The sequence below is a fragment of the Hymenobacter sp. 15J16-1T3B genome, assembly GCF_020711235.1.
In the GTDB taxonomy this organism is placed as follows: domain Bacteria; phylum Bacteroidota; class Bacteroidia; order Cytophagales; family Hymenobacteraceae; genus Solirubrum.
Genome location: NZ_JAJFAV010000002.1, coordinates 341253 through 455695, shown reverse-complemented (window position 1 = coordinate 455695; position 114443 = coordinate 341253). Strand labels below are relative to the sequence as shown.

The following is a 114443-nucleotide window of genomic DNA, read 5'->3' as shown; positions in this document are numbered from 1 at the left end:
CCGCGAGGTGGTACCGCGCACGATGCTGTCGTCGACCACGGCAATTTTCTTGCCCTCCACAAACTCGCGGATGGGGTTGAGCTTTTTCTTCACCACGTCCTCGCGCCCCGCTTGGCTGCTCACGATGAAGGAGCGGCCCATGTGGTTGTTCTTGACCAGCGCGCGGCGGTAGGGCACGCCAATGGCTTCGGCCAGGCCCGAGGCGGCGAAGTAGCCCGACGACGGCACGTCGATAACCATGTCGGGCTCAATACCAGCTTCGCGCACTTTGCGCGCCAGCATCTTGCCCAGGCGCACCCGCTCGCGGGCCACCAGGCGGCCGTGGATAACGGAGTCTTCGCGGGCGAAGTAGATGTGCTCGAACACGCAGAAGGCTTTGGGCTTGGCCGGCGGGTTCTTGTGGTGCACCTGGAAGTTCTGGTCGATAAACACCGCCTGGCCGGGCCCGATGTTTTCCACCAGGTCGAATTCGAGGTAGTCGAAGCAGGTAGATTCGGAGGCGAAGGCGAAGACCGGCCCGTCGGGGGTGTCGCGGCGGCCCATGACGAGCGGACGGATGCCGTTCGGGTCGTTGAAGGCCAGCAGGCCGTGGCCGGCAATGATGGTGATGGTGGCGTAGGCGCCCTTCACCAGCTCCTGCGTCGTCTCCACCGCGTCGAAAATGTCGACCACCGACAGCGCATCGAGGTTTTTCAGGCGCAGCTCCGAGGCGAAGGTGTACATGATCAGCTCCAGGTCGTTGCTGGTCTTGGGCAGCACGTGGTACTTCTCGTGCAGGCGCTTGGCGGCCTGGCGGAAGTTGATGACGTTGCCGTTGTGCACCATGGCCAGCCCGAAGGGGTAGCTGGTGGTGAAGGGCTGGGCCAGGGCCGCGTCGCTGGAGCCCTGGGTGGTGTAGCGCACGTGGCCGATGCCGATGTTGCCGGTCAGCTTCTTCAGGTGCTTGGGCTTGAACACGTCGTTGATCAGCCCGTTGCCCTTGTGCAGGTGAAAATTGCCGTCGAACGAGGCAATACCGGCGGCGTCCTGCCCGCGGTGCTGCAGGGCCGTCAGGCCGATTACGATGTCGCCGACGACGTCATCCGGGCCGAAAAAACCAACGATTCCGCACATATCGAGTTGTCAGTTGTCAGGTTGCCGGTGGTTCAGGCCGACGAAGCTGGGGTGTTGCGAGAGAAGGGGAAAAACGGAGCGCTACGGCTGGGTAGCCGCAGCGGCGGGGGCGGGTGTTTCGGCGGGCAGCTCGCCCCGGATGAGGCGGGCCAGGGTGTCGGCGTAGAAGCGGTGCTCCACGGCCAGGCCGCGGCGCTCCACTTCCGGGAGGGAATCGGCGCCGCGCAGGTCGACGGGCGCCTGGGCCAGCACGGGGCCGGTATCCAGGCCCTCGTCAACAAGGTGCACGGTGATTTTCGTTTCGGGCAGGCGGCTTTCCCAGGCCCACTCGTAGGCGTGCAGGCCCTGGTGCTGGTGGGTGTCGGCCGGGTGAATGTTCAGAATGCGCCCGGCAAAGGCCCGGATGAACGTGGGCGACAGGATGCGCATGTAGCCAGCCAGCACGATGTAATCGGGCTGATACTCCCGCAGTTTGGCTACTACCTCAGCGTCGAATTCGGCGCGCTTGCGGCCCCGCGAGTCGATGCTGGCGGTGGCGTAGCCCAGCTCGGCGGCGGCTTCAAGGCCGGCGGCTTCGGGAATGTTGCTGAACACCACGGCTACCTCGGCCAGCCCGTGCAGCACGCCTTCGCGCACCTCGCGGGCCAGGGCCAGCATGTTGGAGCCGCGGCCCGAGAGCAGAATGGCCAGGCGTTTCGCCTTCCTCTCCGTGAGAGAAGAGCCTGACGGCGCGGCCGACGTGGTACCGCGACTCGACGTCGTAGTGCCATCGTCGTTGAGCAATTCGCGCGGGGTTGCTTCCGTCATCATCAGTAAGCTTGGCCGACCAGCTCCGGGGTGGGGCGCTGGCCGATGTCGGTGCGGTAGTAGGCGTCCTGGAAGGTGACCTTGTTGACTTCGGCGTAAGCCCGCTCCACGGCCACTTCCAGGTCGGGGCCGCCGGCCACCACGGTCAGCACCCGGCCGCCGCTGGTGACGAGCTGGCCGGCGTCATTGCGCTTGGTCCCGCCCTGAAATACCAGCGTGGCGGGGGCCACCTTGTCGAGTCCTTCGATGGCAAAGCCCGTGGGAAACTGCGCGGCGGGGTAGCCGCCCGAAGCCAGCACCACACCCACGAAGGAGCCAGGTTTCTGCCGCACGCCTACTTCGGCCAGGCGGCCGTCGAGGGCGGCGGTGATGATGTCGACCAGGCTGCTGCCCAGCGCGGCCAGTAGCACCTGGGCTTCCGGGTCGCCGAGGCGTACGTTGTATTCCAGCAGCTTGGGGCCGGTGGGCGTGAGCATGACGCCGAAGTAAAGGAAGCCCAGGAAGGGCAGCCCTTCGGTGCGCAGGCCGCGCAGCGTCGGCTCGATGATGACTTCGCGGATCAGCGCCAGCACGTTGTCGTCGGCGAAGGGCACGGGGCAGTAGGCGCCCATGCCGCCGGTGTTGGGGCCTTGGTCGCCGGCCAGCAGCTGCTTGTGGTCCTGCGAAGGCGGCAGCAGGCGCATGGTCTTGCCGTCGGTCAGGCCAATGATGCTGATTTCGGGGCCGGTGAGCTTTTCTTCCACCAGAAAGGAATACCAGGCGTGGCCGGCCGGGGCCAGGGCCTGCATTTCCTGCAACGCGGCCTCAAACTCGGCTTCCGAGGAGCACACCCACACGCCCTTGCCGGCGGCCAGGCCGTCGTACTTCAGCACGGCGTGGCCCTGCAGCTCGGCGGCGGCGGCGCGGGCCCGGTCGAGCTGGTCGGAGCGGAACGTCCAGGCGCGGCCGGTAGCCACGCCGTGGCGGCGCATAAAGTCTTTCGACCACACCTTGGAGCTTTCCAGCACCGCCGCGGCCTTGCGCGGGCCGAACACGCGAATGTCCGAATCGGCGAAGTAGTCGGCCACGCCGGCGGCCAGCGGGGCCTCGGGGCCCACCACGATGAGCCTCACCTGCTGCTCCGCACAGAACTGCTGGATGGCCGGAAAATCGGTGGCGCTGATGGCGGGCACCGAGCCGGGGATGCCGGCGTTGCCGGGCAGCACGTGCACGCGGGCGCCGTCCTGGGTTAGTTTCCAGGCCAGGGCATGTTCGCGGGCGCCGCTGCCGAGAAGGACTATATTGGTGGGGGTCGTTGCCAAGGGTCGAAGGAGGTTGGAGTAAAGCTGACGCTAGCTGATGTCGTCGATAGAACGAATGAGCCCGTCGAAAATGCCGAAAACGGACCGGCCCTGCAGTTGCAGCGCGTCGCCGGGCTTCAAGCCGTTGGGCAGTTCGACGGCCAGCACGGCGTTGTAATCGATGTTGATTTCCACCCGGCCGGCAGCAACCCGCCAGTCGGTGACGCGCTGCTCCCGCTGGGTGAAGTACTGCGTGGCTTGTTCGGCCTGCTGGCGGAAAGCGTTCTGGCCATTGGTCGTCAGCGTGACTTCACCGCCGGCTACGTTGCGAAACACCACATCCGGGTGCAGCGGCCGCAGCATGCCCGCCACGTCAAAGCGGTTGTAGGCGTCGATGTACTCCTGGACCAGCTGCTGGGGGTCGGTCGTGGCGGAGTTTGCGGTGTCATTGGTTTCACCGAGCCGCTTGCCGAAGCAGACGGCATTATCACGCCCAGCATACTTGCCGTAATTGTCAATGCGCTGGTAGCCCTGCTGCTCGTAGAAACGGCAGGCTTCCGTGTTGGCCACACGGGTTTCCAGCCACAACTCAGCGTAACCTACTGCCCGGGCCGAGGCTTCCAGCCCAGCCAGCACCGCCCGACCGATGCCTTGGCCAGGGCGCTTGGCGTACATGCGCTTCACCTCCCCTACCGAGTCGGTCAGCGGCCGCACGGCCCCACAGCCCACCGCTTCGTCGCCACGCTTAGCTAGCAGGAAAATGTACCGTTCACCGTCCGCCCAATCCTGAAATGAGTCGCGTCCGTCGCCACCGAAGCGCGCGCCGAGCTGGGCCGACAGCTCATCGAGCAGCGGCCGGGCCTGCGGGGCGGCGGGGTGCGAGGCGACTAAGGTCAGCGGGTGGCTCATACTTCGTGGATGGTCAGGCGTTGGCTACCAGTAGTAGGTTGTTTTTAGCCGTTTAGCTGCTCCACCGGCGCGTCCTGCATGAAGCCTTCCTTGACCAGATTCTGCACCAGGCGGGCGGGCACGTTCACGTCGGCATCGGCGGCGCCGGCCAGGGGCTGGCCGGTAATGCGCTGGTAGATGTCGAGGTAGCGGCGGCTGGCTTCGGCGGTTACTTCCGGCGTCAGGGCCGTGGGGTACTTGCCGTCGACTTTGTGGGCAATCAGCCACTGGCGGATGTACTCCTTGTCCATCTGGGCGGCGCCTTCGGGGTTCGTGGCGTAGTCGGCCGCGTCCCAGAAGCGCGAGGAGTCCGGCGTGTGGATTTCGTCGATGAGAATCAGCTCCCCGTTCAGCAGGCCAAACTCGTACTTGGTGTCGACCAGAATGATGCCGCGCTCGGCCATCCAAGCCGAAGCGAAGTTGAACAGCTTCAAGGCCACCACGCGCATCTGCTCGTACAGCTCAGCCGATACCCAGCCCTCCGAAACGAGGTTTTCCGGGGTGATTTCGCGGTCCGATTCCTCTTTGGTGGTCGGCGTCACCAGGGGCTCGGGGAAGCGCTGGTGTTTGGTCAGGCCGTCGGGAACGGTCACGCCCGAGAAGGTGCGCTGGCCGCTGAGGTAGCCGCGCAGCATGGAGCCGGTGAGGTAGCCGCGCACCACCATTTCCACCCGGATCGGCTCGGCCTCTTTCACCAGCATGGCGTTCGGGTCGACCACGCGGATGACGTGGTTGGGCACGATGTCGCGGGTCTTGTCGAACCAGAAATCGGCCAGGCCGTTGAGCACGGCGCCTTTGTAGGGAATGGCGGTTTCCAGCACCGAGTCGAAGGCCGAGAGGCGGTCCGTCACGACGATAAGCCGCTCGCCCGAGGGCACGCGGTACGAGTCGCGGACTTTGCCGCGGTGCAGCAGTTCCAGCTGGGGCGTGTTGAATTGCGGGAGCGTGTTCATGCGAAGCGTCGGGGCGGCTAGAGAGAAACTTGGTTGGCGGCAGCTTCGGCGGGCTGCGCGGCGCGCGTCTGGCTGATGTGCTCCACGATGTTGCGGAACAGCTTCAGCCCGTCGCCTTCCTCCGACAGCGCGGGGTCGAGGCGCTTGCGCCGGGCCCAGTCGGGGTGGTTGTAGAGCGACAGGAAGGCCTCGGGGTGCGGCATCAGGCCGAAGACGTGGCCGGTGGTGTCGGTGAGGCCGGCGCAGTTCAGCTCGGCGCCGTTGGGGTTCAGCGGGTACTCGGCAGTTTCGCAGCCGGTGCTGTCGCAGTAGGTCAGGCAGTTCAGTCCCTCGGCCAGGATGCGGCTGCGGATGGCCTCGTCGCGGATAACTAGGCGGCCTTCGCCGTGGCGCACGGGCACTTCCAGCGAGGTCAGGCCCTTGAGGAAGGGGGAGCGGTTGTTGGGGTTCACCGCCAGGCGCACCCACCGGTCTTCGTAGCGGCCCGAGGCATTGTGGGTCAGGGTCACTTCGCGCTCCTGCTGGCCGGCGAAATCGGGCAAGAGGCCCATTTTCACCAGCATCTGGAAGCCGTTGCAGATGCCTACCACGTAGCCGCCGGCCTTGATGAAGGCACCGATTTCCTCCAGCAGCGTGCGGCCCGAGGGCAGCTTGCGGAAGCGCACCTTGTTGGCCATGACTACGCCCGAGCCCAAATCGTCGCCGAAGGAAAAGCCCCCGGGGAAGTTGAGCACGTCGTAGTCGTGGATGCTGGTTTGCCCATTGAGCACCTCGTTGAAGTGCACGATGGTGGCCGCGCCGCCCGCCAGCCGGTAAGCGGCGGCCAGCTCTTCCTCGCAGTTGATGCCGAAGCCGGTCAGGACCAGGGCGTGGACCGAATGGGTCGTTGCAGTCAGTTCGTTCATCGTCTCCACCTCCTAAGCGTGCAGGGTTAGTTCTTCGCCGGCCATGACGCGGTTCACCGGGCCGTTGCTCCAGGCTTCGCGCAGCTCAGCCATAGCGGCGTCCACCACCGTTTTGTCTTGGTGACGAATCACCAGGCGGCCACCATCAGTTACGATACCAAGGCGGGTGGCGCGGCCGTTCATCAGTGCCTCGAAGGCTACCACGTCTTCCGGGGCCACGGTGGCCACGAAGCGCGAGTGGCTTTCCGAAAACAGCTCCGTCAGGGCCGGCAGCTCGCCTTCCAGATTCAGCTCGGCGCCCAGCGAGTCGTCGCCGAACAGGCTTTCGGCCACGGCTACGGCCAGGCCGCCGTCGGAGAGGTCGTGGCAGGACAGGATCAGGTTCTGCTCGTGGGCCTCCCCTACTTTCTGGTACAGGTCCTTGGCTTCGGCGGGGCGCACGCGGGGCACGTTCTGGCCCAGCTCCCCAAAGAGGTGGTAGAGCTCCGAGCCGCCCAGCTCGTCGTAGGTGTCGCCGAGCAGGTAGACCACGTCGCCGGCGGCCTTGAAGTCCGAGGTGACGGCGCGGCGCACGTCGGGCATCAGGGCGGTCATCGAGTACAGCACCGTGGGCGGCACCGAAATCTTCTGCCCGTCGGCCTTGAAGTCGTTTTTCATCGAGTCCTTGCCCGAAGTCAGCGGAATGTGGTAGGCCACGCACATGTCGCGCAGGGCTTCGCAGAGCTGCACCAGGGCCGCCAGCTTCTGCTTGCCGTCGGGGTTGGTGACGGGGTCGTACACCGAGTCGGGCACGCAGAAGTTGTCGTTGACCGACCAGAAAATCCCGTCGCCGGGCGTCAGGTTGGGCAGCTTGCCGCCGACGGAGATAATCTGCCGCACGGCCTCGTCAAAGGCGCCGGCCGACATCTGGTAGGGGTCGATGTCGCCGTAGCGCGGCAGAATGCCGTTGCTCACCGCCACGCCTTCCCACGACTCGAAGTTGAACTGCACCACGGCCGCGTCCTGCGGCGCCTGGCCGGTGCGGCCCATTAGGGGCTTGACGACAGTGCGGCCCTTCACCTCGTGGTCATACTGCCGAATCACCGCCTCGCGGGAGCAAATGTTCAGCGCCCCGAGCAGCTTCAGCAGCAGCTCTGTCGCGTCGAGCGAAGCCGGCAGCTTGGGCTCGTGCAGGGTCGGCAGCTGCCACTCGGCGTCGAGTACCTTACGCGGCACACCCTCGTGCAGAAACTCCAGCGACAAAGACGCCACCGGTTGCCCGTCGAAGGTCACGTCGAGGCGGCCGTTGTCGGTGAACTCGCCGATGTCCGACAGCTCCACTTCCATCTCGGCGGCCAGCGCGTTCAGCTCGGCCAGCTTGGCGGGCTCCACCACCAGCGTAAACCGCTCCTGGGACTCCGAGAGGAAAATTTCCCAGGGGCGCAGGCCGGGGTACTTCAGCGGCACCTTTTCCAGCGCCACCGTGGCCCCGCCGCTGATGCCGGCCAGTTCGCCCACCGAGGAGGACAAACCGCCCGCGCCGTTGTCTGTGCTGCACTTGATCAGGCCGCGGCGGGTCGCCAGCAGCAGGAAGTCCATGGCCAGCTTCTGGGTAATCGGGGAGCCGATTTGCACGGCCGTGGCCGGCGCGGCTTCGTCCAGCTCAATGCTAGAGAAGGTAGCGCCGTGGATGCCGTCCTTGCCCACCCGGCCACCAGCCATGATGATCCGGTCACCGGCGTCGATTTTCTTTTCCCAGGCGTCTTGGCCCGCCAGCTGCATGGGCAGCACGGCGCCGGTGCCGCAGTACACCAGCGGCTTGCCGCGGTAGCGCTCATCGAACACGATGGCACCGTTCACGGTAGGAACGCCCGACTTGTTGCCGCCGTCCTCGATGCCCTTGCGCACGCCCTCGAACACCCGGCGCGGGTGCAATTGGCCCGTCAACAATGGCCCCGACCAGCTGGGCGGGCCGAAGCAAAGCACGTTGGTGTTGAACAGCAGCCGTGCGCCGCCGATGCCGGTAGCCAGCGGGTCGCGGTTGTTGCCCAGGATGCCGGTAATGGCTCCGCCATACGGGTCGATGGCCGAGGGCGAGTTGTGGGTTTCGACCTTCCAGACAAACAACGACTCCTTGTTGATGCGCACCGCCCCGGCGTTGTCCGAAAACACCTTGATGAGCCAGTCGTTGCCATTCTCACGCAAGAGCCGGTCGACTTCCGATGTCGCGCCTTTGATATAGGTCTTGAACAGCCCGTCGACTTCCTTCTGCTCGCCGGTCACGCCGTTGCGGTAGCGGATGAGGGCCGCGAATTCCTTGTGCTTGCAGTGCTCCGACCAGGTCTGGGCCAAGATTTCCAGCTCGCAGTCCGTCGGGTCGGGCGTCAGGCCGGCCTCGGCGCGGCTGATCTGGGTTTCGGGCGCGTAGTAGTAGTCCCGAATGGCCTGCATTTCCTCCAGGTTCAGCGCGTACACGTTCTCCTTCGACAGCTGCAGCAGCTCGGCATCCGTCAGGTTTTCCAGGCGAATGGTGTGGGTGGTCGAGTCGGCGCCGCCGCCGGGCTGCGGGGTGAAGTCGCGGATGCCCTGGGCGGTGTGGCCCACCACGAAGCGGTTGATGAGCTTGTTGCCCAGCAACTCCTCGGCCAGGCGGCGCAGATCGGTTTCGGGCAGCTCCTTTTCCAGCAGGTACAGGCGCTTGCTGAAAATGTGCTGGGTGCGGATGTCCAGCTCCAGGCCGAGGAAGTCCTGCAGCGCGTTCTGGGCCGAGGTGCCTTCGTCGTCGGTTACGCCGGGTCCTTTCGCCACGAGGATGTAGCTCTTGAACTCCGGGGCCACGGCCCACTGGTCCAAGGCCGCGTCGTTCAGCAGCGGGTCCTGCAGGCACTGGGCGGCGAAGCTTCGGAGCTGTTCGGCCGTGAGCGGGTAACGCACGGTGTACACGGCGCTGGTTTGCACGTGGCCGGTGAGCAGGTGCAGGTGCCGCCGGGCGGCTTCGGCCACGCGGGCGCCTTCGCCGTCGTGCTGGCCGGGGCGCGGAATCAGTTGGATGGTATGCGAGGCGGTGTTACTCAAAGCGCAGAGTAAGGAGTGTGGCGTGTAGCGCGAAGCTCGGCTTCGCGTATCGTTGAACGAGGGGGCGAAACGACCGTCGCGCGGGCATCGGCCGCCAAGCGCGAAACCGAGCTTGGCTTGCGCCGCACTTGGCTTCGCGCTACGGCAACGACCAAAAACGCGGTAAGCCGCCCCGCGCCCGACAAACGGGCCCCGAGGCGGCTTACAGCCTGGTGCGGAGCTTGGCTCCGGTCAGAATCGACGGATGGTACTTCGCAGTGGTTGCCCAGCGGTGTTCCGGACGTGGCAGCTACGGGTTTTCGCAGCTGCTTTCGTAAGTCGGCTATACGGGCGGACGCTTCGCTGTGCTGGGATTGGCCGGCCGCGCGTAGCTGCGTTTGCCGCTCGGCTATTCGCTCTTCCACTTCTCCCCGGGCCACGTCGAGGCGGTGTCCCGCGGCTACGCTGAAGAGCGCGCTGCCGCGCCACATGCTGTCGAAATCAGACTGGGGCCTGATCCGCTTCAGCGAGGGGTTGGTATGGGAGAGGCTTCGTTGCACAGGGTAGCGAAGGAGATGCAAAGGTAAGGACTCCGGCTGACCTTACCCAACGGCCGGCACCGCATCGGGCCGACTGCCGGGCTTCACGGCCGGAATACCCTTGGCGCACAGCGGACAATTTTCCGGCTGGTACGTCGCCGCCTGAACCGGTAGCAACGCAAACAAAGGGAAATCCAGCCCGTGCTGCCCGCCGGTTCGATCAATCAGGCAGGCGACGCCCAGTACTTCCACGCCCATGGCGCGCAGCACCACGGCCACCTCCATCGTCGATTTGCCGGTCGTCACCACGTCTTCGGCGATGATGACCTTCTGGCCCGGCTCTAGCGTGAAGCCGCGGCGCAGGGTCATCTTGGTATCGGCGTCGCGCTCGGTGAAGATGCCGGGCACGGCCAGCTGCCGGGCCAGCTCGTAGCTGACCACCACGCCACCCATGGCGGGGCCCACTACCACGTCGGGCTGCAGGCCGGCTGCGCGGATCAGGTCAGCCAGCACGCCGAGGGCGGGGGTGGCCAGGTCGGGGCGGCGCAGGAAGCGGGCGCACTGCACGTAGGTATCGGAGTGCAGGCCGGAGGAAAGGCGGAAGTGGCCGCTGAGCAGGGCGTCTTCGCCGCGCAGCTGCTGCTCAAATTGCTGCTGAAAGTCGCTCGGAGCGTAGGGCATTGATTTGATTGGTAAGGTCTCGGGCCGCCGCGCCGGGCTCGGCGGCCTGCCAGATGACTCGGGAAGTATTGATGAGCACGCCGAGGCCGTCGGACTGCCGGCAACCGCCCTGCACGGTGGCGGCTAGGTCGCCGCCCTGGGCGCCCACGCCGGGCACTAGAAACCATAGCTCGGGGCAGCGCTGGCGCAGGTGGCTCAGGGCCGTGGGGTTGGTGGCGCCCACTACCAAGCCGAGGTCGGGGTGCTCGTGGGTCAGCGTTTGCACCACGTCGGCCGAAAAGTCGCTCAGCGTGCCGCCGCGCACCAGTTCCTCATCCTGCCAGGAGTGCGCGGGCTTGTTGGAGGTTTTGGCCAGCACAAACACGGCTTTGCCGGGCCGGGCAAAGGGCAGAATGGCGTCCTCGCCCATGTAGGGATTCACCGTCACGCCGTCGGCGCCGATGACCTCGTAGGCGAAGGCGGCGTACCGCTCGGCGGTGTTGGCAATGTCGCCGAACTTGCCGTCGAGAATCATCGGCACGTCCGCCGGAATCCACCGGCGCAGGCGCTGCAGCAGGGCCACGCCGTCGGGGCGGGCCAGGAAAAAGGCCAGGTTGGGCTTAAAGGCAGCGGCGTATTCGGCGGTTTGCTCCACCACCTGTTGCAGGCGGAATTCCACGTTGTCGCCCGGGGTCAGCTCCACTGGGTCGAGGCCCACGCAGAGCAGGGAGTTAGCCGTTTGGGCGCGGCGGGTTAGTTGTTCCATGCGGCAGCCGAACTAGTAGTGGTTTGGGTTTCGGGGAAGTTTTCGTTCCACTCAGTGGCCAAACGGGCAGTCAGGCCGGGCTCGAGCCACTCGCCGGTGGCCACTTGCACGGCCGCGGCGCCGCAGCGCAGGTAGTCGCGCACGTGCTGGGCGGTGAAGATGCCGCCGGTGCCGATGACGGGCAAGGTGATGTGTTCGTCGTGGGCCAGCTCATACACGCAGCGCAGGGCAATGGGCCGCAGCGCCTCGCCCGAGAGGCCGCCGAGCAGCGGCTCCCCTTCATCGGGCAGGTGCAGGGCTTTCAGGGTATTGGAGGCGGCCAGCGCCGTGGCCCCGCCTTCCTGCGCAGCCAGGGCTAGGGCGCGCACGTGGTCGGGCCAGGGCGGCAGCTTCACCACCAGGGCCGCGTCGGGGCCCAGCTCGTTGCGCACGGCCTCGGTGGCCTCGCGCACGAAGCGCGGCGTCAGCTCGAAGCCCTTTTGGGTGCTGGCGCTGCTGATGTAGACTTCCACCCCGGCAATTTGCCCGGCGGCTTCGCGGGCCAGGTAACGGGCAATTTTGCGGAATCCGGGGATGCCGGGGGCGGTGATGCTCACCAGCACCGGCACGCGGTGGCGCCGCAGGTGCGGCAAGTGCTCCTGCACCAGCTGCTCGGCCCCGTCGGTGCGGCGGTCGGTGGTGTTGAGCAGGGAGGCGTCGGCTACTTTGATGATGCCCTCGCTCCGGCTGCCGGGGCGGGGTTCCATGATGACCGTCTTGGTGAAAATGGCACCGAGGTGCTCGTAGCCGAGGCCGTCGGGCAGCTGCCAGGGGGCGGCCGCCAGGCACACGGGGTTCTGCAGCGTGAGGGAAGGGCCGAGTTGCATAGGGGGTTGGGGCTATCTGGTTCGGGCGGTCAGCCTGCGCAAAGAAACGAACCGCCGCTCCGCCGGGCCGAGCATCCTGCAAAGCTAGCCGAAGCACCTGCACCGCTGCCGCGGACGCCTTTGTGCTCACCGAATTTGTCCGCTTGTGGTCGGTACAGATGCCTCGGCTGGCCTTGCAGGACGGAACTCACTGCCGTCATACTCGTTGCTGTTGGGTTCTTTTCTCTGCCGGCGCTGCGGGTCAGGCCGACCGGGAAAAGCAAGAAAATTCGACCGATTGGCGCCGGTCAGCCGCTTGGGCGGCGCAACCGGCGCCCGCCATCAAACCGGCTTGCCGCCGGCGTGTGGCGCCTGATCGATAAGAGAAAGGAAAGTGGACAAGGGGCCCTGCTCGGCACCTGCGCCGCCAAAACAAAAGGCCCGGCATACACCGGGCCTCCTACGGAATACACCCTTAGATGGCATTGTCGCGGTTGATCAGGAAAGTCTGTGCTTTGACCGGTGCGGGGGTTTGTTCCATCAATTGATGAAGAGACTTGTAGTGGTGTGAAGGGTTAGCGGAGCCGGCCGTTTCCCCAGCATCCGACGACATGAGCGGACACAAAAAAACCGCTCCGGAATAAACCGGGCGGCCAACAAGGGAAAACCAGGAAAACGAAACGGAATCAACAGAAGGGAACGGGTTTCGACCCTGTTGCAGAACCGGCGGAGCGGCGGTTCTGCGCTTCATCGGATGTTGATTATGGAGAAGCACGTCGCAAAAGTATCCAAGTTCCCCGGCAGGGCAAGCAGGGCTGTGGATATTTTTCGTGTTACGAAAATATTACCACCACTTCGCGCTTATATTATCAAAGAACAGGCGCACGCTGCACGAGCCTATATACATTGGTTTGCTAACCAATATTTTACACCAAATACAGTACCTATACAGTGAGCCGACCTGAGTCGCAAAGGATTGCATTTTCTACTAATCCCGGATGGAAATGGATAGTTTATTGAAAATGCTCATCGATAGAAATAATGCAAAATCGATGGTTAACTTTCATTCAAATTCGCGGTACTAGCCGCAGCGCCTCGCGTATTCGGTCATGTTTTGCTAACAGAACCGTAACACAGCCGCTCCGGTTACTCCCGAGTTTTGCACAGCACATTTCCAAGCCTTCACCATTGCCTTTCAGCTGCACTATGAAGCGAATCTTACCCCTCCTGCTCGGCATGTTTTTCGCGCTGCTCGCCTTTCCGGCTGCCGCGCAAGACGAGGATGCTCCGATAGAATACACCGAGCGCGTGCCCGCCGACAACTACGGCATTGCCACCCTGCACGCCCGCGCCGCCGACTGGGTCGACCACCACTTCGCCTATGGCCCGAAAACCAACTTCGTCTCCGACGCCGCGGCCGGCACCGTGAGCGTGCTCGGCACCATCAAGCTGAAGCCCGTCGACAGCAAGGGCCAGCCCCTGGAGCGCACGGCCCGCTTTGAGTTCAATTTCAAGGCCACCGAGCAAGGCTACACCTACAGCGTGAGCAACTTCAAGGTCATCCCCGACGCCCAGCAGCCGGGCCAGCTGGTCAACTTCGACGCCTACCTCTCGCTGCTGCGCGCCGAGAAGAACAACGACAAAAACAAGAACGACCGGCGCGTGCGGGCCCAAGCCAACGCCCTGGCCAGCGAAATTGCCATGAGCTTCCGCTCGTACATGAACCAGATTCCGACCGCCGAAGACGGCAGCGTGGGTTTGCCCGCCTCGGAAAGCGCCGGCAACTAAGCCCAGCCACTTATCAGCAACGAAAAAAGGCCCTGAGCACGCGCTCAGGGCCTTTTTTGCTTTTGACGCCCTCCTGCCCGTCATTCTGAACAGCGTTAAGAACCTTCCTCCCACCTTGCCCCGCCGCTGCCTACAAAGTGCAAACCTTTTTCACTGTTGTAACCAAGAAGCGCAGCCACCTTCTGCCCTAGAGTAGGGCCACTGGTGGCTGCGCTTCTTGGTAGTTGGTGCAGGGAGCGAGGAAGGTTCTTCGGCTGCGCCGTACGCCAGATGAGGATATCGTTCCCGAGTAACCCTTGCTGAGCTTCCTCCCTATCCTACGCGGGCAGGCGCTCCAGCAGGCGGTGGGCGCGTTCGGGCAGCTCGGCTGCGTCGAGCACGATGAAGCCGTCGAGGGAGTTGCTGAAGGCCGGGTCCACGTTGAAGCCGATAAAGCGGGCATTCAGGCGCACATACTGGCGCAGCAGCGTGGGAATGCCGAGGCCGCGGGGCTCGATGCTGGCCACTAGCCGGCCCAGCGCGTCGATGCTGTCGACGCCGGTTTGCAGCACGCCGGGGCGCTCGGCCGCGTCGAGGGGGCGGTAGCGGAACTGCTTGCGCGGGCGCACGTGCGCGGCCAGCTCCGCATCGAAGCAGTGGCGACGGATGAAGTCGACCATGGCCCCCTTGGACGCCGGCGTGAAGCGGTTGCTGATGCTCACCGGCCCGATGAGGTAGCGGTACTCGGGGTGCTGGCCGAGGTAAGCGGCAATGCCCTTCCAGAGCAGGGCCAGCGGCATGGGCTGGCGCTGGTACTCCTCGCGCACAAAGGAGCGGCCCAGTTCCAGCGACTGGCGCAGCAGCGGCTTCAGCCCGCGGCGCAGCCGAAACAGCGAATCCAGGTAAAACCCGCGCCGCCCGTGCTGGCGCAGAATGGCCCGCCCCGGGCCGATGCGGTAGGCCGCCACCAGCTTGCGGCCGGCCCGGTCGTACACGAACAGGTGGCGGTAGTACTCGTCGTGCTGGTCCAGGTCGATGGCCTGCAGGGTGCCCTCCCCTTCGCGGCGGAAGGTCAGTTCGCGCAGGCGCCCGATTTCGCGCAGCACATGGGGAATTTCCTTTTTGCGGGCCACGTACACCTCCCACTGCCGGCTCTGAACGAGGCGCCGCGCCGGGCGCAGGGCGGCCAAGTCGGCTTCGATCAGCTCCGGGCGGGTTTCGGCCACCACCGCGGCCGGCACGCTGGCTGCCTGCTTCAGCGGGGCCAGCAGCGCGGCCGAGCGGCTGAGCGTAGCCGGCGCCAGGGCGTGCACCCGGGCCCGCAGATACGGCATTTGCTCGTCGGCGGGCAGCTGGTGCAGCTCCTGCGGCCCCACGGCCTGCCCGATGCGCACCTGCACCGTATGCCCGCGCTTGTTGAGCAGCTCGGCGGGCAGCCGGGCCGTGCGCAGCAGCGGGTGCACCAGGCCCAGCCAGTTGAAGGACTGGCTGTTGTGCCCGCTCACCCACACCGGCAGCACCGGCAGGCGTGCGGCCCGCACCAGCCGGCCCGCCGTGGGGTGCCAGGCCGATTCTTCCACCGGACCGAACGGGGCGTGGCGGTGGGCCACCTCCCCGGCCGGGAAGAGCAACAGGGGCACGTCGTTGTGCAGAAACTGCAGCAAGCGGCGTAGGCCCGGCACGTTGCGCGCGGCTTCGTCGGCGTCGGGCTTCACCAGCACAAACTGCTGCTGCAGCTGCGGCAGCAAGGGGGCCAGCAGCTCGTTGGCCACGGTGCGCAGCTCCGGGCGGGCCTGGCCCAGCACGTGCAGCAGCACCAGCCCGTCGAGCATGCCGCTGGGGTGGTTGGCCACGGCAATGAAGGCGCCGGCGGCGGGCACGCGCCGCAGCTCGGCCGCGTCGTATTCCACGGTAATCTGCAAGTGCTGCAGGATGGCGGCCACGAACTCCAGGCCCGTTAGCTCGGCGGCCTGCTCGTAGAGGCGTTGCAGGTCGCGCAGGTGGGTGAAGCGCTGCAGCACGGGCCGCAGCGCCGCCCGGGAGCGGCTCCCGAAACCAGCGGGCAGGGGAAGGTCGGCGGAAAGCATATCGAGCAGGGCCAAGGGCCCGGGAACGGCGGCGGTGGGGAATTGCTCAAACATCGTCAGCAGGAATTAGCCCGGCGTTATGACCGGATTATCATTCGGTTATCTGCTGCCGAAATACGGGCGCCGCCGGGGCGGCCCCAATCCAAAACGCTCCGCGGCCTGACTTTTCAAAGCGGGTCGAAAAAAGCAAAAGACCACCCCGGAGCGTGGTCTTTCGCGACGTGTTGTTGGCGGTTCTTCACTCACTCACCACCCCAAAATTACGGGCCCGGCGGGTGCGTTGGGCGTCTGCTCGCAAAACGTAACAGATTCATAATCTTGCTCGAAGCCCCAGACCCGCAGCTTAACGGTCGGTTTTGGCACGGTTTTGCAATCGGCCCTACTACCGGTGCGCCGACGGACGCGTGAGTGGCGGCACCGGCTCCTGCTTTCTTTCCGACTTTCCTTTCGCTCGTGGTCATGCAAAACAACCGCGCCACCCTTGCTATTGCCTTTTCCGCCGCCCTGCTGCTGGGCGCTACGGCCGCCTCGGCCCAGGACCAGCGCCCGGCCTATTCCCGCACCTACGTCGAGGCCCCGAGCACGCACTCGGCCGCCCCGGCCAACAAGGCCGACGGCGTCCGGTTCGGCATCCGGGCGGGCCTGAACGTGGCCGATTGGTCGGGCGACGCCGTGCAGGGCGTGCAGCAGCTGCTCGACCTCACCGACGGCGCCGTGACGCGGCAGCAGCGCCCGGGCTTCCACGCCGGGGCCTACGTGAGCCTGCCGCTGGGCCCGCGCTTCACGCTGGAGCCGGGCGTGCAGTACGCCGAGAAAGGCGTGGTGGTGACCGGCAAGCTGCCGCTGGAGCAGCTCGACTTTCTCAACGCCAAAGCCACCGCCACGGCCCGCATGGGCTACATCGACGTGCCGGTGCTGCTGAAAGGTTACCTCACCCGCGGCCTGTACTTATACGCCGGTCCGCAGGCGTCGTACCTGGCCACGGGCAAGGTGCGCGTGGCGGCCGGGGCCTTGGGCTTCACGGCTTTCAAGCAGGATTTCGACGTGCGCCGGTACTTCCGCAGTATCGACTTCGGCGTGACGGGCGGCGCGGGCTACCAGTTCGCCAACGGGCTGGGCCTGAGCGCGGGGTACGACTACGGCCTCTCGTCGCTGGACGACAGCAACCGGTTCGACGCGCAGAACCGCGTGGTCAAGGCCTCGCTGAACTACACCTTTTAGCGCCGCATACTGTTCGGCGCGGCCGCTCGTTTTACCGCTCCCACACCGCTCACATAAACGCTCCATAAGCAAAGACGGCCCGCAGTGCGGGCCGTCTTTCTGTGTTGTAAGAGCCGTACCGAAGGCCGTAATCAGCTCGTCGGGCCGCTGTCGACGCGCGCCTCGATGGTGCTCTGCACCGTCGACGAGACGCTGGAGAGGATGTTGTAGCCGGTGGCCGCCTCGATGGCATCGACGGTGGTGCGGTACGAACCCCAGCTGGTGCTGATGGAGTTGGTGTTGGGCATGTTCACGGCAATGACGCGGGTGCTGGTCGTCACGCGGCTGGCGTCCGACGAGCCCTCGGGCAGCACCACAACCACCTTCCAGCAGTTAGAAGGCACCTGAATGCGGCCGGCGTCGATGGTGGTGTAGTAGCCGTTGGAGCCGGTGCCGCCCTTGCCGTAGGAGCCGGCAATGATGTACAGCTCGTAGCCCTGGCCGACGAGCGTGCGGCAGTAATTTTCCAGGTTGGCCCAGGTCTGCTGGTTGTTGGTGGGCGCCTGGGGCATCATGTTGGTCATCAGGAAGGTGGCCGAGTTATCGGCTACCGAGCCGGTGCGGTCGGCCGAGGGGCAGTTGTGGCCGCGGTCGAAGCCCGAGCCCGAGTAGCTGGTGCTGCCCACGCGGTACCAGCCCGAGGGCAGGGTGGCATCGGCGGCGAAGTTGTCTTGGCGCGGGGTGCTGCCCAGCCAAGCCGAGCTCAGGTGCCACGACACCCAGTTGGGTTTGCCCTGGTCGCGGTGGTACGACAGCGCGTACTGCGACTTGGACATCAGGTAGTTCGTCGGGTACGACGTGCTGGCGACGGCGCCGCTGGGGTTGCCCATGGCCAGGTTGCTGTCGCGCGTGGCGTCGGCTTCTTGGCTGCTGGCCTGCGGTTCGTCGGGTTGGGGTCCGACCAGGTCTTGCTTGGCGCAGGAGGCGGCCAGGGCACCCAGCACGAGCAGGGTACCAACGCGGGTGAGCGTTGCTTTCATTAAAACAGGTGTTTTGGTGGAGAAAGAGTGGAGCAAAGTTGATAACACCTCCGTGCCTGGGTGTTAAGCCCAGGTTACGGAGCTATTACCATACTGTGCCGGAAGGTAGCATCTTCTAATTATACAATCGAAATTATTTTAACTAAAAATGGAACCTTTTGGCCTAGTCTTTGCAACACGTCTTCCGGCTGCGGAAATAAGTATATCGGCTCCGTTGTCCGGCCGCTACGGTCGCCTAGTTCATCCTTACCCTTCTGCCCATGTTCCAAGCACTACCCCGCGTGTTTCAATTGCTCGTGCTCTGCTGCCTGCTCCCCTTATCGGGGCAGGCAGCCCAATTCTTAGCGGGCGAACTGACCTACGAAACCCTGTTTACGGCTCCCGCCAACCAGTACCGCGTGAAGCTGCGGCTGCTGCGCGACTGTTCGGGGCCGGCCTTCAACCAGACCGAAACGCTGAGCTGCCGCGTAGGCGCGCCCCAAGCCTCCTGCGCCAGCACCGACGCGCGCAATTTCACGGCCACGCTCACGCGCACCCTCACCACTACGGGCCACCCGTACTGCACCATCAGCCCGGTGACGACGGTGAACCAGTGCGACCCGAATGCGCCGTTCAACTACGAGGAGACCTACTACGAGGCCGTGGTGACGCTGCCGCCCGCCGCCGAATGGACGCTGAGCTGGGAGGGCTGCTGCCGTCCGGCCCTGGCCAACCTGCAAAACGCGGCCGCGCAGCCCCTGCGCCTGGAAGCGACCCTGCGCAACCAGCTGACGGTGGCCGGCGCCGCGCGCACCATCATCAACACGTCGGCGCAGTACCTGCCCCAAGACGCGCCGGCAGACTTGGTCTGCAAAGGGCAACGCACCGTCATCACCTTCAATGCTTATGAGCCAGACGGCGACTCGCTGGTGTACTCGCTGACGACGCCACTGTACGGCTGCGCCCAACCGGCCGGCTACCAAGCGTACGCCGGCGGCACGGTGATACTGTCGAACAACCCGCCGTGCGTGGCCACGCTGCCGGCCACCAACAGCTACTCGCCCTCGTACCCCTTGCCCAGCTTCGTGCTCAGCGGGGCGTGCCCGTCGCAAGTGGGCACGCCCTCTTTCCAGTTTAGCCCGTTGACTGGCACGTTTTCATTTACCCCTACCGTATACCTGCCCGAAAACGGCCCCACCGACCGGAACCGCAACCATTACGCGGTGGTGGGCCGCGTGACGGAATTCCGCCGCATCAACGGCACGTACTACGAAGTGGGCAGCATCACGCGCAACATGCTGGTGGCCATCATCGATTGCGAGTTGTATCAGTTTGCCAACCATAACCCGCGCCTCGACCCGCTGATGCGCGTCAGCAATGCCGCGCAGCCGGTGCCGCTGACCGACACGGTGCGGGTGGCACCGGGCCAGGCGGTGAACGTGGTGCTGACGGGTTCGGACCCCGACAGCGCCCACCAGCTCAGCTTTTCCGCGCAGCTGCAGGCCACCGCACCGCTACCTACGGGCGCTTTCCAGGCCGTGACCTCGACGCCCAACCGCCTGCAGCTCACGTTCACGCCCCCCGTTGGGCAGGCCGAGGGCCGGTACCCGGTGCTGGTGCGCGCCGAAGACAACAACTGCCCGACGCGGGGCGTCTACAACGCCGTCGTCTGGTTCCGGGTGTCGGCACGGGTGCTCAGCGCGGCCAGCGCCGCGACGCCCGTCCTCACCACGGCCGCGCCTAATCCGTTTACTGACGACGTTACGTTCCGCGTGGCGGGCGCCACGGGCCCCACGCGGCTGGTGGTGAGCAACGTGCTGGGCCAAGTGGTGGCCGAGCTGCCGTTGCGCCCGGCCGCCGACGGCTCCGCTACGGCCACCTGGCGGCCCGCTACGCCGCTGCCGACGGGCGTGTACCTGGCCCGCGTGGCCGGCACGGGCCAGACCATGCGCCTGCTGCGCCGCTAGCCCGCGGCGCGCCTTGGCTGAACTTATCACCCTGTAATCCGCCGTGCTTATGACCCGATGCCTACGCTTCTTGCTTGTATTATGCGCGTTGCTGCTCGGCAACCGAACCGTACAGGCTTCGCACGCCCTGAGCGGGCAGCTAACCTACGACTACGCGGGCACCTCGACCCAGCGCAACCGCTACCGCGTGCACTGCGCAATACTCACCGAGTGCGGCGGCTCATTACCGACCTCCTTATCGGTGAGTTGCCGGGTGGGCACGCCCAGCACCACTTGCGCCAGCAACGACCCGCGTAACTTCTCGGCCACACTCGTGCGCGGTCCGATTATGGCCGGCACCCCGTATTGCGCCTCCCTCGGCAATGCCTGCGGGACGGGGGGGCGGTTTAATTACGAATGGGCCACGTACGAGGCGTACGTGGAACTGCCGCCTGCCGCGTCGTGGACGCTGAGCGTATCGGAAAACGCCCGCCCGACGCTGGCTAACGTGACGGGCACCAGCCAGGATCTATACCTGGAAGCCACGCTCAACAACCAGATTGCGCTGGCCAGCGGCATCCTGCTGACCATCACCAACACGTCGCCCCAGTACCTCAATCAGGATGTTCCGGTGACGTTGGCCTGCCTGCAACAGCGTAGCGGGCTTTCCTTCGCCACGTTCGAGCCCGACGGCGACTCGCTGGTGTACAGCCTGGAACGGCCGCTGGAAGGCTGCAACCAGCCGATGACGTACAAGCCTTTCAGCAGCGGGATGATGGGAGCAATTTCGACCAACCCGCCCTGCGTAGCCACGCTGCCGGCGGGCGCCAGCACCAGCTACTCGGCTACGTTTCCGCTGCCCTCGTTTATGCTCACCGGCAGCTGCCCGGTGCGCGTGGCCCAGCCCTCGTTTGCCTTCGACACCCGCACCGGCAACGTCTCCCTCACGCCCTATTCCTACGACGCCACTAGCCCGGCCAACAACCGCTACCTGGTGGCGGGCAAGGTAACGGAGTACCGTCGCATCAACAGCCGCTACTACCTCGTCGGCTCGATGCGCCGCGACCTGCTGGTAGTGGTGCAGGACTGCGGCAGCAACCAGACGCCCAACACCCCGGGCACCACGGCGGGCACGCCCGGCCCCGCCACCGATTCGTTGGTGCTAGACAGCCCCGTGCAGGTCCACACCGCCGTCGACTACCATTTCAGTGACCCCAACCCCGGCGACCTGCTGACGGTGACGCTCGTGCACCAATGGAACATCTACGGGGATTTGTACGATCTGCCCAGCCCGTTCTTTATGCCCCTGACCGTGGTGGGCAACGGTACCGCCACGCCGGTGCTGCAGGTGCGCCTGCACCCCTCAACCGTGCTGCTGGGCCGCACCGTCCGCGTTCCAGTATGGGTGGCCGATAACGCTTGCCCCTTCAAGATTAACCGGCTCTTTACGCTGGTCATTCGCGTCGGGGCCGCTACTCCCACCGCCACTCGGCCGGCGCAGGCACGAGCGGTGCTGCCGGCCTACCCGAACCCGTTCAGTGAGCAAGTGACCTTCACCGTGCCGCGCCCGCGCGGAGCCTCCCTGGTGCTCGTGCGCGACCCGCTCGGGCGCGTGGTGGCCCAGCTGCCCGTGCCCGCCGGCGCCGGGGCCGAGGCCACGCTCACCTGGGTCCCCGGCCCCGGCTTGCCCGCCGGCCTCTACACCGCCCGCGCGGCCGACGGCGGGCCCGCCGTGCGCCTGCTGCGCCGCTAGTTCCGCTGCTCACCGTCACCTTTAACCCGTAGTGCTTATGAAGCTTTGTTTACGCTTTCTGTTGTTTCTGGGCGGCTGGTTGTTGGCTGCTCCGGCTGCCTGGGCCTCACACGCTCTGGGCGGGCAAATCACCTACCAGTACGTCGGTACTCCGGCCCAGCCCAACCTATACCGCGTGACGTGCCGCATGTTCCGCGACTGCAGCGGCATTGCCGCGTCCACCTCGCTGACGCTGAACTGCCGGGTGGGCACGCCCACCACGTCCTGCAACAGCAACGACCCGCGCAATTTTTCGACCACCCTCACGGCCGGGCTGGTGACCATCGGGGCGCCGTATTGCGCCAGCGCGGGCAACGCCTGCTCGGCGGGAGGACGGCCCAACTACGAAACGACCAAGTACGAGGCCGTGGTGACGCTGCCGCCCGCCGCCTGGACGCTGAGCGTGTCGGAAAACGCCCGCCCGGCGCTGGCCAACATCACCGGCACCTCCCAGGACCTGTACCTGGAAGCCACGCTCAACAACCAGATTACGCTGGCCAGCGGCGCCACTCAGACCGTCAACAACACCTCGCCCCAGTACCTCGATCAGAACGTGCCGATTCCGTTCGTGTGCACTCAGCAGCGCACCACGCTCTCCTTCGCTACGTTCGAGCCCGACGGCGACTCGCTGGTGTACAGCCTGGACCGCGCGCTGGAAGGCTGCAACCAGCCGATGACGTATAAGACGTTTGTCAACGGCGCCGTGGACATCTTCCCGACCAACCCGCCCTGCGTGTTGATGCTGGCAGCCGGCACCGGCACTGCTTATTCGCCCACGTTTCCGATTCCCTCGTTCGACATCACCGGCAGCTGCCCGGTGAAAATTGCGGTGCCCTCCTTCCGGTTTACGCCGGCCACCGGCAGCGTCACCTTCACGCCCTATTACTACGACCCGGCCAACGCGGCCAGCAACAAGTACTCGGTGGTGGGCAAGGTGACGGAGTACCGCCGCCTCAACGGGCGCTACTACCAGGTTGGCTCGGTGCGCCGCGACATGATTGTGATAGTGACCGACTGCGGCAACAATCAAGTGCCCAACCTGCCGAGCATTGCCGGCGCCCCTACCGACACCATCGTGGTGCAGGGGCCGGTGATGGCGTACACCACCGCGTCGTTTACGCTGAGCGACCCGAACCCCAGCGACCAACTGACGGTGACCTTCGGGCTGCCCGCCGACCAGGACTACCTGAGTCTGTACGTCGACCCGACCGCGCCCAACGTGCCGATTTCGGTGACCGGCAACGGCACGGCGGCCCCGGTGCTGCAGGTGCGCCTGCGGCCTGAGTCCACGCTGCTGGGCCGCACGTTCCGCATTCCGGTACGGGTGGAAGACAACGCCTGTCCGCTCAGAGGCGTGCAGAACTTCGTAGTGGTACTCCGGACGGTGGCGGCGCGGCCGCTGGCGGTGGCGGGCGGACGGCCCCGCGCCACGCTGAGCGCCTTCCCGAATCCGTTTACCGAGCAGGTAAGCTTCACCGTACCGCGGCCGCGCGGAACTCAGGTTGTGCTCATCCACGACCAACTGGGCCGCGAGGTAGCCCGCTTGCCCGTGCCCGCCGGCACCGGCACGGAAGCCACGCTGACTTGGATGCCCGCCGCCGCGCTGCCGGCCGGCGTGTACACGGCCCGCGCCGCCGAAGGTGGCCCCGCCGTGCGCCTGCTGCGCCGCTAAGGCCCCGCGCCGTGCCCTCCGAGGCCCCAAGTCATTCTGCAAAGCCAGCGTGATTTGAGGCCTCGGAGGGCTTTTTCTATAAAATCGACCCGATACTTTCCAAAATCGCGCCCTGGGTTTTAGCTTCCCTGCGAAATCCCGTGTTTTTCATCACCCTTTTCCATCATCCTTTATGAAATACTCTTTACGCTTGCTTCTGCTCCTTGGCGGCTGGCTTCTGTTGGGCAACCCGATGGCCCGCGCTTCGCACGCCCAGGGCGGGCAGCTTACCTACGAGTATGTGGGCACGGCAACCCTGCCCAACCGCTACCGCGTGACGTGCCGCTTCATGCGCGACTGCAGCGGCATTGACGCGCCTACGTCGCTGACGTTGAACTGCCGGGTGGGTACGTCCACGACGGCGTGCACCAGCACCGATTCGCGCAACTTCACCGCCACGCTCGTGCGCGGGGTGCTCACCACCGGCACGCCGTACTGCACCAGCACCGGCAACGCCTGTAGCTCGGCCGGCCGCCCCAACTACGAAACGGCCAAGTACGAGGCCGTGGTGACGCTGCCGCCCGCTGCTTCGTGGACGCTGAGCGTGCAGGAAAACGCCCGCCCGGCGCTGGCCAACATTACCGGCGGCTCCCAGGACCTGTACCTGGAGGCCACACTCAACAACCAGATTACGCTGGCCAGCGGCACCACGCAAACCATCAACAACACCTCGGCGCAGTACTTCGAGCAGCAGGCGCCCACCTCGTTTGTGTGCTACCAGCAGCGCAACACCGTGAGCTTCCTGGCGACCGAGCCCGACGGCGACTCGCTGGTGTACAGCCTGCCGGCGGTGCAGGAAGGCTGCAACCAGCCGATGACGTACAAACCCACCGGCTTCAACAGCACGACGCCGATATTCGACCCGAGCTCGACCCCGCAGAACCCCTGCCTGATCTACCCCAGTGGCCTGCCCCAGAACTACTCGGCCGCGTACCCGATTGCGTCCTACGAGGTGACCGGCAACTGCCCGGCGCGTCAGGTCACGCCGCTGTTCCAGTTTAACCCGCGCCAGGGCACGTTTACTTTCCGCCCGGCCCTGTACGATGCCACCAACCCGGCCAACAACAAGTACACCGTGGTGGGCAAGGTGACGGAGTACCGCCGCATCAACGGCCGCTACTACCAGGTTGGCTCGGTGCGCCGCGACATCATGGTGATTGTGATGGACTGCGGCACCAACGGGCTCCCGGGCGCCGTGAGCTCCGCCACCCCCGCCGCCGCCGCGCCCGATTCGCTGGTCGTGACGGCGCCCTACCTGGGCAGCAGCACCGTCAACTTCACCTTCACCGACTCGAACCCGAACGACGTGCTCACGCTGACGCACACGCTGCCCACCGACCCGCTGTACGCCAGCCTGTACGTCAACCCCAGCTCCCCGGGCTTGCCCATCACGCTGACCAACAACGGCTCGACCAGCCCTGTGCTGCAAGTGCGCCTGCGCCCCGATGCCGACGTGGTGGGCCGCACGTTCCGCATTCCCGTGCGCCTGGAAGACAATGCCTGCCCCGCCAAAGGCGTGCAAAACTACGTGCTGGTGCTTCGCGTCACGGGCAACGCCACGGCGACCCGCCCGGCGGCCCGCCTGCTCTACAGCGCCTACCCCAACCCGTTTAGCGAGCAGGTTCACTTCACGCTGCCGCGCCGCGCCGGGCAGGTCGATATCGTGGACCAGCTGGGCCGCGTGGTGGACCGCCTGCCCGTGCCCGCCGGGGCCGCCGCCGAAACCGAGCTGACCTGGACGCCCCGTCCCACGCTGCCCGCCGGCGTGTACACGGCCCGCTCGGCCGATGGTACGCAGGTTGTCCGCTTGGTGCGCGTGCAGCCCTAGGCACCTTCATCCGCTTGAAACCGCAACGGCCCGGCGTCTGGTACCAGACGCCGGGCCGTTGCGGTTTCAAGCGGGCTACACCAGCCGGGCTAGCGGACCACGCTCAGCCGTTCGTTGGCAATGCGTTGGCCGCGGGCGTCGAGCAACACCACCTGGTACAAGCCGGCCGGCAGGCCTTTCAGCGTGAGGCCGGGCGCATGGACGCTGAGCTCCTGACGGCGCACCAGCTGCCCGCGGGTAGTGTAGAGGCAGAGCACGCCGCCGGTGGGCAGGCCGCTGCTCAGCTGCACAGTGGCCGCGTCGGTGGCGGGGTTGGGATACAACGACAACACCGCCGCGGTCTGGGGCTGCCAACGCACGGCTTGCACGGCGGAGTACGTGGTGCTGCCGTCGACGTCGACCTGGCGCAGGCGGTAGTAGAGCGTGCCAGCGGGCAGGCGGCCGGCCTCGGCGTCGCGGGTGGCGTAGCGGCGCAGGGAGGTGCTGTTGCCGGCGGCCTGCACGCGGCCGATTTCCACGAAGCTGCCGTCGGCCGCGGTGGCGCGCTCCACGCCGAAGTAGCTGCTGTTCTTTTCGAGGGCGGTTTCCCAGCTCAGCTCCACGGCGGCCGCGGCGGCTTTGGCCTGGAAGGCGCGCAGCTCCACCGGCAGCACCGTGGGCGGCGTGATGGTGCTCGGGAAGCCCTGCACCGGGTCGTCGGCGAAGGCGTAGTAAATCTGCGCGTTGCTGCCCAGCCCGATGCCGTTGTTGATTTCCACTTCCACCCACTCAAAGTCTTGGGTGGTCAGGAAGCCAATTTCCTGGGCCGTGCTGCCCAGCAAGCCGGTGCTCAGCAGACTGCTGCCGCTGGCGCTTTCGAGCAGGGTGCCGTCGGCGGCGTAGGTGCGCAGCGTCACGTTGCTCAGCAGGCTGGTGCTGAGCAGGCCGTTGTTGAAGCTCAATGCCACCCCGGCCCGGTTGCCGGCGTTGGCGTCGCCATTCACGCGCAGGCGCAGCACCTGCGAGCCGCCCAGGCTGATGGTCGGAAAGTTCATCTGGGCGTAGTTGGTCAGCGAGGCATCGGCCGCCCGCTCGGGGTTGCTGATGCAGTTGGTGCAAGTGCCGCCGGTCTGGTAGTTGCCGCCGGTCTGGCCCGCGGCAAAGTCGGAGAGAATCGGCTCCTGGTCTTCAAACGCGCGGGGCTCAATGCCGAAGCCGTAGTACACCTGCAGGTCGTCGAGCAGGCCGAGCACGCCGGTTTTTTCCAGCTCCACGTGGTCGAAGGGCTGGCCGGTGCGGAAGCTCACCTGGTACTTGCCGTCGGGCAGCAGCTTCAGGTCGAGCAGGTTGGCCGCCGAGCCGGTTTCTTGCAGCACACCGTCCTTGTAGGTTTTGATTTTGAGGCTGCTGAGCACGTTCAGGTCCAGCACGCTGCTGCTGCCAATCACGAAGCCCGCTTGGTAGCCGGCCGGGGCGCTGCCCTCCAGTTCCACCTGCAGCGTGGCCTTGCAGCCGATGCCCGTCACGTGCAGCGTGGCGTTGTCGGTGAGCGAGGACGTGACGGCGTTCAGCGGGTCCTGCACGCCGGAGTTCAGGCAGCCGAGGCCGCCCGAAGCCGTGGCCGTGTAGTCGCTGGCCGAGGGCGTCGTCAGGCGCGACAGGTAGCCGGCAGCGGTGGTCACCACGTTGGCCGGCACGGCGTACGCGTAGTACACGTCCAGGGTGTTGAGCACGTTCAGCACGATGGTCGCCTCCACTTCCAGCTGGTCCACTGCCTGCTGGCTGATGAAGTCGAGTTGGGTGCGGCCGTCGCCGAGGGCCGTGGCCGTCACGCCCGACGCGTTGCCCAGGCGCGTTTCCTGGAGCACGCCCGCGCGGTAAGTGCGCAGCACGATGGCGCTGAGTGCTCCGGCGTTGAGGGTGGAGCCGCTGCTGACCACCACGCCCACGCGGTGCAGGGCCGGGGCCGTACCGTTCAGGCTCAGGCGCAGGGCGGCGCGGTTGCCGGCGCCTACGCTCTGCTGCACCGTCGCGTAGTTGGCGAGCGTGTTGTCGGCGGCCCGGTCGGGGTTGGCCACGCCGCAGCCCACGCACAGCACGCCGTTGCGCTGCACGCTGTACTGGTCCGGGGAGGCGGGCGTCGCAAATTTGGAATAATACGGAGTGAGGGAGGCCTGAGCGGCCGCCTCGGTAGCAGGGGCTCCCCATGCCAGTGTGGCGCCCAAGAACAAGCCCTGGGCCGCGTTATTCAGCAGTGAGACAAGATGTTTCATAATTGCGCAGGTGTATCAGCCGCGGGTGAATGTTCGGCATACCGCGCAGTTGGCAATTCTATGTCCGCCCCACCGTGCCAAGCAGCTAGTAGTTAATTATCAGCATTTTATGATTATATAAAGAAAACTATATTATCTACGAACAGGAATACTCATCCCATTTTGGGAATAGTTGGCAGCCTGCTCAGAATGCCCTATACTAGCGGCACGCGCTCCTTTGTCCCTATTGCAACGTCGAAAACAAACTCACCGGGAATAACCCCATTCCCATGCCCGCGGCTTGGCTTTTGGCTGAGCGGCGGGGCGAATACCCCACCCCATGCCTTCGCCCTCCCTCACCGTTTTCATCGTCGAAGACAACGCCTGGTACAGCGAACTGCTGGCTTACAAACTCTCGCAAAACCCGGATTACACCGTGCGGCAGTTTGCCTCGGGGCAGCAATGCCTCCAGCATCTAGCCAGTGAAACGCCGGACCTGATTACCCTGGATTACTCCCTGCCCGATGCCTCCGGCGAGCAGGTCATGACGCAGCTGCGCGAGCGGCTGCCAGACGTGCCCATCATCGTCATTTCGGCCCAGGAAGACGTGAGCACGGCCGTCGACCTGCTCAAGAAGGGCGCCTACGACTACTTCGTGAAGGAAGCCGACACGGCCGAGCGCCTGTGGTTCAGCGCGCAGAAAGTCGGGGAGCAACTGGCTTTGCGCCGCGAAAACGCCCAATTGCGCCAGCAAGTCGGCCAGAAGTTCGACCCGGCCCGCTCCATCGTGGGCACCAGCCCCAAAATCAAGGAGCTGCTGGGCCTGATCGAGAAGGCCGCCCGCACCAGCATCACCGTGTCGCTGAGCGGCGAAACGGGCACCGGCAAAGAACTGGCGGCCAAAGCCATTCATTACCAGTCGCCGCGGCGCGAGCAGTCGTTCGTGGCCGTCAACGTGGCCGCCGTGCCGCGCGACCTGATTGAGTCGGAGCTGTTCGGGCACGAAAAGGGCGCTTTCACCGGGGCCGTGACGCGCCGCGTGGGCTACTTCGAGCAGGCCCACGGCGGCACGCTGTTTCTCGACGAAATTGCCGAGCTGGACCTGAACCTGCAGGCCAAGCTGCTGCGCGTGCTGCAGGAGCGCGAACTGATGCGCGTGGGCGGCACCAAGCCCGTGCCCTTCGACGCGCGCCTGATGGTGGCCACCCACCGCGACCTGGGCGAGGAAGTGAAGGAAGGCCGCTTCCGCCAGGACCTGTACTACCGCCTGCTGGGCCTGCCCATCGTGCTGCCGCCCCTGCGCGAGCGGGGCGCCGACGTGCTGCTGCTGGCCGAAACCTTCCTGCGCGAGTTCTGCCTGCAAAACTCGCTGCCGCTGCTGCGCTTCTCGGAGGCGGCCCGCCAGAAGCTGCTGCAGTACCCCTTCCCCGGCAACGTGCGTGAGCTGAAGGCCGTGGTGGAGCTGGCCGCGGTATTGGCCGAGAGCGACACTATCACGCCCAAGGACCTTTCCCTGCGCAACACCCTGCACCCCGAAGCCGAAGCCAACGGGCAGGAATCCTTGCGCGAGCAGGTAGCCGGCATCGTGCAACGCCACCTGGATGCGCACAATGGCAATATTTTGCAGGTGGCGCACGTGCTGAAAATCGGCAAGTCCACTATTTACCGTATGATTCAGAACAACGAGGTGCGGGTGCGCTAGGCAGCGGCGCCGCGGCGCCCTATTCCGTGCTGTAGTTATGCGTTCCGAATCCGCCCGCCTTAGCCGTCACCAGTTGGTCCGCGTCCGCCGCTGGGCCCAGGACCGCCACGCCCGCCAGCAGGCCGAGCAGCAACTCGCAGCCGCGCAAGCCCAGCTAGAGGCCCTGCAACAGCAAGTGGAGCAGCAGCGCACGGCCACGGCCGCCCAGCTGAGCTTGCTGCTGCAAACCTTGCCCACGGCCGTGCTGGCCGAAACGCCGACGCGGCAGGTGGCCCTGGCCAACCAGCTCCTGTGCGACCTGCTGGGCCTGCCCGATCCACCCGCGGCCCTGCTGGGCCAGCACACGGCGGCGGTGCTGGCCCGCGCCAGCAACCCGCCCGCCGACGCGGCGGCCTTCGCGGCCTGGGCGGAGCGCGCCATTGCCGACCCCGCCCGGGCCGAGCAGCAGAGCTTCGACCTGCGCGACGGACGCGTGCTGCAGGGCCATTATTTGCCGCTGCACCAAGGACCGGCCGTGGCCCTGCACCTGTGGAACTACGAAGACGTAACCCGGCAGCACCACGCTCAGCGGCGCATTCAGCAGCTCTCGGAGCTGTCGGAGCAGAGCCCGAACCCCATCCTGACGGCCGACCTGCAGGGCGAGCTGCGCTACGCCAACGCCGCCGCCGGCCCCGTGCGCGCGGCCCTCGCCGACCCGGCCAACCAGGAAACCGCCGCCTTTCTGCGCCGCCACATTGCCGAAGCCATAGCCGAGCAGCGGCCCCGCACCACGGAATACCCGCTCGACGGGCACTTTTACATCTGGACGGTGGTACCGCTGCCGGCCCAGGGCGCGGCCAACGTGTACCTGACCGACATCAGCGTGCGGCGCCGGGCCGAAGCCGAGTTGCGCCGCAGCCAGCTCTTGCTGGCCCGCATCAACGATACGCTGCCCACGCTGGTGTTCTTGTACGACATGCTGCAACGGCGGCTGCTCTACTGCAATGACCAGTCTGAAGTGGTGCTCGGCTACGCCCCCACCGAGCTGCAGCGCCTCGCCCCCGGCGCCATGCGCATGCTCATGCACCCCGACGACGTGCCCACGCTCCTGGGCATCTTCGGCCGGTACTCCACGCTGGTTGACGGCGGCCTGCTCGAAGCGGAAGTGCGCATGCTGCACCGCGACGGGTCGTGGCGCTGGCTGCTGATCAAAATCACGGTATTCGACCGCGACGACATGGGGCGGGTGCGGCAGGTGGTGGGCTCGGCCGAAGACGTGACCGAACGGCGCCGCGCCACCGAGGAACTGGCCCGCAGCCGCCATTTTCTGGCCCGCGTGTCCGACACGGTGCCCAACATCATTTACCTCTACGACCTGCAGGAAGGCCGCAACCTCTACTGCAACCAGCAAGTGGTCGGCGTGCTGGGCTATTCCGAAGGCGACCTGCAAGCCATGGGCCCCGGCATGTTCGGCCATTTGGTGCTGCCCGAAGACCAACCGGTGCTGCAAGCTCACCGCAACGCCTTGCGGCAAGCCGGCGACGGGGTGCTGCTCACCACCGAGTACCGCCTGCGCCACCGCAACGGCGCGGTGCTCTGGCTGCGCGTGCGCGAAAGCGTGTTTGCCCGCGACGCCGCCGGCCGCCCCCGCGAAATCATCGGCTCGGGCGAGGACGTGACCCAGCAGAAGCACGACGAGGACGAGCGGCAGCGCGCCCGCGCCCGCACCGCCGAGCAAAGCCGCTTGGTGCGGCAGGTCATCGACTCGGTGCCGCACCTGGTGTACCTCAAGGACGCCGACGGCCGCTACGTGCTGGCCAACCAGGCCACGGCCGACCTGTTCGGGCGCACGGTGGAAGACCTCATTGGGCGCACCATCGAGGACCTGCACGAAAACCCCGACACGGTAGCCCGCTACCACGCCCAGGACCAGCAAGTCATCCAGACCGGGACGCAGCTGGCGGTGGAGGAAATCTTTTTGCGCGCCGACGGCGAGGTGCTCTGCTTCCACAGCATCAAGCGGCCCTTCGTGCAGAGCGACGGGGAAGTGCTGGTGCTCGGCGTCGACAGCAACATCACCGAGCTCAAGCGCGTGCAGCAGGCCCTGCGTTCGGCCAAGGACGCGGCCGAGGAAAACGCCCGCGTCAAGCAGGAGTTTCTGGCCAACATGAGCCACGAAGTACGCACCCCGCTCAACGGCATCCTGGGCATGGCCGGGCTGCTGGCCCAAAGCCCGCTCGACACGACCCAGGCGCACTACTTGGCGCTGATCCGGCAATCGGCCGACCACCTGCTGGTGGTCATCAACGACGTGCTGTCGGCGGCGCAGCTGGGGGCGGGCAAGCTGCGCCTGGAATACATTCCGTTTGACCTCCACGCCCTGCTGCGCGACATGCTCGACAGCCAGCAGCTGCGCGCCGCCGAAAAGCAGATTGGCCTGCGGCTGGAGCTGCCGGCGGCCCCGCCGGCCCTGGTGCTCGGCGACCCGCACCGCCTGCGCCAGATTGTGCTCAACCTGCTCGGCAACGCCATCAAGTTTACGGCCCAGGGCCAAGTCACGCTGCGCGGCCATTGGGTGGCCGACGGCCCCGAGGCGGCTACCTTTCACCTGGCCGTGCAGGACACCGGCATCGGCATTGCCCCGCACCAGCTGGCCCTCATTTTCGAGCCGTTTACGCAGGCTTCAGCCAGCACCGCCCGCGAGTTTGGCGGGTCGGGGCTAGGCCTGAGCATTAGCCGCGGGCTGGTGGAGCTGCTGGGCGGCCACATCTGGGCCGAAAGCACCCCGGGCCAGGGCAGCACCTTCCACGTGGAGCTGCCCCTGCCGCCGGCGCAGCAACCCGCCGCGGCCGCCCCGGCTGCGCCACCGGCCGCGGGCAGCCTGCCGCCCTGCCGGGTGCTGCTGGCCGAAGACAACGCCGTGAACCAGCTGCTGGCCGCCACGCTGCTGCGCCGCTGGGGCGCCACCGTGGACACGGCCGTCAACGGCCTGCAGGCCCTGGACCTCTTCGAGCGGCAGCGCTACGACGTGGTGCTGATGGACATTCAGATGCCGGGCATGGACGGCGTGACGGCTGCCCGCCACATGCTGGCCCACCCCGACGCCGCGCGTGCCCGCACCCCCATCGTGGCCCTGACGGCCCACGCCCTGCCCGGCGAAGCAGCCCGCTGCCGGCAGGCCGGTTTCGTCAGCTACATTTCCAAACCGTTTCAGGAGGCCAAGCTGCTGGCCACGCTGCAGCAGCTAGTGGCCCAGCCCGAGTCCGCGCCGCCCACGCCCTATGCCGAGTCCGCCGAAGCCCCGCCGGCGGTGGCCGAACCGGCCGCGCCGCTGGACTTGGCTCCGTTGCGCCGCCTCGCCGCCGATGACCCGGGCTTTCTGCGGCACATGGTCGGCCTGTTTGCGCGCACCACACCCCCGGTGCTGGCCCAGATGCGGCAGCACTGCGCGGCCCAGAACTGGCCGGCGCTGGCCGACAACGCTCACTTTCTAAAAAGCTCGGTGGGCGGCCTCGGGCTCAACGGCCTGCTGCCCGCCCTGCGCGAACTGGAAACCGCCGGCCACGCGGGCGCACCGGCGCCCGACCGGCTGCGGCAGCTCACTGAGCAGGTATGCACCGCCTTGGAACGGGTGATGGAGCAGCTCGGCCGCGAATACCCGGGCAGCTGAGGGCGCGGCTGTGCCACCCGGCGGCGGATTTCGCGTATGCACGCCCGAACTCCCTTCTCTCTTCTTCCCGCTCTGTATGTTCCGCCCCCGATTCTGGCTGCTGGCCCTGTTGCTGATGCTCACCCTGGCCACCAGCTGCGCCCGCCGCCGCGCCAAGCGCGAAGCCGCCACCAGCACCGCCGTCGAGCCCCGCTCCGCCGAGGAAATCCGCCGCGAAAACGTGCGCGACTTGGCCGCCGTCATGGCCGATGAGCTCAAGCTGCGCGACGACCAGACCCAGCGCATCCGGCAGGTGCTGGCCACCACGGTGGAGCAAGTCAACGCCGCCCAAGCCCGGTTTGGCACCGACAAAGCTGCCCTGGGCAGCGCCCTGCGCCGCATCAATACCACCTCCGAAGGCCAGCTCAAGCAGATCATGACGCCGGCTCAGTACCAGCTCTACCAGCAGCGCAAACCGCAGATTCAGCAGAAGCTGCGCGAACAGCGGGCCGGCAACTAAGCGTCCTCATGCCCCGCATCCGCACCTGCGCCTTGCACTTCGCCCCCGAACGCAGCCGGAACGCGGCCGGTAAACACGTGCGCGACGGGCTCTCGTCGGTGCTGCTAACGGGCGACAACCTCTGGCTGGCCGGCGACGAAAGCGCCACGCTGGAACGCCTGCGCCGGCAGCCCGACGGCTCGTTTGGGCAGCACGCTTCGTTTCGGCTGGCAGATTTGCTGGACCTGCCCGGCAGCCAAGAGCAGGAAGTCGACCTCGAAGGCTTAGCCGAGGCCGGGCACTACCTCTGGCTGATTGGCTCGCACAGCCGCAAGCGCCAGAAGCCCGACCCCGAGCACCTCGACGCGCCTAAGCAGCTCGGCAAGCTGGCCGAGGTGGAGGCAGACGCCAACCGCTACCTGCTGGCCCGGGTGCCGCTGCTGCCCGACCCGGTTACCGGCAACTTCACGCTGCGGCGCACCGCCCCCGACCCCGACCGGCCGGACCGCTTGCTGTTTGCGGCGGCCCTGCGCCCCCGCGGCGGCGCCAACGAGCTGCTGCACCTGCTGCGCCGCGACGAGCACCTGGGTCCTTTTCTCCAGCTGCCCGGCAAAGACAACGGCTTCGACATCGAAGGCCTAGCCGCCGCGCCCGACGGGCGGGTGTTTGTGGGCCTGCGCGGACCGGTGCTGCGCGGCTGGGCCGTGGTGCTAGAGCTGCTGCCGCGGCCCGACAAGCACGGCCAGCTGCGCCTGGCCAAGCTGCCCGGCACTGCCAACCGCTACCACAAGCACTTCCTCGACCTGGGCGGCATGGGCCTGCGCGAGCTGCGCTTGCTCGACCGCGACCTGTACCTGCTGGCTGGCCCCACCATGGACCTCGACGGCACCATTGCCGTGTACTGCTGGCCCGACATGCTCGGCCCCCACGCCCGGCACACCCTGCACCACCCCGAGCGCCTGCAGCGGCTGTTCGACGTGCCGCACCGCGCCGGCCACGACCGCGCCGAGGGCATGGCCGTGCTCGACGAGCAGCACGTGCTCTGCGTGTTCGATACGCCCGCCGACGCGCGCAAGCCCGCCGCGGATGCGGTGCTGGCCGACATCTACACCCTGCCGAAACGAGCCAGGCCCAAGCGCGCAAAATAAAATCCGGTGAGCACGCCCGGGCTAGGCAACGTCGCCCGGCCCACCTGCATCTGACGCCCTGACTCCCGCCTGTTCGTGCCAGGCCGAAGTCCCGGTTTCACCTTGCACGGTTTGCTTACGACCATGCTCAAAACGCTTGTCGCCCCCTTGGCCTTTACGTTGCTGACTTTCGGCAGCGCCCACGCCCAAGCCCCGGCCGCCGAGCTGCAGGCCCTGACCAAGCAGCTCAACCGCCTCATGGTCGACCCCAAGCCCGAGGAGCCGGCGGAAGTGCTGGTGTCCCTGGCTAATTGCGGGGTGCGCCAAACCGTGCGCAAGTACCGCACCCCGAACAACCCCAGCTCCCTGAACATCTCCGTCGGCAACAGCAAAAACGGCAGCAGCTGGGACGCCAAGACCGACGCCAAGGTGGAGTTCGAGCTGAGCCTGGGCCTGGACTGGAGCGAAATCGGGGCCGTGAGCTACACCCTGATGAAAGCCGAGGCCAAGGACCCGGCCCACTACGAGCTAAAGCTACTGCGCCGCCCGGCGGCCCAGGGCGGCAGCAAGTCGGGCATCGACGCCATTACCCTGCCCCTCTACACCACCAGCGAAGCCGAAGTAAGCGACGTGGTACGCCGCCTGCGCTCGGTGCAGCGCCACTGCACCGGCCAGAAAGGCTAAGCCGCGCGGGCCGTCACTGAACGGCGGCCCCACGGCCGCCCCGCGGGGCGGTGCGCAACGCCCGCGGCGCATTCGCGTACCTTGCGGCCGTAGCAACCCGCCCCTATGACCACACCTACTCTGGTGCGCACCCCCGAGTCGCGCCACCGCATCTACTTCCAGGACTGCGACCAGCTGGGCCACCTCAACAACGCCCGTTACCTCGACTACTTCCTCAACGCCCGCGAGGAGCACGCCCTGCGCCACTACGCCCTCAACCTGGGCCAGCAGGCCCGCGAGCAGCGGGCCGCCTGGGTGATTACCAAGCACCAGTTGAGCTACCTCAAGCCCGCCAACCACGGCGAGCAGGTGCTCATCCGCACCCAGCTGATTCATTTCGATAACTCCCGCCTAGTGGTGGAAATGCAGATGCTCGATGCCGAGGGCCTGCGCCTGAAGGCCCTGCTGTGGTCGGAAATGGCCTACGTGAGCCTCACCAACGGCAAGCGCGCCGAACACACCGACGCGCTGATGGACCTACTCGACCAGCTCGACGTGGAGGACATCAGCTACGATGCCGACGGCTTCGATGAGCGCGTGCAGGAGCTGCGCCGCCATTTCAAGCAGCAGCGCAAGGCCGCCGGCCACCCCGACGAATAAGCCCCGCCCGGCGCCTCTGAAACAACCTCGCCGTGGATTTGCCGTTAAGCCAGAACCGGAACCAGCCCCCGCGGGTGGTTCCGGTTTTCGTTTCCACACCACCCCAAAACACTTACTACCATGAGCATTTTCGGCAACGACGCGCTGAAAGGCAAACACATAGCCGTACTGGCCACCGACGGTTTCGAGCAATCGGAACTGGAAAAACCCGTCAAAGCCTTCAAGGACGCGGGCGCCGACGTCGACATCGTGTCACTTAAGAGCGGCTCCATCAAGGGCTGGGACCAGAAAGACTGGGGCGACAAGGTCAGCGTCGACAAAACCCTGGACCAGGCCAAGCCGGCCGATTACGACGCGCTGGTGCTGCCGGGCGGGCAAATGAACCCCGATGTGCTGCGCACCGAGCCCAAGGCCGTGCAATTCGCCGCCGATTTTGTGCGCGCCGGCAAGGTAGTGGGCGCTATTTGCCACGGTCCCTGGCTGCTGGTGGAAGCCGACGTGCTGCGCGGCAAGAACGTGACGAGCTGGGCCAGCCTCAAAACCGACATCAAGAACGCCGGCGGCCGCTGGGAGGATTCCGAGGTCGTCGTCGACGGCAACCTGGTGACCAGCCGCAACCCCGGCGACCTGCCCGCGTTTAACAAGACGTTGATCGAGAAGATTGGCGGGAAGTAATTGCCGCCAAGCGCCTCACTCTGAAGGCAACCGCCCGACCGTGTAAGCGGCCGGGCGGTTGTTGTTTGCGGCCTACTGCTTATGGCACCAAGGCCAGCAGCGCCGCCGCAAAGCGGTGACTCAGCCCGTACAGCCCCGCATCAAACGCCAGCAGAAACGCGCCCTGCAGCAGCACCGACTGCCCAAAGCCGCGCAGCCGCTCGGGCCGCGCCTCCCCGGCCCGCGCCGCCCGGGCCAGCAGCCAAGCGCCGGCGGCGAGGTAGGCCACGTCGAGCCCCGCGTTCAGGAGCAGCAGCTTTTCCAGCTCGAACTGCGCCTGCAGGCTGGCGGCCAGCGTGCGGCCCGCCGCGTGCAGGGGCTGCGCCTGCACAATGCCCCAAGTGGCAATGAGCGCGTTGACGGCGCCCCAGGCCACGTTCATCAGGTGGAAATGGTGCCGCACCGTGCGCCGGCCGGTGCGCGCCACCAGCCACCCGCTCAACAGCAGATTGAGCAGGGCCCAGGCGCCCAGCAGGCCCATGCCCTGCTGGGTAAGTAATTCCCGTTGTTGGTTAAGGGCGTCGAGGGCGGCGCTGACGGCGGGCATGGCGGAGCGGTGAAAAAGCAGACCAAGGGAAGTCCTGAGCGGCCGTTCAAGGTAAGCAGCAACAAAGAAGCCAGCCCGGTGGGGGCTGGCTTCCTGAAGCGGGTGCAACGACGTTAGCGGGACAGGCTACTGCGAGAAGCCGAAGCCCACGTACACCTGAATCACGCTGTTCTTGATGTTGTCGATGCGGCTGTCGGGCGTCATCACGCCGTTTTCCATTTTCGGGTCGTTGTAGATGTCGCCCAGGCTCAGCACGTAGCGGCCGCCGATGCGGGCCGGCCCCACGCGGGCCTCGATGCCGCCCACGGCGCCGTAGTCCAGCGAGTTGTAGTTGCGGTCCGACAGGTTCACCGAGTTCTTGTTTTCCTTGGCGTTGACCAGCAAGGACACCTGCGGCCCCACGTGGAAGCTCACGTTGTCGACGAAGTTGTAGACGAACATCACCGGCACCTGCACGTAGTCGAGCTGGGTTTCGTACTTGGCCGTGTTCGGGGCGCCGGCGCTGGTGGTGCGGTACTGCGAAGCGGCTTTGTAGCCCTGCCGGCTGTAGAGCGCTTCTACCTGCAACGAGGTCTGGGGCGAGAAGCCGAATTGGGCGTAGGCCCCGGCGTGGAAGTTGTTGCGGGCCGAGAGGTCGGAGTAGTTTTTCTGCTCGGCGCCGCGGATGGTCGAGGCGTTCCAACCGCCTTTGAGGCCGAAGCCGTTGTTGCGCGAGTCCGGGGTGGTCTGATAATCCGACGATTTGCGGATGCCTTCGACCCCGCGTTGGGCAAAGGCGCTGCCACCGCAAAGGGCGCACAGCGACAAAATGAGTGCAATTTTTTTCATGACGAAAAGGCTTGATAGTTAGGCTACGCCGCCGTTTATCCTACTTAGGTTACAGCCGCATTAGCAGGGTTCTATACTAAAGCCAGCAGCCCCGGGTTGCACCGGTCCAGCTCGTTTCGAAAAATTTTCTTGACCCAGTGCTTGCAACGCATTATCTTACCAGATTAAGTTTGTGACTTCGGGCAACACCCCGTCCGGAGCGTTAGCTCAGTTGGTTTAGAGCACCACCTTGACACGGTGGAGGCCACTGGTTCGAGTCCAGTACGCTTCACAGCATCCCCGCTTCCTTCCCCGGAGGCGGGGATTTTTGCATTCACGCCCGGCGTGTTGGGCGGGAGAATACGGCGGATTACCGTGCTTCCCGACAAAAGCCCGGCAAAATAGCATGATATCATACCGTGGTTTTATATTGCGGGGTACTTCGGTACACCCGCTCCCTTCCACGCCTATTGCCTTCATGCTGACTCCTTACGACCTGCGGTCTGCCGTGGGACTGTACCACTATACCCGGTGGGTGCAGAACTACGTGCACGCCCTGCGGCCCCACCTCCTGCCCCAAGCCCTCACCCCTACCACCCTGCTCGCCATCTGCGAATGCACCTGCACCGCCCGTAGCCAGTCGCCGGCGCACGCGCACTGCGTGGCTGAGGCCGACCTGCCCATGGCCCGCGAGTATTTCTGCACCGTGGCCGACCAGGAGCTGCGCGCCACCGCTATTACGCCCAACTGAGCGGGTTCTTGCGGCCCCGCCCAACTATTTGCGGCTTTCCCGGTTACCACCTGTGCCGCCTTTTACCTCCAGCTTTCCTTGCGCCTGTATTTTGAGAACCGGGCCGGCCGCATCAGCGATGATCCGGCCGGCTTTGCCCGCCTGACTTACCACCCTGGTCAGCGAAGCGAAGACGAGCTGCGCGCCCTGCTCGGCCACGTCACGCGCCTGCTGGCCCGCCGTGCCGACGGCCGTTTGCTCGTCGACCAGCGCCTGATGCAGCCGTTTTCGGCCAGCGAGCAGCAGCACGTCATGCACCAGTGGATGCCCGCTGCCGTCGCGGATGGCGGCTACCGCTTCGGGGCCGTGGTGCAGGCCCACGACGTGTTTGCCCGCCTGGCTACGGCCTCTGTCACCACCCAGGGGCGCGACCTGAACCTGACCTACCGTTACTTCGACGACGAGGCGCCGGCCGTGGAATGGCTGCTGATGCAGCTCCAATGACGTAACCCCGGCCGCGGGTTTGCGGTTGTTGCTGCCTGTGACGCTTCCCCATCCGGCCCTGCCGCCCCATCTGCTGCCCGTGGCTTGGGCCCCGCTCTACGCCCACCCGCTGCCCGCTGGCCACCGCTTTCCCATGCTCAAATACGAGCTGCTGCCCGAGCAGCTGGTGCGCGAAGGCACGCTGCCCGAAGAAAGCCTCTTCGCTCCCACGCCGCTGCCGGAAAAATACATACTCGAAACCCACGAGGCGGGCTACTACCACCGCCTCGTGCAGGGCCAGCTCACGCGGCAGGAAGAACGCGCCACGGGGTTTCCGTGGTCGGAGGCGCTGGTGGCGCGCGAGGTGGCCATCCTGGGCGGCACGGTGCAATGCGCCCGGCTAGCGCGGCACACCGGCGTGGCCCTGAACGTGGCCGGCGGCACCCACCACGCCTTTGCCGACCGAGGCGAGGGGTTCTGCCTGCTCAACGACCAAGCCGTGGCGGCCAACTACCTGCTGCGCCACGAAGGCATAGCCAAGGTGCTCATCGTGGACCTGGACGTGCACCAGGGCAACGGCACGGCCGCGCTGTTTCGCCACGAGCCGCGGGTGTTCACGTTTTCGATGCACGGCGGCCGCAACTACCCGGCCCGCAAGGAGCAGTCGGACCTGGACCTGCCCCTGCCCGACGGCACCGACGACGCCACCTACCTGCGCCTGCTGGCCGACACGCTGCCGCGCCTGCTCGACCAGGAGCAGCCCGAGTTCGTCTTTTACCTCGCCGGCGCCGACGTGCTGGCCACCGACAAGCTGGGGCATCTGGCGCTGACCCGGGAGGGCTGCCGGCAGCGCGACCGGCTGGTGCTGGAGCTGTGCCACCGCCACCAGCTGCCGGTGGTGGTGTGCATGGGCGGCGGCTACTCCGAGCGCGTGGCCGACATCGTGGAGGCCCACGCCAACACGTTTCGGGTGGCGGCGGAGCTGTGGGGCTAGCCGCGGGGCTACTGCATTACCACCACTTCGAGGCGGCGGTTGCGGCCCTGCCCGGCCGCGCCGGGGTTGGCTTGGCCCATGCCCTGCAGCTCGACGGGCGCGGCCACGCCGTGCTCGCGCAGCCACGCGCCCACCGACTGAACCCGCTCCTGCGTCAGGGCCAGGTTTTTGCCTTCGTCGCCCTGCTCATCGGTGTAGCAGCGGATGATGAGTTGCTTGGCTTGCTGCTTTTGCAGCTGCCCGGCCAGGGCTTCCAAGGAATTGCCGGCCTGATCGGTGAGCTTGGCGTCGTTTGGCGCAAACAGCTGGTCGGTGGGCAGCGTGTAGGTCAGGCCTTCGGGCAGGCGGCGGCTGGCCAGCTCCACGCCGGCGGCGGGTTTGTTGTCCGATTGGCAGGCCGAAAAGCCCAGCAGGGCCAGGCTCAGCAGCAGTAGCGGTGACTTCATGAGGTGCGGGGTATGCCCAAAAGTACGGCTCAGGCGGCGTCGGACGAAGCGGCGGGCAGCACCAGCTGCCAGCGAAACGCCCAGCGCCAGCGCAATTCGTACCGCGCAATGCCCGCTTGCCGCAGCAGCCGCTGCCAGTCGTGGCGGCGGAAGGCGCGCAGCACCGACAGCGGCGCGTCGTGCTGCACGAGGTACGAGCCGCCCAACAGCCGCGTGAGCCAGCGGATGCTGTGGTAGGCCAGCGGGTGGCGGTGCAGGTCGTTCACCACGACGGCCACCCGCGCCTGCTGCTGCCACTGCCGCAGCAGCTGCACCAGCTGCTCGTCGGTGAAATGGTGGCAAAATAGGCTGCTGGTGATGATGTCGGGCCGGCGGCAGGCAAAATCGGCCGCGAAGATGTCCTGCTGCGCGAAGCTGATTTCGGCAAACCCGGCGCTGCGCTGGGCTGCGTAATCGACCATAAACGCGTTGGCATCGACGCCGACGAGCTCGACGGGCAGCTGCCGCCGCCGGGCCCAGCGGGCGAGGTGGCGCAGGGTGTCGCCGCCGCCGCTGCCCACGTCCACAATCTGCAGGGGCCGCGCCGGGCGTCGCCGCGCCAGCCGGGCCAGCGCGTCGGTCACCACCGCGTAGCCGCCCAGCCGGGTGTTGATGGTTTCCAGCTCGTCGAGGTTCTGCCGCAGCGCGTCGGAGGCCAGCGTCAGGTCGTCCATCAGCTCCGCCTTGTCGGAGCGCCGCGCGAAGTCAGGCATCAGATCAGGGTGTGAGGGTATTGGGTAGGCGTTTTCTTGGGCAAGAGGCTAGCAGTCGGGTATCGTCTGAACGAAACCCCTACCTACATACCCTGGCTAACTTACGCATATGCCACCCGCAGCAGCATGGCTTCCAGCGTCAGACCAGGGCCGAAGGCGAAGCTGAGCACCGGCGCGCCGTCGTCGGCCCGCAGCAGGTGCTGCTGCAGCTCGCGCAGCACAAAGAGCACCGTGGCCGAAGACAGGTTGCCGACCTCGTGCAGCACCTTGTAGGCGTGGCGGTTGTCGGCCGGCGTGAGGCCCAGCTCCTGCTCGATGGCCTCCAGAATGCGGCGCCCGCCCGGGTGAATAGCGAAGTGGCGCACGTCGGGCAGGCGCACGGGCAGGTGGCGCAGCAAGCCCTCGGTGAGCTTGCGGATGCCCTGCTTCACCAGCCGCGGCACGTAGCTCGACAGGGTCATTTCGAAGCCAAAGTCGTTGACGTGCCAGGCCATGTCGGCCTGCCCGTCGGGCTCCAGGCCGCAGTGAAAGGCGGCTAGCTCCAGGTTGGGGCGGCCGGCGGCGGGCTCGCCCAGCACCAGCGCCGCCGAGGCCCCGTCGCCGAACAAGGCGTTGGCCACGAGGTGGTCTTCCTCGGTGCGCTTCTGAAAGTGCAGGGTGCAGAGCTCGGTGCACACCACCAGCACCCGGCTGCGCGCATCAGCCCGGCAGAAGGCGTCGGCCAGCTTCAGGGCGTTGAAGGCCGCGTAGCAGCCCATAAAGTTCACGCAGGTGCGCTGCACGTCGGGGCGTAGGCCCAGGTGCTGCACCAGCTCGATGTCGAGGCCCGGGGCGTACATGCCCGTGCAGCTCACCGACACGAGGTGGGTGATGGTCAGCGGGTCGATTTCGGGGGCCTGGCGCAGGCAATCCAGCGCGGCTTCGGCGGCCAGGGGCAGGGCCTCGCGGCGGTACACCCGCATGCGGGCACCCACAGTGGGGAAGGGCTCCAGGTCGGCCGTGTTGGGGAAAAAGGTGTAAGCGCCTTCCGCTCGGCCGTAGTCGGGCAGCACGGTGTGGCGGTAGCCGATGCCCGACATGCGGTAAATGGCCCGCAGCTTGCGCGTGCCCGCTTCGTCCATTCCGTGCGCGCGGGCCATGAATTCGGCAATCTGCGGCTGGGAAAGCCGGTGCGCCGGCGTTGCCGTGCCGATGGCGCTGAGGTAGCTGGTGGTCATGCAAGGACAGTATACGGAAAAACTGCCCAGCTGGACCTGGCAATGCGCCATTGCCCCGGAACAATACCACGCGCGGCCGTGCCGCCCGGCTCAAAACGCCCGTCCGTGCGTCTGGCGCATCAAGGCTTGCACCACGGCCGGGGCGTGGCGCAGCGTGCCCACCACCGCATCGGTGAGGCGCGGGCCGCCGAACAGGCCCTGCACCCAGCGCCCCACGCGCAGGCGGCCCGCAAAGTGTCGGTGCCAGTCGCGGGTGTAGGCCGCTTCCAGAGCCGGGCGCGTCAGCTCCCCGCGCAAGAAGGCATCGGTGTGGCCGACGGCCAGGGCCGCGCCGTGCATGGCCATGGCCATGCCATTGCCGCAGAGCGGGGTGATGAGGCCGGCCGCGTCGCCGCACATGAGCACGTGCTGCTCCACGCAGGTTTTAGGAGCGAAGGAAATTTCGTTGATGACCTCGGGCGCCGCGTACAGCCGCTCGGCTTCCGTGAGCACGCGCCGCAGATGCGGGTTCTGGCTCAGCACCTCCGCTTCCAGCGCCGGAATGCTGCCGTGGCGGCGCAGCTGCGCGCGGGTGGTGAGGTAGCAGAAGCAGTAGCGCCCGTTTTCCACCGCCGACAGCCCCGCGTAGCCGTCGGCGAAGTTGTGCAGGGCAATCAGATCCGGCGGAAAGTCGAGCCGCAGGTGGTACTTGACGCCCACATAGGGCGAGCGTTGCCGGAAAAAGGCGCGGTCGAGCTGCCGGTCGAGGGTGGCGCGCTTGCCGTAAGCGCCCAACACCACGCGGGCCGTCAGCGCCTCGCCGCCGCTCAGCGTCACCGCAAACCGGTTTGCGGCGGCCTCGAACTGCACATCGGCCGCAGTGGAGCCGAGGCGAAACGCGACGCCCCGCGCCGTGGCCCGCTGGTACAAGAATTCGTCGAGGGCGTAGCGGCTCACGCCGAAGCCGCCCAGATCGAGCGGGGCGCTCAGGCTGCGGCCGCCGGGCGCCGTCAGCTCGAAGCGGGTAATGCTAGCCGGCTGCAGGGGTGCCGGGTCGGCGCCGAGGCGGCGCAGGTAGGGCAGCACCTCATTGGAAATGTACTCGCCGCAGACGCGGTGAAAGGGGTAGTGCCGGCGCTCCACCACGGTCACGCGCCAGCCGCGCCCGGCCAGGTCGAGGGCGGCGGTCAGGCCGGCCAGCCCACCGCCGATAATTAGAATATCACAATCGACCTCGGCAGCAGCAGTCAACAAACAGGGGGGTTAAGCGAAGGAAAACGCCGGTTCAACCGGAAATATTGCGCGATTATCGGAAAGCTACTGTGCAAGCACTATATTTTGATAACTTATTTCAGAATAAGCCGTTACTTTTGCGGACGTTTCGTGTACCGACGCGGCGTCCGTCAGCTCCTTTCCCACTTCCGACGCCTTGACACCTTAGGCTTTCTTATGTCCAAACAGCTACTATACGGTTTTCTGGTAACTGCTTTTAGCTTGTGCTGCCTGCAAAGCAGTTTACCCGTAACGGCCGCCCCCGCCGTGCGCCAGAGCGCGCCCCGGGCCGCCGCCTCCCCCGACGAAAAGAGCATCGTGGTGTACCCCAACCCCAGCTCGGGCGTGGTGCACATTTCCGTTACCGGCTTTGAGGGTCGCAAGACCGAGCTGCGCGTGCTGAACGTGATTGGCACGGTGGTGTACCGCGAAACCATCACCGAACTCGACAACCGCTTTACCCGCACCCTGGACCTGGGGCGTTTTGCCAGCGGGCTGTACTACATCAAAATCGACGCGGACAACAACAGCGTGATGCGCAAGCTGGTGATTCGCTAGCGGTATTTGCTCTTTCAGCTTACGCGGGCGGCTTCTCTTCGGGGGAGGCCGCCCGCGCTGCGTTTGGGGCGGCCCATTGGTATGCGTCGGGCGCAAAAAAGCCCCGCGGGCGAACCGGCGGGGCTGACAATGCGAACAAGAAACCCAGGGCTAGCGGCGGGCGCGTACCGGGACCGGCTGGAGCTGAGGTTTGCGGCCACCCAGAAGGCGGTTGAGCAGCGCAGCCAGTTGTTCGGCGAGCGAATTCAGCGTCATGAAAGAGTACAAAAAAAGTGAAAGGCTATAGGCCAAAGTACTCACTTTAACTCAGCATGACCACTACTAGTTTCCTTTTTTTCGCCCAACTAGGGTTTCTGCACCCAGAAGGCTGGTTACCACCCGGTGAGCGTCGCGGCCGGCGCCGCCCATCAAGGCCGAGCTGCGGCTGTCGAGCCAGGGCAAACCGAGGAAGGCCAGCCCCGGCACCGGGCTCAGGCCGCGGTGGTGCTGGGGCTGCCCGTCGGCGTCGAGCACGGGCAAGTCGAGCCAAGAATAATCGGGGCCGTAACCGGTGGCCCATACCACGGCCGCCAGCGCGGGAGTAACCGCTGCTTCGCCTTGCAAGCTGGCGGCCGCCGCGCCCCGGGCCCGGCCGATGAAGTGCACATTCGCAAAGCGTCGCAGGCGCTGCAGGTCGCCGGCCACCACGGGCTCGGGCTGCCGCCGCATCCAGCCGCCAAGCAGGCCGTGGCGCGAGGCGCGCATCAGGCCGGTGGCTTCCAGCGCGGCCCACATCAGGGTGTTGTTGGGCATGGCGCCGGTGCGCGCGTCGAAGGCCGCGTAGACGGCGCGGCCCGCGGCGGCCAGGTCGGCGGCAATCTGCAGGGCCGAGTTGCCGCTGCCGACCACGGCCACCGGCCCGGCGGGCAGCTGGGCGGGGCGGCGGTAGGCGCTGCTGTGCAGCTGCACCACGGCCGGGGGCAGCTCGGCGGCCCAGGCGGGTACGCGCGGCGCGGCGTAGCCCCCGGTGCACACAATTACGCGCCGGGCCCGGTAGCGCGTGCCGGCGGCCGTGCGAGCCTCAAAACCTTCCTTGGCGGAGCCCAGGTGCACCACGGCTTGGTTGAGGTGAATAGCAAAGTCGAAGTACGCGGCGTACTGGCGCAGGTATTCGGCGGCTTCGTCCTTGGTGGGGTAGCGCCGCGCCGCGCCGGGCCAGGGCAGCCCCGGCAGCCCGCTGGCCCAAGCCGGCGAAAACAGCCGCAGCGAGTCGTAGCGCGTGGCCCACTGCTGCCCCACCGCCGCGGCCGCGTCGACGAGCAGGCAGGCCACGCCGGCGCGCTGCAGGTAGTAGGCCGCCGCCAGCCCGGCCTGCCCGGCGCCGATGATGAGCGTGTCGGTGTGGTACTCGGCGGGGGCGGGAACGGTGGTCAGGGGCATGGCGCGGCGGTGATTAACCGCAAAGGAACGGCGAAAAGCGCACGCGTCCTTGCGCCCGCCCCGGCCGCGGGCGGACGGTCTAGCGGCGGCTTTCGGCCATGTCTGGCGCCCGTTGCGTGAGGCTGCGGCCATCGGCCGCCAGATCCGCCTTCAGGTGCTGGGCGGTGTGGTGCGCCAGGGCCATGATGGTGAGCATGGGGTTGACGCCGCTGCAGGCCGGGAAGGCCGAACCGTCGGCCACGTAGAGGCCGCGCAGCTCGTAGGTTTCGCCGGTGGGGCTGGTGGGGTGGTCGGCGCGGCGGCCGCCCATGCGGCATGTGCTCATCTGGTGGGCGCTGTAGAGGGTGAAGCGGTTGGGCGCCCAGTTCAGGCCGGGTAGGCCGTCGAGCACGGCCAGGTTCTGAATGCGGCCCTGCTCCACCCGCAGCGTGGGCAGGGTGCCGTGGGGCAGCAGCACGGTGTGGGCGCCGGCCGCGGCGTGGATTTCGGCGGCCGCGCGCACCCCGGCCAGCATACTGGCCCGGTCGAAGGGGCTGAGGCGGTAGCTGATCAACGGCTGGCCCTGCCCGTCGACGCGCACGCGGCCGCCGTCCCGGTCGCGCGTGAGCACGATGAAGGAGCCCAGGTGCGCGGCCTGCAGCATCAGGCGCTTGTGGGCAGCGCCGGAAGTCCAGGGCAGGGTCATGGCCATGAGCCCGAGGTGGGCCGGCGGCGTCTCGATTTTGGCGCCGAAATTGGAGCCACCGAGGCGGGTGCAGGCGTCGTTGACCACCGACATGCTCGGGCCGTACCAGGGCTCCACTGGGGCAGGGTAAATGCCCGTGACGGCCACCGTGGGATGCAAGTGCAGGTGCAGGCCCAGGTGCGGGTGGCGCAGGCCGCTGCGCAGCAGCAGGGCGGGAGTCTGAATGGCGCCGCCGGCCACCACCACACGCCGGGCCTGCACGGTCACGCGCACGCGGCGGCCGTCGGCGGCGGTGTGCCAGGCTTCGGCGCCGGTGGCGCGGCCCGCCTGCCGGGTCAGGTGCGTGACCTGGGTGTTGGGCAGCAGGCGGGCGCCGTGCTGGGCGGCGGTTTTCAGGTAAGTGTTCAACGTGCCCTGCTTCACGCCGTACTGGTCGCCGAAGGTGCTGTAGCCCAGGCCGCGGAAGTGCTGCTCCGACTCGTCCAGCCCCAGCTCGTTGCGCGGAATCAGCCGGGTGGGCTGGCCCAGCCGGGCCGAGCCCTCGAGCAGCGCCTGGTTCTGGCCGTTGTGGCGCGCGTAGTCGGTGTTGACGTGCAGGGCGGCCGTCACCGCGTCGAGGCTGGCCTGGAACGAGGCCTGGGTGAAGTGGGGCGCCTCGTGCTCCTGGGCCCACTCTTGCAGCACGTAGTCGGGCGTGCGGAAGGCGCCGGCCCAGTTGACGGTGGTGCCGCCGCCCAGGCAGGAGCCGGCCAGCAGGGTCACGCCGCCGTCGGTGGTGCCCAACGTGCCGCGCGCGTCGTAGAGCTGCCCGATCATCTCGGCCTCGCGCTGGGTGAAGTCGCAGCCGTGGCAGTACGGGCCTTTTTCGAGCACGAGCACGTCGTGGCCCGCGGCGGCCAGCTCGCCGGCCACCACGCCCCCGCCGGCCCCGCTGCCGATGACGAGCACCTCGCAGCTGTAGGTGACGTCCTGCGCGGGCTGCAGCGTGGGCAGCGGGCGCGGGGTGTCGGCCAGGGCTTCGGAACCGCTGAGCGGACCCGGGTAGCCGGTGGCGGCCCAGGCAGGATTGGGCGCGGCGGGCGTGGAGTCGGCGTAAAAGAGAAAGGTGAGCAGCTTGCGCAGGGCCTGAAAGCCCTGGCGCAGCGGCGGCAGCGGGCTCTGCGCCCAGCGCTGCAGCAGCTTTTCGCGCTGGGCCGGCGGCAGCGCCACGAAGCGGCGCGGCGGCCCGCCCCAGCTCAGGCCCAGCAGCGGGCTGTCGAGCAAGGCCAGCAACTGGGCAAACTGCTGCTGCAAGGCGGTGGGCTGCGCCTCGATGGCGGCTTCCAGCAGCTCCAGTCGCAGGCCCGCGGAGCCGGCGCGCTGCCAAAACTCAGCGGCGGGCGTTTCGGCGGGCAGGCTGGGAATAAACGTATCGGCGAGGGCGAGCAGCAACTGCTGCCGGGCGGCGGTGAGCTTCATGCGGCGGGTGGGAAGACAGGTGCGGACGGCGCCGGGCCGGCCGCGGGCATAGGGCTAGAAAAGATACGCAATCGAGCCGATAAGCTCGGCATGCCGACTAGTTTTTCCGCTTTGCTGGGCCCGCCTTTCGCGCTGAAGGCCGCCGGGCGGGCTCCCGGCGGCGGGCAGGGATTGGCGGGCCCCGGGTTTATCTTTGGCTCCGATACCCTTTTTCCCGCTTCCCCGCCGATGATTCGTGTTGCCTCGTTTGTTTTGACGCTGTTTTTGGCGGTGGGCCTGCTGGGCTGCGGCAGCAAGAAAGCCGACCCGCAGCCGGACGCTCCGCTCGACCCGAACAACCACGTCCTCATCGAGGAAAACAACGGCACGGCGTATTACCTGAGCGACGTCAGCGCCACCGCCTCGGCGCCGGGCCCGGCGCCGGCGACGCTGCGCGTCTGGGTTATCAGCGGCAAGCTCAAGGACGGCCGCCTGCTGCGCCTGCAGTTCAACCCCGAAAACAGCGGCAGCCCGCGCGGCCGGGCCGAGGACTTCAGCAGCGTCACCCTCGACAACGCCGCCGCTTCGCAAACCAACGGGCAAGTCAACTACCTCTCGACCGACAACACCATCAGCGGCGCGTTCCTGGTGTACTTCGGCCTTTCGCACCGGATTTACGGCTCGTTTCAGGGCCTGAAGCTGTAAGCACCAGTCCGCTTGCCCGGTTCAGCCCGCGCCCCGGCGCCGCAGTTGGCGGCCGGGGCGCGGGTCGTTTCTAGCCCAGGTATTTGAGCAGCAGATCCACCACGCGCTGCACCTTGGGCGTGTAGGGCGGGTAAAAGAGCTTGATGCCGGTGGGGCCCACCCGCTGGCGCAGCACGGCTTTTTCGTTGGAAAAGGCGAGGAAGCCGTAGTGCCCGTGCGCCCGCCCGATGCCGCTGTTGCCGGCCCCGCCGAAGGGCAGCTCCAGCTGGCCCAGGTGAATGATGGTGTCGTTCAGGCAGGCGCCGCCGGCGGGCACGCGCCCGAGCAGGTAGCGCTGTGCTTCCGCGCTGCGGGCAAATACGTACAAAGCCAGCGGCCGGGGCCGGGCGTTGACGAAGTCGGCTGCTTCCATCAGGGTGCGGAACGGCACCACCGGCAGCAGCGGCCCGAAGATTTCCTCCCGCATCACGGCGCTGTCCGCGGGCACGTCGGTGAGTACGGTGGGCTCGATAAAGCACTGGCTTTGGTCGACACCGCCGCCCAGGGCCACGGCAGCGCCGCGCTGTTGGGCGTCTTCGAGCAGGCCCGCGAGGCGCTGGAAGTGGTGGCCGTTGACGATGCGCGCAAACGACGGGGAGGCCGCCACGCCCGCGCCGGCGGCGTCGTAGAAGCGGCCCAGCACCCCACGGATTTCCTCAATCAGCGGCTCCTGCACGCTCTCGTGCACCAGCAGGTAGTCGGGGGCCACGCAGGTCTGGCCGGCATTCACGCACTTGCCCCACACCAGCTTTTCGGCTGCGTCGCGCAGGTCGGCGGAGGCGTCGACGATGGCCGGGCTCTTGCCGCCCAGCTCCAGCGTGACGCTGGTCAGGTGCTCGGCGGCGGCGCGCATCACCACCTTGCCTACCTGCGGCGAGCCGGTGAAGAAAATATGGTCGAAGGGCAGGGCCAGCAGGGCGGTGGCCACATCCTTGCCGCCTTCCACCACCGCCACTTCGGCCGGCTCGAACACCTCCTGCACCAGCTGGGCCAGCAGCCGCGACACGGCCGGCGTCATTTCGGAGGGCTTGAGCACGCAGCAGTTGCCGGCCGCCAGGGCCGATACCAACGGGCCCACCGCCAGGTAAAACGGGTAGTTCCAGGGCGCCATGATCAGGGCCACGCCTTTGGGCTCGTACTGCACCCAGGACGTGGTGCCGAGCAGGGCCAGCGGGGTGCTCACGCGCTTGGGCGCCATCCACTGCTTCAGGTGCTTGAGCGCGTGGCGGATTTCGGCCTGGGTAGCGTAGAGCTCGGTCACGTCGGTTTCGACGGCGGGCTTGCCGAAGTCCTGGTGCAGGGCCTGCTGCACGGCCGCGCGGTTGCGGATTATCCACTGGTGCAGGCGCTGCAGGCGGGCGGCGCGCTCGGCCGGGGCCTCGCGGCGCAGCACCTCGCTGCGGACGCGCTGCCGCTCAAGTAGCGCGGCCAAGTCGGTCGTTTCGGTGGGGGGCGGGGGGGCAGCGGGCGTGGGCATGGCGGGAACGGAGCGGAAACAGAACCTCCTAAAGTAAGTTGAAATCGGCGGGTGCGCCGCCGCGCCGGCATAGTTACCGGCGCAGTTCGGCCACGCGGCCGCGGCCGTTTGGCCACGGGGTGGCACCGGCCGCCGCGCCGCGTCGTATCTTACGCGGACCACCGCACCTCTCCGCTTTCGAGCATGACTAGCCTGCCCCCGTTGCTGCAGGGCGCCCGCGTGACGCTGCGCCCGCTCACGCCCGCCGACAAAGACCTGTTTTACCAGTGGGCCGTGCGCTCCGACGCGACGCCGTTTATTTTCAACACCGCCGACGACGCCCGCCTGCCCAGCTGGGAGCAGCTCTTCAGCGACTACCAGCCGCACTACTTCGACCCGTCCGATCCGGCGCAGGGCCAGTCGTTCGGCATCCTGGCCGAGGACCGGCTCATCGGTCAGGTCAACTACGACGGCATCGACCCGCTGGACAATTCCACGGAGCTGGACATCTGGATTGCCAGCAGCACCGATACCAGCCGCGGCTACGGCACCGACGCGCTGAATACGCTGGTGGAATACCTCTTCCGCGAACTGGGCGTGGAAGTCTGTACCATCGTGCCGGCGGCCTCCAACACCCGCGCCGTGCGCACCTACGAAAAGGCCGGCTTCCGGCTGGCCCGCGAGGTCACGCACAACCAGGTGCGCTGGCTGCACATGGAGCGGCAGCGGCCGGCTTCCTAAGTTATGCACAAAGTTTTCCACAGCCTGTGCATTACCGCCCGAGCGGGCACCCTAGTGCGCCCAGTATCAGTGCCCTAGGCAGGCAGCACGGGCCGCCCACGCTGGCGTTTGCGGCGTACAAACCCGCGGTTGGGCTTCCGGATGTGGCGCGGCGGTTGTAATTTTAGTGCCAGCGTACCGGCGCGGCCCGCCCGCGGCGAACTTGGTTTCGAGCCCGGCTGCGCAGACGTTATTCTTACCGCTTTTCGCCGCCGCTGCCTGGGTGCCGCGCCGGCTTTGCTTGCTACTGCATGAGCCCACTGCTACCCGACCGGGAAACGGTTTTCTTTCGCAACGCCGCCGGCAGTGTTGTGTTTCACTCGACCGGCTACGTAGAGCTGGCCTGGGGCCCCGGCCGCCTCGGGCTCGACGAGTTGCAGGCGTTCTACGAGCAAGCCCTGACGCTGCTGAAGAGCACCGACTCGGGCAAGATTCTCTCTTCACACGGCCAGCGCCAGCCCTTGTCGGCGGCGGCCCAGCAGTGGCTTACCGGCGACTGGATTCCGCGGGCCATCCGGCAAGGCGGCTTCCGCTACTGCGCCATCGTGGAGGGCCAGGACCCGGTGCACCGCCTTTCCACCCAGGGCGTGGTGGCCGCTTCGCCCGTTGGCGTCGAGTTCAAGCGCTTTCAGCACCGCGCCGACGCCGAAGCTTGGCTCGGCAGCCAGCGCGCCCGGTAAGAGCCCGGGCCGCCTAGCCGTTGTGTGGCTTCCTAACGCCAAACGCCCCGCTGGAACCGGTTCCAGCGGGGCGTTTGACTTGCAGCCAAGAGGCAGGTTAGCGCTTCACGATTTTCGTGGTCAAGCTCAGCTGCTCGTCGGCGAAGCGGACGAGGTAGTTGCCGGCGGGCAGGCCGGCCAGCGGCAGGCGCGTTTCGGTGCGGCCGCTGGCGGCGGCGTAGCTGGCCACCACCTGCCCGTTGAAGCCGTACACCGTCACGCGGGCGGCGCGGCTGGCCAGCGGGTGCTGCAGCGTGAGCTGCTCGGTGGCGGGGTTGGGGTAGGCTTGCAGAGCTACGGCGGTCTTCTGCCCGTCCTTGGTGCCCATCACCACGGCGGCAATGCCGTTGAGGTAGTTTTCCAGGTTGGTGTAGCCGCCCGCCCCGATGGCCTGGCGGTCGGCCGCGTCATTGGGGTTCAGGCCGTTTTGCACTTCCCAGGCGTCGGGCATGCCGTCGTGGTCGTTGTCGGCGGGAGCGGTGCCGCAGGTGAGCACCGGCCAGGCGCTCTGCGAGGTGCTGTAGGGCGTGCCGTGGGCGTAGCCGCCCTGCACGTCAATGATGCGGCCGGTGCGGTTGATGACGTTGTTGATGATGCGCTGGTCGAGCGTGTCGCGCTGCGGGAGCACGCAGCCCACGTTCTGCAGCACGGCCGCGTAAGCTTCCTGGGCCGTTTGCGTCGGAATGGGAATCAGCGGAAAGGGCGTGGTCACGCGGGCCAGGGCGGTGTCGGCGGCCGTGCCCCCGTTCATCAGCGCGCCCAGCCAGTTGCGGTTGGTGACGCTGGCGCTGCCATCGACGTAGTTGCCGGTGAAGTAGTACTTGCCGTAGGGCAGCACCGGCGCAGACGTCTGCTTGTAGGGGTTCAGGATGCGGAACCGGGCGCTGCTGCTCGTGCTCGGGCCGTACTTGTAGTAGTTGTTGACGACGTTGTAGTTGGCGCCTTCACCCCCGTACACGTTGTTGGAGCCCCAGTTGTAGAGCACGTTGTTGCGGAAGTCGCAGTTTTCCCAGTTCACTTGGTTCACGTAGCGGCTGCCGTTGAAGCGCGGGGTGCGGCTCAGGCAGTGGGCAAACAGGTTGTGGTGAAACGAGGCGTGCTGCCCGCCCCAGATGCCGCCGTAGCCGTGCCGCTCGTAGTCGGTGTCGCCGGTTTCGAAGTGGTAGGAGTAGTTCAGCGGCTCACTGATGAGGTTCCACTGCAGGGTGGTCGAGTCGCCGCTGTACACGGTGAAGGCCTCGTCGTCCGACCAGCTCATGGTGCAGTGGTCCACCACGATGTTCTTGTAGCCGGTGCCGCTGAGCGCGTCGCCGTCGCCGGAGCCGTTGATGGGGTTGCCGCTGGCGTCGACCAGCTTCTGAAACCGGTCGCCGAGGCGGAAGCGCAGGAAGCGGATGATGAGGTTGTTGGCGCTGATGCTCACCGGGTAGTCGGCCAGACAGATGCCTTGCCCGGGCGCGGTCTGGCCGGCCAGGGTGGTGTTGGCCTTGTTCAGGCTCAGGCGGGAGGTCAGGTGAATGGTGCCGCACACCCGAAACACGATGGTGCGCGCGGCGGCCGTCTGGGTGAGGGCGTAGCGCAGGGTGCCCGGCGTGGTGGCCGCCCCGGCGGCGTCGGAAAGCGACGTGACTTCGAAAACGGTGGTGGGCGCCGTGGCTTTGCCGCGGCCGCCGGTGGTGAACTTGCCGGCGCCCTCGGCGCCGGGGAAGGCCACTTGTTGGGCGCGCAGGGCGGGGGCCGTCAGCAGCAGCGCCGCGGCAGCCGCGCCGCGCAGCAGCAGGGTAGAAAGTCGGGTCATGCGGTGGGGGATGCAGGAAAAAAAAGACTGCCCGGCCAAAAAGCCGCGGCGGGTATCGGTGGCGTCGACACGCTTAAATACAAGCTAATACTACCACCGCGAGGCCCCGGAAAGCGGTTTGTTTGGGGCTTTTATTTGCGCAAACGATGTCGGGAACGTTGCCGGGGCAGCCGGCGCCGCAGCGCTGCAGAACCCCTGTGCGACGCTGGCTGAACTTGCGGCCGCCGCCGCCGCGTTAGGCAGAAACCGCCCCTTCCTCGCCGTGTTGCTCGCTTCCCGAATTCTTCATTTTCTGCAATTAGTCACGCGCGGAGGCCCGGCTTGGTTGCGCCGGCGCCGCCCGGCCCGGCTAGCCCTGCTGCTCGTCGCCCTGCCGGTGCTGGCCCAGCCCGGCCGCCCCGGTCCGCCGCCCGCCCCTACCCTAACCCTGCAGGCCGTGCCCGCGGCCATCACGCCCACGCAGTTCTACGTCGCGGCAGTGCTCGACGCGCGCCCGGAGCGCCACGCCGTGGCTGCCATGCTGCCGCGGCCCGCGCAGCCAGGTGGCCCCGCGCCCGCCCCCGAAGCCGTGGACCTGCAGGGCGGCGGCCTGGCAGCCATCTGCGAGTTTGTGGCCCGCAGCGTGCCGCGCGCGGCGGGCCTGCGGCCGGTCACGGTGCGGCTACGCGAGTGCCGCCTGCAGGAAACGCCCGGGGCGCCGGGCTGGGCCACCGGCAAGCTGACCCTGGCCCTGAGCTTCGAGTGGCTGCGCAACGGCCGCACCATTGCGCTGACGACCTACACCGGCGCGGCGCGCTACCAGCGGCCGCTCACCAGCGCCTACGCCGCGGCCGAGCCGGCGCTGCGGCAAGCCCTGGTGGCCGCGCTGCAGTACTTCGACGGCTGGATGAACCGCGAAGCCGCCGCCAACGCCAAGCTGGCCCTGCGCCTGCAGGTGCACCCGAGCAATTCCCCGTTTCGGCACGAGGCCGACACGCTGTTTTACTCGCCGGCGCACCCGCTTTCCTACCCCGACTTCCTGGCCGTGCCGCGCCCGCGCAACGGGGCGGTGGGCGCGGTGTTTCCCAGCTTTGCCTACACGGCCCAGGCCCAGGCGCTGAACGGCGTGCTGCACCTGCACCTGCAAACCAAGGTGTTCGTGGTGCGCACCAATTCTTGGCTGCTGCCCTCGGCCCACGACGCGTACTCGCTCAACCACGAGCAGCGGCACTTCGACCTGGTGCAGCTGGTGGCCGAGCGCTTCAAGCGCAAAGTGACGCCCGACAGCCTCACGCTCGACAACTACGACGCCCGCATGCAGTTTCAGTTTCTGCAGTCGTGGCGCGAGATGAACCAGCTGCAGGACCAGTACGACGCTGAAACCAGCCACGGGCAGAACCAAGCAGCCCAGCAACGCTGGAATGAGCGCATCGAAGCCGAGCTGCGCCGCTACGGCGTGAAGTAGCGCGCCACCGGTACGGTCATCCTCATCTGGCGTACGCAGCGCGAACCGAAGGTCGGCTGCCAGATGAGGATGACGGGCTGAAGGACGCGCTTCGCCGTCGGCGGCCTTCCTACCTTTGCCAGCCGCCTCTACTTATGAACACTACAACGACGGATTCGGCCGCGGCGACGCGGGCGCGGGTGGCGGTGACGCTGTTTTTCCTGGTGTCGGGCTTCGGGTTTTCCACCTGGGCTTCGCGCATTCCCACCATTCAGCAGCGGCTGCACCTGAGCGAAGCCGCTTTGGGCTCGGTGCTGCTGGCCCTGCCGGCGGGGCTGATGCTGACCTTGCCCGTTACGGGCCTGCTGCTGCAGCGCTTCAGCTCCCGGCAGATCATGCTGGTGGGCGCGGTGCTCTACAACGCGGCCTTGGCCCTGCTGGGCTTCGCGGCGCACACCTGGCAGCTGGTGGTGCTACTGTTTTGCTTCGGCTCCTCGCGCAACCTGCTCAACATTGCCGTCAACGCCCAATCGGTGGGCGTGCAGGCCCTGTACCCGCGCTCCATCATTGCCACGTTTCACGGGGTGTGGAGCGTGGCCGGCTTCGCGGCGGCGGCCGTGGGCGCGGGCCTGGTAGCCCTGCACGTGGCGCCGGGCTACCACTTTCTCGGCGTGGCGGTGCTGCTGACGGGCCTAGCGCTGGCCTTCTTTCCGGGTACCCTGCCACTGCGGCCCAACACCGGCGGCCCGGCCCGGCCCGGCTTTGCCTGGCCCGATAAAACGCTGCTCAAGTTCGGCGTCATGGCGTTTACCTCCATGGCCTGCGAGGGCACCATGTACGACTGGAGCGCCATCTACTTCGCCAAGGCCGCGCACGCGCCGGTGGGCACGGTGGGCTTTGCCGTGTACATGGTGGCCATGACGACGGGCCGCTTCGTGGGCGACACGCTGGCCAGCCGCTTCGGGGTGCCCGCGCTGCTGCGCGGCAGCGGGCTGCTGATGACGGGCGGGCTGCTGCTGGCCGCCGCCGTGCCGGTGCCGCTGGTGGCGGCGGCGGGCTTTGCGCTGGTGGGCCTGGGCGTGGCTTGCGTGGTGCCGCTGGTGTTCGGCATGGCCGGGCGCTCGGCCACGCTCAGCGGCGGCCCGGCCATTGCGGCCGTATCCACGGTGGGCTACTTCGGCTTTCTGGTGGTGCCGCCGCTGGTGGGTTTCGTGGCCGAAGCCGCCAACCTGCGCTGGGCCTTCGCGCTGATGGCCGGCCTGGGCTTGGTGCTCTACGCGCTGGTCAGCCGCCTGCGGGCCGAAGAGGGCGCGGTGGCGCCGGCACCGGCCGAAGTAACGCTGTTGGACTAGCGCGCCGCGGTGCAAGGGCCCAACAATGCCGCGCCCCGGCTTCCAGCAGGAAGTCGGGGCGCGGTGATTGTGCGGGGAAAGGGCGCGGACTAGTCTTTGATTTTCACCTGCCCGTCGTCGGCGTCGCGCTTCACTTTGGTGCCGTCGGCGTACTCCACTTTCCGGTCACCGTCCTTGTCAATTTTCACCGTGGTGCCGTTCGAGTAGACGATTTTCACTTCGCCGCCCTTGTTTTCATACTTCACGATGCGCGGCCCGCGGCGGCGCGGCCGGCGGGTGGTTTCGGTGGTCGTGGTGGTCGTCACGGTCGTGCCGTCGCCGTAGTAGCGGCTGCGGTTGGTTTCGTAGGTGCGGTACTTCGCGTCGTCGTTCACGATGGTGCGCACTTCCGTGTCGGTGTCGGTATTGATCTGGCGCACAGTGGCGGTGCGGCCGGCCGTGTCGGTGGCGTCGTCCAGGTCGCCGAGGCGCTGGGCGCGGGTGTAATAAGTGGTGCGCAGGCGGCGCACGCGGGCCGTGTCGCTCTGGTAGCCGAGGTCAGCGGCCACCTGGTCGGCGGTGCGGTAGGCCTGGTCCTGGTAGATGGTGGTATCGGCGTCGGTGGCGTCGTTGTTTACCACCACGGCGGTATCGGCCGAGGGCGTAGTGGCCGCGTCGACGGCGGCGGGTTTGTCTTGGTTGCAGGCGGTGGTCAGCGCAAGGCCGGCCGCCGCGGCAAGCAACAGAATGTTGCGTTTCATGGTCGTGGAGGTCAGAGGGGGAACTGCACATAGCCGGGTGGCTATGTTGGGCGTTAGGTACGCGGCGGCTACGGTCGGGGTTGCCGGGGGCCGGCCGAGGGCAGCCGGAAGTAGCTGTCATCCTCACCTGGCTTACGCCCAAGCGAAGGGCCTTCATCGAGCCCCGCACCGCCGCTGCCGATGAAGTACTGACGCTTGTAGCTGTTGCCGCGTCAAGCGTAACGGAACCTGACCGTAAACGAGAAGCGCAGCCACCGAACCCGGACGAGGGGCGTTGGTGGCTGCGCTGTTCAGTTGGTGCAGGGTGCGAGGAAGGTCCTTCGGCTGCGCCGTACGCCAGATGAAGGATGACGGGCAGTTCCGCCGCCTTACTGCGCGGCTAGCTCGTTCAGGTATGCTTCCAGCATGGTATAGCCGTCGGCGCCCAGCTTGGCGCGGTCGGCCGCGTCCTGAGGGTTGAGCTTGTGCTTTTTCTCCCAAGCGTCGGGCATGCCGTCGTGGTCGGCGTCGGCGGGGGCTTCGCCGGCTTTCAGCACCGGCCAGGCTTGCTTCGACACCTCGTAGGGCGTGCCGTGCGGGTAGCCGCCCTGCACGTCGATGAGCTTGCCGCTGCGCTTGCGCACTTCCTGCACCACGCGCTCATCCAGCGCGTCGCGGTGGGGGCGCGCGGCGCCGGCGCTGCGCAGCACGGCCTCGTAGGCCTGTTGGGCCGTTTCGGCCGTCACCGGCCCCAGATTCAGGGCTTTGTCGGCGCGGGCCAGGGCTTTGTCGCCCCCGCCCTGCAGGTCCACGCCCTTCCAGTTGTCGGCGGTTCGCTCGGGCGAGCCGTCGATGTAGTTGCCGGCCACGTAGTACTTGCCGAAGGGCAGGGTTTCCGACTTGTAGGGGTTCAGCACCCGGTAGCGCACCGATTCCTTGGTGCTCGGGCCGTACTTGTAGTAGTTGTGCACCACGTTGTAGTTGCCGCCTTCGCCGCCGTACACGTTATTTTCGCCCCAGTCGTAGAACACGTTGTTGCGCAGCTCGCAGTTTTCCCAACCGTTCTGCTTGGCCTGCCGGCTGCCGTTGAAGCGCGGGGTGCGCGAGTTGCAGTGGGCCAGCAGGTTGTGGTGAAACGAAGCGTGCTGCCCGCCCCAGATGCCGCCGTAGCCGTGGTGTTCGAAATCCTTGTCGCCCGCTTCAAAGTGGTAGGAGTAGTTCAGCGGCTCGGTGATGAGGTTCCACTGCAGCGTGAGCGAGTCGCCGTTGTAGAAGCTGAACACCTCGTCGGTGCTCCAGCTGGCCGAGCAGTGGTCGATGATGATATTTTTCCGGCCGAAGCCCCCGCCGAAGGCATCGTCGCCGCCCGCTCCGTCAACCTGGCCCTGGTTCTGGTTTTTGTCGCCCATGCGGCAGCGAATAAAGCGCACGATGACGTTGTTGGCCTTCACGCTCACCGGGTAATCGGCCAGGCAGATACCGTCGCCGGGTGCGGTCTGGCCGGCCAGGGTCGTGTTGTCCTTGCTGATGGCCAGCGGCGCGGTGAGGTGAATGGTGCCCGCCACCCGAAACACCACCGTGCGCGCCGCGGCCGGAGCCGTGAGGGCGTGGCGCAGCGAGCCGGGCTGGTTGTCGTCGTTGAGGGTGGTGACTTCAAACACCGTGGTGGGTGCGGCGGCCGAGCCCCGGCCGCCGCGGGTGAAGCGGCCGGCGCCCTCGGCACCCGGGAAGGCCAGCTGCTGGGCAGCGGCCGGCGCGGCGGGCGCCAGCAGGGCCAGCGCGGCGCCGACGGTCAGGAAACGCGCCGCCGACGGGGCGCGAAACAACGAAAATTGGTGGTGTTGCAAGGGAAAAGAACGAGAGTGGGAAGCAGAGGCGGCCGGCTGCTTGTCCGGGCGCTTGGACCTGAATATTATCGAAATACCCTGCCAAAGCGCGAGCGGCCCCAAGCGTTTATTTGCGCAATCGATGTCGGCAACGTTGCCACCTCGCCGGCCGCCCACCGATTTGCGTTTCTTCGCCGCCCCTATGAGCCTCGCCGACGCCTTCCGCACCCTGCCCGAGCTGCGCACCGCCGCGCTTCACCTGCGCGCCCTCACCCCCGCCGACCTCGACGCGGTCTGGCCCATCACATTCTACGGTGGTCGGCCCGCCGCCACGCCCGCTGAGGCCCGGGGGATGCTGGCCCAGATCGAGCAGGACTACCGGGACCAGAAGCTGCTGCACTGGGCCCTTGCGCTGGCCGCCACCGGCGAACTAGTGGGCACGGCTGGCTTCTACCGCGGCTTCGCCGACCGTACAGGCGAAATCGGCTACGTGCTGCTGCCTGCCTACCGCGGCCGGGGCCTGATGACCGAGGCCGTGCAAGCCCTCTGCGCCCTCGGCTTCGGGCAGCTCGGCCTGCGCCAAATCGTGGCGTACACCGATACGGCTAACGCCGCTTCGCAACAGGTACTGCTGCGGGCTGGCTTCGCGCGGGCAGGCACCAAGGACGAATGGCTGCGCTACCTTCTGCAACCCGAGCAGCCCTGACACGCCGACGCCGCGGCAGCCTGGCCCAGCCAAGCTGCCGCGGCGTCGATGCGGGGTCATTTCAGAACAATTGGAGTGACGCAACCTTGCGTCTCGTCGGCCGCGCCGAGCGGAATCGTTCGGCAGTCAATCGTTCAACGACGAGACGCAAGGTTGCGTCTCTAGAGCCGGGTCAACTGCCCTAGGCGTTGACCACGGCGCCGCCGTTGGGGTGCAGGGTCTGGCCGGTGAAGTAGGAGCCGTCTTCAGAGGCGAGGAACACGTAGGCCGGGGCCACTTCGGAGGGCTGACCGGCGCGGCCCATGTTGGAGTCGCGGCCGAAGGTGGCCACCTTCAGGGCGCTGGCGGTGCTGGGGATGAAGGGCGTCCAGATCGGGCCCGGCGCCACCGAGTTGACGCGGATTTTCTTGTCGGCCAGCTGCAGGGCCAGGGAGCGGGTGAAGGCCGTGATGGCACCCTTGGTGGAGCTGTAGTCGATGAGCTGCTCGTTGCCGCGGAAGGCGTTGACCGACGAGGTATTGATGATGTTGTCGCCCTCGCCCATGTGCTCCAGGGCGGCGCGCGTCACGCGGAAAAACGAGAGGATGTTGACTTGAAACACCGATTCCAGCTCTTCGTCGGGCACCTCCTGCAGCGAGTCGTGCCAGTGCTGCTCGGCGGCGTTGTTCACGAGCACGTTCAGCTTGCCCAGCTCCTGCACGGTACGCGCCACGATTTCGCGGCAGAAAGCGGCGTCGCGCAGGTCGCCGGGCAGCAGCAGGCAGCGGCGGCCGTGGCCGGTGACCAGCTCGTGCACTTTCTCGGCGTCTTCCTGCTCCTCGGGCATGTAGCTGATGGCCACGTCGGCGCCCTCGCGGGCAAAGTGCACGGCCACGGCCCGGCCGATGCCGGAGTCGCCGCCGGTGATGAGGGCCACTTTGTCGAGCAGCTTGTCGGCGCCTTTGTAGTTGGGGCGGATGTATTCGGGCTGGGGCGTCATCTCGCTTTCCAGCCCGGGCTGGTGGTCCTGGTGCTGGGGCGGAAACATCGTGGGCTTATCAGACATAAGGCAATGCATTGGTTGTGAGCTATTGCCTAACGACCGGCCCGCAACCGGGGTTATGGTCGGCGTTATCAGGCAGCAGACAGGTAGATGAATAAATGGCTTGCGGGAGGCTGGTCTAACCAGCCCGTCGTCCTGAGCAGAGCGAACCGGAAGACGGGCTTTTTACCCGCGCATTCACTTACCCACGCTACTTCAGCAGCTGCAGGGCCTTATCCAGCGCCGCGTCGGTGGGCGGGGCAGCGGGCGGCACCAGCACTTTGGGCACGTAAGCTTCGCGCGGGGTGCCGTTGACGTGGTAAAGCTTTTCGGCGGGCAAGCTGAAGCCGATGCCGGAATTGGGCAGGCGGTAGAAGTAGATGGCGCCGTAGAGCCGGGCCAGCTCGGTGCCCACCACCGTCACCTGCGGCAGCGCGTCGAAACCGATGGCGAGGCCCTCGCCCATGCTGCCCGTCCAGCGGCCGGCCAGCACCACCACCCGGCCGGGGTAGCGGCGGCCGCGCGGGCTCACCAGCTCCGTCCACTTGCGCTTCACGCCGGAAGCCCGCTCCTCGCCCACCAGTTCGTGCTGTTGGTAGTACTGCTCGCGGCTCACGAAGCGGCTCAGAATGGCCCGGGCCACGGTGGTGTTGCCGCCGCTGGGCGTGTCGCGCAGGTCGAGCACCAGGGCGCGGGTGTCGAGCAGCGCGTCGAGGGTGCTGTCGAAAGCCGCTATGAGGTCGTTGTCGCCGAGGCTGTTGTGGAGGCGGATGTAGCCGGTGCGGCCGTAGCGGCGGCTCTCGAGGCGGCGCGGGTAGCTGATGTGTTCCAGCAGCGGGCGGGGCTGGTCGGGGCGCACCTCACGCTCGGCTCCGCCCTGGCGCAGCTGCCAGCGCCGCTCGGCGTTGTGGCGGCCGGCCAGCAGCACGTTCAGGGCGTAGGTGCGGGCGGCCGGGTCGGGCGTTTTCAGACAGGCGGGCAGAAACGCGCGGGCGGCCTCGGCCACCGGCACGCCGTCGACGGCCACGATTTCGGTGCCCGGCTGCACGCCCACCAGCGCCGCGCCGAAGCCCGGGCGCACGTCGCGCACCACCGCGCGGGCGCCGTCCCACTCGGCGTACACGTCGCTGCCGGAGGGCACGAGGCGGGGCGAGTCGGGGCGGTTGGTGCCGAGGGTGGCGTGGTTGTCGTAGAGCTCGGCCAGCATGGTTTCGAGCAGGCGCACCTGGGCCGCGCGCGAGCGAAGCGTGTCGGCCTGGGGCAGGTAGCGGGCGCGCACCCGCTCCCAGTCGGTTTGCTTCTGGTCGAAGTAGGCGTAGTCGTCGTGGACGGTCTGCCAGAAAAACGTCAGGTCTTCGCGGTACTGGGCCGGGGCCAGCGCGGGCTGGCTGCGCGCGGGGGCCTGGGCGGGCGCGGCCAGCGGCAGGGCCAGCAGCCCGGCGGCGAGTAAGGGCTTGAGCAAGTTCATGGCAACCTGGAGCAACGACGAGCCGCAACCTACGCGTTGCCGGGCGGCTTTGCCACCGCCGGGCCCGGGCATCACCCAAAGATGTGATGCCCCGCCCTGCAACGCGCCCGCCGCGCGGGTATCTATTCGACCAGTTTCCAGCACCTCTGCCCCTCCGATTCCTGATGCGAACCTGCCTCCTCGTACTTCTTCTGGTCCTGACCATGCTCGGCGTCGCCGCCCCGAAAGCCGCCGCACAGGAGCTGCCGCGCCGGCCCTTCGTGGGCATCGACCTGCGCGCCCTCAACGACAGCCTGCAGCAGCGCTACCGCTTGCCCGACCAGAACGGTGTCCTGGTGCTCGGCGTGCGGCCGGGCTCGTCGGCGGAAGCAGCCGGGCTGCGGGCCGGCGACGTGGTGCGGCGGGTCGATAACACCGTGCTGGGCCCGGAGCTGGGGCCGTTTCTGGCCTTGCTGAAGCAACACCGCGCCGGCGACCGGGCCACGTTCACCATCCTGCGCAACGGTCGGCAGCTGCGCAAGCCGCTCGTCTTCCGGCCGCTGCCGCCCGAGCAGAGCCCGCTGTACGACGCCACGTACTCGGCCGTGCATTTCGGGCCGAACCGCTTGCGCACCATCGTCACGCGGCCGCGCGGGGCCACGGGCAAAGTGCCGCTGGTACTCTTCATCCAGGGCGTGGGCTGCTTTTCCATCGACAACCCGCTCAGCCGCAATGAGCCTACCCGCCGCATCATCGACTCCCTCTCGCGCCGCGGCTACGCCACCCTGCGCGTCGACAAGACCGGCATGGGCGACAGTCAGGGCACGCCTTGCTTGCAGTCGGATTTGCACAGCGAAGCCGGCGGCTACAAGGCCGCGCTGGCCGCCGCCCGGCAGCTCGACTTCGTGGACGGGCAGCGCGTGTTCATCACCGGCTTCAGCATCGGCGGGGTGCTGGCGCCGCTGGTGGCCGCGGGCGAAAACGTGCGCGGCATCGTGGTATTCGGCACCGTCAGCCGCACCTTCATCGAATACCTGCTCGAAAACAAGCGCAACCAAAGCCAGCTGGCCGGCCTGCCCGCCGACTCGCTCAACGCCCTGATGCAAACCTACGCGGCCGCCCTGCACCTGCTGCTGACCGAGCGGCAGACGCCCGAGCAGGTGCTCACGCGCTACCCGGCGGCGCGCGGGTTGCTGCGGTTTCCGCAGCACTACACCTACATGCAGCAGTGGCAAGCGCTGAACCTGCCCCGGGCCTGGCAACAGCTCGACACCGACGTGCTGGCCCTGCGCGGCGCCGCCGACTACATTTCCTACAGCGTCGACCACCAGCTCATTGCCGACGTGGTCAACCGGGCCCACCCCGGCCGGGCCCGCTTCGTGCTGCTGCCCGAGGTCGACCACCACTTCAACCACGCCCGCGACATGGCGGAAGCCATGCGCCTGGACGAGCAAGCCAACCCGCCGCTGAACTTCGAGTTCATGACGGTTATCCTGCGCTGGCTCGACGAGCGGCGGAACGTGTAGGGGTGGGATTGGTCGTGCCTTGCCAGGTGGCTGTCTGATGAGCCGGACGTTGCAAAGCTCTTGTTCCCCATGGGCCCTAAACGAAAAAACTTAAGCGGCCAGGCAACGCCCCGCCGGCCGCCGCCATCTACCGCCCCAAACACCCCACCGTAACCCTTTTCCAAGCTATGAAACGTCTCTTCTCCCTCCGCGCCGCCGCTCTCACCGCCACGTTTATTGGGGCTTCGGCCCTGGCCGCGCTGGCCCAAGACGCCAGCGCCCAGCTGCGCCCCGTCGGCTCCTTCGAGCAGGTGCGCGCCAGCGGCGCCGTCAACGTAGTGCTGCGCCAGGGCCCGGCCGAAGTGAAAGTAGAAGCCACGCCCGAGGTGCTGGCCAAGGTGCGCACCGAGGTGGAAGGCAACACGCTGAAGATTTACCGCGAGAAAACCAGCGGCCTGAACTGGGGCAAGGGCGAAAAGGTGACCGTGTACGTGACCAGCCCGCGCCTGTCGGGCGTCGAGGTCAGCGGCGCCAGCAACCTGAAGGGTGCCTCGCCGATTTCGGCCGAACAGTTTAGCATCAAGGCCAGCGGCGCCAGCGACGTAACCCTGCAACTGACCGCCCAGCAGCTCACCGCCCACGCCAGCGGTGCCAGTGACATCCGCCTCACCGGCCGCGTGGAGCGCCAGCAGGTGCACGTGAGCGGCGCCAGCGACTACCGCGCCTACGAGCTGCAAAGCCAGCAGGCCCAGGTAGAGGCCTCCGGCGCCAGCGACGCCTTCGTGTACGTCGACGGGGAAATAAGCTCGCACAGCTCCGGCGCCAGCGACGTGCACTACAAGGGCAAAGCGCGGCAGCGGTAGCAACAGCGGGTCATTCCATCCCGTCATGTCGAGCTTGTCGAGGCCTCTCGCAGGATAATAAGCTGCTCGTTGAGCTTACCAGCTCTCATCAGCACGCGAGAGGCCTCGGCTGCGTTTGACAGGACCGCCTGAAACCCCTGCCCATCCCAGCCAAGCATGGCCGCGGCTGAAGCTCCACAAGGGAGTTTCAGCCGCGGCGGCGTTTAAGGCCGGATCCGACGCGCACCGCGGGCCGGCCGCATACGCCCGCGCGGTGGCCGGACGTTTCGTAGCTTCCCGCCTTAGCTCCGTCCTGCCCGTGCGCGCATTTCTACTTCTGCTTATCAGTGCCCTGTGGCTGGGCGCGGGTGCGGCCCGCGCCCAGCAGCCCACGCCTACCCGCGTCATCGAAGCGCTGTACGACCAGCTCAGCGCCTTTCAGGTGCGGCGCTACCAGCCCGACAGCGGCTACCAGCTGCTCACGCTGCCTTCCACCTTTTCGGGGCCCGAGCTGGCCGCCCTGCGCCTGCGCGAGCGGCAGCTGGTGCGCGTCGACCTGGTGTACTCGGCCTACCGCTTCGACCCCAAGTTCAGCCAGCGCCAGCTCAACATCGACCGCCTGCGCAACCTCGATGAGCGGCTGCCCGGCCTGCTGATGGACCCGGCCATTACCTGGAACCTCATCGAGCAAACCGGCTGCAAGACCCCGGACGAGTGCCAGGAGTACTTCCACGGCTTCGTGCTCTACATCGAAAAGCGCTACACCAAGGCCGACGCCAAGGCCGAAATCGGCCGGCTCACGGCCCGGCTCAACGCCACCGAGAAGAAGATTGAGCGCATCCGGGCCGTGCGCAAGTCGCCGGGCAAGCCCCTGGCCTGCGGCTACCCCCACGTGGAGGACAAGCTGCGCAAGCTCACCAAGCGCATCAAAAAGGCCTACGACTGCACCCAGAAAGACCGGCGGCCGCGCACCGTCACGTTTCAGGCTGAAGTCAGCCGCCAGGGCAAGGTGCTGAGCGTGCGCCTGCCCGCCGTCGACTCGGCCGGGGCCGCCGCGCCGCCCTGCCCCGCGGAGCTGACGGGCGCCATTGCCGAGGGCCTGGCCTTCACCGACGGCTTTTTGCTGGGCAAGCAGCGCCTGCCCTTCACCATGACGGGCCGCCTCACCTTGCCGCTGCGCCCGCAGCAGGGCTTTAAGGTGACAGGCTACTACCTGGCCGACTCGCTCATGCGCCGGTACCGCGTGAAGCTGCTGCGCGACGGGTGCCAGGCCCGGCAGCTGCGGCCCGGCGACGCCACCGAGGAAGACCCCATCCCCAACCCCGACCCCAACGTGGTGACGCGGGTGCTGGAGCGCCACCCCGACTGGCAAAAGCAAGTGGTGGTGGCCGACGTGACCGGCAGCATGTACCCCTACACCGCCGACCTGCTCATCTGGCTGCAGCTAGCCGCCGCGGGCCCCGAAAAGACCTTCGTATTCTTCAACGACGGCGACGATTTGCCCGACAAGCAGAAGCGCCTGGGCCAGACCGGCGGCCTCTATGACGTGCGCAGCAGCGACTACGCCCGCATCAAGCAGCGCGTCATCGAGGCCATGAGCGCGGGCGGCGGCGGCGACGCGCCCGAAAACGACGCTGAGGCCCTGCTGCGCGCCCACCAGCTGGCCCCCGAGGCGCAGGACATTATCCTGGTGGCCGACAACCACACGTTCCCGCGCGACACCAAGCTGCTGGAAGGCACCAAGCTGCCGGTCAAAATCATCCTTTGCGGCGTCACCGACCACATCAACCCCAAGTACCTGGCCCTGGCCCGCCGCTACGGCTACAGCCTGCACACGCTCGACACGGACCTCAGCAAGCTGAGCGAACTGCCTGACAACCAGATTACCATCATCGAAGGCGTGCGCTACCAAACCACGCCCGGCGGCTTTCGGCGCGTGAGCGGACGAGCCGAATAATCACAAATGATGTAATAATATTTGCCATTTGTGTTATATATTTGCCAACCTGATTAGCGCCGCAAGCTCGGCGCAGGTGGCATTCCGGGGCTTTATCCGGATTTCATTCCCCGTCTATTTTTCGTTGTCGATGCAACACGCTTACCGCCTTACGGCGCTGCTCCTGCTGAGCGGCGCGGCCAGCCTTACGGCCCAGGCCCAAACCAACTTCCAGCCCGGCTACGTGCTCAGCCTGAGCGGCGACACGCTGCGCGGCAGCATCAACTTCCGCGACTGGGACCAAAACCCCAAGACGGTGGAGTTTCGCCCCGCCAGCGGGACCAGCCGCACCTACCACACGGGCGGCATCCGCGGCTTCGGGGTGGCCGGGGAGCAGTACACCAGCGCCTCGGTGCAGGTCGATGCCTCGCCGCATCAAGTGCAGAATTTGCCTTCGTCGCCCGCATTTTACGCCCGCCAGGACTCCATTTTCCTCCGCACCCTGGTGGCGGGGCCCAAGAGCCTGTATTACTACAAGGACCGCAACAGCAAGGAGCATTTCTTTATCCGGCAGCGCGAACAGTTCGAACTGCTGATTTACAAGCAGTACCTGCAGGCCAAGTCCATCGTGGCCAACAAGGGCTACATCGGACAGTTGCAGCTGTACCTGGCCGACTGCCCCACCCTGGCGCCGCGCCTGCGCGGCGCAGCCTACACCCAGCAAAGCCTGACCGACGTGTTTTCGGCCTACTACACCTGCGTAGGCCAGAAGCCGCAGGCCGCTTCGCAGCAGCGCGCCAATCCGACCCACGTTTACTTCGGCGTAGTGGCCGGGCTGAGCTCGACGGCCCTGCACACCGAAGCATCGGACTTGCCGTTTTCGCCCAACGAAGTGCTGGACTTCGAGCGTTCGGTGCGCCCAGCCGGCGGCCTCTCGGCCGACATCGTGCTGCCCCGCAACCTCAAGCGCCTCTCGCTGTACACCGAACTGCTGTACAGCGCCTTCAAGGCGGAGAAAACGCTCACCCAGACTTCCGCACCGGAGGCCTACGTCAGCAACCACATTACCCTGAACTACAGCTACCTCAAGCTCAACGTGATGATGCGCTACCAGTTTCCGCTGGGTCCGAACGGCGGCTTGTTTGCCAACGCCGGGCTGGGCGCCGGGCAGGCCATCAAAGCGGAACATTCGCGCGAAGTGCACCAGCACTATTATTCCCGCGACGAAACCACTTATTTCGCCGCGTTCGGGAGCGAGCAGAAGCTGGAAGAATCGGTCCTGGCCGGCGTGGGCGGCCGCTACCAGCGCCTTAGCGGCGAGTTGCGCTTCGAGGGCGGCACGGGCATGCTCAACGGCATCTACCAGACCAGCAACACCAAGCGGCTGTACTTCCTGCTGGGGTACCGTTTCTAACCCGGCCGGCATGCACTCCGCTGCGCACCGGCACTTCGTGCTGCACAAACCCTTCGGCTACCTCAGCCAGTTTGTAAGTCAGGACGCCCGGGAAGCCCGCAAAAAGCGCTTTTTGGGCGAACTGCACGACTTCCCGGCCGGCACCATGGCCGTCGGCCGCCTCGACGAAGACAGCGAAGGGCTGCTGCTGCTCACCACCGACGGCCGGGTGAGCGAGCAGATCCGCAACGGCGGCGTGGAGAAGGAGTACTACGCCCAGGTGGACGGGCTGATAACGGCCGAGGCCGTGGCGCAGCTGCAGCTGGGCGTGGAAATCGGGCTGCGCGAGGTGAAATACCAGACCAACGACTGCCGGGCCCGCCGCCTCGACGCGGCCCCGGCGCTGCCGCCCCGGGCCCGCCCCATCCGCGACGAGCGGCACGGCCCCACCAGCTGGGTATCGATTACGCTGACGGAGGGCAAGTTTCGGCAGGTGCGCAAGATGACGGCGGCCGTGGGCTTCCCGACGCTGCGGCTGGTGCGCGTGCGCATTGGCGGGCTGTGGCTGGACGGGCTGGCGCCGGGCGAGGTGCGCGAGGTGGCGGATTTCGGGCTGCTGGGGTAGCCACTGGTTTCAGCGGGCGGCTTCCACTCGGCCGCAGGTGCCGCGCTGGTAGCGGCTGGACATCGGGCGGGCTAGCGGAGAATGTGCGCTAAGCCCGTACCGGCGCTGGCAGAGCATTCGAGGGCACCCAGTTCGATGCCGTGGCCCCAGAGGCGCAAGGCGTGCTCGGCGGTGCGCACTGGTGACTTTCAGCCGGTTCCATCCCTCAGTAGCGGCGGCCGTCAGCGGTAGTAGTACTCGATGTGACACGGGCACGATAACCGAGTAGATGCCGCGCATCACGTAACCTGCGCTGCTCAGGCCGCAAAGATGGAGGGCGCGGCCAGCGTTTATCTTGCCGCCGTTACCGTCCGCTTCCCGTATGCCGCGTCCTTGCTCCTTCCCCGCGCAGTGGCTGTTGCTGCTGGGCCTGCTGCTGCGTCTTTCCGCGCTGGCCCAATCCCCCGACGATTACCTCACGCGCATTCCCGACCCCAAGCGGCTGGGCGAAACCTACGTGAGCAACCCCGACGCGGTGCTCAGCCCGGCCACCGTGCAGGACCTGAATGCGACCCTGCAGGCCCTGGACCAGAGCGGCCGCGCCCACATCGACGTGGTGGTGGCCAGCAGCATCGGGGCGGCCGTGCCCAAAGTGGCGGCCACCGCGCTTTTTAACCGCTGGAAAATCGGCGACAAGACCAAGGACAACGGCTTGCTCATGCTGCTGGTGATGGACCAGCGGCGCATCGAGTTTGAAACCGGCTACGGGTTGGAAGCCGACCTGCCGGACGTCATCTGCTACCGCATTCAGCAGCAGTACATGGTGCCCGCCCTGCGCGCCGGTCAACCGAACGAAGCCGTGCGCCAGGGCGTGGCGGCGGTTATTCGTCAGCTCAGCACCGGTCAGTTCGCCCAGGCCGGCGCCGACTCGTTGGCGGCTTCATACGGCGCTGCCGGCGCCGAAACGAACGTTTTATTGCCCTTGGCAGAGGAAGGCAACGCGCCAGCCTACAAAGAGAATATCTTCTTCATTGTTGCTGGGGTGGTAGCAGTGCTGGGAATGCTGCTGCTGTATTCGGTATTGTGGTACTATACCGCCCAGGGCAGCACGCGGCATTACTGGGCTATTTTGGCGCTGCTGGTGCCGTTTGGGCTAGGCCTGACGCTGCTGCTAGTCGACGATGCGGCTTGGGGGGCCGCCCTGCTGCTGGGCCTGGGGTACGTGCTGCCCTGGCTCTACACGCTCTGGTATCTGCGCGGGGTGGAGGCCCGCCGGCGTGGGGAATGGGCGGCGCTGCCGCGCCACCAGCAGTACCAGCAGCTGCAGCAGGCCCACCACGGGCTGGGCTTCACGGCGTGGCTATTTGCCTTGCCGCTGGCCTGGTACTGGCCCCGGCACCGCCGCCGCATGACGCAGCTGCGCGAGGCGCCCTACGCCTGCCCAACCTGCGGGCAGCCCATGCGCCGCCTCAGCGAAACCGACGATGACGGCCTGCTGCACGCGGGCGAACGGGTGGAGGAACGAATCAAGTCCGTCGACTACGACGTGTGGCGCTGCGACGCCTGCCAGCACACGCTCAAGCTCGACTACCAGAACCTGAGCTCCGACGCCGAGCCGTGCCCGAAGTGCCACTTCCGCACCTTTCAGGACGCGGGCCGGCAGGTAGTACAGGCGGCCACTACCAGCTCCGCGGGCTGGGGCTGGCACCGCCACCGCTGCCGCCACTGCGCCCACGAAACCAAGGAGCGCTACGACATTGCGCGCATTTCGGAGTCGTCCAGCAGCTCGTCGGGCGGTTCCTCGTCGAGCAGCTCGTATTCGTCCGGCAGCTCCTCGTCATCGAGCAGCGGAGGCTCCTCGGGCGGGGGCGGCGCGGGCAGCAGCTGGTAAGCGCCGGGCTCGATGCGCGGCGGTGTCGCGGAAAGCTGCCTTCTTGCGGCCCGACCACCCCTTTGTGCATATGCCTCCTACCCTTTCCGTGCGCGAGCTACGCGCCGACGACATTCCGCGCATTGCCGATTACTGGCTGACCTCCTCCCCGGAACACCTCACCGGCATGGGCGTAGACCTGACCAAGATGCCCGACCGCGCCGGCTGGACGGCCATGCTCACCGCCTTGGTCGATACCCCGCTGGCGGAGCACCCCTCCTACTGCCTGATCTGGGAGGTCGACGGCCGGGCCGTGGGCCACTCCAACATCAACCAGATCCGGCCCGGCGAGCAGGCCTACATGCACCTGCACCTCTGGGACGCGCAGGTGCGCCGGCTGGGCTACGGCCGGCAGCTGGTGCGCCTCACGTTGCCGCGCTTTTTCGAGGCCTACCAGCTGCAACGCCTGTATTGCGAGCCGTACGCCCTCAATCCAGCGCCCAACCGCACCCTGGCCCAACTGGGCTTCCGCTTCGTGCGGGAGCACGTGTGCACGCCCGGCAGCCTCAACTTCGAGCAGCCGGTGAAGCTTTGGGAGCTGCGCCGCGAGGACTTGCCGGCACGGTTGTAGCAAGGCAATCCTACTTTCTTATTTGAAAAGCTACGCGGTGCGCGGTGTAACTGGTCTAATAGAAGCTACCACGGCCAAGCATGGCGGACAGGGATTAAAATATGAAGCCTAAATTCTTCAGCAGTAACTTTACTACTCTCAATATCAATTCAAATCACTTCACTCCTACGTGACTGAATATGCAACATTTTTTTCCTCCCTATCGACCGCAGTATAAATGGTTTGCATTGGTAGTCTCCTGCTGTTTGTGCTTGCTGACTAGCTCATCTGCCTACGCTCAAACTCCTTCGTGGAATTTGGTAATGGCCGCCAATCAGCCCAATGGCAGCTCATCTGTAGAAGGTATTACCACAGGACTTAACGGTGATGTGTACTTAACGGGTTGGTTCAGTGGCACCATTCAATGGGGCAACATTACCCTGACCAGCGCTGGAAATAATGATGTGTTTGTCGCTAAGTGGAATACCGCTCAGGGCAGCTTTACTTGGGTAAAGCAAGTTGGTGGTGCAGGTAGCGATAATGGTATTTCAGTAGCCGTATCCGGCACGAATCTGTACGTTACCGGTAGTTTTAGCAGCACCGTAAATTTTGATGGCGTTACTCTGACTACTACCGGTGCGTCAGACGGATTTGTCGCCAAGCTTTCAGATGCTGGCAGCAGCGCAAACTTTATTTGGGCGCAACATATCAATGGCGTGGGCCGGGATTTTACTTCTGATGTAGTTGTCAATGGCTCCAGTGTGTACGTAAGCGGACTTTTCTTCAGTCCTACTCTTTCCTTAGGCCCTATTAACATTGCCAACACCACTGCATCAGGTACTAGTTACGATACTTATGTAGCCAAGCTCACCGATGCAGGTAATAGTGCCAACTTTGTATGGGCGCAGCGCCTTGGCGGCCCGGGAGGGGAGTCTATCCAAGGATTAGCCGTAAGCGGCACGAGTGTGTATGTCGGAGGCGTATTCGATGACAATACCTTGGCAGTTGGGAGCGTAAACTTGACTAATGCTGGCGACCTGACCGCTCCCGTCGCCAGCACTGATGTGTTTGTAGCCAAGCTCACTGATGCTGGCAGCAGCGCAACATTTACGTGGGCTGTACGGGCAGGCGGTTCCTCGTTTGATTATCTGCAAGGGCTTGTCGCAAACGGCTCGAACATATATATAGTTGGCGACCTGATAAGCACACGAGCAGACTTTGGAACTACCATCATCGACAATACTGATCCTACCGGCCAGACCGAGGATATGTTCGTTGCTAAACTGACAGATACAGGAAGTACGGCTGGATTTGTATGGACTCAAAAAGCGGGCGGCCTGGGTTATGACTTTAGCTGGGCAGTAGCAGTAAGTGGCGCCAACGTATATGTAACCGGCGGATTTGACAGCGCTACCGCAACCTTCGGTAATCATTCTATTGCCACTACTAACACCTCGACCGGTTATGATATGTTCGTTACTAAGTTGACGGACTCAGGCAGCACTGGTACTTTCCAATGGGTTCAGCAAGCAGGTGGTGCAAGTAGTGACGATAGTCGTTCGATAGCCATATATGGTGCAACGGTATATATCGGCGGCTACGTTACGCCGGTAGCTTATTTTGGCAATCAAACGATTACCGGCAATAGAGTCGGTATTAGCTTTTTCGCTTCGCTCAATGATACGGGTGTGCTTAGCGACAAATCATATGATTTGTTAACCAGAACAGAAGTATACCCTAATCCTGCCCATTCACATACGCGAGTAATACTCCCGTCAATGCCCGGAATTTCTGAAGTCCTGCTTACATTAACTGATCCGCTGGGGAGAGTAATGCGCACTCAACGAGTGCCTCTACAGCCCACTGGCAGCTCAGTTGAGCTTTCTTTAGAAAATCTCAACTCCGGTATTTATTGTTTGCATGCTCAGGCTGGTAATCAGCGTGCCAACTTACGCCTTGTAGTAGAGTAAGCTTTTCGTTGGCGATACTACGGTTGTTTAACGACGAGCGAGTTGGTCTTATGACAAACTATTCGGACTGCTTGAATAGAAACGCAGCTTGTGGGCGCGATGTACTCAGTCCAGCGCAACTCAACGGCTGATAAATCGCCAAGGCGCCCGCGTCAAGGTCTAAAATCCGCCAACTCCCGCATCTGGGCCGGCTCGTACGCCCGGCCGTCCTTGATGACCAGTCGGACCTGGCGCACGTTCCGGATCTGCTCCAAGGGGTTGGCGTCGAGGATGACGAGGTCGGCTTGCTTGCCGGCTTCGATGGAGCCGGTGCGCTGCTCCAGCCGCATGACGCGGGCGGGGGTGATGGTGGCGCATTGCAGGGCCTGCAGGGGCGTGAGGCCGGCCTGCACGTAGAGTTCCAGCTCGCGCGCGAGGCTGCTGCCGGGAAAGCCCATGTCGGTGCCGGCCACGATGGGCACGCCCGCGTCATAGAGGCGCTTGGTAAGCTGGCCGAAGCTGGCGAGGATGGGCCGGGCCTGGGCCGCGCGCTCGGGCGTGGTGCCCATGGTCAGAAACAGCGCCTGCAGGGGCTGGGGCAGGCGTTGGAAGTCGGGCTCGATGGCGCGAATGTCGTCCTGGGTGCTGCGGGCGGTGATTTCGTAAACGCCGAGCGTGGGGTCGATGACGGTGTGGTGCTGCTGCAGGAAGCCGATGACGCGGGTAGCGGTAGTGTCGTCGAGCACCAGGGTGCGGTCGGGGCGGGCGGTGAAGAGCTGCGCCACGTAGGGCAGGTGGTTGATCTGGTCCATGCCCGCGCTGATGCCCTGCAGGGCCGTCATGCCGTCGGGGATGTGGCCGGTGACGCTGAGGCCCTGCCGGTGCGCTTCCTCGCAGATGGCGCGCACGACTTCGGGCTTCAGGGAGCTGTAGAGCTTGATCTGCTGGAAGCCGGCGGCCTTGTAGCGCTGCACCACTTGGGCGGCCTCGGCCGCATTATCGGCCCGCACGATGCCCAGGGGCCGCTTGCCGCTGCCGTCGACGATGCCGGCCTTGAGGATGCGCGGGCCCACCCCGCGGCCGGCGTTGATGGCCTGCTCGATGGCGTTGATGTAGCTGAACTCGTTGCCGCAGTCGCGCACGGTGGTGACGCCGGCGGCCAGGTAGGCCGGGCCCCACTCGGCCTGCTGGAAGTGCGCGTGCATGTCCCACAGGCCCGGCACGATGGTGTTGCCCTCGGCCGAAATCACCCGGGCCTGCTTGGGTACGCGCACCTTGTCGGCGGGCCCGACCTGGGTAATCTTGCCGTCTTCGATGAGCACCGTGGCGCGGGGCAGCGAAATGCCCTGCACCACGTCGATAACGGTGCCGCCGACGACGGCCAGCACGGCGGGCTTGGTGGACTTGGCAGCGCCGGTAGCCCCATCGGCCGCATTACCGGCGGCCATTTCGGCGGCAAACAGGCGCATGCCGTGGGTGGCGGCGCGGGCAATGAGGGTGGGCAGCAGCGCCGCGTAGGGCTGCCGCAGCATCTCGATTTTGTCGCCCTCGGCGTCGTTGGTGATGATGCAGGCCAGTCGGCCCTGGGCGTCGGTCCAGAGCAGCTCGTTGCCCCACACCAAGCCCTTAATCACGTAGCGCGTGAGCACCAGGGGCTTGCTGTCGAAGGTGAGCGTGTCGTGCCCGTCTTCGCGGATGCGCACCGTGCCCGCGGGCAGCAGCGGCAGCGCGGCGGGCCGACCGTGCTGCTGCCAGTAGCGCAGCAGCAGCCATTGCCCGGTAGCGGGCGAGTAGCCGGCCACGGGAAAGCGCGGCGCCTTGGTGGCCGGCGCGGGGCGCACCATTTTATCGACCCGGACGTGGCCACTGCCGTCGGCGGCGAGGCTGATGGAATCGTCGATGCTGGAGAAGCGCGAGGTCCGGCCGTTCGCCACCATCGTCAGGGGCTGTCCGCCGGGCGTGAGCACGAAGCGCGCCCGCAGCGGCACCGGCGTTCCGCGGTCGACGAAGCGAAACTGTACCTCGTAGGTGTGCTGCTGGGCCGTGCGGCGGAGGCGGTAGGTTTCCTTGCCGATGCGCTGCTCAAACTTGTGGAGCAAAAACGTGGCGCTGTCGGCGGCGGGCGGCGCAGGGGCCTGGGCCCGGGCGGGCAGGGCGCTGAATGTCAGCAGGACGAGGGCAAGCGCGGTTTGTTTCATCGGGGCGGCGGCTGGGGGCGTGACAAACCCGGTGGCCGCGGCCCGGCAGGCCGAAGTTGCGGCGGCAATCGGGAACAAAGTGGGGGTAACTTATGCTATTGCAAGGAGGCAATTATTTTTTGCCCTATCTTCATCCGTCTGACGGCGCCCGCGGTTGCTTCGCGGCCCGGCAGTATTCATTCCCCGCAGCAAATCATGGCAAAAGGACAAGAAGGATTTAACAAACGCGAGAACGAGAAGAAGCGCCAGAAAAAGCGCCAGGAAAAGGAAGGCCGCCGCGAAGAGCGTCAGGCCAACGCCAAGAAAGGCCAGAACCTGGAAGACATGCTGGCTTACGTCGACGAGTTCGGCAACATCACCTCCACCCCGCCCGACCCCAACAAGAAGCGGGAGGAAATCAGCCTGGATGACATCCAGCTCGGGGCCCGCCGCCGCGACGACGACGACGCTTCGGGCTCGTCGGTGCGCACCGGCATCATCACCAATTTCAACACGGCCAAGGGCTACGGCTTCATCAAGGACCAGCAAAGCCAGGACAGCATCTTCGTGCACGTCAACGAACTGGTGGACAAGGTGCGCGAGGGCGACAAAGTAACCTTCGAGGTGAGCCGCGGCCCCAAGGGCCTCAACGCCACCGGCGTGCGCCGCTACGAAGCACCGGCTGCCCCCGCGGCCCCGGCCGCCCCGGCAGCGCCGGCCGCCGAATAAGCGCTGGGGCAGCATTGCCCGAGGGGCGGCCGCCCGAACGATTTTAGAAATTGTAACGCACCAGGCCCGCGGCTTTCGAGTCGCGGGCCTGGTGCGTTTGCGGACCATCCGCCCCGGCCGGGCTACTGCCGGGCGGCCTCCAGAATCTTGGCGGCCGTGTGCACGAAGCGCGTGGTGGTGAGCTTGCCGAGGGTTTTGTCGAGGAAGGCGGTGGACGAGGGCGGGCGGCCGTCCTGCAGGTGCCACACCACAAAGGCCGCCTGCCCGCTCAGGTGCACGATTTCGTACTCGCCCTTGGGCGAGCGGTGCGGCAGGGCAAGGTCCGGGGGCGCGGGCTGGGCCAGCAGCATCAGGCAGCGGCGCTGGGCCTCGGGCGCCGGCTCGGGGCCGAATACGTCGAGGGCCAGCAGGGCAGCCAGCTCGTCGGTGGTGCGCAGAAAGGTGGGCACGGCGTAGCCCAGGGCTTCGCGCAGGTGCTGCTCAATGCGGGCAGTGAGCTGGGTGCGGTCGAGGTCGGCGGGCGCGTCGAAGAACACGTTGCCGGTCTGGATGTAGGTGCGCACGCGCTGCAGGCCGAGGGCGGCGAAGTGCTGGCGCAGGGCGTCCATGCTCACGCGGTGCCCGCCCACGTTGATGCCGCGCAGCAGGGCAATGTAGGTGGTTGTCATCGACGGGCAAGCTACGGAAAAGACCAGCCGAGCGGCCGGCGGCGCGGAGCCGGGCAGCAACTGGGGCCACCCTACCCGGCTGCGCTAAGTGCAAAATATTTTCAACCGGCCGAATTGTTTTTTATCCGCCGGGCGCGTGTGCGCTAGCCGGCGGCGCGTGGGCCTCACGAGGGCCAGCCAACGGGAAATAGTGGCCTTCGACGCCGGAAACAACGCGCAAGTCTGCCGGCGGCCCGCGTGTGCGCTAAGCGTGCAGCGGGGCTCCGCCGCCAGCAGCAAGGCACCTAACGGCATTTTTATTTCCGGGTAAAAGCCCATTAGCTTAGGTCCGCAGCCCGGGCCGGTCGGTGCTTTTCGCGCTTCTTTTTTCGGCCCCGCGCCCGCGGCCCCTGCTTTTCTGACTTAGCCACTGCCCGGCCGCCCGGCGGCCGGGAACGGTGTGCGCCTGCCTTCCCGGCGCGGCTGCGGCCGCCCGGGCATGTTTCCCACCATTCCCACCACAACCAATTCCCATGAAAAAAACTACCCTCCTTTGGTCGGCGCTGACCGTGCTGCTCACGGCCCTGCTCGGGCCCCTCGGCGCCTGGGCGCAGGGCAGCATTCCGTTTACCATTGCCAACAACTCGCCCTTCCCCGACACGGACCTGTACGTGGCCATTGTGGGCATCGACGGGGCCGGCAACCACGTGTGGATCAACGCGGCCAACAGCCAGGTGCTGCCCATGTCGTCGTCCTACAACACGGTGACCGGGCCGACCATCAGCGGCAACACCGGCCCCGGCGGCAACTCCAAGTACGCGGCCTGCTTCACGCGGCTGAGCAGCATTCCGAACAAGACCTTCACGCTGCCCTACATTGCCGGCTGCCGGGTGTTCATCTCCAAGGGCCAGCAGCTGTACCTGTACTTCTTCGGGGCCTCGGGCGCGCCCTCGGGCTACGCGGCGCCCAACCCGCAGAACGCCAGCGACCCGAACACGGGCATCATGTACGAGTTCATCGAGCTGACCAACAACAACACCGGCTTCTACGGCAACACCACCCGCGTCGACGCCTTCCGCTACCCCATGGGCCTGGAGCTGTGGGGCAACGGCTACCAGAAGCGCACCGGCGAGCTGAAAACGGCCGCCGACATCGTGGCGGCTTACAAGGCCAACGTGCCCACCGAGTTTCAGGGCACGGTAAACAACGTCACCGGCGAAATCACCTTCCCCTCGAAGACGGCGGCCTTCCAGGATGGCTCGAACGGCACCACGGCCGGGCCCTACGGCCAGTACTTCAAGAGCTACATCGACGCCATCTGGAACAAGTACAAGAGCACGGACCTGATTTTCTACGCCGGCAACGCGGGCGTGTTCAAGGGCCGCGTCGACGCCAACGACCGGCTGGTGGTGGTGGGCCAATCGGGCGCGTTTGCGGGCCGCACGGGCATCATCAACGGCCGCCCCACCACCCAGATGGCCTTTGAAGGCAAGGGCCTGCTCGACAACCGCGTGGGCGACGGGGACTGCGACTTGGTGGTGCAGGCCCAGATGACGGCCGCCATCAACCGCCACGTGGTGGACGTGACCACCGCCACGCCCGGCCAGCAGAACTGGTACGACGCCACCCGCTACTACCAGGCCGCCCCGGCCAACTACTACGCCCGCTTCTGGCACCTGCCCGGCATCAGCGTCGACAACCTCAGCTACGGCTTCGCCTACGACGACGTGAACGACCAGTCGGCCACCCTGCACACCCCGCAGCCCACCAAGGTCGTGGCCACCTTCGGCGGCTACGCGGGCCAGAGCCCGCCGGCCACGGGCGTGGCCACCGTGTACAAGGACTGCAACTACCTGGGCACGGCGGTGAGTTTGCCGGTGGGCGACTACACCCTGGCCGCGCTGCAGAGCCGGGGCATCCTGAACGACGACATTTCCTCGCTCAAGGTGAACAGCGGCTACGAAGTGGTGCTCTACGAAAATGACAACTACAGCGGCGGCTCGCTCACGGTGGGCAGCGCCGGCAACGGCTGCCTGGTGAACAACCCGCTGGGCACCGGCAACTGGAACGACAAAGCCACCTCGCTGCGGGTGCGCGCCGCCAGCGCGGCCTTCAGCGTGACCCTGCAGGCCGAAGCCGCCAACGTGAACAACGGCATGACCGTGGAAACCTGCTCCGACACCGGCGGCGGGCAGGACATGGGCTACGTGGACGCGGGCGACTACCTGGTGTGGAACGGCATCACTTTCCCCACCACCGGCTCCTACCTGATTGAGTACCGCGTGGCCAGCCCCTCGGGCGGCACCATCTCCTCGGACCTGAACGCGGGCGCCATTCCGTTCGGCAACTCCACCATTCCGGCCACCGGCGGCTGGCAGACCTGGACCACCGTGTCGAAAACCGTGACTGTCAACGCCGGCACCTACAACGTGGGCATCTTCGCCCAAACCGGCGGCTGGAACATCAACTGGGTCCGCATCAGCAAGAGCGGCAGCGCCCGCGCCGCCGCGCCCGCCGACCTGCAGGCGGCCACCCTCTACCCCAACCCGGCCGTGGACCAGCTGACCCTGCGCACCGAAGCGCCGCTGGCCGGGGCTCCGTACCGCATCCTGAACCACTACGGCCAGCCCGTAGCCAGCGGCTTGCTGCCGGCCGGGGGCACCGTGAGCGTGGCCAAGCTGCCCGCCGGCGTGTACACGCTGGTGGTGAGCGGCGCCGACGGGCAACTCCTCACGCGGCGGTTTATGAAATAAGCCGGGCCGCGGCCGGCTCCAGCCCGGCGTGCCAATGCCAACCCAGCCGTTCCCGTCGAGGGGGCGGCTGGGTTGGCGTTTGGGGCTTGGCCGCAGCACGGCGGCCAGCGGCGCGGGCGCTTCCGGGGCTTCTGCTTTCTTTACCGCTCCGCTCCCCTTCTCCCGATGCAAACCTCTTCCCCGTTGCCGGCGCCCCGGCTGGCTTGGCTGCTGTTTGGCGCGGCCGCCGCCGGCGAATTGCTGGCCATGCTGCTGCCCGCCGCGCCGCCCGCCCTGCACTACGCCTGCAAGCCCCTGCTGCTGCTCAGCCTGCTGCTGGTCTACGCCCGGGCCTCGGCACGGCCGGCCCCGGCGGTGCTGGCGGCCCTGGCCCTGTCCTGGCTCGGCGACGTGCTGCTGCTGTTCCAGTCCGAGGCGCAGCCGCTGTTTTTCGTCGGCGGGCTGCTGGCGTTTCTGGGGGCGCACCTGGCTTATCTGGTGGCCTACCGCGGGCACCAGTGGCCGGGGCCGCGCTCGGGGCGCCATTGGTGGCTGGCCGGGCCGGTGGTGGGCGCCGGCGTGGCCCTGCTCGCGGTGCTCTACGCGCACCTGGGCCCGCTGCGCCTGCCGGTGCTCGTCTACGCCGCGGTGCTGGTGCTGATGGTGCTCGGCGCCCTCGGGCGCACGGGGCGCACCACCGGGCCCAGCGCCTGGTGGGTGACGGCGGGTGCCGGGCTGTTTCTGCTGTCGGACTCCTTGCTGGCCCTGAACAAGTTTCTGACGCCGCTGCCGCTGGCCGGTTTTTGGATCATGCTCACCTACTGCGCCGCCCAGGCCAGCATTGTGCGCGGGCTGCTGGCGCACGAAACCGCCGCCCGCGCCCGGTCCGGCGCACCGGCCGGCCGCTCCCGGCGCCCGGTGGCCTAGCTTTGCGTCCGGAGCCCGGGTTTTCGGGCCGCGCCGTTTCCGCTCACCACTCCTTGCCTTCTGCCTATGCTGCCCGATTCTGCTGCCGCTTCCCCCGCCGATAAGGACGGCCTGCACCCGCGCAACCGCCATCGCGGCCGCTACGACTTCGTCCAGCTGGTTGCGGCGTCGCCGGCGCTGGCGCCCTTCGTGGCCGCCAACGCCCACGGCACGCCCAGCGTCGACTTCGCCGACCCGGCCGCCGTGAAAGCTCTGAACCAGGCCCTGCTGCGGCAGTTCTACGGCATCGACAACTGGGACCTGCCGGCCGGCTACCTCACGCCGCCCATTCCCGGCCGCGCCGATTACCTGCACCACCTCGCCGACTTGCTGGCCGAGGACCACGCCGGCGCGGTGCCGCGCGGCAAGGGCATCCGGGTGCTCGACGTGGGCGTGGGCGCCAACTGCATCTACCCCATCATCGGCCACCACGAGTACGGGTGGCGCTTCGTGGGCACCGACGTGGACCCGCTGGCCGTGCGCGTGGCCAAGCAGATTGTGACGACCAACCGCGCGCTCAACGGCGCCGTCGACATCCGCCTGCAGCCCCACGCCACCGATATCTTCAGCGGCGTGGTGAAGCCCTCCGAGCACTTTGACCTAACGCTGTGCAACCCGCCCTTCCACGCTTCGGCGGCCGAGGCCGAGGCGGCCAACCAGCGCAAAACCCGCAACCTGGGCACCGGCGCGGGCGCTAAGTCGGTGCTAAACTTCAGCGGGCAGGCCCACGAGCTCTGGACACCGGGCGGCGAGGCCACCTTCCTGTGGCGCATGGCCGAGGAAAGCGCCCACCTGCGCCCCAACGTGTACTGGTTTACCACCCTGGTGTCCAAAAAAGATACCCTGCCGGGCCTCTACAAGTCGCTGAAGAAGCTCGGGGCCGCCGACGTGCGCACCGTGCCCATGAGCCAGGGCCAGAAAGTTAGCCGCTTCGTGGCCTGGACGTTTTTGAGCCCCGAGGAGCGGCAGCAGTGGCGCCAGAAGCGCTGGGCCGCGCCGGCGGCCCACTAACCTTGAATCGGTCCGACTTACCCGCTCCGCTATTTTCTCGGCCCTGCTGCGCCTAGGTTGAGGGCGCAGGCATCAGGAGCTTGCGTGGCCATTAGCGAAACGGCTTAACGCCTAGCGCACGCGTCAGCAGCGCGGGCTTAAGCCCGCTTCGGAGCGCGTTCAGATGTCGCTAAAACGGCTGTTTAGCTCGTCATGTCGAGCGAAGTCGAGACACCTCGCGGGCTGATGGCCGATGGTAACTACACTGCCTGCCCAAGCGCAAGAAAGCTGCATGTCGCTGGAGCCAGACCAGTCAAGCCCAACCCCTTTCTTACAACTGCATCCGGTGACGCCGCGCCCGCCTCAGCCAGTGGCAGGCCGCACGCGAGCCGGGCCCCCTCCTGCTGCCAGCGGCGCTAGGCACTGCCCCGGTTGGCGTTGCCGTTCGCCGGGCTTCGCCGTCATTATTCTGGCGCCGCGGGCAACGGCAGTGCCGGAGCCTGCATCTGCGGGGTAGCTGCTGCATTCTACCATCCAAACTTGCTTGCTCCCATGACTTTGCACTCCCTCCTGCGCCCCCTGTTGCTGTTGCTGCTCGGACTGCTGCCCCTCACGGCCGTGCGGGCGCAGCCCAAGCCCGCCGAGCTGCTGCTCATCGGTACCTTCCACTTCCACAACCCCGGCGCCGACCTAGTCAAAACCAAATCCTTCGACGTGCTGGCCCCGGCGGCCCAGGCCGAGCTGCAAACCATGACCGACCGCATCAAGGCGTTCGGGCCGCAGAAAATCTTCGTGGAGTGGGAGCAAACCAACCAAGCCGAGCTCGACGAGCTGTACCGGGCCTACCTGGGCGGCAAGTACGAGGACTACGTCAAGACCAAGTACCCAGCCCAGCGCCACAACTTCCTGCTCAAAAACGAGATTATCCAACTGGCGTTCCGGGCGGGTCAGAAAGCCGGCCTGACCCGCATCCACGCCTTCGACTACACGCGCACCTCCTTTCCCTACGACAGCGTGCAGAAGGCCATCAAGGCCGCCGGGCAGCAGGCCCTGCAGCAGCGCATCGACGCCAAGCTGCAGGCCGTGACGGCCGAGCAAAACGAGCTGTTTGCCACCAAGACGCTGACCCAGGTGCTGCTGCACTTCAACACCCCGCAGAGCATGGCCGACAACAAGAACTTCTACCTGGAGCTGTTCAACCCCGCCGGCAGCGTCGACAACTTCGCCGGCGCCTACCTCGTGTCGGAGTGGTACCGCCGCAACCTCTACATGTACTCTATCATCCAAAAAACCGTGGCCCCCACCGATACCCGGGTGCTGGCCCTGGTGGGCGCCGGCCACGCGGCCATGATGCGCGAGTTTGTGCAGTCCGACCCGCGCTTCCGCCTGCGGGAGCTGCAGGACGTGCTGAAGAAGTAGCGGCCCCGCCTCTCGCCGAGGCCAGCCGGAGCCGGCCACCCGCATTTGCTAAAAATTTTGTCGCAAACGCCCCCGCAGGATGTCGCATTCAACCGCCTCCCGCGGGCTGTTGACGCCGTATTTTTGCCATGTAACCACTTAACCAACACGACCATGGCAACTAAAATCTTTGTCAACCTGCCCGTCCGCGACCTGAACGCTTCCGTGGCCTTTTTCACCCAGCTCGGCTACCAGTTCAACCAGCAGTTTACCGACGAAAAAGCCACCTGCATGGTCATCAGCGACGACATCTACGTGATGCTGCTGGTGCGGCCCTTTTTCGAGTCGTTTGCGCCCAAGCCCATCACCGACACCACCCAGAGCAACGAGGTCATCCTCTGCCTGTCGGCCGACAGCCGCGCGGCGGTGGACGCACTGGTCGACAAAGCCCTGGCGGCCGGCGCCCACTCCTACCCCGAGCAGGACAACCCCGATTTCATGTACGCCCGCAACTTCCAGGACCTCGACGGCCACCTCTGGGAAATCATGTACATGGACCCGAGCTACGTGCAGCAGCCCGCCACCGCCGCCCCGGCCGAGGCCCACGCCTAACCTTACCCGCGGGCTTGTTTCGCCCGGCGGTTCCACGTTTCACTCCCCCTCCCGATGAGAAAACTAAAGCTGCAGGTGCAGATGAGCGTCGACGGATTTATCGGCGGCCCGAACGGCGAAATGGACTGGCTGACCTGCCCCTGGGACGAGGTCCTGGAGCAGTACGTCACGGACCTGACCGCGCCCGTCGACTGCATCGTGCTCGGCCGCAAGCTGGCCCAGGGCTTCATTCCGCATTGGGCCGCGGTGGCCGCCGATGCGACCAACCCCGACGCCGCGGCGGGCCGCAAGTTCACCGACACGCCCAAAGTCGTGTTCACCCGCACGCTGACCGAGTCGGAGTGGCCCAACACGGTGCTGGCCCGGGGCGAGCTGGCGGCGGAAATCACGCGGCTCAAGCAGCAGCCCGGCGGCGACATCATTGCCTACGGCGGCGCCGCCTTCGTGTCGTCCCTCATCCACCACGGCCTCGTCGACGAGTACCACCTGTTCGTCAACCCGGTGGCCATTGGGCGCGGGCTGGCCATTTTTCACGAGCTGCCCGCCACCCAGGCCCTGACGCTGGTGCGCTCCACCGCCGTTGCCTGCGGCATCGTGGTGCAGCACTACGAGCCCAAGCGCGGCTAGCGCCCCGGCTGCACCGGGCCCGTTGTTCCACTTAACCGCGCTGCCTATGACGTAAGCCCACGCCGCTTCCTACTCACATCTCGACCCGCTCCGCGCCCCGTGCCCGGGGCGGGTCGTGTTTGTAGCTAACCCAAGCAGCCGCCGAAATTGATATTTATCAAGCGCCGGCGGCGGGCGCCCGGGCACCTTTGGGACACGCATTTTCCTTGTCTTGCTCCATGTCCCAGCGCCCCACCTCCAGCCGCCCCCTGTGGTTTTGGCTGGCCCTGCCCTTCGGCATTTACGCCTTGTTCAATGTGCTCGGCGGCCTGCTCTACGCGCTGGCCGTGATGGGCGAGCATATCAGCCGCGCGGGGGAGCGAGAAATCCTGGCCTGCACCTCGGCCGCCGAAGCCCGGGCCGCCGGCGTGCTGCTCGACACCGTGCTGGTGACGCCGCGCCGCGCCCAGTACGGCCGCTACACCATCGAATTCACGGAGGGCTGGCTGGAAGAGCTGCGCGAAACCGAGCGCCCCGTGTGGTACGCCGCCCGCACCACGCGCCGCGCCGACCGGGTGCGCCTGCGCGTGCACTACCGCGTGCGGCGCCAGGGCCCGCCGCCCGCCGAGCCCTGGGATGTGCCGCTGCTGCGCTACGGCCAGGACTACGGCGCCACGCCCATCGACCAGGAAGTGCCGGTGGAGGTGGATGCCCCGCGGCTGCGCCCGGACTATTACCAGCTGCCGCTGCCCCTAGAGCTGCGCATCGACGACGGCCCCGGCGGGCTACCAGACCAGGTGTTTGTGGCCTGCCCAGCCCAGCAGTGCCGCACGTCCGGGCCAGCGGCCCCGGTTAAGGCCGGGCGCGCCAGGTGATGCTTGTGCCGGGCAGCCCGTGCGTGTGGGCACAAAAAAGCCCTTGCGGCGCGTGGGCAGCAAGGGCTTCCAAGTGTATGGCAGCAACTGCCGCCGTTAACGAGCCACGAAGCCCTTGGCTTCCCAGGCTTTCACGTTCTGGGTGCGCACAAAGCGCGTTTCGATGTGGCCCCAGGCATCTTGTTTGTACATCACAGTTTTGCCTTGCTCCCGAGCCTGGAGTTTCTCCATGTGCTCGGAGTGCGAGAGGATGACCGTGGGAGCCGGTTCGGCGGCTTTGCCCGCGCGGGGGCGTCGAGAGGATGTTGACATAGGCTTTCAACCGCAAAGGTACCTAAAAGGATCTGTCCCAGTGGATTTTATCTTGACTCAACGGCTTGAAGCGGCCCCTAAAGGCGGAAAGCAGCCCGTTGAAGCCTTCTTGGCCCCGGAATAATAATTGGCCTGCTCACTGCCAAGCTCTGTCCGAGGCCGGGCAGCGGCGCGACAAATACAACGAAGCGGCTGAAGCCGCGGGGCTTCAGCCGCTCGGTGGCGCGGCCGCGGGTGGCCGCAGCCAGGCGCGCCGCCTTAGAGGCTGGCGCCTTCCATGGAGCTCAGGCTCTCGCCGGTGTTGGCCTCGGTGTCGGTGGCGGCGCCGGCGAAGAGGCCGCGGCGCTGCGCCAACACCCCCAGACCCAAGGCCAGCAGGGCCGAGCCGCCCACCACTTTTTGGGTGGTGCTCAGCTTCTTGAGCGACTTAGCGGCGCCGCTGAGCAGGGACTTTTTCTTTTTCGGGGCTTTGTTTTTTTTCTTCGACATGGCTCGTGCGTGGTTAGGGGGAAAGAGGTAGCCCGCACAGCGGGCGGCAAAGGAGGTATCCGCAAGTTGTCGGGTTAGGGTTGCCGCGGCGGGCATTCTTAACACGGGTTTCAGCCGGCGGGCCGCGCCCCGCCTACTCTTCGTCGGGGCTGGCGGCGGCTTTTTTGCCGAAGGCGCCGGCGTGCTTGCCCACTTTAGGCGTTTTGTGGTGCTTGCGCGGGGCCAGCTCGGGCTCGTCTTCTTCCACTTGCGCGTCCTCGTAGGGCGCGGGCGGGCGGCGCGGCCCCGGGCGCCAGGGCAACGGCAGCAGCCCCGCCACCGGCGAGCTGCGCCAGTCGTCGTCCTGCAGGTTTTTGAGGTAGAAATAGCCGCCCGCCAGCAGGGCCAGCCCGCCCACCACCTTCTGCAAGGGGCTGAGCTTGGCTATTTCGTTGGTCACCTTGCGGTACTTCTTGATGGACAGCGCCGTGGCGTCGAACAGGTCGTCCGACATGCTTTCCTGCTTCTTTTTCTTCTTGTGCTTCTTGCCCATAGCGGTAGGGAGTAAGGGCCCGCCGCGGTGCCCCAAAGCGGGGCCACCCAGGCGCTGGCCGGGAATCCGGTATTCGCAGGCATGCGCCACAAGGTTGTATCACCGCCCGCGCCGGCCCCGGACGGCCGGGCAGCCCGCCGCGCCGCGGCCCGCTGACCTACTTCAGCACCCGGGCCAGGGTGGCCTGCACCTCAGCGCCGCGCAGGTTCACCGCCACGATGTTGCCAGTGGGGTCCAGCAGAAAATTCTGGGGAATGGCCGTGATGGCGTAGCGCGTGGCGGCCGGGCTATCGAAGCCGCGCAGGTCGGACACCTGCGTCCAGGGCGCCCCGTCGTCCTCGATGGCCTTGAGCCATTTGGCCCGGCCCCCTTCCCCGTCCAGCGACACGCCCAGCACCTCAAACTGGCGGCCGCGGTACTGCCGGTAGGCGTTGATGAGGTTGGGCGTTTCGGCGCGGCAGGGGCCGCACCAGGAGGCCCAGAACTCCACCAGCACGTACTTGCCGCGGTAGTCGCTGAGCGACACCTGCTGGCCCGCGGGCGTGGGCAGGCTGAAGCCGGGCGCCTGCGCGCCCACCGCCACGGCTTGCAGGCCGCGGCGCAGCGCCTCGTACTGCTGCCCCTCTTTGCTGGCCTTCAGCGCCGGGCTTAGCGGGGCGTAGGCCGCCGTCAGCTCGGCGTGGCTGGGCACCGGAAACAACTCCCGGCAGGCGTAGAGGCTGACCCAGGAGCTGGGGTGGGCGCGGCAAAACGCGGCTACCGTGGCCCGCTTCTCCCGCATCAGCTGCTCCCAGGCGGCTTGGTTGCGCGCCTGAAACGCCGCCGAATTGCGCTCCGCCTCCGAGGCGCGTGCAAAGGCGGCGTCAGCCGCGCTCTGCCGTTCCTCAATCGGCTGCAGGCGCGCCCGCAGCTCTTGATATTCTGTCTGGAGCCGGGAGCGGCTGACGGCGCGGCGCAGGGAGTCGGAGCTGGTCAGCACCACCGTTTCGGGGCCGAGAAAGAGCGTGGTGCGGTCGGCGGGGCCGTTGAGCGAGGCCGGCCGGCGGCCGTTGCGCTGCAGGTACAGCGTGGCCCGCCCGGGGGCCTTGGTGGTGCCGCGCAGCACGAAGGCGCCGTTGACCACCGCCGCCGAATCGGTCAGCGCCGCGCTCATCATGGGCGACTGAACGGACAGCGGCACCTCGCGCACCAGGTACACTTTGGCCGGCGCACCGACTTGGCCGACCGTGCCTTGCAGGGTGAAGGGCAGGGGCGCCTGCGCCCGGGCCGCCGCGGCTGCCGTCAGCAGCAGGCCGGCCAGATAGTGTTTCATCATAACTGCGCGTAAGGGATAAGAAAACCGCTGGAAAATAGCTGTCTAACGCGGATTCACCGGGTTATTGCCCGGGCCGCCGTCCCCGCTCAGATCTGCGAGCCGACCACGATTTGCGCCCGCAGCCAGGCCCGGGCCGGGGCCTCCTCGTCGAAGCGGACGTAGGTGGGGGCCTGCGGCCAGCTATAATCAGGTGACAAACCGAGTAATTGGCTCAGCCCTAGGGGTAGCGGGCAGGGCTTATAAATGCTCACTCCTTTGCTCTGCTCAACGGATTGGCTAAACCACGCGCGGACAAGTATAGCGGCCGGCGATGCTCATTCGTGTAGCAAAGGCAGTTCCCGGCACGCGCAACAGAGACAGTAAAAGCAAACGGCCGCTGCTGCAATCAGCGCGGCCGTTCCACCCACTTGCCCCAAGCTACTGCACGCTCAGGCGGTCGGACCACACGCGGCCGTCGACGCTGCGGAAACGCACTGCATACACCCCTGCGGCCAGCGCCGGCACGGCCAGCGTGCTGCTCGTGCCGGTTACGTGCAGTGGGGAGCTACACGGCCGGCCCAGCAGGTCGTACACGCGCAGTTCACCTGCAAAGGCCGGTAGCCTTAGGGTAAGCAGAGAGCCGGCGGCTGCCGGGTTGGGGAAGACGCGAAGGCTGCCGGCATCCAGCGTCTGGGGCCGGGTCGCCAACGGCGCAAAGGCGGGAACCGAGGCAACAGTAAGCTGGTAGCTCCCCCCGGAAGTTCTACTGACCAGGGTAGCGCCAGCCACCACGTAGCTGCCACTGGCACTCAGGGCGATGGAAAAATATTGAAAGTCAGAGAATGCGGATGCCCCAAAATTGAGACCAACCAAGGTGCTCTGCTGCATACTAGCCGGGATTCGCACGACTTTGGTTGCATAAACCGGTGTGCCACCTGGGGAACCTGGCGGGGAAATGCTGCTTATCACCCCAATAAAGCTCCCTTCGTTGTCTTCTGTCAGGGAGGTAAGCAGTCCATCACTAGGCAAGGTGGTTCCGGCTACTACGTTACGCTGATCGTCTACGCGCCAAACAAAGGCCCCCGAAAGCACTGTGGTGTTGCTGCGGCTGAACACCGTTACGCCGGCATAATCACTGAAATAAGGAGACGTGCCGGTGGAAGTGCCGTTTTCGGAGAGCAGAACAACATTCCCCTCCGTGAAAAAGAAGTAGCCGCTTGCTCGGCGCGCGAGCATTGTCTTGGCTTGGGGAGATGAGCCGGTTAGCAACGGCGCTACCAGGGACGTAATGTCGGTGTTCCATAGGAGCTGCCCGGTCGCGGCATTATATTTCCGGGCCCACAGCTGTAACGATGCGGGTGTGCTCCCTGACGCGGGAACGGACTCACGGTGCCCGACCACATAATTGCCGTCGGGTCCCGTCATTATTTTCGTGGTGACGACGGATGAGCTCGGGGTCAGGTTATGCGCAAATGAGCGGGTCCAGGCCGTGTCGCCATCGGGCGTAAGCTTCATCAGCCCATTGGCGTGCGACACCAGAAAGTTGCCCTGCGTATCCTGCGTGATTTGGACATCGTCTAGGTTCCGCGCACTTACCGTTGTAGTGCGTTGGCTCAGGAGGTTGCCCTGCTCGTCGTTGCGGATAAAAGTCAGGGTTTGCCCATTGGTAGACCCAGCAACCGCCACCGTCCCCCCGCCCGGATGTCGGCCCACACATGCCGTTCCGTTGAATTGCGGCGGCTGGTAGTTCCGGACCCAGGTTTGGCCATAGCTGGTCACTGCCATGAGCACGGCGGAAAGGGTCAGGTGAAGGCGCATAGCAGGGCTGGTAAAAGGGAAATTGTTCAGGTTATTGATTTATAAACTAACATAGCAATGTTTAGTAGAACGCAAAGAAACACCTACGGAACGGACTGCAAGTCCAAGAGTGCCAAAGACCCCGTGAGGGCAGTCTGGGTACCCGACCACGCCAAGGGGACTAGCTAACCCAAGGTGCGGAGTGCCTTACAAGCCGAGTCGGTCGAGGACCTGCACGCAGGCAAATAGCCCAATCTGCAGCGCAAAATCGGCGGCCGAGGGGGCGTGGACCTTCTTGAGGAAACGCGCCGTGAGTTAACGGAAGCAGGTTTTGGGGTTGTGCCAACCAGACTGAATCAGGAAATGCCGAACTGGCGCCAGAGGACGTTGGCTATTCTTACGCCGGGCCAAGTGCTGCTGGCCGCCGGGGGCTTCTTCGAACAAGTCTTCGTGGGCGTAGTCCGTGCAGGCGGCATCAGCATGGGGCCCGCCGTTGGTGGGCCAGTGCGGATCAAGTTGGCGCAGCCCGGTCATATCCGCCTCGCCGCCGGGGTGAAATTGCTGCGGGCCATGACCGCCGAGGTTGCCGAATTCCCGCAGGCTTAGGCCGCTTTGCCCGGCGAAATCATTCCCGCCGACCAGGTCAACAGCGGTTACGAGTGCACCATCCGCCTGCGCAGCCGCGAGGCAAATATTGCCAAGGTTGACACGCTGGACGGGTAGCAAAAAGGCGGGCTCGGTTCCCCACCAACGCCACTGCGGGCTGGCCGCCACCATTACCAAGGCGCGGGCGTGGCGTGGGACGTGGAAAGCAAACGGGCGTGCGCCCCAGCCGTCGGCAAATTAAGCACGGCAGGGCCTGACCCGGGCAGCGCAGCCAAGCACCACCCAGCACCTGATCCGAGCTATTGTACCGCTCAGCACAAAAAAATTAAACTAGCGGTACAGCTACCCCGGCCATTGTTGTACCGATATCTTTCTCTTTTGGTATTTACTGGTACAACATGTTGCTGCTATGCCGCGCCGCGCCCAACCCTCTTCCAACGTGCTGGCCCGCCTTCGGGCCTGGTTTGGCTTGCGCCAGGACGAACTGGCGCTGTACCTGGCCGTGGGGCCCGAGCTGGTACGCAGCATCGAAGCCGGGCGGCGCAGCCTAAGCCCCGGCGTGGCCGCCGCCATGCTGCCCCTGGCCCGGCAGTTGCCCAGTCCCATCAGCCTGCTCGACGCGCCGTTGCCCGCCGCCCTGTGCCCATGCAGAGCTGAGAGCAAGGCTGCACGTTAAGATTTGTCAGATTTTTATCTTTAAACCACAATATTTTATTATTTTCGTTTTTCAACAAAATATCATTGAAATCAATTATTGAATGGCACCACCACTATCAAAATCAGCAACAGATCGTCTTGGACAACTGATCAAAGAGAATAATGGCAAGATAGATGCTCAAAACTTAGAACTACTTCAAAATCACAGAACCTCCCACAAGGACTGCCTATCACAAACTTTTAACATAATATGCTCATTATCTGAAACGATTAATCGTTCTGCAATTTCCACATACAGAACCAAAAGATTCGAATCAATTATAAGTAAATTATTACGCATACCCGAGATGCGCTTTAGCAGAATGTGGGATATAGGAGGATGCAGATGTATACTTGCAAATAATGACCAAGTCTATCAACTCAGAAAATCCATTTATGAACACCCGCTAACAGAAATAGTAAAAGAAAACGATTATATACAACTTCCACAAGCCGACGGATACAAGTCATTGCACCTATACGTAAAAATAAAAGGAAAAGACAAAATCATTGAAATACAAATAAGAAACCAGTCTGATCATAATTGGGCAACTCTAGTTGAAATCACCGACCTAATATTCGATTCAAAAATAAAAGAAAATAAAAATAGCAATAAATTATCCAGGTTTCATTATTTATTATCAAGAAAAAATTTCTTAACAATAAATGAAAAGTTAGAAATAAGACTGATACTCAATGAGTATAAGTATTTCGAACGACTGAGCATGATTTTTTCTAAAAACTATATACAAGTAAGAAAACAATGGCTAGATATAGAAAATAAAAATACGTATAATTATTTTTTAATAGAAACAACAAAAGATAATATTCCCAAAATCACAGCATTCAATAAGTTTCACGATGCAGAAGAAAGTTACTTTAATGCTTATAAAGAAAATAACAATGCTAATATTGTACTCACACACATTACTTCGCCTGACTATAACCGTATTAGCACAGCATATTCAAACTATATACTTACATTCCACTCTTTCTTCACGGACTACTACGATATCTTAGAAGATCTTATTATTAAATCAACAAAAGAGGAACAGTATTATACATTTTTTAAAATATATAACACATACAGAAAATTAATATTTGCACATATATTCAATCTTATAGAAGAAATATCTGAAGTAAATAAATTAAGAGAAAAATACACTATCCTAAATAGAAAAAAGGAGCGAGAATGGATAAATGATCTAACAAAACAAGCCAACCAAGTTGCTAGCAGGGTAAAAAAACTAGAAATACATTATACCAGCAGCCTACCTAATAACCACATCAAAAAATTAGCATTCGAATGGCTAGAGAAATATACATCTAGGCAGTATCAAGCACGAATCAGTCACATTATTAATAATCGAGGGTTACATGCCTAAGTGAAAACGCAAAAGCGCCCGAAGCTACTAGAGCTTCGGGCGCTTTTGCATTTCCGCCTTTCGACCGGCAGACTTACATATGAATCGCCCGGTTTTCCGTGGCGGCGAGGCAGGCTTCCTTCATGGCTTCGGCGTAGGTCGGGTGGGCGTGGCTCATGCGGGCCACGTCCTCGGCGGAGGCGCGGAACTCCATGGCCGTCACGGCTTCGGCGATGAGGTCGGCGATGCGCGGGCCGATCATGTGCACGCCCAGGATTTCGTCGGTTTCCTTGTCGGCCAGCACTTTCACGAAGCCGTCGAGGTCCATGGAGGCGCGGGCGCGGCCCGAGGCGCGGAAGGGGAACGAACCGGTTTTGTAGGCCCGGCCGGCTTCCTTGAGCTGCTCTTCGGTGTAGCCCACGCCGGCCACTTCGGGCCAGGTGTACACCACGCCGGGAATGAGCAGGTAATTAACGTGCGGCTTCTGGCCGGCAATGCGCTCGGCCACGAACACGCCTTCTTCCTCGGCCTTGTGGGCCAGCATGGCGCCGCGAATCACGTCGCCGATGGCGTAGATGCCGGGCACGTTGGTTTGCAGGTGCTCGTCGACCTTGATGCGGCCGCGCTCTTCCATCTGCACGCCGGCGGCTTCCAGGTTCAGGCCCGCGGTGTAGGGCACGCGGCCCACGGCCACCAGGCAGTAGTCGCCTTCAAACTTCACTTCCTCGCCCTTGGGGTTGGTCGCGGTTACCGTCACGGTGTCGCCCTGGCGGGTGGCGCCGGTGACTTTATGGGAGAGGAAGAACTCGATGCCGATTTTGCCCAGGATGCGCTTAAGCTCCTTGCCCAGGCCACGGTCCATGGTCGGGATGAGCGAGTCCATGAACTCCACCACCGACACCTTGGCGCCGAGGCGGGCGTACACGGAGGCCATTTCGAGGCCGATGACGCCACCGCCAATCACAATCATGTGCTTGGGCACCTCGCGGATGTTCAGGGCCTCGGTGCTGGTGATGATGCGCTCCTTGTCCTGGGCGATGAACGGCAGCACCGTGGGCTTGGAGCCGGTGGCGATGATGACGTTTTTGGTCTCGATCTGCTGGGCCTCGCCGCCTTCGCGCGGGGTGATGCTGATGTGATTCTTGTCGACAAACGAACCAACGCCCTTGAGGACGTCGATTTTGTTTTTCTTCATCAGGAACTGGATGCCGTCGACATTGGCCTTCACCACCCCGTTTTTGCGGTCGATGAGCTGGTTCATGTTGATCTGCAGGTCGCTCAGCTCGATGCCGTGCTCCTTGAAGGTGTGGCCGGCGTTGTGGAAGTGCTCGGTGGAGTCGAGCAGGGCCTTCGAGGGGATGCAGCCCACGTTCAGGCAGGTGCCGCCGAGCGTGTCGTATTTCTCGATGATGGCCGTTTTGAAGCCGAGCTGGGCGCAGCGGATGGCCGCCACGTAGCCGCCGGGGCCGGAGCCGATGACGGTAACGTCGTATTGGTTCATGCTGAAAGTCGGGTTGATGAAGCGCTGCGGGCAAAGGTAAGGCAGAATGCCCAGCGCCGTAAGGGAAAACCGGCGCGGGCCGGGAAAGGTTAGCAAGTGGTGTACAGGCGCAGGTTTGGGCCGCCGTTGTTTACCTCGTCATCCTGAGGCGTAGCCAAGGACCTTCCTCCCACCCTGCACCACCGGTGATACCAGCGTGCAGACGCTGACTTTAGAGCATAAGAAAGCGCAGCCCCTACGGCCCGAACAATTGGGCGTTGGTGGCTGCGCTTCTTGGTTGGTGCAGGGTTTGAGGAAGGTCCTTGGCTACGCCTCAGGATGACGGACTTTTTCTTTCGTTCTATTCTTCCCCGTCTCTCGCGGTTCTGGCTACTGCCCGGCGGCGCTCAGCGCCTTCAGCCGCTGCTGGGCGTTGGTGTTGCCCGGGTTTAGCTCCAGGGAGCGGCGGTAGTGCTGCATGGCCGCGGCCGTATCGTGGTTGTTTTCCTCGGCCTCGGCGAGGCTGTCGAAGAGGTTGGCGTCGTTGGGGTACACCTCGGTGCCGAGGCGAAAGATGGCCAGGGCGGCGGGCAAATCGTGGGCGTCGCGCATGAGCTGGTAGCCCCAGGAGTTGAGGGCGCCTTCCGCAAGGCTAAACTTAGGTTCCTGCTGCTGCAGGCGGCGGTAGATTTCCAGGGCCTTGCCGAAACCCTGCTGGGCCAGCGCAGCCGCGAAGCCGGCCTGGGTGGGCACCGGGCCGGTATAGGCGGGCAGGTGGTAAAACAGAGCCGTGTGGGCGGGCACGCCGTTTTGGGCGGGCGTGCGGTCGAGAAACTGGCGGCCGGCGGCAGCGCCTTTCAGCGTGGCGTTGAGAAATTCGAGGGCGTAGCGGCAGCTCCAGTGGTAAGCCGCTTCGACTTCAGCCTGCGAGTACTCCGTGAAGTGCGCCGGCTGGGCCACGCGCAGCGCCGCCGACGAAAAGTCGACGTGCTCCATCGGGTTCATCACCACGTGGTAGAGGTCGGCGTACTTGGCCTCGTTGAGCAGGATGCCGGCGGTTTCCATCTCGGCGGCCGCCAGCTCTCGCACGGAGCCGGGCCGGCGCTGCACGTACAGCCACGGCACGGTCAGCCGGTTGCGGATTACGGCTTTAGTGTCGTCGGAGTACTGGGTGCCGTCGAAGCTGACCAACGCCGAAATGCGGCTGTCCTGGGACGCGGCCAGGACGTTGGCCAGGCCGCCCCAGCTCCAGCCGACCGCGGCCACGTGGCTGACGTCGGCCTGGGGCAGCGACTGGGCGTAGGCGAGCAGGAAGCGGATGTCGCGGGCCTGGGTGTCGAGACCTTCCGCGTCGAAGTTCATCAGATACGTGCGCGTGCCGAGGCTGCGGCTGGCCAGTACCACGTAGCCCTGGCTGGCGAGGTACTCGCAGAAGTCGGCTGCTTCGTGGGCTGCCCCGCCGCCCCCGGCCGCGTAGATGACCACCGGGTACTTGCCCGCCGCGGGCTGGGCGTTCGAGACGGCCCACATGCGCTGCTCCAGCATGGCCTGGGCGGCTTTGGCCCCGATTCGGGCCGTGGCCCACTGGCGGCGGCTTTCCAGGTAGGCCGTCAGCTCGGCCTCGGGGCGGCTGAAGGTTTCGTCGGTGGCCTCGGTGCGCATGTAATCGGCGTAGCGGACGGGCGTGCCGCCTTTTTGCGCCGGGTACCACACCAGCGTCTGCACGGGCCGGGCCCGCTCCCCGGCGTAGGGCTTGCCGGTGACCAGGTCGGTTTTGTCGCGGTACGAGCGGGTGTAGTCGTACTGCTGCACCACGCGGAAGCCGACGGCGTGGGGGCCGGGTTTGAGGTCGGCGAAACCGGCGCCCGCCTGGACCACCCGGGCGACGAAACCCAGGACGAGCAGGGCTACAATGCGAATCATAAAAACGGGATGGGATGAAACAGGGCGCAAACGTACGGCGCCCCTACTCCACCAGCACACCGATGTAGTAATTGAACGTGTCGACTTCCAGGTTGTCCTTGGTCAGGCCCGGCAGCTCAAGGGGCTGAAACGTGGTGGTGGGCTGCACCAGGCGCCATTCGCCGCCCTTGGTGCGCAGGCGCACGGGCATGTCGAAGCCGCGCACGTCGGCAATCCAGCGGGCCACGGGGCGGCCCTCCGGGTCGAAGCGCAGCTCCAGCGTCGGTATGTTGGGGTGGCGCAGGTACTGGTCGAACACCTTGGTCAGGTCGCGGCCGCTCTGCTGGTTGAGGTAGCCCACGATTTGCTCGGTCGTCACGGTCTGGTGGTAGAACTGCTGGTTCAAGCCGCGCAGAATCTGCCGCCACTTCGCGTCGTCGTTTATCACCGTGCGCACCATGCCCAGCAGGTTGGCGCCCTTGGGGTACATATCACCCGACCCCTCGCGGTTCACGCCGTAGGGCCCGATGATGGGCTGGTCGTTCTGAATGACGCGCCGCAGGCCGTGCAGGTACTCCAGCCCGGCCGGCTTGCCGTAGTGCGTTTCGGCAAACAGGCTTTCCGAGTAGTTGGTAAACGACTCGTGAATCCACATATCGGCAATGTCCTTCGAGGTGATGTTGTTGCCGAACCACTCGTGGCCGCTTTCGTGCACCACGATGAAGTCCCATTTCGTGCCCCAGCCGGTGCCCGACAGGTCGCGGCCCAGGTAGCCGTTGAGGTACTTGTTGCCGTAGGCCACGGCGCTTTGGTGCTCCATGCCCAGGTGCGGCGTCTCCACCAGCTTGTAGCCGTCTTTGTAGAACGGGTAGGGCCCAAACCAGTACTCAAAGGCCTTGAGCATGGGCTTCACGTTGGCCCCGAACTGCTTTTTGGCCTTGTCCACGTTTTCGGGCAATACCCAATAATCCAGGGTCAGCCGGCCCTTCTCGCCCTGATAAGCGTCGCTGATGTGCGCGTAGTTCGCCACGTTCAGGGCCACGTCGTAGTTGTTGATGGGGTTCGAAACGGCCCAGTCGAAGCGCGTGAGGTTGCCCTTGAGCTGGGTGGTTTTGCGCAGGCGCCCGTTCGACACGTCCGTCAGCCCCTTGGGCACCGTCACGCTGATCATCATGCTGTCGGGCTCGTCGGACTGGTGGTCCTTGGTGGGCCACCAGATGCTGGCGCCCACGCCCTGGCAGGCCGTGGCTACCCAGGGCTGGCCCGGACCGTGCTCCGTGAACACGAAGCCGCCGTCCCAGGGCGCCCGCTCGGCAATGGTGGGGTTGCCGGAATAATACACGGTGAATTCGTCGCGGCTGCCCTGCCGGATGGGCTGCGGGAAGGTCACGAACACGGCGTTGGCCTCGCGGGTGAAGGGCAGCGGCTGGCCCTTGTACGCCACGCGCTCCACCTTCAGATTGGCAAACAAATCGAACTGCAGCCGGGTGAAGTCCTGGGTGGCCGTGAAGCGAAACAGGTTGGAGCCGCTGATGGCCTTCTGCCCGATATCCAGCTTGACGTCGAGGTGGTAGTAGTTGACGTCGTAGCAGCTGCGCAGCGGCGTGAGCGTGCCGCGCAGCGAGTCGGCACGGGTGAAGGCGGGCTTGGCTTGCAGCAATTGGGCGGCACCGAGGCGCGGCAGGGCCAGCACGGCTAGGGCGCCCAGGGCCACCCGGAGCGCGGAAAAAGCAGGGGAAAAACGCATGGCGAAAAATACACCGCGCCGGCCACCGGGGCTGCGCCAAGGCTCCGCTTTTGCCGAATTAGGCCTACTGTCGCGTTGCCGCAACGCTAAGGCAACGTATTATTCACAAATGAGGCAACGGCAGTAAACATACTTACCAGTTTTAAAGAAGCAACTAGTAATAGCAGTTACCAACCAGCCCGTCTTATTATCGCACCTTGGCCCGCGTCAGAAACCGTGCGAACAGGCCCGGCGCAAAGCGCTTCAGGTACACGCCCAGGGTTTCCCGGCCGCCAATGTAGGCTTCGTTTTCGCCGCGGGCAATAAGCGGCAGCGCCCGGCGGGCAAATTCGGCCGGCGCCAAGCCTTTCTCGGTAGCTTCGTCCATGGTGCCGAGGGCGCGCCCGTCGCCGGTCAGCGCATTCACCGACACGCCGGTGCGAATGAAGCCCGGGCACAGCATGGTAACGCCCACGCCCGAGCCGCGCAGTTCGGCCCGCAGCGAGTCGAAAAAGCCGTGCAGGGCGTGCTTGCTGGCCGCGTAGGCCGAGCGGTAGGGCGTGCCAAACTTGCCCACCAAGGAGCTGATGGTGACGATGCGCCCGCGGCCCTGGCGGAGCAGCTGCGGCAGCACGGCCTTGCTCAGCGCCACCGTACCGAAGTAATTCACCTCCATCAGGCGGCGGTCCACCTCCAGTGCGGTTTCCAGCGCGAGGCTGCGCTGGCTCACGCCGCCGTTGTTCACCAGCACGTCGAGGCGGCCGAAATGGGCCAGGACTTGCGCGGCCTTGGCCGGCAGGCTGGCGGCGTTGGCCAGGTCGAGCGGCACGACCAGCACCTCGGCCGGGGCGCAGGCGGCGGCCACGCGCTGCAGATCGGCTTCGTTGCGGGCCGACAGCACGAGGCGGGCGCCGGCCTGGGCAAACGCCCGGGCCAGGGCCTCGCCGATGCCGGCCGAAGCGCCCGTAACCCACACGACTTGATTCTGAAAGCTCATGCCGGGAAGATACTGCGGAGCCGGCGCGAAAAAAGTGTTTTCGGCATAGCCCCGCGGGCGGGCTTCTGCGTCTTTGGTTGTCAGAACCCGCTTGTGCCCGCCATGTACATTCGCTCCACCGTCGAAACCGAAGCCCAGTCGCGCCAGGAATTCGCGCAGTTTCAGCGCCTGCCCGCCGCCGGCAGCACCGTGCTCGACTCGCAGTGCAAGTTTTGCGTGTGGCCCAGCTACGCCGACCGCCTGTCGCTGAAATGCACCTTCCGCGGCCTCGAAACCTACTACCTGCGCCAGCGGCCCGTGACGGTGGCGCCCGAGCAGCTGCTCATCGTCAACGCCGGGCAGCCCTACGCCAGCGCCATTCGCTCCGAGGAGTGGGTGCACTCCTTCGCTATTTACTTCGACCCGCAGCTGGTGGCCGACGTGGCCGCCGCCCACCGCGCTTCCGACGAGCTGCTGCTCGCCACCCCCTGGGCCGCTGCGACGCCGGAGGTGTGGTTTTTCGAGCAACTGCACGCTGCCCCGCCGGCCCTGCGCCAGCGGCTGCGCGGGCTGCAGCAGGCGCTGGCCCAGCGGCCCTTCACCGCCCTGGAGCTGGAGGAGCAGTTGCACGCCGTGCTCAGCGCCGTGCTCGGGCTGCACCAGCGCCACCTCGCGCGCAGCGCCGAGCGGCTGGCGGCCGTCAAGCGCAGCACCCGGCTGGAAATCTGCCGGCGGCTGTACGTGGCCAAGGAATTCATCGACGAGGCGCCCGCCGAGGTCCTGACGTTGGAGGACATTGCCCGGGCCGGCATGCTGTCGAAAAACCACCTGCTGCGGCATTTCCGGCAGCTGTTTGGCCTCTCCCCGCACGAATACGCCACCGGCCTGCGGCTGGCGCGGGCCCGCACCCTGCTCACCGAGTCGGCGCTGCCGGTGCAGGTCATCAGCGCGCAGGTGGGCTTTGCCTCGCCCAGCGCGTTTGGGCGCCTGTTCAAGGCCGCGCTGCAGCTCACCCCGCAGCAGTACCGGCAGCAGCACGCGGCCTGAGTTTTTTCTTTCGGTCCTTTGCGCGGCCGTTTGCGCCGGCGTGGCCTTTTCACGGCCCACCCGACGCGCCGGCCCCTGATTTTGCCATGTCTACTTCCGTTGCTTCTTCCCCAGCCCGCCCGGCGCCTTTGCTTATCGGCGCGGCGCTGCTGGCCATTTACCTGATCTGGGGCTCGACCTACCTGGCCACCAAAACCGCGCTGGCGGCCTGGCCACCCTTGCTGCTCTCGGGCATGCGCTTTCTGGTGGCGGGCAGCGTGCAGTTTGCGGCCGTGCGCCTGAGCGGCGGCCCCGCCCCCACCCGCCAAGACTGGGGCCGCGCGGCCGCAGTAGGCTTTTGCCTGCTGCTGTTCGGCAACGGCGGCACCACCTTCTCGCAGCAGTACATTCCCTCGGGCATGGCCGCGCTGCTGGTGGCCTCGGTGCCCATGTTTCTGGCCGTGCTCGGCTGGCTGAGCGGCATCTCGGCCCGGCCCAACCTGCCCGTAACGGCCGGCCTGACGCTGGGCCTGGGCGGACTGTATCTGCTGGCCAGCGCCCGAAACGCGGCGCCGGTGCTCATTCCGGGACACCCGGCGCTGGGCGTGGCCATCGTGCTGGGCGCCTCCTTCATGTGGTCGGTGGGCTCGTTGGTGTCGAAGCAGAAGCCGGTGGGCGGCTCGCCTTTTCTGGGCGTAGGCATGCAGATGCTTTGCGGCGGGGTTTTCCTGACGCTGGCCGGGCTGCTGCACGGCGAGGCGGCGCAGTTTCACCTCGACGGCATCGGCTGGCGGCCCTGGGTGGCGTTGGTTTACCTGGTGGTGTTCGGCTCCTGGATTGCGTTTTCGGCCTACATCTGGCTGCTGCGCACCGTGGAGCCGGCGCTGGCGGGTACCTACGCCTTCGTCAACCCGGTGGTGGCGGTGCTGCTGGGCCAGGCCGTGGGCGGCGAGCCGCTGAACCCGCAGATGAGCGGCGGGGCCGCGCTCATCGTGCTGGCGGTGATGCTGGTGGTGCTCGGCGGGCGGCGCAAGGCGCCCGCCGCGGAGCCGGAAGCCGCCGCGGAGGCCGTTGCGGCCCGGCGCTAGGGCGGCTTGGTTCGTGCTCGATTTCGCGGGGTTCGATGGAAATTTCGGTGCCTTCGCCGGTTGCCGCTGGGGTCTAGTCGCCCGGCCGCCCATCTTCGCGGCACCATTCCTACACGTTCCGGTTATCTAGTTACCAACACAGTTATTACGCTACCATTCCGGCCAAAGCCCGACGCTGTGCAAGAGGTGTCTGCGGGCTTTGGCCGGACTGTTTCCCGGCTGGTCCGTGCGGCCCGTAGCCCGCAAATAGGCCGTACTTTGGGGCTGGTTTGCCGCGGCTCCGGCCGGGGCTCCGCCTTTCCCGTTTGCTTTTTGCTGCTGTGCCCGCCTTTTCCCTCAATCGTCTCCGCGCCTCCGATTTCCGCGTTATGGCGGTGTATTGGCTGCTGGCGGGCCCCCTCATCGGCTACGGCTACGTGGTGCAGTACGGCTGGCGGGTGGGCCTGCCCACCATCCTCTACACCATCGTGCTCGACACGGCGGCCGTGTACGTGCTGGTGTTCGTGATTCTGCGGCAGCTCATCAGCGGCCGGCACCTGCTCGGCGGGCTGCTGGCCTTCTTCGCCTTTTTTGTGGGCAGCGGGCTGCTGTACTTCTTCGGCTACAACGCCTTGCTGAACAACGAGTTCGGCCACTTTTCCTTTCTGCGCATGATTTGGGCCGTAATGCAGCACGGGCGCAGCTACGGCGTGCTGGGCGTGCTGATGCTGGGCAAAAGCTACTTCGACGCCCAGCACCGGCTGCTGCGCGTGCAGAAGGCTCAGGCCGAAAGCGAGCTGAAAACCCTGCGCGCCCAGATCGACCCGCACTTTCTGTTCAACAACCTCAACATCCTCTACGCCCTCATTCAGCAGGACCGCGAGGAGGCCAGCCACTTCCTGAGCTGCTTTTCCTCGCTCTACCGCTACCTCATCCGCCACCGCGACGTGGACTTGGTGCCGCTGGAAGAAGAGCTGCGCTTCGCCGACGAGTACATCTACCTGCTGCGCCACCGCTTCGGGCAGGCCTACGATTTCCAGACCACCTTGCACGCCCCGCAGGCCGAGCTGCACACCCGCCTGGTGGTGCCCGGCACGCTGCAGGTGCTCATCGAAAACGTCATCAAGCACAACCGCGGCGGCGACGACGTGCCCCTGCTGGTGACGCTGGACGTGCACCCCGCAGCCCTGACGGTGCGCAACCGCGTGGCCCCCAAGCGCACGGCCGTCGACTCGACGGGCACCGGGCTGCGCAACCTGCGCGAGCGGTACCGCCTGCTGGCCGACGAGGAGCTGCAGGTGCAGCGCGACGAGTTTTTTACCGTGACGGCCCCGCTGCTGCCCGCGCAGCCGGCGGCCCTAATTGCGTCGTAGCCCATGAACGTGCTCGTTATCGAAGACGAAGAGCTGTCGTCGCGGCAGCTGGTGCAGTACCTGACGGCTCACGACCCGGCGGCCCGGGTGGTGCAGGTGGTGCGCAGCATTGCCAAGGGCCTGGCCTGGTTTGCCGCCAACCCCATGCCCGACCTGATTTTCTCGGACATTGAGCTGCTCGACGGCAACGTGTTTGCCCTCTACCAGCAGGTGCCGGTGACCTGCCCCATCATCTTCGTGACGGCCTACGACCAGTTTTTGCTGCCGGCCTTCCGCGGCAACGGAATTGCCTACCTGCTCAAGCCCTTCACCGCCGAGCAGTTCGCGCAGACGCTCGACAAGTACCACCAGCTGCGCCGCAGCCTGGCCCCGGCCGCCGGCCCGGCGGGGGGCCTCAGCGCCGAGGTGCTGGCCCAGCTCACGCAGGCCATGCGCCCCGCCCTGCCCGCCTACAAGCAGCGCTTCTCGGTGCGCCAGCGCAACAGCCTCTACATCCTGCCGGTGGAGGACGTGGTGTACCTGCAGGCCGACGAGGGCCTGGTTTTCGCCATCGACCGGCAGGGCACGCGCCACCCGCTCACCGGCACGCTCACCGAACTGGAGCGCCAGCTCGACCCGGCCCAGTTCGGCCGCCTCAACCGCTCGGAGCTGGTCAACATCAGCTTCGTGGAGAAGGTGGAACCCTACTTCAACAACCGCCTGCTGGTGAAGCTGCGCCCCCTGCCCGCCGCCACGCTGACCACCAGCACGGCCCAAACACCCGAATTCCGCCGCTGGCTGGAAGGGTAGATTGTGGATGCGTGACTAAAATAGTACGTCATCCTGGGCGTAGCGAAGGACCTTGCTCGCGCCCTGCACCAACTGAAAAGCGCAGCCACCGACGCCCAATTGTCTGGGCCGTGGTGACTGCGCTTTCGTCTTTCAACAACGCCCTAAAAGCGTCTGCTCGTTGTAGGTAGCAGCGGAGCGGGGTGCGAGCAAGGTCCTTCGCTACGCTCAGGATGACGCTCTTTTCATCCACTCACAAACTCCTACCCTCCTTAACTCACAAACTACACTCAGTGCCCCGGCTGGTGGCTGCTTAGCACGGCTTTGCCGGTGGCCACGGTCAGGGCGTCTTCGAGGAAACCGGCCCAGGGCTCTTTCAGCGGGGTTTTGCTGGACGTGAGCTTGCGCAGATACAAGGCGGCGAAGGAGCCGGCCACGGCGCCCAGACTGCCCACGGCGGCGCCTTTGAGCAGGCTGCCGCGGTTGGTTTTGTAGAGCACCGCCCCCACCAGGGCCCCGGACAGGGCGCGGCCGGCCAGCACGGGCGCCGCGGTGCGGTCGGGCATGTTCGGGAGCTTGTCGCTGGCCATTTCGGCGCCGGCCAGCACTTTCAGGGTGGTGGCCGCGCCTTTCGACTGCAGCCAGCTCAGGGCCGAGTGGGCCAGGCGGCCGGAAGGGTGGTGGCGCAGGGCGCTGCTGAGCAGGGCCGGAGCCGTCATGGAGCGCATGCCGGCCACGGCGCCGAGGCCGAGGGTTTGCCAGAAAGGCGAGGAAGAAGCCATAGCGGAAAGAATCAGGTGAATGGATTGCTGCAGAAGCTTACGGGCATTCCGGCCCGAGGGTAAAAGTTGGGTCACTCCCCAGCGCCGGCCGGGGCTGCCGCAGCGCCCGCGGTGGCCGGAGCCGGCGGCGTTGCGTAGCTTCACGGCAGCTTTTCTTGCGCCGCTTGTTTATGCTTTGTAGTCCGTTTTTCCCGCTGCGCCTGCTGCTGGTGCCGCTGCTCGCGGCGGGTGCCTGCCAGATGCCGAAATCGACCACCCAACCCGCTGCCGCCCTTCCTACGCCCCCGCCCGCGCCGACCGGCCCGGTGTGGCAATCGGCCGCTTACACCGTGTTTCGCGACTCCGTGGTGCAGGGCACGTTCACGGCCCGCGCCCTCTCGCGCACCGAGCTGACTTCGAACTACCAGAGCCCGGCCAACGCCTTTCAGAGCCCGCAGGTGAGCTTTAAGTTCAGCCTCAACGGCAAGGACAACGAGATGCAGCCCGGCCAGGACCACGTGTTCGTGGCCCTGCCGCGCCCGGGCGGCGCCGCGCTGGAAACGCCGCTCATCGTGTTCGGGCAGCAGTCGGTGGACCGCACGCCGGTGCCGGCCGAGACGTACTTAGCGCCCAACACCCCGCTGAAAATCCGGCTGGACCTGCGCCCGGTGCTGGCCGCTTTTAAGAAGCAGGGCTACTACCAGCTCTACAACGGGCAGAAGCTCTACCAGCAGGACCTCAAGCACGTGTTCGTGGCCGGCAACACCGCCCCGCTGAGCTGGGACTTCGACAACCTCGGCAACAAGCCCGGGCTGGAGCTGACCGACCCCGACGGCAACGGCATCTACGAAACCACCGTGGTGCTCAACGCCCACGCCGACCAGAAAACCACCGCCCAGCGCTGGAAAGCCAGCCTCGACGTGTCCGGACTGCCGCAGTACCAGTCGGATTACCCGCTGTTCGACGCCCTCTACAACCTAGCCCTGGAAGAAGCCAAGCGCGCCGTGGAGCCCGACAGCACCTTCCGCACCGGCGAATCGTGGGCGGGCGTGTGGACGCGCGACATCAGCTACTCCATCATCTTGGCGCAGGCCGCTATTCAACCCAAAGTGGCCATGAACAGCCTGCTGCGCAAGGTCACGGCGGACGGGCGCATCATCCAGGACACCGGTACCGGCGGGGCCTACCCCGTGTCTACCGACCGCATGATCTGGGCCGTGGCCGCCTGGGAGGTGTACAAGTCCACCGGCGACGAAATCTGGCTGCGCCAGGTGTACCCCATCATCAAACAGAGCCTCGAAGACGACCTGCTCAACGCCCTGGACCCGAGCAGCGGGCTGATGCGCGGCGAGTCGTCGTTTTTGGACTGGCGCGAGCAGACCTACCCGAAGTGGATGCAGCCGGTCGACATTTACCAGAGCCTGAACCTGGGCACCAACGCCGTGCACTACCAGGCCAACCAGGTGCTGGCCCTGATGGCCGAGCGCCTGGGCCAAGAGGAAGTTGGCGCCAAGCACCGGCAGCAGGCCGCCGCCATCCGGCAGGCCATGAACGACTACCTCTGGCAAAACGATAAAGGCTACTACGGCCAGTATCGCTACGGCCGCCTGGCACCCGTCCTCTCGCCGCGCGCCGAGGCCCTGGGCGAGGCGCTGACGGTACTCTTCGGCGTGGCCGATGCCCAACGCAGCCGCGCGGTGGTGGCTAATACGCCGGTAATGGACTACGGCATTTCGTGCATCTACCCGCAGACACCGGGCATCCCGCCCTACCACAACAACGCCGTGTGGCCCTTCGTGCAGAGCTACTGGGGCCTGGCCGCCGCCAAGGTGGGCAACGAGCAGGCCTACCTGGAAAGCCTGATGGCCGTGGCCCGGCCGGCGGCGCTGTTTCTGACCAACAAGGAAAACTTCGTGGCCTCCAACGGCGACTTCGCCGGCACCCAGGTCAACAGCTCGGTGATGCTCTGGAGCCTGTCGGGCGCGCTCGGGCTGGTGTACCGCGGCCTGTTCGGCATGGACTGGCAGGCCGACGGGCTGGTGTTCCGGCCCTTCGTGCCGCAGGCCCTGCAGGGCACGCGCCGCCTCACCGGCTTCCGCCACCGCTGGGCCACGCTCGACATCGAAATGACGGGCTTCGGCAACCGCATTGCCGACATCACCCTCGACGACAAACCGCTGCCGGGCGCCCTGGTGCCGGCCAACCTCAGCGGCCACCACCGCATCCGCATCGAGCTGAACGGCGAAGCACCCGCGGCGGCCGGCCAGCACAAAGTGGCTCACCACGTGGCCCCCATGACGCCGGCCGTGCGCTACCAGAACGGCCGGCTCAGTTGGGGCCCGGTGGCCGGCGCCCAGGCCTACGTGGTGCTGCGCAACGGCGAGTTTGCCGCCCGCAGCACCGAAACCAGCTTCGCACCGGCGCCCACCGCCGCCTACGCCGAGTACCAGGTGGTGGCCGTCGACGCGGCGGGTTACGAGAGCTTTGCCTCGGAGCCGCTGCCGGTGGGCGCGGCCAAGTTTCAGCGCGTGGTGCAAGCCGAGGCATTTGCGCCGGCCGCCAGGCTGCCCTACAAGGGCTTCACCGGCCAGGGCTTCGTCGAAGTCAGCAAGACGCGCAACCCGCGCCTCAAGCTGCAGGTGGTGGTGCCCGCCGGCGGCCTCTACGCCCTGGATTTCCGCTACGCCAACGGCAACGGCCCCATCAACACCAGCAACAAGTGCGCGCTGCGCACGCTGAAGGCCAACAACCGGGCCCTCGGCGCGGTGGTGCTGCCCCAGCGCGGCGTCGACGAGTGGTCAGACTGGGGCTACTCCAACCCCGTGTTTACCACCCTCAGCGCCGGCACGTACACCTTCGAGCTGGCCTTGGAAGCGAGCAACGAGAACATGAACGGGGAGGTCAACCAGGCCATGATTGACCACCTGCGCCTGACGCGCATCCGCTAGGCACCGCCCCCGGCGGGCGGCCTTGCCAAACGGCCCGACCTGCCCGGTCGGGCCGTTTTTGTGTACCCGTATTTGCGCGGAGGGAAACTTTTTTCCTCGTAATTAACCCTGATAATCAAGGTTAAATGATAAGAATCATTTGGCCGCGCAATCGTTTGCGCTATCTTAGCCCAACCTGTTCCTCACCGCGGCCGTATCCCGGTCCCCAGCTCATTCGCTCTATGACAACCGCTCCAGCCTCCGCTCTTACCGACATCACGCGGGAAGCCGACGTGAAAACGCTCGTGGATACGTTCTGCGAGAAAGTCAATCAGGATGAAGTGCTTAGCCCCGCGTTCAACGCGGTGGCCCGCGTACACTGGCCGCACCACCTCTTCACGCTCTACAACTTCTGGAGCACGGCCCTGTTCGGTCCTAAGTCGGGCCGCGGGCAAGCTTCCTCCAGCGACCTGGGCCTGCCGCTGGAAGGCCCCAAGTTTCGGCGCTGGCTGACCTTGTTTGACGCCGCCGTGCAGGAGAATTTTGCCGGCCCCAAGGCCGAAGAAGCCCGCCACAAGGCCCTGAACCTGGGCGCCCTGCTCGACGCTTCTTTTCCCCAGAAATCAACGCTGACGGTTTCGTAAGCCGCTTCGCCCGGGCGTTTTCCTTCCCACGCCGCCCGCCAAGCACCAAGTAATGCGGATATTGGGGTACCGTTTCGGTCCCCGTATCCGCATTGCTGTTTTGACCCCGCCCGCCTCCGCTTACCGCGCGGCCGCCACCGCACGGCGCCGCCTGCTCGACACCGGCCTGCGCCTCTTCGCCGAGCGCGGCTACCACTCCGTCGCCGTGGCCGACATTGCCGCTGCCGCCGGGCTGCCGCTGGCCGAGGTCTACCGCTTTTTCGGTTCGAAAACCGACTTCGTGCTCGGGCTCTACCAGCGCATCCACGACGAGCTGGAAGCCCGCGCCGCCGACCTGCCCGCCGCCTCGCTGGCCGAGCGGTTTCGAGCCCTGTTGCAACTGAAGCTGCGGCTGCTGGCCCCGCACCGCCCTACCCTGCGCGCTCTGGCCGCGTCCCTGCTCGACGCCGAGGCGCCCGCCGGCGTGCTCAGCCCCGACACTGAAAGCATCCGCCTGCGCGGGCTGGCCTTGCTGGAAGCCGTGGTGCAGGGCGCCACCGATGCCCCCGCGCCCGATTTGCAGCCGGCCCTGGCCCGCTCGCTCTACGCCGCGCACTGGGGCGTGCTGCTGCTGGCGTTGCTCGACCGCAGCCCCGACGGCGCGGCCACCCAGCAGGCCCTCGACCTCGTCAGCGCCGGCCTGGGCGTGGCCGCGCCCCAGCTCGGCAGCCTGCTGGCCCCACTGCTGCTCGGGCAGGTCAGCCAAGTGGTCGAGCAGTTCTTGCAGCTGGCCCCGGCCGATTTCGACCAGGCCCGGCAGATCATCAAGCTCGTCATGCTGCGCCGCAAAGTGCTGGCGGGCGACGAGGCCACGCACTCACTCGGCTGCGCCGATGAGCCCTGCGCGCAGTGCCTGGGCCTGCACTTGCCGCGCTTGCAGTACTTCATCAGCCAGCAGCAGCCGATTCATATGATTCTGCCGGCTTTCCCGGCCAAGTCGCCGAACCGGCAGAAGGTGCTGGGCCCGCTGCCCGACCTGGGCGAGGAAATAGCCCTGACTACCCTGCAGGCCCTCTGCGACGATATCCGGCAGGTGTACGCGCCCGGTGCCCGCCTGAGCATCTGCGCCGACGGCCGCGTCTTTGCCGACCTGGTGCAGGTCAGCGACGCGGAAGTATCGGCCTACAACGCGGCCCTGAAGCAGCTCATCGAACGGCTCGGCACCCGCGACTTGGACGTGGTCAACCTCGAAGACCTCATCGACACCGTCGACTTCGACGCGGCCCGCGCCTGGATTACGGCCGAGTACGCCGAGCCCCTGGACGAGCTGCGGCAACGGGTGCGTGAATCGGCCCACCAGCAGGCCTTGTTCAACGGCATTCACCGCTTCGTGAGCGAGGACGCACTGGCGCTGGCGCCGGCGAAAAGCAAGAGCCGGGTGAAGGAGGAAAGCAAGGCGGTGGCCTACGAGGTCATCCGCCGCAGCAACGCCTGGACGCGGCTGCTGGCCCAGGAGTTTCCGCACGCGCTGCGCCTGAGCATCCACCCCCAGCACCCGCACTCCGACAAAATCGGTCTGCGCATCACCCGGGCCGAGGACAACTGGCTTACCCCCTGGCACGGCGTGGTGCTGCTGCGCGCCGACGACTACGTGCTCCTGAAGCGGCAGCAGGCTGAAGAGTTAGGCGCCGAATTGGTGGAACAGGACGGGCGGCCGAGTCATTTTGTGGCTCCGTAACCGTCATGCCGAGCGAAGTAGAGGCATCTCGCGTGCTGATGCCGGATAGTAACCTAGCGGGCGTATGCGACTTGCCACATCGTATCCAGTCCTAATTCTTAACCATTGCGGCTGAATTATCAACCAATAACCCCACCGGCCCCGCCCACTTTTACCCGGCGGCTAAACCGCCTTTTGCCCGATGTCCGCCTACACCCTCGAACCCCAACAGCCCTTCGGCCTGCTCGTACGCGCCGCCGCGCCGGGCCGCACCATTGCCGAGCTTCCGGCCGCGCAGATTGACGCCTGGGTGCAGGAGCACCGCATCCTCATCTTCCGCGGGTTCGAGCTGTTCGACAAGCCGCAGTTTGCCCTCTACGCCCAGCAACTCGGCGAGCCGCTGCAGTGGCCCTTCGGCGCCATCAACGAGCTGAAGGTGAAGGTCGACGCTAAGAATTACCTCTACACCCCGGCGGCCGTGCCCCTGCACTGGGACGGCGCCTTCGTCGGCAAGATTCCTCACCTGATTTTCTTTCAGTGCCTGCTGGCCCCGCGGCCTGAGGACCACGGCGGCACCACCTTCGCCGACACCACCCGCACGCTGGCCCGCGCCCGGCCCGAGCAGCTGCGGCGCTGGGAAAAAGCTACGCTGCGCTACCGCACCGAGAAAATCGTGCACTACGGCGGCGTCATCACCCAGCGGCTGGTGCAGCCCCACCCCGTTACGGGCGAAACCACCCTGCGCTTCGCCGAGCCGGTGCACGATTTGAACCCGGTGTCGGTGGAAGTGCTGGGCGCCTCGGCCGAGGAGCAGGCCGCGCTGATTCAGGAGCTGCAGCAGGCCCTGTACGCCCCGGAGGTGTTCTACACCCACCGCTGGCTGAGCGGCGACATTGTGCTGGCCGATAACCACGCCCTGCTGCACGGGCGGGAGGCGTTTTTGCAGGCCAACGAGCGGCACATTCAGCGCATCAACCTGCTGGCCCGGCCCAAACAGGGCGGCCTGCAGCGGTTTTTGAAGAACAGCAAGGCCCTGCGCCGCACCGAGTTTCTGCTGGCCGAAATTCCCATCTTCACCATTCCCATCCTGCTCAGCGCCGAGGACCTGGGCTTCCTGCGCCGGCCCGAGCTGTACGTGGGCCTGGGCGGCATTTACCTGCTGTTCAACTTCGGCGACCTGGTGAATGCCTACGCCGACCGCCGCCTCGACGCCATCTACAAAAGCCACCTCTCCAACGCCATTTTCGAGCTGGGCGAGCAGGGCGTGCGCTGGCAGATGCGCGCTTCGGTGGCCGGCACGGTGCTCATCAGCCTGTGGCTCACGCAGCGCACCGGCCGCTGGCAGTTCGTGCCGCTCACCGTTATCGGCTGGGCTCTGGGTTTTCAGTACTCGTGGAAGCCGCTGCACTTCAAGTCGCGGGGGCTGTGGCAGCTGCCCGCGCTCTGGGCGGTGCTCTTCTTCGGGCCGATGGCCTACACCAGCAGCCTGGTCACGCACTTCCCGCGCCGGCCGGTGCTCACGCTGGCCGCCGCCTACGGCCTGCTCCAAATGGCAGTTATCCTGATGAACAACGCCGAGGACTACACCGAGGACCGGGCCGCGGGCATCGAAACGATGGTGGTAGCCCTGGGCCTGCACCGCAGCCTGCGCCTAGCCCAGACGGCCGTGGTGGGCACCGGCGCGGTAGTGCTGGGTTCCTTCGCCTACCTCTACCGCAGCGAAAAAATGCCCCGCGCCGCGTACCTGGGCCTGTTGCCGCTGGTCGGGGCGCTGGTGCACGTGACGCGCGGCTACGCCGATATCAACCGCCAGATTGCGCCCAAGGACGAAACGGCTGCTACCACCGTCATCAAAGAAAACGGCATGAAAGTGCCCCAGTGGCTCAACGCCACCGCCTACACCAGCCTGCTGGCCGCCGGGGTGCTGTTTGCCGTGCGCGCCCTGCGGGCCCGCAAAGCGCAGGCTGCTTGAGCGCAAACACGGAAAAGAACGTCACGCTGAGCTTGTCGAAGCCTCTCTACCGCTTCGTCTGATAGTCAAATTCCTATCAGCTATCAGCCCGCGAGATGTCTCGACAAGCTCGACATGACGACCTAGCCAGAGTAACGAAGCGGTAGAGAGGCTTCGACAAGCTCAGTGTGACGCCCAGAAGGCCTCAATTACTTATAACCAGCCCCTCAATCCGAATGGCACAACGCCCCATCAATACCACTCAACCCAACACGTCAGGCTCCCCCTCTTCTTTTTCGGAGAGGGGGCTGGTCCCGGAGGAGTCACGTGAGGCATACGACTGCGCCATCGTCGGCGGGGGCGTGGCGGGGCTGACGCTGGCCATTCAGCTGGCGCAGGCGGGCCGGCGGGTGGTGCTGTTCGAGAAGGAAACCTACCCCTTCCACCGGGTGTGCGGCGAGTACATTTCGATGGAAAACTACGCCTTCCTGGAGCGCCTCGGCGTGCCGCTGGCCGAGCTGAATCTGCCGGTGATGACGCGCTTCACCGTCTCGTCGCCCAGCGGCGTGGCCCTGCACCACCCGCTCGACATCGGCGGCGTAGGCATCACGCACTACTCGTTCGACCCGCTGCTGGTCGGGCTGGCTGCCCGGCACGGCGCCACCATCCGCCAGGGCAGCAAGGTCACCGACGTGGCCTTTGCCGACGACGAATTCACCGTAACCGTGGCCGGCGGCGCCACCTACCGGGCCCGCACCGTGTGCGGGGCCTGGGGCAAGCACGCCAACCTCGACGGCAAGCTGAAGCGGCCGTACCTGGCCGAAAGCCGGCAGGGCCGGCAGTTCGTGGCCGTGAAGTACCACCTGCAGCTCGATTACTTTCCCGAGGCCACGGTGGAAATGCACAACTTCAAGGACGGTTACTGCGGCCTCTCGCCGGTGCCCGGCGGGCTCACCAACTGCAGCTACATCAGCGACCTGCGCAACCTGCGCGCCCACGGCAACAGCATTGCCGAAATGGAGCGGCAGGTGCTCATGCGCAACCCGCTGCTGCGCCCCTACCTGCAGGCGGCCCAACGCTCGGACTTCCCCCCCTTGGTCATTTCGCAGATAACCTTCCGCGAGCGGTCCACCGTCGACAACCACGTGCTCATGCTCGGCGACGCGGCCGGCACCATTGCCCCGCTCTGCGGCAACGGCATGAGCATGGGCATGAACGCCGGTTTTTTGCTGCACCCGCTGCTGCTCGAGTTCCTGAACGGCCGCATCTCGCGCGCCGCGCTGGAAGAGCAGTACACCCGGGCCTGGCGGCAGCTGCTGAGTGTGCGCATCACCGCCGGCCGGCTGATTCACCAGGTATTCGGTCAGCCCCAGCTCACCACCGCCGGCATTCAGGTGCTGCGGCGCCTACCCTTCCTCACGGATTTCATCCTGAAGCAGACCCACGGCCAGGCGTATTAGGACTCTTTCCGTGCGGCAGCCCAGTACTGGCCAAGTAGCGCGTTTAGGCGCGGGATTTTTTCGCAGGGTAATGGCTTTGCAGAAAGCTTACGAGTTGGCTGAAATCCCCGTATTCGGCGGAATAAATGCGCACCGGGTCGCCCTGGCGGAACCCCAAGGTCAGTATTTCCCCCACGCTGTACCCTCTGCCGGGCTTGCTCACCTCCCAACGCTGCAACGTTTGCATGGGCTGCTGCGCCAGCACGGTAGCAGGCAGCAACTCCAGCAGCAGCATTTCGTGGTCGATACTTAGCCGGTAGCGCTTCAGCGCGGAAGCGCAGACTAGCGGCGGCACTACGCCGACGAGCACTATTAGCAGCAGATACAGCCAGCCCTGGCCCGGCTGCTGGTGAAAATTGTGCTGCCGTAGCATCAACAAACCGCACAAGCCACACAAGCCGGCCAGCAGGTAGCAGCCGAATTTGGAGAAACCGTTGTTGGATTCAATTTGGAGCACGCGCAAAGCTACGTCCTCGCCAACGCCAAAACGACGCGCCCAGCCGCCGGTCTACCCAAATCCGGAGGTGGGCGCGTCGTCGGCGCTAATCGGGCAGCGGGGCTACCCACACAGGAAAAGGATGGCGCGGCGTGTTGGAGGCCGCGCCTTGAGGTCAGAGAGTGGCGGCCTGCACCCGCAGCACCTCCCGAGCCGCGGCCAGGTTGGTATCGTGGGCGCTGACGGCGAGGTAGATGAACTTGCGCCCGCCGTCGGCCAAGCGCATCAGGTGCAGCTGATTCGACAACGAAATCAGGATGTCCTCGATGTGCTCGTCGATGAGGTTGAGCGCGGTCAGGGCCTTTTGCTTTTGGCGCACCACTTCCGCGTTGAAGGCCGCAGCGGTGGCCGGGGCAATGTTGGCGGCGTTGGAGTGGGCGGCCAGGCTGGTGCCCGAGCGGGCATCAACCACGGCCACGGCCAGCAGCTCGGGCAACGCGTTGAGCACGCGCTGCACTACCTCACCGGCGCTGGCCTCCGCTTGCAGGGCGGCCGCCCGGGCATGTTTGGTAGCAGTTTTCTTACGATACGACTTGGGTTTCACGGAGTAAGCGTTAGGCCCGGGCGCGTCGCAGCGGGCTAGAAAAGAAACCAGCGGCGCTGCTTGGCGCGGGGCGACAGGGTTACGTTGGCCGGGGCCGCGTTCTGCACCTGCAGTTCCTGGTCGTGGTAGCCGCCGTAGCCGTACACCAGCGTCTGCTGGCCGGCCGGCACGCGCATAGTGTACGCCCCCGAGGCATCGGTGCTCACGCCGAAGCGCGTGCCCTTCTGCAGCACGGTAGCGCCCACCAAGGGCTGGCCATCCTGGCCCAGGATGCGGCCCTTCACCGTCACCATCCGAATGGCGCTGGCAGCGTCGGCAGTGGCCGGAGCCAGCAGCTCGAGGTTGTCGGCGGTGGGCAGGTTCTCGGTCGGCAGGGTGCGGTTCGGCAGGGTGGTGCCGGCAAACACCATCCCGCCCACCAGGGCGGCGCAGGTCACCAGCCCGGCGGCGCGGCGGCGGAAGCGCACCGGCTCGGCCTGAATGTGCTGAATCTGGCGGCGTACCCAGCCCGGCGCGGCCACTTCGGCCTCGGGTTGAATTTGGTGCCAGCGGGTGAGCGTGTCGTGGGCCTGGTCGGCGTCGCGGCGCAGGTAGGCCTCCACGGCGCGGGCCGACGCCGGGCTCAAATCACCGCGCAGGTAAGCGTCGCGGTACACGGGCAGCAGTTCGCCCGTTTGCGGATCAAAAGGAGAAGCGGTTAGTCTCATGCGAGAAATTGGAATGGAGAAAGGGTAGAATACAGGATCTGACGGCCGCGCCCGCCCTGTGCTCCCGCTCCACCCGCCGCCGGGTAGCTCAGGCTTCGCAGGTGCGCAGCACGTCGCGGGCAATGCCCAGGTTGGTGTCGCGGCAGTCCACGGCCACGTAGAGCACGCGCCGGCCGTCGGCCAGCACGCGCAGCAGGTGCAGCTGGGTGCGCAGCGTAATGAGAATGTCTTCCAGCGCCTCGTCGGGCTGGCCCAGTGCGGCCAGGGCCTGCCGCTGCTGCCGCACCACCTCGGCGTTGAAGCCGGCCACCTTGCCGGGGTTCAGTTCGCGGGCGGTGGTGTAGCTGGCCAGCAGCTGCCCGCCCTCGATGCGCACCACCGCGGCGGCCAGCACCTCGGGCAAGCCGGCCAACACCCGGTGCAGCACGCCTTCGGCGGCGCTGCGCTCGGCGCTGGCAGGGCCCGCCCCCACCACTTGGTGCAGCGCAGGACCGGTTAGCTTCTGGAGAAAAGGAATATTCATGCAGCCTCGTGTTCGGCCCCGGGCGGGGCGGTCATTCGGGGCGCCGGCCCGCCGGGCACGCGCCACCGGGTAGCCCGCCACGGCTGACGCGTCAGCCACCGCAGACTACCCGAGCGTCGCCGCTGGCGGGCGGCAGTTATGTGAGCTGGTAGAGGCAGAAAAAAGGTATTCGGAGCGGGCCACGGCGCGCCGCCGGCCCTGCGCAGGCACCGGCGGCCGCGGCGGGTATTAGTTGAGGGCCGAGGAGTGGCTGCGCAGCACTTCGCGGGCAATGGCCAAGTTGGTGTCGCGCTGGTTCACCACCAAGTAGATAAACTTGTTGCCCGCGTTGTTCAGCTTGATCAGGTGCAGCTGGTTCGAGAGCGTGATGAGGATGTCCTCGATATTCTCGCCGGTCAGCTTCAGGGCCGACATGGCCTTCTGCTTCTGCTTCACCACTTCGGTGTTGTAGGCCGCGGCGGTGTCGGGGTTGATGTTGGGCGAGTTGGTGTGCGAGGCCAGCGACATGCCGGAGGTCACGTCCACCACGGCAATGGCCATTAGGGTGGGCAGCTCGTCGATGACGTTCTGGACAATTTTACCGGCGGGGTTGTTGACGGAGTAAGCCATGTTGGTGGGCGTTGTGTTTATGTGAGGTTTTCGAAATACTCTTTTGCAAATCCTATTTATTCAAGCTTAAACAACTGATGGTTGCCGGGTAGCTGCTTGCGGCGCTGGCTGCGCTCCTTTGCCGCAAGCGAGCATTACACCCGGCTCGAACCACCTATCAATCAGCCGATTTGCTTTTACAAAACTCCTCTAAACGGCCGCCTAAAAAAATGACCGCGGTCAATTTCGTTTTTGATTCTCATCAAAAATCACCTGTTCATGAATCCTGAATAGTCCTACTTACGTACTTGGCGGGTTTACCTAAACGCCAACGGGCGCCCCGTTGCCGGAGCGCCCGTTGGCGTTGATTATCAGAAGCATCTAAGCAGCGGCCTAGCTCATGCGGGCCTGTCAGTCGTACTGCGTCGAAATCTGCGTGAGCGTGGCCGCGTTCAGGATGGTGATTTTGCTGCCTTTGGTCGCAATCAGCCCCTCCTCCTTGAACTCCGACACCAAAC

96 protein-coding genes, 1 tRNA gene and 2 pseudogenes (2 of these 99 cut by a window edge) are annotated in these 114443 nt (G+C 65.9%); 52 read left to right on the top strand and 47 right to left on the bottom strand.

Annotated elements, in window-relative coordinates:
* From purF to LJ737_RS05215, 11 genes are all read right to left on the bottom strand, one after another.
* Window positions 1-1113, bottom strand: the 5' portion of a protein-coding gene (gene purF, locus LJ737_RS05265; protein WP_227763515.1) for an amidophosphoribosyltransferase. 384 nt of this gene lie to the left of the window's left edge; 1113 of the gene's 1497 nt are visible here — the first part of the coding sequence; its start codon is at window positions 1111-1113; its stop codon lies beyond the left edge, outside the window.
* Between the two features lie 81 nt (window positions 1114-1194).
* A complete protein-coding gene (gene purN / locus LJ737_RS05260; RefSeq protein ID WP_227763513.1) occupies window positions 1195-1923 on the bottom strand; it encodes a phosphoribosylglycinamide formyltransferase in 729 nt (242 codons plus the stop codon).
* A complete protein-coding gene (purD, locus tag LJ737_RS05255) occupies window positions 1923-3221 on the bottom strand; it encodes a phosphoribosylamine--glycine ligase (protein ID WP_227763511.1) in 1299 nt (432 codons plus the stop codon). The genes purN and purD overlap by 1 nt, the downstream gene beginning before the upstream one ends.
* Window positions 3222-3251: 30 nt before the next feature.
* Window positions 3252-4109 carry a GNAT family N-acetyltransferase gene (locus LJ737_RS05250; protein ID WP_227763510.1) on the bottom strand — a complete coding sequence of 286 codons (858 nt, stop codon included), beginning with the start codon at window positions 4107-4109 and terminating at the stop codon, window positions 3252-3254.
* Window positions 4110-4153: 44 nt separating this feature from the next.
* Complete coding sequence (locus LJ737_RS05245) at window positions 4154-5101, bottom strand: phosphoribosylaminoimidazolesuccinocarboxamide synthase (RefSeq protein ID WP_227763508.1); 948 nt, start codon at window positions 5099-5101, stop codon at window positions 4154-4156.
* A 17-nt stretch (window positions 5102-5118) separates the two neighbouring features.
* Entirely contained in the window at window positions 5119-6006 is an 888-nt protein-coding gene (locus LJ737_RS05240; RefSeq protein WP_227763506.1) for a phosphoribosylformylglycinamidine synthase subunit PurQ, read from the bottom strand.
* A 12-nt stretch (window positions 6007-6018) separates the two neighbouring features.
* Entirely contained in the window at window positions 6019-9060 is a 3042-nt protein-coding gene (locus tag LJ737_RS05235) for an AIR synthase-related protein (protein WP_227763504.1), read from the bottom strand.
* Between the two features lie 581 nt (window positions 9061-9641).
* On the bottom strand, window positions 9642-10259 hold the full coding sequence (gene pyrE, locus LJ737_RS05230; protein ID WP_227763503.1) for an orotate phosphoribosyltransferase: 618 nt from the start codon (window positions 10257-10259) through the stop codon (window positions 9642-9644).
* Entirely contained in the window at window positions 10222-11004 is a 783-nt protein-coding gene (pyrF, locus tag LJ737_RS05225) for an orotidine-5'-phosphate decarboxylase (RefSeq protein ID WP_227763502.1), read from the bottom strand. The genes pyrE and pyrF overlap by 38 nt, the downstream gene beginning before the upstream one ends.
* Entirely contained in the window at window positions 10992-11870 is an 879-nt protein-coding gene (locus LJ737_RS05220) for a dihydroorotate dehydrogenase (RefSeq protein ID WP_227763501.1), read from the bottom strand. Before LJ737_RS05220 ends, pyrF begins: the two co-directional genes overlap by 13 nt.
* Window positions 11871-12324: 454 nt before the next feature.
* Window positions 12325-12600, bottom strand: a complete 276-nt coding sequence (locus tag LJ737_RS05215) for a hypothetical protein (protein WP_227763500.1) — start codon at window positions 12598-12600, stop codon at window positions 12325-12327.
* A gap of 455 nt (window positions 12601-13055) precedes the next feature.
* Here LJ737_RS05215 and LJ737_RS05210 point away from each other — a divergent pair, with 455 nt between their 5' ends.
* Window positions 13056-13637 (top strand): DUF4468 domain-containing protein, encoded by a 582-nt coding sequence (locus LJ737_RS05210; RefSeq protein ID WP_227763499.1) that lies wholly within the window; start codon window positions 13056-13058, stop codon window positions 13635-13637.
* Window positions 13638-13954: 317 nt separating this feature from the next.
* Here the strand turns inward: LJ737_RS05210 and LJ737_RS05205 are convergent, their stop codons facing one another.
* A complete protein-coding gene (locus tag LJ737_RS05205) occupies window positions 13955-15757 on the bottom strand; it encodes a bifunctional lysophospholipid acyltransferase family protein/GNAT family N-acetyltransferase (RefSeq protein ID WP_227763498.1) in 1803 nt (600 codons plus the stop codon).
* Window positions 15758-16162: 405 nt separating this feature from the next.
* On the opposite strand from LJ737_RS05205, the gene LJ737_RS05200 reads away from it, so the two are divergent.
* A complete protein-coding gene (locus LJ737_RS05200) occupies window positions 16163-16924 on the top strand; it encodes a porin family protein (RefSeq protein ID WP_227763497.1) in 762 nt (253 codons plus the stop codon).
* A gap of 131 nt (window positions 16925-17055) precedes the next feature.
* On the opposite strand, the gene LJ737_RS05195 is transcribed toward LJ737_RS05200, so the two are convergent.
* Window positions 17056-17943 (bottom strand): DNA/RNA non-specific endonuclease, encoded by an 888-nt coding sequence (locus LJ737_RS05195; protein ID WP_227763495.1) that lies wholly within the window; start codon window positions 17941-17943, stop codon window positions 17056-17058.
* A gap of 260 nt (window positions 17944-18203) precedes the next feature.
* Between LJ737_RS05195 and LJ737_RS05190 the strand changes: the two genes are divergently transcribed.
* From LJ737_RS05190 to LJ737_RS05175, 4 genes are all read left to right on the top strand, one after another.
* Window positions 18204-19889 carry a T9SS type A sorting domain-containing protein gene (locus LJ737_RS05190; RefSeq protein ID WP_227763493.1) on the top strand — a complete coding sequence of 562 codons (1686 nt, stop codon included), beginning with the start codon at window positions 18204-18206 and terminating at the stop codon, window positions 19887-19889.
* Window positions 19890-19938: 49 nt separating this feature from the next.
* The gene (locus tag LJ737_RS05185; RefSeq protein ID WP_227763491.1) at window positions 19939-21621 is read left to right on the top strand and encodes a hypothetical protein; all 1683 of its coding nucleotides are present in this window, start codon (window positions 19939-19941) and stop codon (window positions 21619-21621) included.
* Between the two features lie 37 nt (window positions 21622-21658).
* Window positions 21659-23332 carry a hypothetical protein gene (locus LJ737_RS05180; RefSeq protein ID WP_227763489.1) on the top strand — a complete coding sequence of 558 codons (1674 nt, stop codon included), beginning with the start codon at window positions 21659-21661 and terminating at the stop codon, window positions 23330-23332.
* Between the two features lie 172 nt (window positions 23333-23504).
* Window positions 23505-25199, top strand: a complete 1695-nt coding sequence (locus LJ737_RS05175; RefSeq protein ID WP_227763487.1) for a T9SS type A sorting domain-containing protein — start codon at window positions 23505-23507, stop codon at window positions 25197-25199.
* 89 nt (window positions 25200-25288) lie between these two features.
* On the opposite strand, the gene LJ737_RS05170 is transcribed toward LJ737_RS05175, so the two are convergent.
* A complete protein-coding gene (locus LJ737_RS05170) occupies window positions 25289-27451 on the bottom strand; it encodes a T9SS type A sorting domain-containing protein (RefSeq protein ID WP_227763485.1) in 2163 nt (720 codons plus the stop codon).
* Between the two features lie 319 nt (window positions 27452-27770).
* Here LJ737_RS05170 and LJ737_RS05165 point away from each other — a divergent pair, with 319 nt between their 5' ends.
* From LJ737_RS05165 to LJ737_RS05135, 7 genes are all read left to right on the top strand, one after another.
* On the top strand, window positions 27771-29132 hold the full coding sequence (locus tag LJ737_RS05165) for a sigma-54-dependent transcriptional regulator (RefSeq protein ID WP_227763483.1): 1362 nt from the start codon (window positions 27771-27773) through the stop codon (window positions 29130-29132).
* Window positions 29133-29169: 37 nt separating this feature from the next.
* The gene (locus tag LJ737_RS05160) at window positions 29170-32781 is read left to right on the top strand and encodes a PAS domain-containing hybrid sensor histidine kinase/response regulator (protein WP_227763481.1); all 3612 of its coding nucleotides are present in this window, start codon (window positions 29170-29172) and stop codon (window positions 32779-32781) included.
* 76 nt (window positions 32782-32857) lie between these two features.
* Complete coding sequence (locus tag LJ737_RS05155) at window positions 32858-33280, top strand: hypothetical protein (RefSeq protein ID WP_227763479.1); 423 nt, start codon at window positions 32858-32860, stop codon at window positions 33278-33280.
* A gap of 8 nt (window positions 33281-33288) precedes the next feature.
* On the top strand, window positions 33289-34407 hold the full coding sequence (locus tag LJ737_RS05150; RefSeq protein ID WP_227763477.1) for a DUF3616 domain-containing protein: 1119 nt from the start codon (window positions 33289-33291) through the stop codon (window positions 34405-34407).
* A 123-nt stretch (window positions 34408-34530) separates the two neighbouring features.
* Window positions 34531-35070 (top strand): hypothetical protein, encoded by a 540-nt coding sequence (locus LJ737_RS05145; protein ID WP_227763475.1) that lies wholly within the window; start codon window positions 34531-34533, stop codon window positions 35068-35070.
* 105 nt (window positions 35071-35175) lie between these two features.
* Window positions 35176-35709, top strand: a complete 534-nt coding sequence (locus tag LJ737_RS05140; RefSeq protein ID WP_227763474.1) for an acyl-CoA thioesterase — start codon at window positions 35176-35178, stop codon at window positions 35707-35709.
* Between the two features lie 120 nt (window positions 35710-35829).
* Entirely contained in the window at window positions 35830-36384 is a 555-nt protein-coding gene (locus LJ737_RS05135) for a type 1 glutamine amidotransferase domain-containing protein (RefSeq protein WP_227763472.1), read from the top strand.
* Window positions 36385-36463: 79 nt separating this feature from the next.
* Here the strand turns inward: LJ737_RS05135 and LJ737_RS05130 are convergent, their stop codons facing one another.
* The gene (locus LJ737_RS05130) at window positions 36464-36970 is read right to left on the bottom strand and encodes a DUF6992 family protein (protein WP_227763470.1); all 507 of its coding nucleotides are present in this window, start codon (window positions 36968-36970) and stop codon (window positions 36464-36466) included.
* A gap of 126 nt (window positions 36971-37096) precedes the next feature.
* A complete protein-coding gene (locus LJ737_RS05125) occupies window positions 37097-37798 on the bottom strand; it encodes a porin family protein (RefSeq protein WP_227763469.1) in 702 nt (233 codons plus the stop codon).
* A gap of 196 nt (window positions 37799-37994) precedes the next feature.
* On the opposite strand from LJ737_RS05125, the gene LJ737_RS05120 reads away from it, so the two are divergent.
* From LJ737_RS05120 to LJ737_RS05105, 4 genes are all read left to right on the top strand, one after another.
* Window positions 37995-38069: transfer RNA gene (locus tag LJ737_RS05120), tRNA-Val, on the top strand.
* Window positions 38070-38255: 186 nt separating this feature from the next.
* Window positions 38256-38528: a hypothetical protein gene (locus LJ737_RS05115; protein ID WP_227763467.1), complete on the top strand. Its 273-nt coding sequence runs from the start codon at window positions 38256-38258 to the stop codon at window positions 38526-38528.
* A gap of 78 nt (window positions 38529-38606) precedes the next feature.
* Entirely contained in the window at window positions 38607-39011 is a 405-nt protein-coding gene (locus LJ737_RS05110) for a hypothetical protein (protein ID WP_227763465.1), read from the top strand.
* 70 nt (window positions 39012-39081) lie between these two features.
* The gene (locus LJ737_RS05105) at window positions 39082-39984 is read left to right on the top strand and encodes a histone deacetylase family protein (RefSeq protein ID WP_227763678.1); all 903 of its coding nucleotides are present in this window, start codon (window positions 39082-39084) and stop codon (window positions 39982-39984) included.
* A gap of 8 nt (window positions 39985-39992) precedes the next feature.
* Here LJ737_RS05105 and LJ737_RS05100 read toward each other — a convergent pair whose 3' ends face one another.
* The 4 genes from LJ737_RS05100 to LJ737_RS05085 form a co-directional block, all read right to left on the bottom strand.
* Window positions 39993-40430, bottom strand: coding sequence for an OmpA family protein (locus tag LJ737_RS05100; RefSeq protein ID WP_227763464.1), 438 nt, complete (start codon window positions 40428-40430; stop codon window positions 39993-39995).
* 29 nt (window positions 40431-40459) lie between these two features.
* Window positions 40460-41182 carry a methyltransferase domain-containing protein gene (locus LJ737_RS05095; RefSeq protein WP_227763462.1) on the bottom strand — a complete coding sequence of 241 codons (723 nt, stop codon included), beginning with the start codon at window positions 41180-41182 and terminating at the stop codon, window positions 40460-40462.
* 101 nt (window positions 41183-41283) lie between these two features.
* Window positions 41284-42399, bottom strand: a complete 1116-nt coding sequence (locus tag LJ737_RS05090; RefSeq protein ID WP_227763460.1) for a type III polyketide synthase — start codon at window positions 42397-42399, stop codon at window positions 41284-41286.
* A 90-nt stretch (window positions 42400-42489) separates the two neighbouring features.
* Window positions 42490-43632, bottom strand: coding sequence for an NAD(P)/FAD-dependent oxidoreductase (locus tag LJ737_RS05085; protein ID WP_227763458.1), 1143 nt, complete (start codon window positions 43630-43632; stop codon window positions 42490-42492).
* Between the two features lie 195 nt (window positions 43633-43827).
* On the opposite strand from LJ737_RS05085, the gene LJ737_RS05080 reads away from it, so the two are divergent.
* Window positions 43828-44208, top strand: a complete 381-nt coding sequence (locus LJ737_RS05080; RefSeq protein WP_227763457.1) for a T9SS type A sorting domain-containing protein — start codon at window positions 43828-43830, stop codon at window positions 44206-44208.
* A gap of 321 nt (window positions 44209-44529) precedes the next feature.
* Here the strand turns inward: LJ737_RS05080 and LJ737_RS05075 are convergent, their stop codons facing one another.
* Together LJ737_RS05075 and LJ737_RS05070 are read right to left on the bottom strand one after the other, a co-directional pair.
* Window positions 44530-45627 (bottom strand): flavin-containing monooxygenase, encoded by a 1098-nt coding sequence (locus LJ737_RS05075; protein ID WP_227763456.1) that lies wholly within the window; start codon window positions 45625-45627, stop codon window positions 44530-44532.
* Window positions 45628-45706: 79 nt separating this feature from the next.
* Window positions 45707-47770: a GMC family oxidoreductase gene (locus tag LJ737_RS05070; protein ID WP_227763455.1), complete on the bottom strand. Its 2064-nt coding sequence runs from the start codon at window positions 47768-47770 to the stop codon at window positions 45707-45709.
* Window positions 47771-47998: 228 nt separating this feature from the next.
* Between LJ737_RS05070 and LJ737_RS05065 the strand changes: the two genes are divergently transcribed.
* A complete protein-coding gene (locus LJ737_RS05065; RefSeq protein ID WP_227763453.1) occupies window positions 47999-48454 on the top strand; it encodes a hypothetical protein in 456 nt (151 codons plus the stop codon).
* A 70-nt stretch (window positions 48455-48524) separates the two neighbouring features.
* Here the strand turns inward: LJ737_RS05065 and LJ737_RS05060 are convergent, their stop codons facing one another.
* Window positions 48525-49970 carry an aldehyde dehydrogenase family protein gene (locus LJ737_RS05060; RefSeq protein WP_227763451.1) on the bottom strand — a complete coding sequence of 482 codons (1446 nt, stop codon included), beginning with the start codon at window positions 49968-49970 and terminating at the stop codon, window positions 48525-48527.
* A gap of 183 nt (window positions 49971-50153) precedes the next feature.
* Between LJ737_RS05060 and LJ737_RS05055 the strand changes: the two genes are divergently transcribed.
* Window positions 50154-50690 (top strand): GNAT family N-acetyltransferase, encoded by a 537-nt coding sequence (locus tag LJ737_RS05055; protein ID WP_227763449.1) that lies wholly within the window; start codon window positions 50154-50156, stop codon window positions 50688-50690.
* 290 nt (window positions 50691-50980) lie between these two features.
* Window positions 50981-51409, top strand: coding sequence for a hypothetical protein (locus LJ737_RS05050; protein WP_227763448.1), 429 nt, complete (start codon window positions 50981-50983; stop codon window positions 51407-51409).
* Between the two features lie 97 nt (window positions 51410-51506).
* Here the strand turns inward: LJ737_RS05050 and LJ737_RS05045 are convergent, their stop codons facing one another.
* Window positions 51507-53246 (bottom strand): T9SS type A sorting domain-containing protein, encoded by a 1740-nt coding sequence (locus LJ737_RS05045; protein ID WP_227763446.1) that lies wholly within the window; start codon window positions 53244-53246, stop codon window positions 51507-51509.
* Between the two features lie 262 nt (window positions 53247-53508).
* Here LJ737_RS05045 and LJ737_RS05040 point away from each other — a divergent pair, with 262 nt between their 5' ends.
* Entirely contained in the window at window positions 53509-54690 is a 1182-nt protein-coding gene (locus tag LJ737_RS05040) for a hypothetical protein (protein ID WP_227763444.1), read from the top strand.
* A 134-nt stretch (window positions 54691-54824) separates the two neighbouring features.
* Window positions 54825-56021, top strand: coding sequence for an MFS transporter (locus tag LJ737_RS05035; RefSeq protein WP_227763442.1), 1197 nt, complete (start codon window positions 54825-54827; stop codon window positions 56019-56021).
* An 89-nt stretch (window positions 56022-56110) separates the two neighbouring features.
* On the opposite strand, the gene LJ737_RS05030 is transcribed toward LJ737_RS05035, so the two are convergent.
* Both LJ737_RS05030 and LJ737_RS05025 read right to left on the bottom strand, forming a co-directional pair.
* A complete protein-coding gene (locus tag LJ737_RS05030) occupies window positions 56111-56761 on the bottom strand; it encodes a T-complex 10 C-terminal domain-containing protein (protein ID WP_227763440.1) in 651 nt (216 codons plus the stop codon).
* 368 nt (window positions 56762-57129) lie between these two features.
* The gene (locus LJ737_RS05025) at window positions 57130-58587 is read right to left on the bottom strand and encodes a pectate lyase family protein (protein ID WP_227763439.1); all 1458 of its coding nucleotides are present in this window, start codon (window positions 58585-58587) and stop codon (window positions 57130-57132) included.
* 181 nt (window positions 58588-58768) lie between these two features.
* Between LJ737_RS05025 and LJ737_RS05020 the strand changes: the two genes are divergently transcribed.
* Window positions 58769-59272, top strand: a complete 504-nt coding sequence (locus tag LJ737_RS05020; protein ID WP_227763438.1) for a GNAT family N-acetyltransferase — start codon at window positions 58769-58771, stop codon at window positions 59270-59272.
* Between the two features lie 181 nt (window positions 59273-59453).
* Here LJ737_RS05020 and LJ737_RS05015 read toward each other — a convergent pair whose 3' ends face one another.
* Both LJ737_RS05015 and LJ737_RS05010 read right to left on the bottom strand, forming a co-directional pair.
* Window positions 59454-60317: an SDR family oxidoreductase gene (locus LJ737_RS05015; protein WP_227763437.1), complete on the bottom strand. Its 864-nt coding sequence runs from the start codon at window positions 60315-60317 to the stop codon at window positions 59454-59456.
* Between the two features lie 187 nt (window positions 60318-60504).
* On the bottom strand, window positions 60505-61761 hold the full coding sequence (locus LJ737_RS05010) for a S41 family peptidase (RefSeq protein WP_227763435.1): 1257 nt from the start codon (window positions 61759-61761) through the stop codon (window positions 60505-60507).
* Between the two features lie 164 nt (window positions 61762-61925).
* Between LJ737_RS05010 and LJ737_RS05005 the strand changes: the two genes are divergently transcribed.
* The 8 genes from LJ737_RS05005 to LJ737_RS04970 all read left to right on the top strand — a co-directional run bounded on the left by LJ737_RS05005 (window position 61926) and on the right by LJ737_RS04970 (window position 72470).
* Window positions 61926-63266 (top strand): alpha/beta hydrolase family protein, encoded by a 1341-nt coding sequence (locus LJ737_RS05005; protein WP_227763433.1) that lies wholly within the window; start codon window positions 61926-61928, stop codon window positions 63264-63266.
* A 167-nt stretch (window positions 63267-63433) separates the two neighbouring features.
* On the top strand, window positions 63434-64108 hold the full coding sequence (locus LJ737_RS05000) for a head GIN domain-containing protein (RefSeq protein ID WP_227763431.1): 675 nt from the start codon (window positions 63434-63436) through the stop codon (window positions 64106-64108).
* A gap of 298 nt (window positions 64109-64406) precedes the next feature.
* A complete protein-coding gene (locus LJ737_RS04995; RefSeq protein ID WP_227763429.1) occupies window positions 64407-66044 on the top strand; it encodes a hypothetical protein in 1638 nt (545 codons plus the stop codon).
* Between the two features lie 130 nt (window positions 66045-66174).
* Window positions 66175-67437, top strand: a complete 1263-nt coding sequence (locus tag LJ737_RS04990) for a porin family protein (protein ID WP_227763428.1) — start codon at window positions 66175-66177, stop codon at window positions 67435-67437.
* A gap of 10 nt (window positions 67438-67447) precedes the next feature.
* Entirely contained in the window at window positions 67448-68041 is a 594-nt protein-coding gene (locus LJ737_RS04985; protein ID WP_227763427.1) for a pseudouridine synthase, read from the top strand.
* A 361-nt stretch (window positions 68042-68402) separates the two neighbouring features.
* Window positions 68403-69911 (top strand): TPM domain-containing protein, encoded by a 1509-nt coding sequence (locus LJ737_RS04980; protein ID WP_227763426.1) that lies wholly within the window; start codon window positions 68403-68405, stop codon window positions 69909-69911.
* 70 nt (window positions 69912-69981) lie between these two features.
* Window positions 69982-70521 carry a GNAT family N-acetyltransferase gene (locus tag LJ737_RS04975; protein WP_227763425.1) on the top strand — a complete coding sequence of 180 codons (540 nt, stop codon included), beginning with the start codon at window positions 69982-69984 and terminating at the stop codon, window positions 70519-70521.
* Between the two features lie 179 nt (window positions 70522-70700).
* A complete protein-coding gene (locus LJ737_RS04970) occupies window positions 70701-72470 on the top strand; it encodes a T9SS type A sorting domain-containing protein (RefSeq protein ID WP_227763423.1) in 1770 nt (589 codons plus the stop codon).
* 152 nt (window positions 72471-72622) lie between these two features.
* On the opposite strand, the gene LJ737_RS04965 is transcribed toward LJ737_RS04970, so the two are convergent.
* Window positions 72623-74647: an amidohydrolase family protein gene (locus LJ737_RS04965; protein WP_227763420.1), complete on the bottom strand. Its 2025-nt coding sequence runs from the start codon at window positions 74645-74647 to the stop codon at window positions 72623-72625.
* 195 nt (window positions 74648-74842) lie between these two features.
* On the opposite strand from LJ737_RS04965, the gene LJ737_RS04960 reads away from it, so the two are divergent.
* Window positions 74843-75355, top strand: a complete 513-nt coding sequence (locus LJ737_RS04960) for a cold-shock protein (RefSeq protein WP_227763419.1) — start codon at window positions 74843-74845, stop codon at window positions 75353-75355.
* 122 nt (window positions 75356-75477) lie between these two features.
* Here LJ737_RS04960 and LJ737_RS04955 read toward each other — a convergent pair whose 3' ends face one another.
* Window positions 75478-76023 (bottom strand): DUF1697 domain-containing protein, encoded by a 546-nt coding sequence (locus LJ737_RS04955; protein WP_227763417.1) that lies wholly within the window; start codon window positions 76021-76023, stop codon window positions 75478-75480.
* Window positions 76024-76535: 512 nt separating this feature from the next.
* Here LJ737_RS04955 and LJ737_RS04950 point away from each other — a divergent pair.
* From LJ737_RS04950 to LJ737_RS04920, 7 genes are all read left to right on the top strand, one after another.
* Window positions 76536-78755, top strand: coding sequence for a beta-1,3-glucanase family protein (locus LJ737_RS04950; protein WP_227763415.1), 2220 nt, complete (start codon window positions 76536-76538; stop codon window positions 78753-78755).
* Between the two features lie 165 nt (window positions 78756-78920).
* Complete coding sequence (locus LJ737_RS04945) at window positions 78921-79661, top strand: lysoplasmalogenase (RefSeq protein WP_227763413.1); 741 nt, start codon at window positions 78921-78923, stop codon at window positions 79659-79661.
* A gap of 66 nt (window positions 79662-79727) precedes the next feature.
* A complete protein-coding gene (gene rlmF, locus LJ737_RS04940) occupies window positions 79728-80711 on the top strand; it encodes a 23S rRNA (adenine(1618)-N(6))-methyltransferase RlmF (protein ID WP_227763411.1) in 984 nt (327 codons plus the stop codon).
* Window positions 80712-81242: 531 nt separating this feature from the next.
* A complete protein-coding gene (locus LJ737_RS04935; RefSeq protein WP_227763409.1) occupies window positions 81243-82109 on the top strand; it encodes a DUF5694 domain-containing protein in 867 nt (288 codons plus the stop codon).
* A 153-nt stretch (window positions 82110-82262) separates the two neighbouring features.
* The gene (locus LJ737_RS04930) at window positions 82263-82700 is read left to right on the top strand and encodes a VOC family protein (protein ID WP_227763408.1); all 438 of its coding nucleotides are present in this window, start codon (window positions 82263-82265) and stop codon (window positions 82698-82700) included.
* Between the two features lie 54 nt (window positions 82701-82754).
* Complete coding sequence (locus tag LJ737_RS04925; RefSeq protein ID WP_227763407.1) at window positions 82755-83327, top strand: dihydrofolate reductase family protein; 573 nt, start codon at window positions 82755-82757, stop codon at window positions 83325-83327.
* 218 nt (window positions 83328-83545) lie between these two features.
* The gene (locus LJ737_RS04920; RefSeq protein WP_227763406.1) at window positions 83546-84181 is read left to right on the top strand and encodes a hypothetical protein; all 636 of its coding nucleotides are present in this window, start codon (window positions 83546-83548) and stop codon (window positions 84179-84181) included.
* Window positions 84182-84277: 96 nt separating this feature from the next.
* On the opposite strand, the gene LJ737_RS04915 is transcribed toward LJ737_RS04920, so the two are convergent.
* The 6 genes and pseudogenes from LJ737_RS04915 to LJ737_RS27305 form a co-directional block, all read right to left on the bottom strand.
* Entirely contained in the window at window positions 84278-84493 is a 216-nt protein-coding gene (locus LJ737_RS04915) for a hypothetical protein (protein WP_227763405.1), read from the bottom strand.
* Between the two features lie 258 nt (window positions 84494-84751).
* A complete protein-coding gene (locus LJ737_RS04910; RefSeq protein ID WP_227763404.1) occupies window positions 84752-84982 on the bottom strand; it encodes a hypothetical protein in 231 nt (76 codons plus the stop codon).
* Between the two features lie 133 nt (window positions 84983-85115).
* Window positions 85116-85514 (bottom strand): hypothetical protein, encoded by a 399-nt coding sequence (locus LJ737_RS04905; RefSeq protein ID WP_227763403.1) that lies wholly within the window; start codon window positions 85512-85514, stop codon window positions 85116-85118.
* A gap of 157 nt (window positions 85515-85671) precedes the next feature.
* On the bottom strand, window positions 85672-86829 hold the full coding sequence (locus LJ737_RS04900) for a TlpA disulfide reductase family protein (RefSeq protein ID WP_227763402.1): 1158 nt from the start codon (window positions 86827-86829) through the stop codon (window positions 85672-85674).
* A 417-nt stretch (window positions 86830-87246) separates the two neighbouring features.
* Entirely contained in the window at window positions 87247-88626 is a 1380-nt protein-coding gene (locus tag LJ737_RS04895) for a T9SS type A sorting domain-containing protein (RefSeq protein ID WP_227763400.1), read from the bottom strand.
* 186 nt (window positions 88627-88812) lie between these two features.
* Window positions 88813-89160, bottom strand: a pseudogene (locus LJ737_RS27305) (IS982 family transposase); the annotation flags it as partial.
* Between the two features lie 460 nt (window positions 89161-89620).
* Here LJ737_RS27305 and LJ737_RS04885 point away from each other — a divergent pair.
* Window positions 89621-89887: a helix-turn-helix domain-containing protein gene (locus LJ737_RS04885; RefSeq protein WP_227763397.1), complete on the top strand. Its 267-nt coding sequence runs from the start codon at window positions 89621-89623 to the stop codon at window positions 89885-89887.
* 82 nt (window positions 89888-89969) lie between these two features.
* Window positions 89970-91292, top strand: coding sequence for a RelA/SpoT-related domain-containing protein (locus LJ737_RS04880; RefSeq protein ID WP_227763395.1), 1323 nt, complete (start codon window positions 89970-89972; stop codon window positions 91290-91292).
* A gap of 73 nt (window positions 91293-91365) precedes the next feature.
* On the opposite strand, the gene lpdA is transcribed toward LJ737_RS04880, so the two are convergent.
* The 4 genes from lpdA to LJ737_RS04860 form a co-directional block, all read right to left on the bottom strand.
* On the bottom strand, window positions 91366-92772 hold the full coding sequence (gene lpdA / locus LJ737_RS04875) for a dihydrolipoyl dehydrogenase (protein WP_227763677.1): 1407 nt from the start codon (window positions 92770-92772) through the stop codon (window positions 91366-91368).
* 369 nt (window positions 92773-93141) lie between these two features.
* Window positions 93142-94674: a dienelactone hydrolase family protein gene (locus LJ737_RS04870; RefSeq protein ID WP_227763392.1), complete on the bottom strand. Its 1533-nt coding sequence runs from the start codon at window positions 94672-94674 to the stop codon at window positions 93142-93144.
* A gap of 43 nt (window positions 94675-94717) precedes the next feature.
* On the bottom strand, window positions 94718-96400 hold the full coding sequence (locus LJ737_RS04865) for a M1 family metallopeptidase (RefSeq protein WP_227763391.1): 1683 nt from the start codon (window positions 96398-96400) through the stop codon (window positions 94718-94720).
* Window positions 96401-96587: 187 nt separating this feature from the next.
* Window positions 96588-97376: an SDR family oxidoreductase gene (locus tag LJ737_RS04860; RefSeq protein WP_227763390.1), complete on the bottom strand. Its 789-nt coding sequence runs from the start codon at window positions 97374-97376 to the stop codon at window positions 96588-96590.
* Between the two features lie 102 nt (window positions 97377-97478).
* On the opposite strand from LJ737_RS04860, the gene LJ737_RS04855 reads away from it, so the two are divergent.
* The 4 genes from LJ737_RS04855 (at window position 97479) to LJ737_RS04840 (ending at window position 101610) form a co-directional block, all read left to right on the top strand.
* Window positions 97479-98402 carry an AraC family transcriptional regulator gene (locus LJ737_RS04855; RefSeq protein WP_227763389.1) on the top strand — a complete coding sequence of 308 codons (924 nt, stop codon included), beginning with the start codon at window positions 97479-97481 and terminating at the stop codon, window positions 98400-98402.
* Between the two features lie 86 nt (window positions 98403-98488).
* Window positions 98489-99469 carry an EamA family transporter gene (locus LJ737_RS04850; RefSeq protein ID WP_227763388.1) on the top strand — a complete coding sequence of 327 codons (981 nt, stop codon included), beginning with the start codon at window positions 98489-98491 and terminating at the stop codon, window positions 99467-99469.
* Between the two features lie 320 nt (window positions 99470-99789).
* Window positions 99790-100821: a sensor histidine kinase gene (locus LJ737_RS27075; protein ID WP_227763387.1), complete on the top strand. Its 1032-nt coding sequence runs from the start codon at window positions 99790-99792 to the stop codon at window positions 100819-100821.
* 3 nt (window positions 100822-100824) lie between these two features.
* Window positions 100825-101610 (top strand): LytR/AlgR family response regulator transcription factor, encoded by a 786-nt coding sequence (locus LJ737_RS04840; RefSeq protein WP_227763386.1) that lies wholly within the window; start codon window positions 100825-100827, stop codon window positions 101608-101610.
* Window positions 101611-101879: 269 nt separating this feature from the next.
* Here LJ737_RS04840 and LJ737_RS04835 read toward each other — a convergent pair whose 3' ends face one another.
* Window positions 101880-102371: a DUF4126 family protein gene (locus LJ737_RS04835; protein WP_227763384.1), complete on the bottom strand. Its 492-nt coding sequence runs from the start codon at window positions 102369-102371 to the stop codon at window positions 101880-101882.
* 170 nt (window positions 102372-102541) lie between these two features.
* On the opposite strand from LJ737_RS04835, the gene LJ737_RS04830 reads away from it, so the two are divergent.
* The 6 genes and pseudogenes from LJ737_RS04830 (at window position 102542) to LJ737_RS04810 (ending at window position 111028) form a co-directional block, all read left to right on the top strand.
* Complete coding sequence (locus LJ737_RS04830; RefSeq protein WP_227763382.1) at window positions 102542-105298, top strand: MGH1-like glycoside hydrolase domain-containing protein; 2757 nt, start codon at window positions 102542-102544, stop codon at window positions 105296-105298.
* A 221-nt stretch (window positions 105299-105519) separates the two neighbouring features.
* The gene (locus tag LJ737_RS04825; RefSeq protein WP_227763381.1) at window positions 105520-105921 is read left to right on the top strand and encodes a group III truncated hemoglobin; all 402 of its coding nucleotides are present in this window, start codon (window positions 105520-105522) and stop codon (window positions 105919-105921) included.
* A 100-nt stretch (window positions 105922-106021) separates the two neighbouring features.
* The gene (locus LJ737_RS04820; protein ID WP_227763380.1) at window positions 106022-107638 is read left to right on the top strand and encodes an L-tyrosine/L-tryptophan isonitrile synthase family protein; all 1617 of its coding nucleotides are present in this window, start codon (window positions 106022-106024) and stop codon (window positions 107636-107638) included.
* A gap of 181 nt (window positions 107639-107819) precedes the next feature.
* Window positions 107820-108578: pseudogene (locus LJ737_RS27255) on the top strand (TauD/TfdA dioxygenase family protein); the annotation flags it as partial.
* 174 nt (window positions 108579-108752) lie between these two features.
* Window positions 108753-109589, top strand: coding sequence for a prenyltransferase (locus LJ737_RS27250; protein ID WP_410779943.1), 837 nt, complete (start codon window positions 108753-108755; stop codon window positions 109587-109589).
* 215 nt (window positions 109590-109804) lie between these two features.
* Window positions 109805-111028, top strand: coding sequence for an NAD(P)/FAD-dependent oxidoreductase (locus LJ737_RS04810; protein WP_227763378.1), 1224 nt, complete (start codon window positions 109805-109807; stop codon window positions 111026-111028).
* A gap of 43 nt (window positions 111029-111071) precedes the next feature.
* Here the strand turns inward: LJ737_RS04810 and LJ737_RS04805 are convergent, their stop codons facing one another.
* The 6 genes from LJ737_RS04805 to LJ737_RS04780 form a co-directional block, all read right to left on the bottom strand.
* Window positions 111072-111530 (bottom strand): hypothetical protein, encoded by a 459-nt coding sequence (locus LJ737_RS04805; protein WP_227763377.1) that lies wholly within the window; start codon window positions 111528-111530, stop codon window positions 111072-111074.
* A 148-nt stretch (window positions 111531-111678) separates the two neighbouring features.
* Complete coding sequence (locus LJ737_RS04800; protein WP_227763376.1) at window positions 111679-112107, bottom strand: hypothetical protein; 429 nt, start codon at window positions 112105-112107, stop codon at window positions 111679-111681.
* A 35-nt stretch (window positions 112108-112142) separates the two neighbouring features.
* Complete coding sequence (locus LJ737_RS04795; RefSeq protein WP_227763375.1) at window positions 112143-112814, bottom strand: carboxypeptidase-like regulatory domain-containing protein; 672 nt, start codon at window positions 112812-112814, stop codon at window positions 112143-112145.
* 88 nt (window positions 112815-112902) lie between these two features.
* A complete protein-coding gene (locus LJ737_RS04790) occupies window positions 112903-113337 on the bottom strand; it encodes a hypothetical protein (RefSeq protein WP_227763374.1) in 435 nt (144 codons plus the stop codon).
* A 228-nt stretch (window positions 113338-113565) separates the two neighbouring features.
* Window positions 113566-113946 carry a hypothetical protein gene (locus LJ737_RS04785; protein ID WP_227763372.1) on the bottom strand — a complete coding sequence of 127 codons (381 nt, stop codon included), beginning with the start codon at window positions 113944-113946 and terminating at the stop codon, window positions 113566-113568.
* Between the two features lie 390 nt (window positions 113947-114336).
* Window positions 114337-114443, bottom strand: the final stretch of a protein-coding gene (locus LJ737_RS04780; protein WP_227763371.1) for a Crp/Fnr family transcriptional regulator. 604 nt of this gene lie beyond the right edge of the window; the window shows 107 of its 711 coding nt (coding positions 605-711); the start codon falls outside the window, past its right edge; it ends in the stop codon at window positions 114337-114339.

Bases quoted from the DNA above. Each gene is read 5' to 3' on its own strand.
- purN (WP_227763513.1), bottom strand. From the start codon at position 1,923: ATGATGACGGAAGCAACCCCGCGCGAATTGCTCAACGACGATGGCACT.
- LJ737_RS05250 (WP_227763510.1), bottom strand. From the start codon at position 4,109: ATGAGCCACCCGCTGACCTTAGTCGCCTCGCACCCCGCCGCCCCGCAG.
- LJ737_RS05245 (WP_227763508.1), bottom strand. From the start codon at position 5,101: ATGAACACGCTCCCGCAATTCAACACGCCCCAGCTGGAACTGCTGCAC.
- LJ737_RS05240 (WP_227763506.1), bottom strand. From the start codon at position 6,006: ATGAACGAACTGACTGCAACGACCCATTCGGTCCACGCCCTGGTCCTG.
- pyrE (WP_227763503.1), bottom strand. From the start codon at position 10,259: ATGCCCTACGCTCCGAGCGACTTTCAGCAGCAATTTGAGCAGCAGCTG.
- pyrF (WP_227763502.1), bottom strand. From the start codon at position 11,004: ATGGAACAACTAACCCGCCGCGCCCAAACGGCTAACTCCCTGCTCTGC.
- LJ737_RS05220 (WP_227763501.1), bottom strand. From the start codon at position 11,870: ATGCAACTCGGCCCTTCCCTCACGCTGCAGAACCCCGTGTGCCTGGCG.
- LJ737_RS05215 (WP_227763500.1), bottom strand. From the start codon at position 12,600: ATGAAGCGCAGAACCGCCGCTCCGCCGGTTCTGCAACAGGGTCGAAAC.
- LJ737_RS05210 (WP_227763499.1), top strand. From the start codon at position 13,056: ATGAAGCGAATCTTACCCCTCCTGCTCGGCATGTTTTTCGCGCTGCTC.
- LJ737_RS05205 (WP_227763498.1), bottom strand. From the start codon at position 15,757: ATGTTTGAGCAATTCCCCACCGCCGCCGTTCCCGGGCCCTTGGCCCTG.
- LJ737_RS05200 (WP_227763497.1), top strand. From the start codon at position 16,163: ATGCAAAACAACCGCGCCACCCTTGCTATTGCCTTTTCCGCCGCCCTG.
- LJ737_RS05195 (WP_227763495.1), bottom strand. From the start codon at position 17,943: ATGAAAGCAACGCTCACCCGCGTTGGTACCCTGCTCGTGCTGGGTGCC.
- LJ737_RS05190 (WP_227763493.1), top strand. From the start codon at position 18,204: ATGTTCCAAGCACTACCCCGCGTGTTTCAATTGCTCGTGCTCTGCTGC.
- LJ737_RS05185 (WP_227763491.1), top strand. From the start codon at position 19,939: ATGACCCGATGCCTACGCTTCTTGCTTGTATTATGCGCGTTGCTGCTC.
- LJ737_RS05180 (WP_227763489.1), top strand. From the start codon at position 21,659: ATGAAGCTTTGTTTACGCTTTCTGTTGTTTCTGGGCGGCTGGTTGTTG.
- LJ737_RS05175 (WP_227763487.1), top strand. From the start codon at position 23,505: ATGAAATACTCTTTACGCTTGCTTCTGCTCCTTGGCGGCTGGCTTCTG.
- LJ737_RS05170 (WP_227763485.1), bottom strand. From the start codon at position 27,451: ATGAAACATCTTGTCTCACTGCTGAATAACGCGGCCCAGGGCTTGTTC.
- LJ737_RS05165 (WP_227763483.1), top strand. From the start codon at position 27,771: ATGCCTTCGCCCTCCCTCACCGTTTTCATCGTCGAAGACAACGCCTGG.
- LJ737_RS05160 (WP_227763481.1), top strand. From the start codon at position 29,170: ATGCGTTCCGAATCCGCCCGCCTTAGCCGTCACCAGTTGGTCCGCGTC.
- LJ737_RS05155 (WP_227763479.1), top strand. From the start codon at position 32,858: ATGTTCCGCCCCCGATTCTGGCTGCTGGCCCTGTTGCTGATGCTCACC.
- LJ737_RS05150 (WP_227763477.1), top strand. From the start codon at position 33,289: ATGCCCCGCATCCGCACCTGCGCCTTGCACTTCGCCCCCGAACGCAGC.
- LJ737_RS05145 (WP_227763475.1), top strand. From the start codon at position 34,531: ATGCTCAAAACGCTTGTCGCCCCCTTGGCCTTTACGTTGCTGACTTTC.
- LJ737_RS05140 (WP_227763474.1), top strand. From the start codon at position 35,176: ATGACCACACCTACTCTGGTGCGCACCCCCGAGTCGCGCCACCGCATC.
- LJ737_RS05135 (WP_227763472.1), top strand. From the start codon at position 35,830: ATGAGCATTTTCGGCAACGACGCGCTGAAAGGCAAACACATAGCCGTA.
- LJ737_RS05130 (WP_227763470.1), bottom strand. From the start codon at position 36,970: ATGCCCGCCGTCAGCGCCGCCCTCGACGCCCTTAACCAACAACGGGAA.
- LJ737_RS05125 (WP_227763469.1), bottom strand. From the start codon at position 37,798: ATGAAAAAAATTGCACTCATTTTGTCGCTGTGCGCCCTTTGCGGTGGC.
- LJ737_RS05115 (WP_227763467.1), top strand. From the start codon at position 38,256: ATGCTGACTCCTTACGACCTGCGGTCTGCCGTGGGACTGTACCACTAT.
- LJ737_RS05100 (WP_227763464.1), bottom strand. From the start codon at position 40,430: ATGAAGTCACCGCTACTGCTGCTGAGCCTGGCCCTGCTGGGCTTTTCG.
- LJ737_RS05095 (WP_227763462.1), bottom strand. From the start codon at position 41,182: ATGCCTGACTTCGCGCGGCGCTCCGACAAGGCGGAGCTGATGGACGAC.
- LJ737_RS05090 (WP_227763460.1), bottom strand. From the start codon at position 42,399: ATGACCACCAGCTACCTCAGCGCCATCGGCACGGCAACGCCGGCGCAC.
- LJ737_RS05080 (WP_227763457.1), top strand. From the start codon at position 43,828: ATGTCCAAACAGCTACTATACGGTTTTCTGGTAACTGCTTTTAGCTTG.
- LJ737_RS05075 (WP_227763456.1), bottom strand. From the start codon at position 45,627: ATGCCCCTGACCACCGTTCCCGCCCCCGCCGAGTACCACACCGACACG.
- LJ737_RS05070 (WP_227763455.1), bottom strand. From the start codon at position 47,770: ATGAAGCTCACCGCCGCCCGGCAGCAGTTGCTGCTCGCCCTCGCCGAT.
- LJ737_RS05065 (WP_227763453.1), top strand. From the start codon at position 47,999: ATGATTCGTGTTGCCTCGTTTGTTTTGACGCTGTTTTTGGCGGTGGGC.
- LJ737_RS05060 (WP_227763451.1), bottom strand. From the start codon at position 49,970: ATGCCCACGCCCGCTGCCCCCCCGCCCCCCACCGAAACGACCGACTTG.
- LJ737_RS05055 (WP_227763449.1), top strand. From the start codon at position 50,154: ATGACTAGCCTGCCCCCGTTGCTGCAGGGCGCCCGCGTGACGCTGCGC.
- LJ737_RS05050 (WP_227763448.1), top strand. From the start codon at position 50,981: ATGAGCCCACTGCTACCCGACCGGGAAACGGTTTTCTTTCGCAACGCC.
- LJ737_RS05045 (WP_227763446.1), bottom strand. From the start codon at position 53,246: ATGACCCGACTTTCTACCCTGCTGCTGCGCGGCGCGGCTGCCGCGGCG.
- LJ737_RS05035 (WP_227763442.1), top strand. From the start codon at position 54,825: ATGAACACTACAACGACGGATTCGGCCGCGGCGACGCGGGCGCGGGTG.
- LJ737_RS05030 (WP_227763440.1), bottom strand. From the start codon at position 56,761: ATGAAACGCAACATTCTGTTGCTTGCCGCGGCGGCCGGCCTTGCGCTG.
- LJ737_RS05020 (WP_227763438.1), top strand. From the start codon at position 58,769: ATGAGCCTCGCCGACGCCTTCCGCACCCTGCCCGAGCTGCGCACCGCC.
- LJ737_RS05015 (WP_227763437.1), bottom strand. From the start codon at position 60,317: ATGTCTGATAAGCCCACGATGTTTCCGCCCCAGCACCAGGACCACCAG.
- LJ737_RS05010 (WP_227763435.1), bottom strand. From the start codon at position 61,761: ATGAACTTGCTCAAGCCCTTACTCGCCGCCGGGCTGCTGGCCCTGCCG.
- LJ737_RS05005 (WP_227763433.1), top strand. From the start codon at position 61,926: ATGCGAACCTGCCTCCTCGTACTTCTTCTGGTCCTGACCATGCTCGGC.
- LJ737_RS05000 (WP_227763431.1), top strand. From the start codon at position 63,434: ATGAAACGTCTCTTCTCCCTCCGCGCCGCCGCTCTCACCGCCACGTTT.
- LJ737_RS04990 (WP_227763428.1), top strand. From the start codon at position 66,175: ATGCAACACGCTTACCGCCTTACGGCGCTGCTCCTGCTGAGCGGCGCG.
- LJ737_RS04985 (WP_227763427.1), top strand. From the start codon at position 67,448: ATGCACTCCGCTGCGCACCGGCACTTCGTGCTGCACAAACCCTTCGGC.
- LJ737_RS04980 (WP_227763426.1), top strand. From the start codon at position 68,403: ATGCCGCGTCCTTGCTCCTTCCCCGCGCAGTGGCTGTTGCTGCTGGGC.
- LJ737_RS04975 (WP_227763425.1), top strand. From the start codon at position 69,982: ATGCCTCCTACCCTTTCCGTGCGCGAGCTACGCGCCGACGACATTCCG.
- LJ737_RS04970 (WP_227763423.1), top strand. From the start codon at position 70,701: ATGCAACATTTTTTTCCTCCCTATCGACCGCAGTATAAATGGTTTGCA.
- LJ737_RS04965 (WP_227763420.1), bottom strand. From the start codon at position 74,647: ATGAAACAAACCGCGCTTGCCCTCGTCCTGCTGACATTCAGCGCCCTG.
- LJ737_RS04960 (WP_227763419.1), top strand. From the start codon at position 74,843: ATGGCAAAAGGACAAGAAGGATTTAACAAACGCGAGAACGAGAAGAAG.
- LJ737_RS04955 (WP_227763417.1), bottom strand. From the start codon at position 76,023: ATGACAACCACCTACATTGCCCTGCTGCGCGGCATCAACGTGGGCGGG.
- LJ737_RS04950 (WP_227763415.1), top strand. From the start codon at position 76,536: ATGAAAAAAACTACCCTCCTTTGGTCGGCGCTGACCGTGCTGCTCACG.
- LJ737_RS04945 (WP_227763413.1), top strand. From the start codon at position 78,921: ATGCAAACCTCTTCCCCGTTGCCGGCGCCCCGGCTGGCTTGGCTGCTG.
- rlmF (WP_227763411.1), top strand. From the start codon at position 79,728: ATGCTGCCCGATTCTGCTGCCGCTTCCCCCGCCGATAAGGACGGCCTG.
- LJ737_RS04935 (WP_227763409.1), top strand. From the start codon at position 81,243: ATGACTTTGCACTCCCTCCTGCGCCCCCTGTTGCTGTTGCTGCTCGGA.
- LJ737_RS04930 (WP_227763408.1), top strand. From the start codon at position 82,263: ATGGCAACTAAAATCTTTGTCAACCTGCCCGTCCGCGACCTGAACGCT.
- LJ737_RS04925 (WP_227763407.1), top strand. From the start codon at position 82,755: ATGAGAAAACTAAAGCTGCAGGTGCAGATGAGCGTCGACGGATTTATC.
- LJ737_RS04920 (WP_227763406.1), top strand. From the start codon at position 83,546: ATGTCCCAGCGCCCCACCTCCAGCCGCCCCCTGTGGTTTTGGCTGGCC.
- LJ737_RS04915 (WP_227763405.1), bottom strand. From the start codon at position 84,493: ATGTCAACATCCTCTCGACGCCCCCGCGCGGGCAAAGCCGCCGAACCG.
- LJ737_RS04910 (WP_227763404.1), bottom strand. From the start codon at position 84,982: ATGTCGAAGAAAAAAAACAAAGCCCCGAAAAAGAAAAAGTCCCTGCTC.
- LJ737_RS04905 (WP_227763403.1), bottom strand. From the start codon at position 85,514: ATGGGCAAGAAGCACAAGAAGAAAAAGAAGCAGGAAAGCATGTCGGAC.
- LJ737_RS04900 (WP_227763402.1), bottom strand. From the start codon at position 86,829: ATGATGAAACACTATCTGGCCGGCCTGCTGCTGACGGCAGCCGCGGCG.
- LJ737_RS04895 (WP_227763400.1), bottom strand. From the start codon at position 88,626: ATGCGCCTTCACCTGACCCTTTCCGCCGTGCTCATGGCAGTGACCAGC.
- LJ737_RS04885 (WP_227763397.1), top strand. From the start codon at position 89,621: ATGCCGCGCCGCGCCCAACCCTCTTCCAACGTGCTGGCCCGCCTTCGG.
- LJ737_RS04880 (WP_227763395.1), top strand. From the start codon at position 89,970: ATGGCACCACCACTATCAAAATCAGCAACAGATCGTCTTGGACAACTG.
- lpdA (WP_227763677.1), bottom strand. From the start codon at position 92,772: ATGAACCAATACGACGTTACCGTCATCGGCTCCGGCCCCGGCGGCTAC.
- LJ737_RS04870 (WP_227763392.1), bottom strand. From the start codon at position 94,674: ATGATTCGCATTGTAGCCCTGCTCGTCCTGGGTTTCGTCGCCCGGGTG.
- LJ737_RS04865 (WP_227763391.1), bottom strand. From the start codon at position 96,400: ATGCGTTTTTCCCCTGCTTTTTCCGCGCTCCGGGTGGCCCTGGGCGCC.
- LJ737_RS04860 (WP_227763390.1), bottom strand. From the start codon at position 97,376: ATGAGCTTTCAGAATCAAGTCGTGTGGGTTACGGGCGCTTCGGCCGGC.
- LJ737_RS04855 (WP_227763389.1), top strand. From the start codon at position 97,479: ATGTACATTCGCTCCACCGTCGAAACCGAAGCCCAGTCGCGCCAGGAA.
- LJ737_RS04850 (WP_227763388.1), top strand. From the start codon at position 98,489: ATGTCTACTTCCGTTGCTTCTTCCCCAGCCCGCCCGGCGCCTTTGCTT.
- LJ737_RS04840 (WP_227763386.1), top strand. From the start codon at position 100,825: ATGAACGTGCTCGTTATCGAAGACGAAGAGCTGTCGTCGCGGCAGCTG.
- LJ737_RS04835 (WP_227763384.1), bottom strand. From the start codon at position 102,371: ATGGCTTCTTCCTCGCCTTTCTGGCAAACCCTCGGCCTCGGCGCCGTG.
- LJ737_RS04830 (WP_227763382.1), top strand. From the start codon at position 102,542: ATGCTTTGTAGTCCGTTTTTCCCGCTGCGCCTGCTGCTGGTGCCGCTG.
- LJ737_RS04825 (WP_227763381.1), top strand. From the start codon at position 105,520: ATGACAACCGCTCCAGCCTCCGCTCTTACCGACATCACGCGGGAAGCC.
- LJ737_RS04810 (WP_227763378.1), top strand. From the start codon at position 109,805: ATGGCACAACGCCCCATCAATACCACTCAACCCAACACGTCAGGCTCC.
- LJ737_RS04795 (WP_227763375.1), bottom strand. From the start codon at position 112,814: ATGAGACTAACCGCTTCTCCTTTTGATCCGCAAACGGGCGAACTGCTG.
- LJ737_RS04790 (WP_227763374.1), bottom strand. From the start codon at position 113,337: ATGAATATTCCTTTTCTCCAGAAGCTAACCGGTCCTGCGCTGCACCAA.
- LJ737_RS04785 (WP_227763372.1), bottom strand. From the start codon at position 113,946: ATGGCTTACTCCGTCAACAACCCCGCCGGTAAAATTGTCCAGAACGTC.